Annotated in this window: 81 protein-coding genes and 1 tRNA gene (2 of these 82 running past the window's edge); 61 read left to right on the forward strand and 21 right to left on the reverse strand. The window is 39.9% G+C overall.

All coding sequences use genetic code 11. The features are described from left to right. Window positions 1-398, forward strand: partial view of a thioredoxin family protein gene (locus U859_RS0111720; RefSeq protein ID WP_025143560.1) — the 3' portion only. The gene continues 208 nt to the left of window position 1, outside the view; only the last 398 of its 606 coding nucleotides appear in the window; the start codon falls outside the window, past its left edge; its stop codon occupies window positions 396-398. On the opposite strand, the gene U859_RS0111725 is transcribed toward U859_RS0111720, so the two are convergent. Next, on the reverse strand, window positions 395-1,582 hold the full coding sequence (locus U859_RS0111725) for a DUF1624 domain-containing protein (RefSeq protein ID WP_025143561.1): 1,188 nt from the start codon (window positions 1,580-1,582) through the stop codon (window positions 395-397). The genes U859_RS0111720 and U859_RS0111725 overlap by 4 nt on opposite strands. Window positions 1,583-1,858: 276 nt before the next feature. Here U859_RS0111725 and U859_RS0111730 point away from each other — a divergent pair, with 276 nt between their 5' ends. The 3 genes from U859_RS0111730 to U859_RS0111740 all read left to right on the forward strand — a co-directional run bounded on the left by U859_RS0111730 (window position 1,859) and on the right by U859_RS0111740 (window position 4,898). Further along, window positions 1,859-3,283, forward strand: a complete 1,425-nt coding sequence (locus tag U859_RS0111730; protein WP_025143562.1) for a glycoside hydrolase family 125 protein — start codon at window positions 1,859-1,861, stop codon at window positions 3,281-3,283. Window positions 3,284-3,522: 239 nt separating this feature from the next. Beyond that, window positions 3,523-4,710 carry a GAF domain-containing sensor histidine kinase gene (locus U859_RS0111735; protein ID WP_025143563.1) on the forward strand — a complete coding sequence of 396 codons (1,188 nt, stop codon included), beginning with the start codon at window positions 3,523-3,525 and terminating at the stop codon, window positions 4,708-4,710. Continuing rightward, window positions 4,707-4,898, forward strand: coding sequence for a hypothetical protein (locus tag U859_RS0111740; protein WP_025143564.1), 192 nt, complete (start codon window positions 4,707-4,709; stop codon window positions 4,896-4,898). The genes U859_RS0111735 and U859_RS0111740 overlap by 4 nt, the downstream gene beginning before the upstream one ends. Before the next feature lie 141 nt (window positions 4,899-5,039). Here U859_RS0111740 and U859_RS0111745 read toward each other — a convergent pair whose 3' ends face one another. Together U859_RS0111745 and U859_RS0111750 are read right to left on the reverse strand one after the other, a co-directional pair. Then, window positions 5,040-5,393, reverse strand: coding sequence for a nuclear transport factor 2 family protein (locus tag U859_RS0111745; RefSeq protein ID WP_025143565.1), 354 nt, complete (start codon window positions 5,391-5,393; stop codon window positions 5,040-5,042). Between the two features lie 100 nt (window positions 5,394-5,493). Then, a complete protein-coding gene (locus tag U859_RS0111750) occupies window positions 5,494-7,758 on the reverse strand; it encodes a glycosyl hydrolase family 95 catalytic domain-containing protein (RefSeq protein ID WP_162799921.1) in 2,265 nt (754 codons plus the stop codon). Window positions 7,759-7,979: 221 nt separating this feature from the next. On the opposite strand from U859_RS0111750, the gene U859_RS0111760 reads away from it, so the two are divergent. The 7 genes from U859_RS0111760 (at window position 7,980) to U859_RS0111790 (ending at window position 20,544) form a co-directional block, all read left to right on the forward strand. Beyond that, the gene (locus tag U859_RS0111760; protein WP_025143567.1) at window positions 7,980-10,133 is read left to right on the forward strand and encodes a GH92 family glycosyl hydrolase; all 2,154 of its coding nucleotides are present in this window, start codon (window positions 7,980-7,982) and stop codon (window positions 10,131-10,133) included. 501 nt (window positions 10,134-10,634) lie between these two features. After that, entirely contained in the window at window positions 10,635-11,237 is a 603-nt protein-coding gene (locus tag U859_RS0111765) for an RNA polymerase sigma factor (protein ID WP_025143568.1), read from the forward strand. Window positions 11,238-11,312: 75 nt separating this feature from the next. Further along, on the forward strand, window positions 11,313-12,458 hold the full coding sequence (locus U859_RS31065) for a FecR family protein (protein ID WP_025143569.1): 1,146 nt from the start codon (window positions 11,313-11,315) through the stop codon (window positions 12,456-12,458). A gap of 43 nt (window positions 12,459-12,501) precedes the next feature. Then, window positions 12,502-16,119, forward strand: a complete 3,618-nt coding sequence (locus tag U859_RS0111775; RefSeq protein ID WP_029985683.1) for a SusC/RagA family TonB-linked outer membrane protein — start codon at window positions 12,502-12,504, stop codon at window positions 16,117-16,119. Between the two features lie 4 nt (window positions 16,120-16,123). Beyond that, entirely contained in the window at window positions 16,124-17,551 is a 1,428-nt protein-coding gene (locus U859_RS0111780; RefSeq protein WP_025143571.1) for a RagB/SusD family nutrient uptake outer membrane protein, read from the forward strand. Window position 17,552: 1 nt separating this feature from the next. Beyond that, complete coding sequence (locus U859_RS0111785) at window positions 17,553-20,003, forward strand: zinc-dependent metalloprotease (RefSeq protein WP_029985684.1); 2,451 nt, start codon at window positions 17,553-17,555, stop codon at window positions 20,001-20,003. Window positions 20,004-20,007: 4 nt separating this feature from the next. Next, window positions 20,008-20,544, forward strand: coding sequence for a DUF3347 domain-containing protein (locus tag U859_RS0111790; RefSeq protein WP_025143573.1), 537 nt, complete (start codon window positions 20,008-20,010; stop codon window positions 20,542-20,544). A 119-nt stretch (window positions 20,545-20,663) separates the two neighbouring features. On the opposite strand, the gene U859_RS0111795 is transcribed toward U859_RS0111790, so the two are convergent. Beyond that, window positions 20,664-21,071, reverse strand: coding sequence for an EthD family reductase (locus U859_RS0111795; RefSeq protein ID WP_025143574.1), 408 nt, complete (start codon window positions 21,069-21,071; stop codon window positions 20,664-20,666). A 207-nt stretch (window positions 21,072-21,278) separates the two neighbouring features. On the opposite strand from U859_RS0111795, the gene U859_RS0111800 reads away from it, so the two are divergent. Continuing rightward, entirely contained in the window at window positions 21,279-21,908 is a 630-nt protein-coding gene (locus U859_RS0111800) for a class I SAM-dependent methyltransferase (protein WP_025143575.1), read from the forward strand. 223 nt (window positions 21,909-22,131) lie between these two features. Here U859_RS0111800 and U859_RS0111805 read toward each other — a convergent pair whose 3' ends face one another. Beyond that, on the reverse strand, window positions 22,132-23,952 hold the full coding sequence (locus tag U859_RS0111805; RefSeq protein WP_025143576.1) for a M60 family metallopeptidase: 1,821 nt from the start codon (window positions 23,950-23,952) through the stop codon (window positions 22,132-22,134). 325 nt (window positions 23,953-24,277) lie between these two features. Beyond that, window positions 24,278-25,438: an FAD-dependent oxidoreductase gene (locus tag U859_RS0111810; protein WP_025143577.1), complete on the reverse strand. Its 1,161-nt coding sequence runs from the start codon at window positions 25,436-25,438 to the stop codon at window positions 24,278-24,280. Window positions 25,439-25,523: 85 nt separating this feature from the next. Here U859_RS0111810 and U859_RS0111815 point away from each other — a divergent pair, with 85 nt between their 5' ends. From U859_RS0111815 to map, 3 genes are all read left to right on the forward strand, one after another. Continuing rightward, a complete protein-coding gene (locus tag U859_RS0111815) occupies window positions 25,524-26,483 on the forward strand; it encodes a helix-turn-helix transcriptional regulator (RefSeq protein WP_025143578.1) in 960 nt (319 codons plus the stop codon). A 167-nt stretch (window positions 26,484-26,650) separates the two neighbouring features. Further along, window positions 26,651-27,280, forward strand: a complete 630-nt coding sequence (locus U859_RS0111820) for a TetR/AcrR family transcriptional regulator (RefSeq protein ID WP_025143579.1) — start codon at window positions 26,651-26,653, stop codon at window positions 27,278-27,280. 55 nt (window positions 27,281-27,335) lie between these two features. After that, on the forward strand, window positions 27,336-28,100 hold the full coding sequence (gene map / locus U859_RS0111825; protein WP_025143580.1) for a type I methionyl aminopeptidase: 765 nt from the start codon (window positions 27,336-27,338) through the stop codon (window positions 28,098-28,100). A gap of 164 nt (window positions 28,101-28,264) precedes the next feature. Here the strand turns inward: map and U859_RS0111830 are convergent, their stop codons facing one another. Further along, the gene (locus U859_RS0111830) at window positions 28,265-28,513 is read right to left on the reverse strand and encodes a helix-turn-helix transcriptional regulator (RefSeq protein WP_025143581.1); all 249 of its coding nucleotides are present in this window, start codon (window positions 28,511-28,513) and stop codon (window positions 28,265-28,267) included. 274 nt (window positions 28,514-28,787) lie between these two features. Here U859_RS0111830 and U859_RS0111835 point away from each other — a divergent pair, with 274 nt between their 5' ends. The 6 genes from U859_RS0111835 to U859_RS0111860 all read left to right on the forward strand — a co-directional run bounded on the left by U859_RS0111835 (window position 28,788) and on the right by U859_RS0111860 (window position 37,641). Further along, the gene (locus tag U859_RS0111835; protein ID WP_025143582.1) at window positions 28,788-29,018 is read left to right on the forward strand and encodes a hypothetical protein; all 231 of its coding nucleotides are present in this window, start codon (window positions 28,788-28,790) and stop codon (window positions 29,016-29,018) included. A 185-nt stretch (window positions 29,019-29,203) separates the two neighbouring features. Further along, a complete protein-coding gene (locus U859_RS0111840) occupies window positions 29,204-29,770 on the forward strand; it encodes an RNA polymerase sigma factor (RefSeq protein WP_029985685.1) in 567 nt (188 codons plus the stop codon). Window positions 29,771-29,833: 63 nt separating this feature from the next. After that, the gene (locus U859_RS0111845) at window positions 29,834-31,015 is read left to right on the forward strand and encodes a FecR family protein (RefSeq protein WP_240183038.1); all 1,182 of its coding nucleotides are present in this window, start codon (window positions 29,834-29,836) and stop codon (window positions 31,013-31,015) included. A gap of 206 nt (window positions 31,016-31,221) precedes the next feature. Beyond that, window positions 31,222-34,620 (forward strand): TonB-dependent receptor, encoded by a 3,399-nt coding sequence (locus U859_RS0111850; RefSeq protein WP_205314388.1) that lies wholly within the window; start codon window positions 31,222-31,224, stop codon window positions 34,618-34,620. 11 nt (window positions 34,621-34,631) lie between these two features. Then, on the forward strand, window positions 34,632-36,410 hold the full coding sequence (locus tag U859_RS0111855; protein ID WP_025143584.1) for a RagB/SusD family nutrient uptake outer membrane protein: 1,779 nt from the start codon (window positions 34,632-34,634) through the stop codon (window positions 36,408-36,410). Between the two features lie 304 nt (window positions 36,411-36,714). After that, window positions 36,715-37,641, forward strand: coding sequence for a metallophosphoesterase family protein (locus U859_RS0111860; protein ID WP_025143585.1), 927 nt, complete (start codon window positions 36,715-36,717; stop codon window positions 37,639-37,641). A gap of 121 nt (window positions 37,642-37,762) precedes the next feature. On the opposite strand, the gene U859_RS0111865 is transcribed toward U859_RS0111860, so the two are convergent. After that, a complete protein-coding gene (locus U859_RS0111865) occupies window positions 37,763-38,017 on the reverse strand; it encodes a hypothetical protein (protein WP_162799922.1) in 255 nt (84 codons plus the stop codon). 38 nt (window positions 38,018-38,055) lie between these two features. Beyond that, window positions 38,056-39,540 (reverse strand): alpha-amylase, encoded by a 1,485-nt coding sequence (locus U859_RS0111870; RefSeq protein WP_025143587.1) that lies wholly within the window; start codon window positions 39,538-39,540, stop codon window positions 38,056-38,058. A gap of 198 nt (window positions 39,541-39,738) precedes the next feature. On the opposite strand from U859_RS0111870, the gene U859_RS0111875 reads away from it, so the two are divergent. The 6 genes from U859_RS0111875 to U859_RS0111900 all read left to right on the forward strand — a co-directional run bounded on the left by U859_RS0111875 (window position 39,739) and on the right by U859_RS0111900 (window position 46,056). Continuing rightward, window positions 39,739-41,262, forward strand: coding sequence for a glycoside hydrolase (locus U859_RS0111875; RefSeq protein ID WP_025143588.1), 1,524 nt, complete (start codon window positions 39,739-39,741; stop codon window positions 41,260-41,262). Window positions 41,263-41,544: 282 nt separating this feature from the next. Then, window positions 41,545-41,778 (forward strand): hypothetical protein, encoded by a 234-nt coding sequence (locus U859_RS0111880; protein ID WP_025143589.1) that lies wholly within the window; start codon window positions 41,545-41,547, stop codon window positions 41,776-41,778. A 265-nt stretch (window positions 41,779-42,043) separates the two neighbouring features. After that, window positions 42,044-42,277 (forward strand): hypothetical protein, encoded by a 234-nt coding sequence (locus U859_RS0111885; RefSeq protein ID WP_025143590.1) that lies wholly within the window; start codon window positions 42,044-42,046, stop codon window positions 42,275-42,277. Between the two features lie 71 nt (window positions 42,278-42,348). Then, the gene (locus tag U859_RS0111890) at window positions 42,349-42,564 is read left to right on the forward strand and encodes a bacteriocin (protein WP_025143591.1); all 216 of its coding nucleotides are present in this window, start codon (window positions 42,349-42,351) and stop codon (window positions 42,562-42,564) included. Window positions 42,565-42,646: 82 nt separating this feature from the next. After that, on the forward strand, window positions 42,647-43,852 hold the full coding sequence (locus tag U859_RS0111895) for an HlyD family secretion protein (protein WP_025143592.1): 1,206 nt from the start codon (window positions 42,647-42,649) through the stop codon (window positions 43,850-43,852). After that, entirely contained in the window at window positions 43,849-46,056 is a 2,208-nt protein-coding gene (locus tag U859_RS0111900) for a peptidase domain-containing ABC transporter (RefSeq protein WP_025143593.1), read from the forward strand. Before U859_RS0111895 ends, U859_RS0111900 begins: the two co-directional genes overlap by 4 nt. 40 nt (window positions 46,057-46,096) lie before the next feature. Here the strand turns inward: U859_RS0111900 and U859_RS0111905 are convergent, their stop codons facing one another. Further along, complete coding sequence (locus U859_RS0111905; RefSeq protein WP_025143594.1) at window positions 46,097-46,951, reverse strand: hypothetical protein; 855 nt, start codon at window positions 46,949-46,951, stop codon at window positions 46,097-46,099. A 142-nt stretch (window positions 46,952-47,093) separates the two neighbouring features. On the opposite strand from U859_RS0111905, the gene U859_RS0111910 reads away from it, so the two are divergent. The 4 genes from U859_RS0111910 (at window position 47,094) to U859_RS0111925 (ending at window position 50,241) form a co-directional block, all read left to right on the forward strand. Further along, a complete protein-coding gene (locus tag U859_RS0111910; protein WP_025143595.1) occupies window positions 47,094-47,480 on the forward strand; it encodes a hypothetical protein in 387 nt (128 codons plus the stop codon). A 95-nt stretch (window positions 47,481-47,575) separates the two neighbouring features. Beyond that, window positions 47,576-48,274: a hypothetical protein gene (locus U859_RS0111915; protein WP_025143596.1), complete on the forward strand. Its 699-nt coding sequence runs from the start codon at window positions 47,576-47,578 to the stop codon at window positions 48,272-48,274. A 173-nt stretch (window positions 48,275-48,447) separates the two neighbouring features. Then, window positions 48,448-49,131, forward strand: coding sequence for a lipid-binding SYLF domain-containing protein (locus tag U859_RS0111920; protein WP_025143597.1), 684 nt, complete (start codon window positions 48,448-48,450; stop codon window positions 49,129-49,131). Between the two features lie 87 nt (window positions 49,132-49,218). After that, window positions 49,219-50,241 carry an LLM class flavin-dependent oxidoreductase gene (locus tag U859_RS0111925; protein ID WP_025143598.1) on the forward strand — a complete coding sequence of 341 codons (1,023 nt, stop codon included), beginning with the start codon at window positions 49,219-49,221 and terminating at the stop codon, window positions 50,239-50,241. A gap of 193 nt (window positions 50,242-50,434) precedes the next feature. Here the strand turns inward: U859_RS0111925 and U859_RS0111930 are convergent, their stop codons facing one another. Both U859_RS0111930 and U859_RS0111935 read right to left on the reverse strand, forming a co-directional pair. Further along, entirely contained in the window at window positions 50,435-51,796 is a 1,362-nt protein-coding gene (locus U859_RS0111930) for a hypothetical protein (protein WP_025143599.1), read from the reverse strand. A gap of 245 nt (window positions 51,797-52,041) precedes the next feature. Then, a complete protein-coding gene (locus U859_RS0111935) occupies window positions 52,042-54,549 on the reverse strand; it encodes an excinuclease ABC subunit UvrA (RefSeq protein ID WP_025143600.1) in 2,508 nt (835 codons plus the stop codon). A gap of 361 nt (window positions 54,550-54,910) precedes the next feature. On the opposite strand from U859_RS0111935, the gene U859_RS0111940 reads away from it, so the two are divergent. From U859_RS0111940 to U859_RS0111975, 7 genes are all read left to right on the forward strand, one after another. Further along, complete coding sequence (locus U859_RS0111940; protein ID WP_025143601.1) at window positions 54,911-55,780, forward strand: STAS domain-containing protein; 870 nt, start codon at window positions 54,911-54,913, stop codon at window positions 55,778-55,780. A gap of 2 nt (window positions 55,781-55,782) precedes the next feature. Further along, on the forward strand, window positions 55,783-56,190 hold the full coding sequence (locus tag U859_RS0111945) for an STAS domain-containing protein (RefSeq protein ID WP_025143602.1): 408 nt from the start codon (window positions 55,783-55,785) through the stop codon (window positions 56,188-56,190). After that, entirely contained in the window at window positions 56,165-56,584 is a 420-nt protein-coding gene (locus tag U859_RS0111950) for an anti-sigma regulatory factor (RefSeq protein WP_240183039.1), read from the forward strand. The genes U859_RS0111945 and U859_RS0111950 overlap by 26 nt, the downstream gene beginning before the upstream one ends. Then, the gene (locus U859_RS0111955; RefSeq protein WP_025143604.1) at window positions 56,577-57,581 is read left to right on the forward strand and encodes a serine/threonine protein kinase; all 1,005 of its coding nucleotides are present in this window, start codon (window positions 56,577-56,579) and stop codon (window positions 57,579-57,581) included. Before U859_RS0111950 ends, U859_RS0111955 begins: the two co-directional genes overlap by 8 nt. 1 nt (window position 57,582) lies before the next feature. After that, the gene (locus U859_RS0111960) at window positions 57,583-58,776 is read left to right on the forward strand and encodes a sensor histidine kinase (RefSeq protein ID WP_025143605.1); all 1,194 of its coding nucleotides are present in this window, start codon (window positions 57,583-57,585) and stop codon (window positions 58,774-58,776) included. Window positions 58,777-59,187: 411 nt separating this feature from the next. Further along, window positions 59,188-59,604: a hypothetical protein gene (locus U859_RS0111965; protein ID WP_025143606.1), complete on the forward strand. Its 417-nt coding sequence runs from the start codon at window positions 59,188-59,190 to the stop codon at window positions 59,602-59,604. Between the two features lie 240 nt (window positions 59,605-59,844). Then, complete coding sequence (locus U859_RS0111975) at window positions 59,845-60,339, forward strand: hypothetical protein (protein WP_162799923.1); 495 nt, start codon at window positions 59,845-59,847, stop codon at window positions 60,337-60,339. Between the two features lie 102 nt (window positions 60,340-60,441). On the opposite strand, the gene U859_RS0111980 is transcribed toward U859_RS0111975, so the two are convergent. The 3 genes from U859_RS0111980 to U859_RS0111990 form a co-directional block, all read right to left on the reverse strand. Continuing rightward, window positions 60,442-60,514: transfer RNA gene (locus U859_RS0111980), tRNA-Lys, on the reverse strand. 191 nt (window positions 60,515-60,705) lie between these two features. Beyond that, window positions 60,706-61,404, reverse strand: a complete 699-nt coding sequence (locus tag U859_RS0111985; RefSeq protein ID WP_025143608.1) for an NUDIX hydrolase — start codon at window positions 61,402-61,404, stop codon at window positions 60,706-60,708. Between the two features lies 1 nt (window position 61,405). Then, the gene (locus U859_RS0111990; protein ID WP_029985690.1) at window positions 61,406-62,077 is read right to left on the reverse strand and encodes an HAD family hydrolase; all 672 of its coding nucleotides are present in this window, start codon (window positions 62,075-62,077) and stop codon (window positions 61,406-61,408) included. 192 nt (window positions 62,078-62,269) lie between these two features. On the opposite strand from U859_RS0111990, the gene U859_RS0111995 reads away from it, so the two are divergent. Next, window positions 62,270-63,415 (forward strand): aldose epimerase family protein, encoded by a 1,146-nt coding sequence (locus U859_RS0111995; protein ID WP_025143610.1) that lies wholly within the window; start codon window positions 62,270-62,272, stop codon window positions 63,413-63,415. Window positions 63,416-63,618: 203 nt separating this feature from the next. Here U859_RS0111995 and U859_RS0112000 read toward each other — a convergent pair whose 3' ends face one another. The 5 genes from U859_RS0112000 to U859_RS0112020 all read right to left on the reverse strand — a co-directional run bounded on the left by U859_RS0112000 (window position 63,619) and on the right by U859_RS0112020 (window position 67,831). Next, window positions 63,619-64,788, reverse strand: coding sequence for an alpha-hydroxy acid oxidase (locus tag U859_RS0112000; RefSeq protein ID WP_025143611.1), 1,170 nt, complete (start codon window positions 64,786-64,788; stop codon window positions 63,619-63,621). A gap of 237 nt (window positions 64,789-65,025) precedes the next feature. Then, complete coding sequence (locus U859_RS0112005) at window positions 65,026-65,847, reverse strand: amidohydrolase family protein (protein ID WP_025143612.1); 822 nt, start codon at window positions 65,845-65,847, stop codon at window positions 65,026-65,028. Between the two features lie 9 nt (window positions 65,848-65,856). Continuing rightward, window positions 65,857-66,186 carry an L-rhamnose mutarotase gene (locus tag U859_RS0112010; RefSeq protein ID WP_025143613.1) on the reverse strand — a complete coding sequence of 110 codons (330 nt, stop codon included), beginning with the start codon at window positions 66,184-66,186 and terminating at the stop codon, window positions 65,857-65,859. 1 nt (window position 66,187) lies between these two features. Next, on the reverse strand, window positions 66,188-67,042 hold the full coding sequence (locus tag U859_RS0112015) for a fumarylacetoacetate hydrolase family protein (RefSeq protein ID WP_025143614.1): 855 nt from the start codon (window positions 67,040-67,042) through the stop codon (window positions 66,188-66,190). A gap of 24 nt (window positions 67,043-67,066) precedes the next feature. Beyond that, window positions 67,067-67,831 carry an SDR family NAD(P)-dependent oxidoreductase gene (locus tag U859_RS0112020; RefSeq protein ID WP_025143615.1) on the reverse strand — a complete coding sequence of 255 codons (765 nt, stop codon included), beginning with the start codon at window positions 67,829-67,831 and terminating at the stop codon, window positions 67,067-67,069. Window positions 67,832-68,098: 267 nt separating this feature from the next. Here U859_RS0112020 and U859_RS0112025 point away from each other — a divergent pair, with 267 nt between their 5' ends. From U859_RS0112025 to U859_RS0112055, 7 genes are all read left to right on the forward strand, one after another. Continuing rightward, window positions 68,099-70,834, forward strand: a complete 2,736-nt coding sequence (locus tag U859_RS0112025) for a hypothetical protein (RefSeq protein ID WP_025143616.1) — start codon at window positions 68,099-68,101, stop codon at window positions 70,832-70,834. Beyond that, window positions 70,834-72,387, forward strand: coding sequence for an MGH1-like glycoside hydrolase domain-containing protein (locus U859_RS0112030; RefSeq protein WP_025143617.1), 1,554 nt, complete (start codon window positions 70,834-70,836; stop codon window positions 72,385-72,387). Before U859_RS0112025 ends, U859_RS0112030 begins: the two co-directional genes overlap by 1 nt. A 391-nt stretch (window positions 72,388-72,778) precedes the next feature. Further along, window positions 72,779-74,356, forward strand: a complete 1,578-nt coding sequence (locus U859_RS0112035) for a glycoside hydrolase family 28 protein (RefSeq protein WP_025143618.1) — start codon at window positions 72,779-72,781, stop codon at window positions 74,354-74,356. A gap of 1 nt (window position 74,357) precedes the next feature. After that, a complete protein-coding gene (locus U859_RS0112040; RefSeq protein ID WP_025143619.1) occupies window positions 74,358-77,174 on the forward strand; it encodes a glycosyl hydrolase family 95 catalytic domain-containing protein in 2,817 nt (938 codons plus the stop codon). 219 nt (window positions 77,175-77,393) lie between these two features. Continuing rightward, complete coding sequence (locus U859_RS0112045; protein ID WP_240183040.1) at window positions 77,394-80,852, forward strand: malectin domain-containing carbohydrate-binding protein; 3,459 nt, start codon at window positions 77,394-77,396, stop codon at window positions 80,850-80,852. A gap of 98 nt (window positions 80,853-80,950) precedes the next feature. Next, window positions 80,951-82,519, forward strand: a complete 1,569-nt coding sequence (locus U859_RS0112050; protein WP_025143621.1) for a sodium:solute symporter — start codon at window positions 80,951-80,953, stop codon at window positions 82,517-82,519. A 58-nt stretch (window positions 82,520-82,577) separates the two neighbouring features. Further along, window positions 82,578-83,510: a dihydrodipicolinate synthase family protein gene (locus U859_RS0112055; protein WP_025143622.1), complete on the forward strand. Its 933-nt coding sequence runs from the start codon at window positions 82,578-82,580 to the stop codon at window positions 83,508-83,510. 53 nt (window positions 83,511-83,563) lie between these two features. Here the strand turns inward: U859_RS0112055 and U859_RS0112060 are convergent, their stop codons facing one another. Further along, the gene (locus U859_RS0112060) at window positions 83,564-84,433 is read right to left on the reverse strand and encodes an AraC family transcriptional regulator (RefSeq protein ID WP_025143623.1); all 870 of its coding nucleotides are present in this window, start codon (window positions 84,431-84,433) and stop codon (window positions 83,564-83,566) included. 387 nt (window positions 84,434-84,820) lie between these two features. Here U859_RS0112060 and U859_RS0112065 point away from each other — a divergent pair, with 387 nt between their 5' ends. From U859_RS0112065 to U859_RS0112135, 15 genes are all read left to right on the forward strand, one after another. Next, window positions 84,821-85,489 (forward strand): DUF3826 domain-containing protein, encoded by a 669-nt coding sequence (locus tag U859_RS0112065; RefSeq protein ID WP_025143624.1) that lies wholly within the window; start codon window positions 84,821-84,823, stop codon window positions 85,487-85,489. A 37-nt stretch (window positions 85,490-85,526) separates the two neighbouring features. Beyond that, window positions 85,527-88,658 (forward strand): SusC/RagA family TonB-linked outer membrane protein, encoded by a 3,132-nt coding sequence (locus U859_RS0112070; RefSeq protein WP_025143625.1) that lies wholly within the window; start codon window positions 85,527-85,529, stop codon window positions 88,656-88,658. 26 nt (window positions 88,659-88,684) lie between these two features. After that, a complete protein-coding gene (locus U859_RS0112075; protein WP_029985694.1) occupies window positions 88,685-90,520 on the forward strand; it encodes a RagB/SusD family nutrient uptake outer membrane protein in 1,836 nt (611 codons plus the stop codon). 30 nt (window positions 90,521-90,550) lie between these two features. Further along, window positions 90,551-91,486 (forward strand): hypothetical protein, encoded by a 936-nt coding sequence (locus U859_RS0112080; protein ID WP_025143627.1) that lies wholly within the window; start codon window positions 90,551-90,553, stop codon window positions 91,484-91,486. A gap of 495 nt (window positions 91,487-91,981) precedes the next feature. Further along, the gene (locus tag U859_RS0112085) at window positions 91,982-95,230 is read left to right on the forward strand and encodes a SusC/RagA family TonB-linked outer membrane protein (RefSeq protein ID WP_025143628.1); all 3,249 of its coding nucleotides are present in this window, start codon (window positions 91,982-91,984) and stop codon (window positions 95,228-95,230) included. Window positions 95,231-95,240: 10 nt separating this feature from the next. Then, window positions 95,241-97,067 (forward strand): RagB/SusD family nutrient uptake outer membrane protein, encoded by a 1,827-nt coding sequence (locus tag U859_RS0112090; RefSeq protein WP_025143629.1) that lies wholly within the window; start codon window positions 95,241-95,243, stop codon window positions 97,065-97,067. Between the two features lie 398 nt (window positions 97,068-97,465). Then, complete coding sequence (locus tag U859_RS0112095) at window positions 97,466-99,121, forward strand: polysaccharide lyase family 1 protein (protein ID WP_025143630.1); 1,656 nt, start codon at window positions 97,466-97,468, stop codon at window positions 99,119-99,121. A gap of 1 nt (window position 99,122) precedes the next feature. Further along, on the forward strand, window positions 99,123-100,754 hold the full coding sequence (locus U859_RS0112100; protein ID WP_025143631.1) for a polysaccharide lyase: 1,632 nt from the start codon (window positions 99,123-99,125) through the stop codon (window positions 100,752-100,754). A gap of 155 nt (window positions 100,755-100,909) precedes the next feature. After that, entirely contained in the window at window positions 100,910-104,071 is a 3,162-nt protein-coding gene (locus U859_RS0112105; RefSeq protein WP_025143632.1) for a DUF6298 domain-containing protein, read from the forward strand. A 203-nt stretch (window positions 104,072-104,274) separates the two neighbouring features. Continuing rightward, entirely contained in the window at window positions 104,275-105,675 is a 1,401-nt protein-coding gene (locus U859_RS0112110) for a glycoside hydrolase family 140 protein (RefSeq protein ID WP_025143633.1), read from the forward strand. Window positions 105,676-106,037: 362 nt separating this feature from the next. Further along, the gene (locus U859_RS0112115; protein ID WP_240183041.1) at window positions 106,038-106,964 is read left to right on the forward strand and encodes a glycoside hydrolase family 43 protein; all 927 of its coding nucleotides are present in this window, start codon (window positions 106,038-106,040) and stop codon (window positions 106,962-106,964) included. Between the two features lie 163 nt (window positions 106,965-107,127). Beyond that, window positions 107,128-108,960, forward strand: coding sequence for a hypothetical protein (locus U859_RS0112120; RefSeq protein ID WP_025143635.1), 1,833 nt, complete (start codon window positions 107,128-107,130; stop codon window positions 108,958-108,960). A gap of 173 nt (window positions 108,961-109,133) precedes the next feature. After that, window positions 109,134-110,552: a sialate O-acetylesterase gene (locus U859_RS0112125; protein WP_029985696.1), complete on the forward strand. Its 1,419-nt coding sequence runs from the start codon at window positions 109,134-109,136 to the stop codon at window positions 110,550-110,552. Next, entirely contained in the window at window positions 110,552-113,326 is a 2,775-nt protein-coding gene (locus U859_RS0112130; RefSeq protein ID WP_025143637.1) for a glycoside hydrolase family 2 protein, read from the forward strand. Before U859_RS0112125 ends, U859_RS0112130 begins: the two co-directional genes overlap by 1 nt. A gap of 256 nt (window positions 113,327-113,582) precedes the next feature. Next, window positions 113,583-115,343, forward strand: partial view of an alpha-L-rhamnosidase gene (locus tag U859_RS0112135; protein ID WP_025143638.1) — the 5' portion only. 978 nt of this gene lie beyond the right edge of the window; the window shows 1,761 of its 2,739 coding nt (coding positions 1-1,761); its start codon is at window positions 113,583-113,585; the stop codon falls past the right edge of the window.

Genomic DNA, 115,343 nt, shown 5'->3' on the forward strand with positions numbered 1-115,343 from the left:
ATCGTGTTGCTGCATTAAATGCAACTTATACAGTAAAAGGTTATCCGGTTATAGCCATTAATCCAAATGATGCAGAAGCTGTACCTGATGAAAGCTTCGAAAAAATGCAGGCTTTGGCTTCTGAAAAGAAATTCAACTTTCCATATCTCTTAGATCCTGATCATGTAGTAACTAAACAGTTCGGTGCAACCAGAACACCACATGTATTTATCTTAAACAAAACTGATAAAGGAAATGTGGTAGAATATATCGGCGCCATTGATAATGATCCCGAAGAGGCAAATAATACCAAAGTTGATTATGTGAAAAATGCAGTTAATGAATTATCTCTTGGCAAAAAGCCAGTAATCTCCTCAACCAAAGCCGTTGGCTGTAGCATTAAGTGGAAAAAGGGTTAAACGTAACTTAACCACCATTGCCGGTGTTTCTCCTTATATTTTTTAAACCACCGGCATGGTAAATACAATGATGCCACTACGCAAATCCATATTAAATATACGATAGGCAAACTAAAGCCAAACGCTGCAGGCCTAAATAAAAACGGCACCTGTACAATTTCCTTGGTGTTATGCCCTGTGGCGAAAAATACTATAACAAGAATGGTATGCAAAAGATAAAAGTGAATTACATAGTAAAAGAAAGGTACTGAGCCATACACTGAGGTTATTTTGGTAAACCAATTATTAATTCTTTCTGTAAAAGCTAAAATCAACATCGCCGTACCCAAAGTCATGGAGATATATTGTAGCGATGGCGGGTATTTGCTTACATTAAAAAAGGCTAAAAGATTCTTAAATAAGTCGTGATATTCTTTCCGCGGAACCGGATCTCCATATATATTGATTAACCTTAAAGCAATAAAAAGTAATAGCGTTAGTGAGCCTGTAATCAATAAATTGCGCTGTCTGCGTTCCGCTTCGTAACCTTTCTTAAACCAGGCACCAATTCCATAACCTACAAACATAACACCTGTCCATGGGAGGATGGCATAGAAGACACCAACTAAATGATTGGCTGATAAAGGGACAACCGTTCCGGATGCGGTAAAGAACACTTTTAAAATCAATCCACCAGTTGGATCTTCCGGTGCTGGAAATAAGTTGAAAACATTGTGGCCAAAAACCAGAATTAAGCCAATAATTAATACTGTTTTATATGAAATCCGGCTTGCCAAAGCTAAAAAAATCATGCTCCAGCCAATTACCCATATTACCTGAAGAATAATAAAATTATATGAAGGATTAAAGGTTAATCCAAGAGAAATGATTGCGATTTCTATAAAAATCAGCCATAACCCGCGTTTTAATAAAAAAGAACTGGCCTGTGCCGGTGTTTTATGCTGTGCGGATAAATAAGCAGACAGGCCTGAAAGAAAAACGAAAGTTGGTGCACAAAAATGTGTAATCCAACGGGTAAAAAACAGGATTCCGGTTGTGGTATCGGGGTTTAAAGGATCGCCTGTCATTGCTCCGATATGAAAAAAATCCCTCGTATGGTCCAAAGCCATAATGATCATCACAAGTCCGCGTAATATATCTATTGATAAAATGCGTTTTGATAGGGCAGTGCCATCAGTATTCATGGTAACAGGTTTAGTTTCTTAAATATACAAATTCAATTTATTTCATGAATGCTTAACGCTTCAGGGTTGTAATATTTGTGTATATCATTTAGTTAAGGTAAAGAAAATCGATTTAGGAGTATTTCAATTGCTGTTTATCATTTTGATGTTCCAAAAATTATAATAATATTTGTTAAGCGCTAACCGAATAAAATCTTCTTCTTAATATTGTATACTATCAATATCAGACAGATGCCGGTTAATAAAAACAGAACCAAATTATCATAACACATCATAATGAAAAGAAGAACATTTATACAAAACACAGGCTTGTTAGGAGCAGGGGTTGTCGCATCGAAATTTTCTTTTGCGGCTAATCTCGCCCCGGAATTTCCTGTGGTACGTGTAGCTGCTGCAAAACGACATTTTCAGAGCAAGGCCGTAGATGCTGCTATTAAAACTTTCCAGGCAAACGTTAAAAACCCCGAATTGGCCTGGTTGTTCGAAAACTGTTTCCCTAATACACTTGATACTACTGTTTACCATTCTGAAAAAAATGGCCGACCAGATACGTACGTGATTACCGGCGATATTGATGCCATGTGGCTGCGAGATAGTTCGGCACAGGTTTGGCCTTATCTACAGTTCGTAAATGAAGATGAACCACTTAAAAGACTAATTGCTGGTGTAATTATCCACCAAACACAGTGCGTTTTAAAAGATCCTTACGCCAATGCTTTTTATGGCGACGCCACTAAGGTAGGTGAGTGGAAAACCGATAAAACAGCTATGCAGCCAGGTGTACATGAGCGTAAATGGGAAATAGATTCGTTATGTTATCCAATCCGTTTAGCTTACCATTACTGGAAAAAAACAGGCGATAAAACGCCTTTCGATGCCGATTGGAAAAAAGGAATCGAAGCTACTTTAAAAACATTCAAAGAGCAGCAGCGTAAGGCCGATAAAGGTCCATATCATTTCCAGAGGGAAACTACCCAGCCTACAGATTCATTGCCAATGGCAGGTTATGGTTTCCCGGTAAATCCGGTTGGTTTGATCTGTTCGGCTTTCCGTCCGAGTGATGATGCAACCATCTTTCCTTTCCTTGTTCCATCTAACTTTTTCGCAGTTTCAAGCTTAAAGCAGGCGGCAGAAATGATTAAGGCTTTGCAGAGCGATAAAACGCTGGAAAGCAATTTATTAAATCTTGCTGATGAAGTAAATGCGGCATTACAGAAACATGCCATTGTGAACCACCCAAAATATGGTAAAATTTACGCTTTTGAGGTGGATGGTTTTGGAAGTTCTTACCTGATGGACGATTCTAATGTACCAAGTTTATTGGGATTACCTTATTTAGGCGCTATGAAAGTGGAAGATCCTATTTATCAGAATACCAGAAAATTTGCGCTTTCTAAAGACAACCCTTATTTCTTTAAAGGTACTGCTGCAGAAGGTATAGGCGGACCACATGCCGGGCAGGACATGATCTGGCCAATGAGCATCACAATGCGGGCTTTGACCTCTAAAGATGACGCCGAAATTAAATATTGTATCGATACTTTGCGTAAAACACATGCCGGCAAAGGTTTTATGCACGAATCTTTTAATAAAGACAATCCTGCAAACTTTACAAGGGCCTGGTTTGCGTGGTCTAATACTTTGTTTGGCGAATTGCTTTGGCGAACCTATCACGAAAAACCAGCTTTGTTAAAAGCGTAACATATACAGCCGTATTGATCAGTGATTTCATTTTGACTGATCAATATGGTCTTGCCATATTAAACTTATCTTGATAGCATTTAGCCGGTTTATTGCATTGCAGTCAACATTATTTACGTGGATTTTATACTCATAAGTGTTAAATCCACGTTTTTTGTAAAACATGCGTTAGAATATTTAATCGATAGCGCTTAAAAGAAGAAATATTTGTAAATTGCAGCAAGATTATTCATTCCGCTTTGCAAGATCCCAATAGAACCATCCTTTCTGATATAGAGAGTATTAACAAAATACCTGCTGTTGCACATATTTTAGAAATTGTGTGCCGGACAACAGGAATGGGCTTTTCTGCTGTGGCCAGGGTAACTTCAGATAAATGGACTGTATGTGCAGTTCTGGATGAAATTAATTTTGGTTTACCGGTAGGTGGAGAACTGAAGTTAGAAACAACCATCTGTAATGAAATCAGGCAACACCAGCAAGCCGTTGTGATTGATCATGTTGATGAGGATGAGAATTTTAAGGGTCATCATACACCAACGATGTATGGCTTTCAAAGTTATATTTCAGTTCCGATTATTTTAAAGAACGGCGACTTTTTTGGTACACTGTGCGCAATTGATCCTAAACCGGCCAAGCTTAAAAATCCTACCATAACAGGAATGTTTACCATGTTTGCCGATTTAATTGCATTTCATTTAGATGCACTTGAACAAATAGCCATTACCGAAAAAGAGCTCAAAAAAGAGCAGGAGATAGCCATTTTAAGAGAGCAGTTCATAGCTATATTAGGCCATGATCTCCGGAATCCTTTAAATGCAATATCGAGTAGCGCCCAATTATTATCGCGTTTGAATTTAGACGAACGTGGAATCCGCATTGCAAAAATTGTTAAAGATTCTTCATTCAGGATGAATGGTCTTATAGAAAATATGCTCGATTTTGCCAGTGGCCGTTTAGGCGAAGGGATTGCCATTAGCAGAACACCCGATGAGGATTTAGAAAAATTACTGATTCAGGTGGTGGATGAGTTGCAAACCATTTGGCCGAGCCGAAATATTGAATTAAATTTTGATTTTCGTCACCCGGTTAATGCCGACGGAAAGCGTTTGGCGCAACTTTTCTCTAACCTGCTGGGCAATGCCTTAAATTACTCACCAGCAGATTCTCCCGTAGTAATTACAGCTTTTAGCTCTAGTGAAGAATTTAACCTCTGTGTCGCTAATAAGGGCAAACAGATTCCTGCGGCTACCATGGAGCGCTTATTTCAGCCTTTTTCGAGGGGAGAGGTAGAGCCAAATCAAAAAGGACTTGGTTTGGGTTTATACATTGCGTCAGAAATAGCCAATGCACATGAGGGATCTTTGGATGTATCTTCTACACCAGAAAAAACCTGTTTTACCTTGCGCTTACCTTACAAAAAATGATAACCTTAAACGATCAGTTACCAACCTCTACGCTGCTGGAATTAAAAGTTGGAGATGATATTTCCAATGGAAACCAATCAGGCAAAATTAAAAATATCGAGATCAGCGAAACAGATGAATTTTTAATGTTTCTATTCCAATTAGAAAATAACCACATTATTATTAAAAAACTCAAACAGGTTTGCTAGTTATTTCCGTTCGTCATTTCGACCGAAATGCAATGGAGCGGAGAAATCTGCTGCTAAATCCCTGTTATAGATTTCTCCACTGCGGTCGAAATGACGTAGTTTTTCAGGATGACAATTGCATATAAAGCCATCTTATTAATCTTATAAAATTGGTCTCGGATCAAATATTACCTGAAACGATTGAATTTTTTCATCTACTAATTTGTACCAGCCACAGGAAAAGATTGTTTTTGCGCCCATATTAATATCATACCACAGGCAAACTTCTTCCTGATCTACAAATACTTTTTTAACATCGTATTTGAATTTTATCTTTTTCATGTCTTCTACATACACATCGGCACCATTTCTTTCGCCCATTACGCCTTTAAAAGTCATGTCGTCTTTCAATTGCTGTCTGGCCAGATCAAAGTCTTCCGCATTTAATGCATTGATAAAATCAAGCACAACTACTTTTGCATTGTGTTCTGTTGTTATTTTATTGGATGTACTCATAGTTTTCCTTTTAAATAAAAACGAATATCAGAATAGAAAATTTAAAATAAATAATTGAATGACAATATGTTGTATTAACTTTTTTATTTGTTCTCTCATTCTATCCTTCAAAACTATAAACTTTTCCTACCTGCGTTTTAAAGCTGTATTTAAAATCATTTCCTGATTTTTCTACAGTAATTCCTTTAATTTTTTTAAGCGCATTCGGACTTCTCACCATACAATCTTCTCCAGATAGCGATTTGATTGATAGTTTTACAATTTTACCATCTTTCCACTGCAAATTGGTAATTTCAAAGTTGCCTCTTGCTTTTAAGCCCTGGATACTTCCCGCCGACCATTGATCGGGCAGTGCAGGTAAAAACTGTAACTCGCCTGTTTGGCTCTGTAATAACATTTCTGAAATGCCTGCAGTATACCCGAAATTCCCGTCAATTTGAAAAGGTGGGTGTGCGCAGAAAAGGTTCGAATAAATTCCGCCGCCTTTATTATAGTCAGTGCCTGAACCGCCAACTGGCGTAATAAAATTCTGTAATATTTTATAGGCATGATTACCATCCTGTAACCTTGCCCAGAAATTCATTTTCCAGGCCATAGACCATCCTGTTGATTCATCACCACGTGCGGTTAGGGTTACTTTTGCAGCTTTAGCTAATTCTGGTGTTGTAATGGTGCTGATTTCCCTGCCTGGATGCAAACCAAAAAGGTGGGAAATGTGCCTGTGCTGGTCTTTCGGGTCATCACGATCGGTTTCCCATTCCTGCAATTGGCCCCATTTACCGATTTTTGGTTTCAGTAAATGTGCTTTAAGATCGGCTATATGGTTTTTATAATCCTGATCGATGCCTAAAATTTCAGCAGCTTCAATATAATTGGTAAACAAATCGAATACAATCTGTTGATCGTGGGTTACACCATCTTCAGTTGGCCCGTGCTCTGGCGACCAGCCCAAAGGTGATACCAAAGTGCCATCAGGTCTTCTTTTCAAATGGTCATCCCAAAATTCTGAAATTTCTTTAATAATAGGATAAGCGAAATTTTTCAAATAGGCCTTATCTTTTGTAAAGGCATAATGTTCCCAAAGGGCCTGAGCATACCACGCACTTCCTGGTGTGTTCCATAAAAAGCTCATTCCACCAAAAATATTATTTTCCGTTTTAACCGTCCAGCCACGGGTGTTTGGGTATTGTTTGCGTGTTGCAATGGCACTTACTTCTCGCATACTGTTAATATAATCCAGGTATGGAATATGGCATTCGGAAAGGTTCGTCGGTTCTGCCAGCCAGTAATTCATCTGGATATTGATGTTGGAGTGATAATCACTTCCCCATGGTGGTGTATTGCTTTCGTTCCAGAGTCCTTGTAAATTGGCAGGTAAACCACCTTGTCGTGAAGAGCTGATCATCAGATACCTCCCATATTGAAAAATTAGTGCTTCTAAAGCATGATCAGGTGTTTTTTTATAATTGATTAGTCTTTGGTAAGTGGGTAAACTATTATTCTTAACGTCATCATCACCTAAATTAAGGCTTAAACGACTAAATAACTGCTGATAATCCTGGATGTGATTTTTTAATAATGCAGCATATGTTTTTGGTAAAGCTTGTTTAAGAATGTGTTCTATTTTAAGAGCAGGTTCTTCTCCTTTCCAGTGCTGTTCGCGTTTATTGTTGTAATTGGTAGCCGCAGTAAAAATAATGGTAATGGCATCTGCCTGATCTATTTTTAATTTTTCACCATCTTCATCCTTTACCGGGTAACTTTTTCCGCTTTCAATTTTCATTACTGCAGTAGCCTGGTAAGGCATTCCATTTGATAATTTGCCACTAAATTCAACTTTATTTCCATTAACCATTATTTTTCCACCATGCGCATTTTTTAGCCTTATGGCAACGGAATATTTGCTTTTTTGATCAGCAGTAAGTCTCAAAACCATTACTTTATCCGGAAAGCTGCAAAAATATTCCCGCTTAAAATGGGTGCCATTTTGAGTATAACTGATGGAATGAACTGCATTAGCAAGGTTTAGCTCACGTTTATAACCGGTAAAATTTTGATCTTTCTGGTCGAAATCGATAAAGAGATCCCCAAAAGCCTGGTACATGCCTCTATCATTTTCATCACCTGTCCAAAGTGTATTATCATTAAACTGGATATGTTCGTTGTTTACGCCTCCAAAAATCATCCCCCCGATGCGGCCGTTGCCAATAGGGTAGGCTTCTGTCATCCAGTCTTTAGCCGGCTTATTGTCCCAAAGCAATAAACGGGTGGTTTGTTTACTTTGCGCGAATAGGGCATTCGAAAAACTAAGCGCTAAAAATGAAATTAGCAGAAAGCATATAACTTGCCTAAGTTTAAAAAGCATGGGATATTTGATTAGTATGTTTTCAAAGATATATATAATCAGATAATAGTTTTTATTGCGCAGTGATGAATGCATCTCGATTATTGGCATATTATTCAGTTATTTAAGCAATTGGTTTTTATTGATACACCAGATTTACCAGGTAACTATTCTGATATTTTGCAGCTGAATTTAATAGATTTTATATATTTGATAGTACACACTAAATCGTTTTATGTAAAATGAAATCGCTAACCAAATTTCTATTCTTTGTTTTATTTCTAAATGTATTGAGCGGTTACCGTGCTCAAAGCCAAAGCAAAACAACTTTCACTAAATATGTTAATACTTTTATCGGTACAGCACCATTAACCGATCCTAAAATATTAGGTTATGAGCTTCCCCAAGGCTGGCGCTCCTGGGCTGGTTTAACTTTTCCAGGCAGTTCATTACCCAATGCCATGGTACAGTTAAGTCCGATTACCGAATTTGGTTCTGGCGCAGGTTATGAATATGAAGACGATACCATTTACGGTTTTGCACACACCAATAAAGGCCACTGGAACCTTTGCAATATTCCCATTTTGCCACTTTCCAATCCTGGTGATAAGTTTGGATCAAAGTTTTCGCACAAAAATGAAAGTTCAGCTCCCGGCTATTACCAGGTTTACTTAGATGATTATAAAGTAAATGTAAAGCTCACTTCAACATTAAGGGCTGGATTTCATCAATACGAATATAAAAACAACCACGATAAACAGGTACTTTTTCTTCTGGGAAAGGCAAATAGCGGCGTTTCTACCTGGAATATAGAACAGGTTGGCACTTCCGCTATACAGGGTTTTCAGGGGGGAGAAAATATTTATTTTTATGCAACCGTAAATGGCAAAATAGATAAACTCGATCAAACAGATGTTGGCAAACGTTCTGGTTACGCCATTATGCATTTGGCTGATGGAAGTGCAGGGCCGGTAGAATTAAAAATCGGACTCTCTTTTGTAAGCACGGCCAATGCCAAAGAAAATTTAGAAAAAGAAATTGGCAATAAAACTTTTACGCAAATCCGTAATGAAGCGACTGCAAAATGGGAGGCACTTTTATCAAACATCCAGGTAAAAGGTGGTACCGAAAAACAAAAGCAGATGTTGTATTCGTGCCTGTACCGTTCGTTTTTATGGCCAGCCTTGCGCAGCGATGTAAATGGTGAGTTTAAGGATGCAAAACACAATACCACAAAAGGCAATTTTAATTATTATACCGAACCCTCGCTTTGGGATACTTACCGTAATAAAGACGTGCTTTTAGGCTTAATTACACCTAAAGTTACCTTAGACGTGATTAAATCAATGAAAGATGTGGGCGATAAAACAGGTTTCATTCCAACCTTTTTCCATGGCGATCATGGCGCATCATCTATTGCCGGGGCTTATTTGAGGGGAATTGATGACTTCGACATTAAAGGCACTTATCAGATTTTGTTACGCAATGCCAATATTGAAGGTGGTGCCCGGCCCTTTATAAAAGAATATATCGAGAAAGGCTATATCTCCGATCCTGACGTTAAAAATCCACACGTAGAAACGAAAGCAAAAGCTGGCGTTTCTAAAACGTTAGAATATTCTTATGATGATTACTCGCTGGCACAGATCGCGAAGAAACTGGGTGACAGCACCAATTACCGCATTTTAATGGCCAGATCAAAGAATTATAAAAACATGTTCGATCCCAGTACCCGTTTTATGAGGGGAAGATTGGATAATGGCGATTGGATCAAGCCTTTTAATCCGCAGTATCCTTATTACGAATACATGTACAGGGAAGCCAATGCCTGGCAGGTTTCGTTTTATGCACCGCATGATATGAAAGGCCTGATTGAGTTATACGGCGGTGCAGATGGTTTTGAATCGAAATTGGATTCGTTATTTACTTTGCCCTGGAACCCGAAATACATTGCACGTAATGTAGAAACCATGATCGGACAGTACTGTCAGGGCAATCAGCCTGATCACGAAGCGCCTTTTGCTTATACTTTTATTGGTAAACCCGAGAAATCGCAAAAAATTATTGATAAAATTTTGAATGAACTTTATGGAATAGGTAGCGATGGTTTGGCACTTTCGGGCATGGATGATGCGGGCGAAATGTCGGCCTGGTATGTGTTTGGTTCACTGGGATTGTATCCGTTTTCTGCAACCGATCCAAATTACATTGTTACCGCACCGCTTTTTGATGAAGTAAAATGGAAAACCAGCACGGGCAAATTATTAACCATCAGTAAACCCGGCAAGGGCAGGGAAATTACCGATATTAAAGTAGATGGAAAAGTCAACCAGGGGTATTTTATTTCTCATGATTTGTTTAGGAATGGTGGGAAAGTGGAGATTGTGACGAAGTGATACACTAGACCTCGCAGGTTTCAAAAACCTGCGAGGTCTTTTTAGAACAAAAGTTCCGAATTCATTTATCGAGTTCGGGACTTTTTGTTTTAGAAAATATTATTAACTGTTTCTGGAAATGTAGGGTTCCGCTTTTCATCGCATTTTAAGTCCCGCTTTTCGTTTTATTCCGATGAAGGATCGGAATGTTCACTCCAATCGGGTTTATTACCGAGGATCGTTGCACAATGGCTGCCATCTAAATCAAACGATAGCGAGATGTTGATTTTTCATCTGCAGAAGCGGAGGCGGGCCTGCATTGGCAAAAAGCTGCTCTAAATGTTTTTCCAAACTACTAGATAAAGTCTATTGTTCTTTTTTAAGCAATTATATAACGATCAATTATATCCTTTAGGCTTAATTTTATCATTTCTACCTAATTAATGAGACAATTTCTCTTTATAATGTTAAAAATGAGTAAGGATTGAATAATAATTCTGCTTAATTTGTAGATTTGACAAAATGTCCCCTGATAATCTGCACGATAAAGAAGAATTAAAGTATTTACAAGACCTGAAAGATGGTCGGCGTGATGCTTTTGACTTTATTTATGCCAGATACAGTAAAATGCTGCTTCCAAAAATGCAGCGCATGATTAAATTGAATGAGGTTGTTGATGAACTTTTACAGGATGTTTTTCTAAAAGTCTGGCTCAACAGGGCCGAAATCGATCTCGACAAATCATTTAAAGGCTGGATTTTTACCATTGCGCAGAATAGCGTTTATGGTTACTATCGCAGGTTGGCCCTGGATGTTAAAATGCAAAGGCATTTATTGGAAACTTTCGCGGAGTTTTACGATCAAACGGAAGATTATATTTTCAACAAGGAAAGGGTCGAATTGCTTAACCAAGCTATCGAAAAACTTCCCGCACAGCGCAAAGAAATTTTTAAACTTTGCCGTATCGAAGGCAAAACTTACCAGGAAGCTGCCGAAATTTTATCATTAAGCCCCTCTACCGTGAGTAATCAATTGGTTAGCGCTACCAAATACATCAAACGTTACGTCTTTTTTCATTCTCAGGAGTTTATTGTTTTCTGCATTGCAGCCTATTTGAAAAGCTAAATAAAAATATTTTAAAAAAAAATCAAAGTGCGATAGTGTGTTTGTCCATCTCGTGCATATTATATATTGACAACGATGGAGAAAAGACCTTTAAGCCCCGGATTATTCGAAAGATTTCTTGCCAATAAAAGCAATGCTGCAGAGCTTGAGCAGTTATTTGAACATTTTGGAGAAGTTGACCAACAGGAACTTGAAAAGCTGATTAAGCTGGATTTTGAACAGGATGCTATGCCTTTTGATGTTGCCGAAGAAGGAAGGTTAGCGCTAATCCATGCCGGATTATCGGAAAAACTTTTTGCAAAACCTGAAAGCCGTATTTTAAAAGTGCTAAAGTCAAACCGCTTCATCAGAGTGGCTGCCGCCATATTGGTGGTGATTTCCGTTTCCTTAATGATTGCCAGGTTCTTCAACAGTAACCATGGTATTGTTCCGGGTTCGGCCAAAGCCATGCTAAGTCTGGGTGGAAGGGAAACAGTTTTAGACGGGAAAAAGGACAGTGTGCTGTATCGTAGCAAAGGGGTAACAGTAAACACCAAAGCAGATGGTACAATGATTTTTATGGCTGTAAATGCCGATTCTGTCGAGGCCTCGAAACTGAACACCCTAAGCACTCCAAACGGTGGCGAATACCGTGTTACTTTGAGCGACGGCTCTGTGGTGATGCTCAACGCCGGCTCTAAGCTTAGCTTTCCAACTGATTTCCGCGGATCAGAAAGAAAAGTGTATGTAGAGGGGGAAGCTTTCTTTAAGGTGGCCAAAAATCCGTTGAAACCATTTATTGTTAATGTGGCCGGCAACGAAATCAAAGTTTTGGGTACACAGTTTAACGTAAGCAGTTATCCTGAAGATGAAGGCACAGAGGCAACCCTGTTAGAGGGCAGCATCCAGTTTACCAATGGAAATGGCGATCAGGTAGTGTTAAAGCCTGATCAGCAGGTGATTTCTCATCATGGAAAATTAGATCTGCAAAATGTTTCGGCTGAAGACTTTAATGCCTGGACAAAAGGAGAGTTTTTATTTAACGATGTGCCCTTATCAACTGTGATGCAGAAACTGGGCAGGTGGTATAATGTGGAAGTAGATGTGAAATCTATTCCGCAAAAAAACCTTTACCTTAAAATATCCCGAAAGGCGGATATTGATGAAGTGCTGGATGCTATTGCTACGGCCACTGATTACAGGCTAAAAATCAAAGAGAATAAGATCGTGTTTAAAGAATAAGGTTGCTCCGTCGTCGATCAATTAACCAACCAAACTAAATTTTATGACAAACCATTACTTTCGCCTCGTCCGATCTGGATGCAGGTATTTACTGAACTGGCCAAGCGTTTTTTGCTTTATCGTTTTGTTATCGATAACAGCAAAAGCACAAAATACCCGGTACACCTTTACACAAGCACCCTTAAATACCGTTATCTCACAGATTTCGGCGAAAACAAAATATGAATTTGTGTACGATGCGGCGCTGGTTAAAAAAGCCAAACCCATCAACTTTACCCTGAACACAGCAGATATTAAAACGATTATGGATGCAGTGGTTAAAGGACAGGATTTCAACTACGAAATCAGCAACAACCGCACCATCATCTTAAAAGTACCAAAGGAAGATATTGCAGATGATTATATACTGCATGGCATGGTTACCGATAGTTTGGGTTCGCCATTGCCAGGTGCTTCTGTAAAAATTAGAAACACCAATAAATATGTCCTTACGGATGGTAACGGGCACTTTAATCTTAACTTAAGCAATCAGTACAACACGCTTGAAATCAGTTATATTGGTTATCTATCTTCTACCCAACGTCTTGATCGTACTGCCGCTTTAAAGGTGGTTACCGTTAGGTTAAGTGCCAATGCATCTTTACTGGCAGAGGTTGTGGTAAATGGTTTTCAAACGCTTCCACTCGAAAGGAATGCGGGTGCCTTTTCCATTGTTGATCAAAAAAAATTGAATGAGCAAATTAACCCAAGTATTTTATCTGCTTTAGAGGGCCGTGTTGCAGGTTTAGCTTATGATAAGAATCCTTATGGGATAGGTGCCGATAAACAGGTAATACGCGGAAGAGGTACATTTTCAATCTCACAAACTGGTGTAAGAACTGATCCTTTAATTGTAATTGACGGATTACCTTCAGAAACTCCTTTAGAAGACGTAAACCCCTATGATATCGAGTCGGTAACGGTTTTAAAAGATGCTGCAGCTTCTTCTATTTATGGTTCCAGATCAGCCAATGGTGTAATCATTTTAACCACAAAAAAAGGGAATAGTCCGGCTAAAATCTCTTTAAACACCGATTTTTTTATTGACACTAAACCTGCTTTTAATTCTATGCATTATGCGTCTACCGCTGATATTTTAGACCTGGAAACAGATGTATATAATAAAGAGCGTGCACGTTATACCACAACCGAATCGATGTTTGCGGCTTATGGCACAGTTGCTAATGGATCAATCAAACATTATAGCCCGCTTTATCAATTGTACCGTGATCGTGATGCCGGAAAAGTAACAGCTGATCAGGTTAACCAGCAACTGGCTTCCTGGGGAAATGCCGACTATTATGAGCAGTATAGGGATAATGTTTGGCAAAATGCATTCCGCCAGCGTTACAACCTCTCTTTTAGTTCTTCAAGTGCAAAATCAAATACTTATACCTCTATAAACCTCGATAATTCAGCTCAAAAAGTAATCAAGAACAATGATCAAAAGCTGAACATTTATTTTAAAAACACTTACAACGTAAATAAATGGTTAACCACTACACTTGGTTTTAATGGCACTTATACAAAATCGGTTTCAACTGATGCATCTTATGATTCCTATAATGTTATTCAGCCTCGCTATGCTTCTATTGTTAATCCTGATGGCAGCTTAGTATATGCAGATTATGTGAATTTGCCAGATGGCATTGCCGGAGCAAATGTTAATGGCGCAATGGTTGCGGCTCTGAAAAACAATCCGCAGTTCCGCTCTTACCGTTTTAATATTTTAGAGTCGCTGGATGAAGGCCAGGTTAATTCAACCAATATTGCACTAAGGGGTTTTGCTAATATTCAGGCAAAACTAATGGAGGGGCTTAACTTGTCCAGTCAGCTTCAGGTCGAAAATACATCAGCTAAATCGAATCAGTATTATGATGTAAATTCATATAAAATGCGTGCAGCTTATAACGCGCTTATTGGCTATACACCTGCCACTAATGTATATACATACGGACTTCCAACTGGAGGTAGATATGGCCAAACGGAGAGTGGAAATAATAGTTATACATTCAGGAACCAGTTGAGTTTCGACCGTACTTTTGATAAGGGAAAACATGCCATATCTGCCATTGCCGGTTTTGAGATGCGTCAAACATTTTCGCCAAGGGGTATCGAAGACCTGAGATATGGTTATGATCCGGTTACACTTACCTCAACCTTGATCAATACCCAATCCATTAGTCAAACCGGTTTGCCAAGTTATATTTATGGCGGGAACAGAACATTATCTGTTTTAGGCAGAACGCAGACTGAAATTAAACACCGAAATCTTTCTACTTATGCCAATGCGGGTTATACTTATTTAAATAAATACAACATCACAGGTAGTGTAAGGGTAGACCAAGCCGATTTTTTTGGTGTAGATCCTGAATATAAAAACAGGCCACTCTGGTCGGTTGGTACCAGCTGGAATGCCAGTAACGAAGAATTTATCCAGGAACAAAAATGGATCAGTTTGTTGAAATTACGTGCAACTTATGGCGTTAACGGAAACCAGAATTCGGAAAGTTCTAAATACTTAACAGCCAGAAGAAGAAGCGATAACCTGTTTCCATCCTTACAATATATTGATGTTACCGCTTTACCCAATCCAAAATTACGCTGGGAAAAAACAGAAACCTATAATGGTGGTGTAGATTATGCCTTCTTATCGAACCGTTTAAGGGGAAGTATAGATGTATATTATAAAAAGAGTACCGATTTAATTGTAACGGCAGAATTAGATCCAACTGTTGGGGTGGCCTCGAGGATGATTAATAACGGTACATTAATTAACCGCGGTATCGAATTTACATTAGGTGGCGATTGGTTGAGATCGGGTGATTTAACCTTAAGCGCTACATTTATACTGGGCTTTAACAGAAGCCGGATCGGTAAGGTAAATAGTGCACTTTCTACGGCTGGAAATTATATTTCATCTCCTGCCTTCTATTATATAGAAGGTTCTGCCTACAACACGTTATATGCCTACCGTTATGGAGGCATGGTGAATGGTTATCCCTACTTTTTAGATGATAGTGGTAAAGCCAGTATTGATTTTGATGCCAGTGGAAATCCCATCGTTTCCAGTATTAAAAGTATTAACAATTTTGCCAGTTTGGTAAATATGGGCAGTTTAACCCCAACTTATACCGGTTCATTTTCACAACGGATTGCTTACAAAAATTTCGAGCTGGGTGCTTTACTGGTATTTTCAGGTGGTAACGTAATCAGAAGGGATGTAACCAATATCAGTGCTTATGATGTAACCGACGAGAACATTACCCAGCGTTTCAAAAATGGAAATGTACCTGATGTACCCCGCATATTGGTTGATTATCCGGAAGCTTTGATCAACAGTGCCAGCACCATTAATACCATGTGGCAAGCTGCAGATATTAACGTGGTTAAGGGAGATTACATCAAATTAAGAAACATTTCCTTATCCTATAACCTGCCTAAAGGTATGATTGGTAAATTCAAACTTCCATCTGCTAAGTTCACCGCTCAAGTCAGCAATTTGTGGTATGCAAGTGCAGCAGGGGATGATATCGATCCGGAATCCTATTCAGGTATTACAGGCACCAGAACCCTCGAAAATCCTAAATCATTTGTATTTGGCTTAAACCTAACCTTTTAACAAAATGAAAAAAAATATAATAATTATCGCATTCCTTGCCCTTATTTTAACGGGTGGATGTAAAAAATATACCGATCTCACTCCAACAGGATCCTTACTTGTAGAAACTGCACAAGATTATTACGAATTGGTTTCCTACCCAAACAGGGCTTACCTCATCAGCAATTTTCAGTACCTGGTTGATGATATGTGGATGAAAGAATCGAATTTTATAGGCATTACACCCAATATTAATACTGTCCATTTTAGTTTTAATGAAAGTGTAGACCGGGTTTCTTTAATTAGCAGCTCAAATTTTTACGAGCGCTCTTACGTTTACATTAACCGCTGGAATACCATTATCTCTTTGGTTGACGGCAGTAAAGGTGACGATAATGTAAAAGCATTGGCCAAGGCCGAAGCAAAGGTATTGAGGGCTTTCGATCATTTCCTTTTGGTAAATGTGTATGCCAAAGCTTATAACGCGGCTACTGCAGCTACTGATGGCGGAATCTGCATCATGGATAAATACGATTTAGAGGCACAACCTGTAAAATCGACTGTAGCTCAGGTTTATGATTTCATCCAGAAAGATTTAGATGACGCGCTTCCATACTTGCAGACACAACCATCAGATCCTTACCATCCATCACTGGCTTTTGCATGGGCATTAAAGGCCAAGGTGCATTTGTTTAAAAGGGAAATCGCGCAAGCCAAAGCGGCCTGTGAGAAATCACTTTCTTACAACAACCAGATTTTCGATCTGGTAAACTATACCACAAAACAGGGTGGACCATCGGTTACACCGATTATTGCACCCAACAACCCTGAAGTTTTGAGTTACATGTACATTCAGGGTTACAACGAAACTAATTTTGGTTATACCTGGCTAATCAGTCCGGAGTTGAGGGAATTGTTTGGTACTAATGATGCGCGTTTCAATATGTTCTTCAATACCACCAGTGCCAGTTTTTTAGATATCGGATCAAACGCTGCTTATTACAATGTTGCCTATACCAGGTTCTTTTATCCAACGGTGGGTTTAAAAACTACTGAAGTATATTTAATGCAGGCGGAGTGTTTGGCCAGGGAAGGCGATTTGGCAGGTGCCATGGCGGTGGTAAATAAACTTCGCGAAAAACGCATCCTTTCAGGCACCATCACGCTTCCGGTTCCGGCAACGAGAAAGGAAACCATGGACATTATCATTAATGAACGTCGGAAAGAACTGTTCCTTGGTTTTAACCGGTTTATGGACTTAAAACGCTTAAATACCGAGCCTGAATATGCAAAAACAGTGGTTCGTAAATATCCGATTGTGAACAAAACCGTTCCACAGCAAACCTATACATTGTTGCCCACCTCGAGATTGTATATCATTCCGTTTCCACTTAATGTACTCAAGAAAAATCCTAACCTCACTTTAAATACCGACGAAAAGCTACCGTTTTAACATGAATATTAAACACCTTATATTTCCAGTTGCGCTCTCGCTCTCTTTAACTGCTTTTGCACAGAAAACACCTGTTGTAAAGACTGATAGTACCACAAAGAAAGGTCCTGTTGACTATCAAAAGATCATTCCGGCAAATGCAATAGGCCAAAACGGACTCTTTAACATCAGGCAGGTAGACCAGAAATGGTTTTTCGAAGTACCCGATAGCTTATTGGGCCGTTACCTGCTGGCTGTTACGCGTTACGTTACTACGCCTCAGGGTTTCGGCAGTTTTGGCGGCGAGAAAGTGAATGAACAGACCATTTATTTCCAAAAGGGTAATAATAACAACCTCTTCTTAAAAGGTGTGGTATACCGTCAGGAAACTAAAAACACTTCTGAAGCCATTTATCAGGCCGTAATGCAATCACAGGAAAGTCCGATTGTTGCCAGTTTCGATATCAAGGCACGTAACCCAATCAATGGAAATTATGTAATCGAGGTAACCGATTTTTTTAAAAAGGATGTTCCGGTAGTTTCGATTGCAGCTGATGAAAAAACGGAGAAAAAACTCGGTAGTTTGGCTGACGACCGTTCTTTTATAGAGAAAATAAGCTGTTATCCGCTTAATGTTGAAGTGAAGAGCACTAAAACCTATTCTACTTCTGGTTTAGGCATTCCTGCCGGTGCCTTAACCGGGGCCATTACTTTGCGTTTAAATACGTCGCTGTTGTTATTGCCCAAAGTACCTATGAGAAAACGTCTTGCAGATGAAAGGGTTGGCTTTTTTAATAACAAGTACATCCTTTTTGATGAGAACCAGCAAGGCGCACAAACGAAGTATTTAGTGCAGCGTTACCGCCTTGAACCTAAGAAAGCGGATATGGCTAAATACAAAAAAGGCATACTGGTGGAGCCGCAAAAACAGATTGTATATTATATCGATCCGGCTACCCCAAAAAAGTGGCGTCCGTATTTGATTCAGGGAATAAACGACTGGCAAAAAGCTTTCGAACAGGCCGGTTTTAAAAATGCGATTATTGGCAAAGAATGGCCGGAAGCCGATACCACCATGAGCCTCGAAGATGCCAGGTTCTCCGTAATCAGGTATTATGCTTCTGAAACCCCTAATGCTTACGGACCGCGCATCAGCGATCCGCGCAGTGGCGAAATTATGGAAAGCCATGTGGGCTGGTATCATAACGTGATGAAACTGGTGCACGATTGGTACATGGTACAAGCTGGTCCCTTAGATCCAAGAGCGCGCAAAATGCAGTTCGATGATGAACTCATGGGACAGTTGATCCGTTTTGTTTCTTCGCACGAATTAGGCCATACATTGGGTTTAAAGCATAATATGGGTGCCAGCAGCCAAACACCGGTAGAGAAACTGAGGGATAAGGCCTGGGTAGAGAAAAACGGACATACCGTTTCGATTATGGATTATGCACGTTTCAATTACGTGGCACAGCCCGAAGATCACATCTCGCCAAAAGGCATTTATGCACGCATTGGGGCTTATGATGAATGGGCCATTAACTGGGGTTATCGTTATTTTGATGGTGCGAAAGATGAATATGCAGAAGAAAAAATCTTAAATAAGATGACTACGGATACTTTAACCAGAAACCCGCGCTTGTGGTTTGGAGGAGAAGGTAAGGATGAAGATCCACGCAGTCAGGCTGAAGATTTGGGCGATAACGCCATGTTAGCCAGCGACTATGGGATTAAGAACCTGAAAAGGGTAGTGGCCAACCTGATGCAATGGACAAATGACCCCGGAGATCAATACGATAACCTGGCCCAGTTGCATAAAGCAGTGGTAAGGCAATATGGCCGTTACCTGTATCATGTAATGAAAAACATCGGTAACCGCTACGTAACGAAAAGAAGTGTGGATGAAAAAGGGGTGGTTTATGCCGAAATTCCCAAAGCAAAGGTGAAGAGTGTGGTCGATTATGTTGGCCGCCAGCTATTTGAAGCACCGCTATGGATGTATCCCAAAGAAATTTCACAATACATTGATGTAAAACCAATGGACGAGATTTCTGATCAGCAGACGCAGATTTTAAACATGTTTTTAAGTCCTGGTTTATTGTTTAACCTGAGCCAGAAAGCTTTGAACTCTGCAGATGCGTACCCTGTTAGCGAATTTTTAAACGATGTGTTGCCTACAGTATGGAAAAAACCATCGCTCGATCCTTTAAAAGATTCCTATCTGCGAAGCTTGCAACGTTCTTACCTGGAAAAGGTGGGCATGTTAATCAACCCTAAAGATATAGCCGATGGAAAAGCGATGAACAGCGCCCAGCGCAGCGATGTAAGACTGGAAGCCATCACCCACGTTAAGGCCATCAGGAAAAAGGTGGAGGAACTCCTGCCGCAAACCACAGGCATTAACGCCACGCATTTAACAGATATGCGGAACGAAATTGATAAAATCCTAAAAAAAACAACTTTAAATCCTTAACCACATGAGAAAATATACATGGGCCATCATCATAACAATAGCCAGCTTAAGTTTTAGTGTAAGTGCACAGGTAAAAACCTCTGCACAGGAAGTAGCCACACCCGAACTGGCACAAAAAAGAGAAGCTTTAAAAGAAGCGATTGTAATGAATTACCTGGGCATTAAAAATAGTCTGGTAAAATCAGATTCGCTACAGGCGATTAAATTTGCTGCAGAATTTGCTTCACTGCTCAACCAGTTTAAATTTAAAAAACTATCGCTGGATGAGATGAATGCTGCCACAACTACACGCGAAGAAATTAAAACGCTTGCATTGGCCATTGCCGCCACAAAGTCCATTAATAAGCAGCGCAGTGAAATGGATAAATTATCGGTTAAAATGTGGTCGGTTATAGAAAGATTCAAGCCTGAAAAAACCACCCTTTACAAACAGGTTTGCCCAATGACGGGTACCACATGGATTAGTGATGATAAAGCGATCCAGAATCCGTATTATCCTAAAAACATGCTTACCTGTGGAGAAGTGAAGGCAAGTATTTAATACCACATAAAAATAATAGTTAATGATTAAAAGCGGTTTTCTGGATAGAAACCGCTTTTTGGTTTCATGCTTTTTGCTTAGGCACTTTAATAAGCGGCTTATATTAACGCTCTTAAGTGTTATTGAATAACTTCACTGATTTGTATAAGGGGCTGAATATTGGTGTATTTTGGAAAATCAGCTCTGATTTTTTCGGCTTTCACCTTAAGAACGTTCTCGTAATCTGAAATATTATCGAAATACAAATATCCAATGGCTAAAAACGGAACAGGCATATCTGGTTTGCCACTTGAAATTCCCTTGTCAATAGCGATATGTTTCAGGCCGGCACCAAAAAATTGCGCCATTAAAGGCATGTGTTTTTTGGTATAATAATCCATATCAAATGTTTTTCCCTCACCATTTGGATACAAAACCGTTACTTTGATCATTCCTTTCTTTACTTTGAAAGTATCGGTTGTTTGAGCTTTTAGAAAATTTGAATAAATTCCTAAAAATAGCAATAGTAGAATTGTTTTTATTTTCATTTTGCAGGTTATTAATTGTTTATATCATTATTTACATTTATTTCTTTAGTTTTTATATTATTCTAATATAATGTTATTTATCGTTAATAATTAATCTTGAGTTCTGTTAAAGCTTTGATTATGAATGCATTTAAATCAATTAAGTTGTTTCCTTTAAGTAGTTGAATCTTTCTTGGTAAATTATGCTGTCTGTAAGATAAAATAGATATGATAAATAAAAATGATAAACCTGAATTCTGGGAAGCAGCTTTTGGTGAGAAAAAAGAAATGTGGGGTTTTGAGCCGGCCAAGTCTGCACTGTTCACTAAAGATTTTTTCTTACGTGAAGCTGTGAAGAATATCCTGATACCCGGAATTGGCTACGGGCGTAATGCACAAATTTTTAAGGAAAACGGAATAGAAGTTACAGGCATCGAGATTTCTAAAACGGCCATCGAAATGGCAAAAAAACACTATGGAGATGCTATGGTGATCTACCATGGTTCGGTAACGGATATACCTTTTGATGATAGCCTGTATGACGGGATATTTTGTTATGCCTTAATTCACTTGTTAAATAGCGATGAAAGGAAAAAACTGATTAAAGATTGTTACAATCAATTATCAGATGAAGGGTATATGGTTTTTACTGTTATTTCAAAAACAGCCAATACTTATGGAAAGGGAAGATTGATCAGCAAAGACCGTTACGAAATATTTGAAGGGGCGCAGTTATATTTTTATGACCGGGAATCGATAAAAACCGAATTCGGCGAATATGGATTATTTGAACTTACTGAAATTGAAGAGAGTCAGCCGTTTTATTTGGTAATGTGTAGAAAGGGTAATGACCAATAACCAATTTTCAATGATCAAATAGCAACCGATTTAAGGTTAATGCTAAAAACTGAATGATGGAAAAATGGGTTCTGCGGTGATCAGTGTAATCTGCGGGAAACAATTACACACCTAACTCTTTGATCTCTGTGCCTTCTCTCCGTGCGCTCTGTGGTAAAAAACAGCGGGCTATATTGTAAAAAAAAAGAGGACCGCATTACTGATTCTCTTTCATTAAAAAATTTTAATTATATAAACCCAGTTCCGCTAACGATGCAAACTGTAAACCATCCTGTGCTGAATTAGCAATTACTTTAAGATACCTTAATGTTTTTGTGCTTCCAAAATCGAAATATTGCACTCCTGCAGCATTTTGAGCTACATAGTTATTTACGGCCGTAAAATTAATATTATCTGTACTGGTTAACACCTGGAAATTTTTAATCGCCCTGCTTAAGCTATTCCTTTGTACCAGGCTTAGTCCTTTTGCCGTTTTGTTTGAACCAAGGTCGATCACGACCTGATGTGGATAGCTAGCTGCAGTGCTGGTCCACCTCGAATGCCAGTAAGTACTTTGGCTTCCATCAATTAAAGTTGCTGCCCGGCCATTTACCGCACCTTCGCCACTGGTTTCCTCAGAGCTAAAAGAATTGATGCTCCAGCTGCTTTTACTCAATTCGTTTAAAGGTGCCACATTATCCTGTAAGGTAGAAGGATCAGTTGTTGGTGCAGATAAACCTAAGGCAGCCATATCGGCATAAATTTGGGTGGTAGCTGCAGCAGTAGAGAGGTTTAATCCCCATTTCTGAAAGAAATTACTTAGGTTTTTGCCAGATAAGTTACAGGCTTTCAGCATAAAATAGCGCATGCGGTCGTCGTCATTTGCCAATGTTGGATTTTCGATGCGCATATTTTTGGCCAGCGTTCTATAGAAATTATCGCCATATGCCAGGGTTAATTGCTGGAACATGCATAAGCGGATAAAAAGATCGGTGAGCGGGTTTGCATAACTTGTTGAACCATTATAATCTTTACTACCAGCCGGTTTGCCTAAATAAGTAAAGGCTTTAGGCCAAACACCATCATTTACCAACCTGTTGATGGATGGGGTGAGCGTACGCTGAACATATAAACTATAAAGATTTACGGTAACTTCGCCCAGGGATCCCCAGCGCCACATCATCTGGTGCTGATGGCCAAGTTCGTGCCATAATCCCCATCCATTGGTACCCACTGCATCTAAAGTTAAAATTGCATTTACATCAGAGGTGATGTAGGCCGTACGGTAATCATAAGCGAAGAAATAATAATTTGGATCTTCGTGTTGTGTGAGGAGGTAGGTATGTACATTTTTTGCATGGGCGGGTAACGAATTGTCTAAACCATTTAAATCATCTTCGAGTGCGATTATCTGGGTAATTTTATTGAGTATGGCAGCCTGATCTTCGTTCTGGTACTGGATGGCTTTAGTACGCGATACCACAATTACACAATTCGATCCCTCGAGTACCACATCAGGGGTAGTGTAGGTTTGTAATTGACTGATCCAATCCGAATTGGTAGTAACACCCAGTTTAAAATAAGGCGCATATTGATAACCAGTATTGAAAGTTACTTTTGCTGTAGATCCGGTAGTAGAATTGGTGTACCTCAACCACAATAAGCCACCGGCGGCATTGGTAATGGTATTGGTACCTGCAGTTAACTGCACTACTGTAGGCTGTGCATTCCATGTGCCATACCTCGAGTAAGTGCCGATAAGCAGTTTTGGCAAGCGTGTTCCTGCTGTTTGCTCTACAGTAATGTCTAAAGTTGCATTTGGCGCCATATAAAGGCCTGTAGCCGTAAAATCAGTTAGATTATAACCGTTTTTTAAGCGGTCTTTTTCAATTGAAGCATTAATTTTTTCGGTAACATTAAAAATATTCGTCTGACTGGCTGATAGGAGAACCGAACGGTTTGTGGCTTTGCTATTATCGACTTGTTCTGGCAGTACGTTTGCTTTTTTACATGCAAAAAGGCAAGCTATTGCCATCGCGGTGAAGAGTAGGGATTTTTTTTTCATTGTTTTTAGGTTAAGTAAATATTTGGTTGTTATAATGTTGAGTTATATTATTGATGCCATTCCAACTATTTTGCCCTCTCTTTCAAACCAATGCTATAATCATCATAGGTCTGCCTGCACTGTCAATCGAATGTATTTATAATTACATACAGTTAAAAGAAAAAAGACTGCGCAAACGTTTGCTTACCAGGCTAATACTTGTTTATTCCTGGTCAAATCCCATAAAAAAAGCCAGAATTTTTCTGGCTATGGGTTTTTAGAAACTTCGTTGTGCTCAAGTGGCTCAGGTGGTCAAATTAAAACCTTTTGTGGTTACCTCGCGCAATTATATGTTTTGACCTAATAGTTTCAACATTCTTTCCTGTGCATCATCTGCATGCATCCACTCTGCCATCTCAAGCGAATCCTGAGTGGCTTCGGCACCTCTTTCCAGCATCTTTTTTTCGTAGGCAGAAATGGCTGTCTCAAGTGTTGTATAATCACTGCTGGTAAGGCATTCGCTTAAATCAAGTGCATCCAGCATGGCCAGGTTTACTCCTTCACCTGAAGGGGGCATAATATGCGCTGCATCTCCCAATAACGTAACATTCGGTTTTGCATCCCAGGTTTGATCCAATGGTACTACATATTGCGGGCGTAACATTATCGGATAACTTGCATTTTCAAATAATTCAAACCAGATCTCGTTCCAGCCTGCAAACTCTTTTTTAAACCATTCAAGTATATTTTTATGGTCCGAAAAATCGACACCGTTGCTTTTTACCCATTGCTCATCTTTTTCACTACTGGTATAAAAATCGATACTTCCATCGCCTTTTGATGATACATGCAAGGCCTTGCCGTCACCATGAACATATATTTTTCCGCCTTTTAATAAATGATGCATATTGGGGATGACTGATTCAGCATGCTGTACATTTCCCTGTAAGATGGTGATGCCGGCATAGGAAGCTTTAGTGGGCGTTACAAACGGACGTATCTTAGAATTAGCACCATCAGCCCCGATTACCAGATCGGCGATGGCTGTTGTTCCGTTTTTAAAGGTGATTTTCCATTGCCCGTTAACCTGCTCCATGGATAAAAACTGACTGCTCCAAACCACTGTACCAGGCTGCAGCGAATTTAATAACAGGTTTCTTAATGGCCCCCTGTCAATTTCCGGCCTGAAGTATTCATTATTAAAATCATCATTCAATGTTTCCGTGTGTTCATCAAAAATGATATTGCCCTGAGGATCAATAATTCGCCCCTGATCGGCACCCGGCCGGTAAGTTTCTTTAAAAGCATCCATTAATCCGGCCTTTTCAATGGCCTTTAAACCCGATTCAAAGTGTAGGTCGAGTGTGGCTCCCTGTACGCGTATGGCAGGGTTTAAATCTCTTTCGTAAACCTTTACTTCAACACCTTTAAGCTGTAAAAGTCGGGCGAGGGTTAAGCCACCAGGACCGCCGCCAATAATGGCTGTTTTTTTATTTTCCAGTAACATATTTTTTCGATCTTATTTATTGCACACAAAAATGCATACACTTTTATAGATAAAATAGCTACTTTTAATATTAAAACAGTCGTAAATGAAAATATCGATTACCGATACCGGATCTGGAATTGCCAGCGAACTTGCTAAAGCCATAGGTGCACGGGTAGAGGGACGGTTTATCTATATTCCTAGAAATAAGGGCGGCGGTTACATTACCGGCTTTTCGTGGGGAAAAGATTTTCGGGTAATGATCAGGAACTATTATCTCCATGAGGAAATTTATATCGAACGCACCAACGAGCTGTTGGAGGGGCAGGAAGATGTGATTTTCCTGTTAAGTGGAATTTTTCCAACACCCGTAAAGTCTGAAAAACAGTTGTCAGCAGAACATTCAAGTGTATTGATCTGTATGCATGCTGTTTCATCGGTTATGGCCATGCCTTCTGATACGGGTTTTGGAAGCGTTACCATTGCCGTTTCGAGGCAGTACCTCCGTTTGCTTTTTAGCACGATAAACCATCCTATAGTAGAAAGCATATTGGGATCGAAAGATAATTTTGTATTTGAAACCAGCATTTCTCCCGAAATGATTAAAACTGCAGACGAAATGATCCATCAGCCTATGCCCGAAGGTCTCGAAAGCCGTTATTACAAACTAAAGTGCGAAGAATTGTTGTGTCATATTTTCGCGCTGTTATTGCAAAGGGAAGCCATACCTGCCAGTAGCATGCATATTGATGATATTAAAGCGATATATGCCATTAAATACCACTTGCAATCGCACCTTGCCGAAGCTCCGAATGTTGCTTCACTTGCCAGAGATGCGAATATGAGCGAACCAAAACTCAGGAAACTGTTTAAGCAAACTTTTGGAAAGGGAGTTTTTGAATATTACCAAAGCACACGCATGTTTGAAGCGGCGAAATTGTTAAAAGAAGAACGATTTTCTGTCTCAGAAGTGGGTTATCAATTGGGTTTTACAAACCTAAGTCATTTTACAAGGGTTTTTGAACAGCATATCGGCATTAAACCTAAAAAGTATTCGTTAAGTTAAGCTAAACGCAATTTCAGTTTCGAAAATTACAGTATTTACAGGTTTTGGTTTCATATTTTTTATAAAATAATGTTACGGCTTAATATTTATCATAAAAGTTTGGAATACCACCATAACAATTTGAAATATCACATGGAAAATTGCAAATTGCGTTTAAAAATCATTCAATGGGTAGAAAAGTAACTGACGGACCTCTTAGAAATAAGGAAAGAACAAAACAAAAACTGATAGATTCGCTTGGTGTTATCCTCATCGAAAATGGTTTTAAAGGTTTAAACGTGATGCAGGTGGCTGCAAAAGCCAATGTAGACCGTAAACTGGTTTACAAATATTTCGGCGGACTCGAAGGACTGGTAAGAGAGTATCTCTTTACCAAAGATTATTGGAGATTTAGTGATGAACAGACTGCTGAGGTAATCGCGCAAAGTAAGGCTGATTTTGGAAAGAGAATGGCTTATCAGCTACTCGAAGATCAGTTAAACGCTTTAATGGCAAATGAAGAGATGAGGAAAATTGTTACCTGGGGACTCTCTGAAGATTTTGAGCCTTTGAAAGAGCTCAACCTGGAGCGCGAGGAAGTAGGTGAAAAGCTTTTTGCAGCAGTGTATGATGATCATTTTAAAGATAAGGATAAAAATATCAGGGCCATTGAGGCCATCCTGATTAGCGGAATATATTACCTTTCACTATATGCTCAAACCAATGGAACTTTTTGCGGTATTGATGTTAAGGCAGAAAAAGGGCAGGATGAAATAAAAAAATCACTCAAACAGATTATTGATTGGGCTTATTCTTAAGTCTGTTTAAAATAAGATTAAGCCATTATCTATGATACTGGTAAAATGCTAAAATATGTCTATAACTACTGAAAGCGAAAGAACAGGAATGGAACAAGCAAGTGCTGCTGTAGCCATTACCCTTAAAAAGATGCGCGAATTTGCCAAACCGGGCATTTCAACCAAGGAACTGGATGAGTATGGTGGCAAATTGCTGGCAGAAATGGGCGCACGTTCTGCACCTTTTTTAACCTACGGTTTTCCAGGATATACCTGTATCAGTATTAATGAGGAAGCTGCGCACGGCCTGCCATCGGCAGATAAAATCCTAAAAAATGGCGATTTGATCAATATTGACGTTTCTGCCGAATTAAATGGCTTTTGGGCTGATAATGGAGGTTCGTTTGTACTTGGTGATGATATTTATGGTCATGGCAGGCTTGTAGAAACATCAAAAGAGATACTGAAAAAAGCCATCAGTAACATTAAAGGCGGTGTGCGGATATCTGAAATCGGGAAATTGATAGAAACTGAAGCGAAAAAGGCAGGTTATACGGTAATTAAAAACCTGACTGGCCATGGCATTGGTCGCAGCCTGCACGAAGCACCTCACGAAATTGCCAATTATTGCGACCGGTTTAATATTGCCCGTTTTAAAAAGAATCAGGTGGTGGCGATAGAAACTTTTATTTCAACACGATCAACCATTGCAGATACACAGGCTGATGGCTGGACATTATGTGGCAATAAAGGAGGTTTTGTTGCGCAACATGAACATACCATTATGGTAACCGGAGGCGAACCTGTAATATTTACCACAGAAAACGGTATTTGGGATTAAAGCCTGATTCCTATAATAAGGTCGTCATTCTCAACTTGATTGGGAATCTTAAGGCAAGCGATTTAAGATTCCCGCCTGCGCGGAAATGATGACAGTCCTAGTAGAATCTGCAAATGGCAGACCAGGTCAATCGGAAATTTATGTAGTATAATTTTATAAGGATATTAATCCCTAAGTTTTGCAGAAATTTCTTTCAAAACATTCATACTAAAAGTATGTCTGCCTGCAAGCCAGCGCTCAATTTCTACAGGATTAATATCTACCAATACAGAGAGATCATTTTTGGTAAGTCCTTTATCTGTTAATGCTTTTGCAGTTATGCCTGCAACTTCAAAATTCGCACGTGTAAGTTCCTCAATAGCTGGATTTCCATTTTCTTCCAGCCAGATGGATACAAAATCGTTTTCTTCCATTCGATGTTATTCCTTGATGTTTAAGCAAATTCAACGTGTTTAGTGCCGTTAAATTTATTTTTCGGCGAAATTAAGAATATTCAAGATGAATATCTAATTGAGATATAAACACTTCCTCATGATGTTGATAATCGCATCCAACCTTTGTTAGCCCTTTCTGTATTCAGAAACCAATCAGATAGTTTACAGATGATGTTTAATTGATAACATAAATTGCGCAATAAGTTTAAATGGATTGTCTTGCTTTGCGCTCATTAGCAAGATTAGATTCTAAATGGAAAAAGTACAGACAAAGATCAGCTTAGATCTTCAGAAATTCATCGACAAATTTGAACCCAACAAATTTAAACTGATGGCTAACGGAATTGAAGTGAGGGGAGTGAACGACATTCACCGTACCATTACCGGGGCAAAAGACCTTATTAAAAGACTGCAACTCAATCTCATCGTAGCCCATAATGCAGAAATGCTGAGTTACCGTGGATTTGAGGTAAATAATCTATAATAAGCGTAATGTTTGCAAATAAAATTATACTAAACAATTGTTTAGTATAATTTAACTTTTTAACTTTATTCTGATTATTTTAATACACGCATTGCAACAGGCGTTGCTTAACAAATTGATAATATAGGAAGAACTGTATTTTTAATATCTAAATGGTTTTTTTGCAATGAAAATAAGCTAGGGCAATGGGTGATTATAATCTGCAGACCGATAATGAACTTTTTCTTCTGCTCAAGAAAGGGAATCACCGTGCCTATGCCATACTTTATGAACGTTATTGGGCAATACTCTTTAGATATGCCCGTAAGATACTTCAAAATGATGAAGAAGCCAGGGATGTTGTGCAGGATGTTTTTGTGATGCTCTGGTCGAAAGCCGAAACCCTTGAAATACAAATTTCCCTTTCCGCATTTTTATATGCTTCCACCCGGAACAGTATCTTAAAAATTTTTCAGCGCGGGAAAGTTAAAGACAGTTACCTTAGTTCTTTAGAAAAATTCATTGATGAAGGTAACAATACTACCGACCATCTTTTGCGCAACCGGGAACTGGCTAAAAGAATCGAACTTGAAGTGGCAATGCTACCCGCAAAAATGAGAGAAGTATTCGAACTTAGCCGCAGGTCTTATCTATCGCACAGAGAAATCGCTATTCGAATGGAAATTTCAGATCAAACGGTAAAAAAACAGATGGCAAATGCCTTAAAAATTCTCCGTTTAAAGCTGGGCACATTCTTCTTTTTAATTTTTTAATTTTTTTTTCATTTTATCTACTCCCTAAGGGCAAGTAAACGTTCACACCCATACATTGACCAATTGAGGAAAAATAGTATGGAGCAAAAACGGGCAAAAGAACTGCTTGATAAATATCTGCAAGGGAGGTGCAGCCCTGCGGAGGCCGATCTGGTAGAATCCTGGTACCTGAGGGAAACAGATCATCCTGGAGAGATTCAACCCGAACCCGAATATAAGGAATTGGGTAAATCAATATGGAAGAATATAGCGCAAGAGAACAATAAAACCAGAAAAATTATACCTTATTATAAATGGACGGCAGCGGCAGCAATTGTAGTGATGCTCGGTGCTGTTTTATATTATTTTACCGATACATCAGTATTAGATCATCAATCAACAGCGTTAACTGCGCAACATGACATTAAACCTGGTGGAAACAAAGCTTTTTTAACACTTTCTGATGGGCAGCGCATTGCTTTGGATGATGCCAGTAACGGAAAAATAGCGGAACAAGCAGGGGTAACTATATCCAAAACTGCAAATGGGCAATTAATGTATCAGGTTTCTGATTCAGCTAAACCACCAACCCGGGCTGGTTTTAATACTATTGAAACACCTAAGGGGGGACAATACCAGGTTAATTTGCCCGATGGAACTAAGGTATGGCTTAATGCAGGTTCGTCTCTCCGTTATCCGGCTCAATTTGAACTTAACAAAAGAACGGTTGAGCTTAAAGGGGAGGCTTATTTTGAGGTGGCCAAAAGAATGGTGAAAGAAAAGCGACTACCATTTATCGTGAAAACCAATTCGCAGGAAGTAGAAGTGCTGGGCACCCATTTTAACATCAACAGTTATCCAGACGAAGATTATACCCGTACCACTTTGCTCGAAGGCTCAGTAGCGGTACATCCGCTTTCCGCTACTTCAAACAGAGTAGCAACTGCAAATCAAATACTTAAACCCGGAGAACAATCTACCCTTAAAGGCGAATCTATTAAGGTAGCTACGGTTGATACAGAACAGGTACTGGCCTGGAAAGAAGGATTTTTTATGTTCGATGATGAAAACCTGCAGAGCATTATGCACAAGGTTGCGAGGTGGTACGATGTGGAAGTGGATTTTAAGGACAATAACCTGAAAACAAAAAGCTTTAGCGGTACGGTTTCGAGGTTTTCAAATGTATCACAGCTACTTAAGAAGATAGAATTAACCGGTTCAGTACACTTTAAGATTGAAGAAAGGAGGATTGTAGTTATGAAATAAAAGTCAAAACTGCAGTCAAAAAAAAGTCAGCAATGCTACCAACATTACTGACCCTTAACCGGCATAACCGGAAAATATGCTTTGGCTGAGTTAAATACACTATTTGCGATAGAATAATTTAAACCAAAACAAACGAACAAATGTATACAAATTCTGCTAATATTTTTTGCAGGTACAGACCCTGCGCGACCAAATTTTTGCTAGTAATGAAACTCATAATAGTTTTGATGGTAACTTGCCTGCTGCAGGTAAACGCCTCAACAAGCAATGCCCAGAGTTTATCTTTGGTCCAAAAAAATATAACCATTAAACAGGTTTTCAAAGCCATCCGGAAACAGACCGGCTATAATGTGTTATGGGAGGCCGATAAACTCCAAACCAACAAAACAATTGATGCGAAATTTGAAAATGCTTCTTTAAATGAAGTATTGGGCAAATGCCTCGAAGGTAAAGCGCTTACTTATGCCATTGATGAGAAAACAATCATCATCAAAGCCAAACCTTTATCCCTGTTAGACCGGCTGATTAACATTTTACAGGCGATAGAAATTACCGGAAAAGTACTCGACGAAAAAGGAGGTACCTTACCCAATGCTTCCATTCTGATTAAAGGCACTAAAACCTATCACAAAACCGATGAAAACGGGAACTTTAAATTTAGTGTGCCCGATGAAGGCGCGATACTTGTTGTTTCTTATTTAGGTTATAAAACGCAGGAAGTAGCCGTTTCAAAAAGCGGAGCAGTTAACATTAACCTTCAGCCTGATCTTTCAGACCTTGAGGATGTGGTAGTGGTGGGCTATGGAACACAAAAAAGAGCAAATCTTACCGGAGCTGTAGATGCGATCACTGCAAAACAACTCGAAAACCGGCCAATAGCTAATTTAGGGCAGGGTTTGCAGGGATTAATTCCTAATCTAAATATTTCCATTGCTAATGGCAGACCCAACACCGCACCTGATTTTAACGTAAGGGGTTTTGCTTCCATCAATGGCAGCGGTGCACCACTTATTCTGGTTGATAATGTCCCTTTTAGTGCATCAGACCTGTTAACACTAAATCCTGCCGATATAGAAAGTGTATCCGTATTAAAAGATGCAGCCGCTTCCGCTATTTACGGCGCAAGGGCACCTTTTGGAGTGGTGTTGGTGATCACCAAATCAGCCAAAAGCAGTAAAATTAATGTAGGCGTAAACAGTTATGTGGCTTTCCGTACGGTAGGTAAATTACCTGAAGTGGTAACCGATCCTTACGAAGTACTAAAGGTTAAAAATGAAGCTGCCTTTCCCTTATACAATCCGGCTTACAGTGCAGCGCTTGTTGAAGCTGCCAGATTACGCTCACTCGATCCATCAAGGCCAGATGTAATCGCTGATCCTACAGATCCGAACAAATGGTTTTACATCGGATCTACCGATTGGTTAAAAGAAGCCTACGAGCAATCTGCACCAACCTATAATATAGGTGTAAACGTTTCTAAAAAGGCAGATCAATTGAGCTATTACCTTTCTGCAAACTATTATAAACAGAAAGGGATGATCCGGGGTGCTGATGAGAACAATAACATCTACAATTTAAGGGGAAAAGTAGATCTGATTATTACCAAATGGCTTACGCTTTCCAATAACACCATGATCACCTCAACAACTTATGAGGCCCCGACTTTTATTGATGGCAATTATTTCTGGAACATCAACCGTACCAATGTGACTGATATTCCCCGTAACCCCGATGGTTCATGGACATCCGCAGGGGCGGCATTGTTGGGCGCCGTTCAGGAAGGTGGAAGAAGAACCATGAGTGCAAATACCGTTCAAACCACTTTCTCTTTTGATGCCTCTCTGATCAAAAATATCTGGAGTTTAAAGGGAGATGCTACTTTTAGAAGGGTAGACAGTTTGGGTAAATCGTATGAGATTCCGGTTCCTTATAAAACAGGACCAAATTTAGCGCCTCCATTGCCTACCACAACCTCTGCAACAAACCAGAATGGAAATGTAAAATACAATGTCATCAACCTGTACACCCAGGCACAAAAACAGCTGGGAGATCACTTTATTTCAGGATTGGTGGGCTATAATCAGGAGGAGTTCAGAAATGCAAGGTTTTTAGCTTCCCGCAAACAGTTGATTTCCAATAATCTTCCTTCCATTAATTTAGCAACGGGCGATCAGACCGTTACCGAAAATATTGCAGAATGGGCTGTACAGGGTCTTTTTTACCGTTTAAACTATAACTTTAAGGAACGTTATCTTTTAGAACTCAATGGCCGGTATGATGGATCTTCGCGTTTTGCACCAGGCAAAAGATGGGTATTTGTGCCTTCTGCATCGGCAGGCTGGATGATCTCCCAAGAAAAGTTTTTTGCACCGGTAAAAGAAGCATTATCTATGGATATGTTTAAGATCAGAGGATCTTACGGGGTGCTGGGGAATCAGGCCGCTGCCAATGAATACGATTATCTGGCGAAAATGACCAGTGGAAAAACGAGCCAGATCCTGGGAGGTACTCAACCCATTTACGTTAATCCACCAGCAGCAATATCCAATAATTTCACCTGGGAAAAAGTATCAACCATTAATCTGGGTGCCGATTTAAGTTTTTTTAAAAACAGGTTAGAACTAAATTTCGATAGGTATACGCGTTTTACCAAGGATATGCTGGTGCCTGGAAAACCACTTCCCGGCGTTTTTGGCGTAAATTCGCCAACGGCAAATGCTGCCGACCTGAAAACGAAAGGCTGGGAACTGAAACTTGGATGGAGAGATCAGCTGATGTTGGGTGGTTCACCGCTGACTTATAATGTGGTGCTGGCTGTAAGCGATAGCAGATCGTACATCACACGTTTTGATAACCCAAATAAGCTCATAAGCAATTATTATGAAGGACAGGAAATTGGTGAAATCTGGGGTTTAGAATCAGAAGGTTTTTTCCAAAATGCCGACGAGTTGAAAAATCATTCCAATCAAACGGCAGTAGGAACAGATGATCAGCGTTACCAGTATTTTGTTGGCGATATGAAGTTTAAAGACCGCAATGGTGATGGTAAGGTAGATTTTGGAAATAAAACGGTCGATAATCCTGGCGATTATTATAAACTGGGCAATAGCCGGAGCCGTTTACCGTATAGCATCGATCTTTCGGGCGCATGGAAAGGCTTCGATTTAAGAGTATTTATACAAGGTGTAGGCAAAAGAGACTGGTATGCTGCAGGAAGTAACATTTATTTCTGGGGAATTTATGCGCAGCCATGGACTAATGTTACCGTTCAAAACCTCGATCACTGGAGTCCTGAAAATCCAAATGCCTATTTCCCGAGAATAAAAGCCTATGCTGCCGAAGATACAGGAGAAGAACTGGGCATACCCAATACCCGCTTTCTACAGGATGCCTCTTATTTAAGGGTAAAGAATATCACCCTGGGTTATACTTTACCTAAAGGTTTGCTGAAAAAATTAAAACTGGAGAACGTACATTTTTATGTGAGCGGCGAAAACCTGTTCGAGCATTCTAACCTTAAAGTAAAACTCGATCCCGAAGGACTTAATGGCAATATTTATCCTTTTCAACGTACCTATTCATTCGGTTTGAACTTTAATTTTTAACATTAAAACAGATGAAAACAAAATATTACATCCATATTCTATTTTTCTTAATCATTGGAGTATTGGCAGGCTGTAAGAAAGATTTTCTGGACAGGATTCCGGAAACCACCATTACACCAAATCAGTTTTTTAAAACAACAGCCGATCTGGAAACCTATACCAATGGATTCTACGGCATGTTTGGTCCAGGCACCAACGATCTTTTTTCTGATAATATCTCGGTAAACTTAGGCGGTAGCGAGCTGGACAACATGATCAGGGGAAAAATCAATCCGGCAAATGTTGGCGGATGGAAATGGGAGAACCTTCGCAGAATCAATTATCTGCTCAATAATCTTCAGCAGGTTCAGGGTGATCCGGCCACCATTAAACACTTTGTAGGCATAGCTCGTTTTTACAGGGGCATATTCTATTTCAACATGATTGCACGTTATGGTGATGTTCCTTATTATTCTACGGTGTTGAATCCTGATGATCAGGCCCAGTTATATAAAGCTAAAGATCCGCGCACTTTAGTTGCCGATTCGGTAAAAGCCGATCTGGAGTATGCTGCAGCCAATGTTATCGCAACAGGAACCAATACACGCATTACCAAATGGGCAGCCTTATCGGTGCTCAGCAGATTTTGTCTGTTCGAAGGTACATTCAGAAAATACCATGATGAACTTGGTTTGCAGTCAACCGCCAATACCTTTTTGCAAAGGGCCGAATCGGCCAGTAAAGAAGTGATGGCCGGAGGATTTAGCATTTACAATACCGGAAAGAAAGGAGAAGATTATCAAAAACTTTTTACCAGTCAGGATTTGAGCGGTAATAAAGAAATGATATTTTATGATGATTACGACAAGGCATTAAACCGCGCTAACAGTACCCATTATGTTTTCGATTGGCAATGGGCATTAAGCAAAAGTTTGATCGATACTTACCTGATGACAGATGGTACAGCTTTTACTTCAACTGCAAATTGGGACAAAAAAAACTACGCTGAAATTTTTAATAACCGCGATCCCCGGATGGCAGTAACCATTATGCCTCCGGGTTTTTCTACTACGCTCGGCGGAATACCAAATAAAACCAGACCAACTTTTGGGGGCTATCCGCAGATTAAATTTTATGCGATAGATCCAACTACTAAAGTTTACACTGAGTTTACTGATCTGCCGATCCTGCGTTATGCAGAGGTTCTATTAATCAATGCAGAGGCGAGGGCCGAATTGGGTTTACTTAATCAAACCGATATAGATAATACCATTAATGTTTTGCGTAACCGTGCAGGGGTAGCCCCGTTAAGTATGGCCGCTGCCAATGCTGCCCCTGATGCGGTTTTAGCGGCCATGTATCCACAGGTAAACGGAGCAAATAAAGGTGTGCTGTTGGAAATCCGCAGAGAGCGTAATGTGGAGCTGGCCTGCGAGGGTTTCAGGTTTACCGATTTATTACGCTGGAAAGCGGGTAAACTACTCGAAAAACCTACCCAGGGCATGTATTTAGCCAAACTTGGCGCTTATGATGTTACTGGCGATGGGGTAGAAGATATAGCTGTTTTACAAGCACCAGGTCAGGAAACACCTCTTGATGGACTACCTGCTGATGTTAAAGCAAAACTGGTAAAATATTACCTGAGCGATAATAGTTTTTATTTAAGCAACGGAACTTCTGGTTTTATCATGTTTCCTGAGAACCTGAGTTCGCCAAGATCGTTTATCGATCCGAAATATTATTATTTCCCGATACCCATGCAACAGATTTTACTAAATCCGCAGCTTAAACAACCAACGGGTTGGCAGTAAGACATCATAAATAGAGAAGCGTCATCCTAAGGGATAATTTATTACATAAAAATCAATATGAATGACAGATTTTGTGGCAATATGATAGACTGCGAGGGATCGTCATTCCCAATTTCGATTGGGAATCGTAATGCAAGCGCTTTAAGATTCCCGCCTGCGCGGGATCCGATAGCTATCGGATGACGACTGTTCTAATGGAATCTATCAAAGTTAGCTTGTCGAAGGACTTAACGGCATCCGCTGTAAAGTGTTTCGACAGGCTCAACATGACAAAATATCTTTAACTGAAATATTCAAAACACACATGAAAAGAAGAAATTTATTAAAATCGATCCCTTTAGCCACAGCAGCGCTTGTACTTGGTGATCTTAAAAATATAGCCTCAGCTGCTCCAGTTGAGAAAAATCTCAATAAGAAACCTGTATTAACCATTGCACACATCACCGATGTACACATCCGGAATGGTGATGATGCTCCTGCGAGATTTGAAAAATGCCTGAAAGAAATTAAAAAACTCAAAGTGGATTTTTTTCTGAATGGAGGCGATAGCATTCATGCAGCCGACTATAAAGACATTAAACGTGATAGTGTAATAGAACAATGGGGAATCTGGGATAACTGCATCAAACAGATCGCAGAATATGAAGTACACAGCTGTATTGGTAATCACGACATCTGGTGGGCTGCACCATCTACCGATGATGAAATGTATGGTAAGGACTATGTGGTGAAAAGATTAAAAATTCCTAACCGCTATTACAGTTTCTCTAAAAAAGGCTGGCATTTTATCATTTTAGATGGCAATAATAAAAATACCGCTCTGGATAACGAACAGTACAAATGGCTTGAGAACGAACTCGAACGTTTACCAGCAAATACGCCGGTGCTGCTCATGTCGCATTACCCTATACTAACGGTTACCGGTACCTGGGAAGGTGGCCAGCATGGCGACCATAAAGAGTTGAAGGAGTTGTTTTACAAACATAAAGATAAAGTGAAAGTTTGCCTCAGTGGTCACCAGCATTTACTGGACAGGGCCTGGTACAATGGCGTTGAATATTATTGTAATGGTGCCATGAGTGGCTTTTGGTGGGGAAAAGGGGATAAAAGGTCTGCAAAGCCTTATTATTATCAGCAAACGGCTCCTGGCTACGCTATTTTAAAACTCTATAGTGATGGTACTTTGGAAAACAAGTATATTGAAACTGAACAACCAGAAGCAAATGGGTAAGGTTAATTAATCGTCATTGCGAGGAGGAACGACGAAGCAATCTTTCATGCTTAAAAGCCTTGTAATAAAGATTGCTTCGTCGGCTGAGAAAGCCTTCTCGCAATGACGATACCTTTTATAACTAACTATGTCCAGCTTCAGCAATATATTCAGGATCAACCGGTGAAGAATAATCACCAGGTGTATTTTCCAGATAAGACTGTTCCATATCATTAAGATAATCTTTCAGCTGTGCTATCCTGGCAATCATATCGGTCTTTTCCTGCTCACTATGTTCTGGAGCGCCGTCCATGGCTTTAATTGTATCTATGGCATAATCCATAAATATTTTAACGTTTTCTGATAAAAGTTCTTTTTTCATGTTAGTTCTATTCATTGTTTGTTAAACTAATGTTATTAAGATTCCCAATTAGGTTAATCTGCTGTCCAGGCCGAAACCGATCCGGCAGCGACAAAAAATTCTCCCCAGCCATTTTCATCAATAACCACTTCATTATCAATATTTTTTAACCTGTCACGGAAAACCCTTCCCGCAAATTGCTGACCTATTTCCATGGCTTTATACCCTTCATCTCCATTTGAAATTAATACCGCTAAGCCAGAATTTTCATGCTCTTCATCGCCTGATAAGGTCCAGCCAATGCAATTTGGATGATCAAAATAGTCGCGCTGGGTACCATACACTTTGTTTTTTCTTAGCCCAAGCATGGTTTGTATTTCTTTTACTGGTTCAAGCACAATTTCATGCTCATTGCCATCATTTCCTTTGTCGCAGTATTTAGCACCATAAAGATCAGGATAGAAAATGCAGGGATAGCCCGTATTGCGCAACAGGATCAATGCATAAGCCAGCGGACGGAACCAATGGTCTACTGTTTGTTCCAACGACTGTAACGGTTGCGTATCATGATTTTCAACCAGGGTAACCGCAAGGTCTGGCCTGACTTCTACCAGCGTATTTTGAAAAATTTCGCTCATGTTAAAGTCGTTTCCTTCTTTCGATGCACGTGAAAAATTTCCTTGTAAAGGCGCATCAAAAAGCGACATGCGGCCTTCGGTAATATCAATATATTCAAGCAATGAGCCTAAATCCCATGGCGACCAGTATTCGCCTACGGTAAATAGCTCTTTTCCTGTTTTCTGCCGAATGTGATCCAGCCATTCATTGTAGAACAAAGGATCCATGTGTTTGATTGCGTCTAAGCGGAAGCCATCAAATTTAATGGTTTCGTGAAGCCATTCTCCCCAGTTTTTAACTTCCTCGCGTACATGTGGGTTCCGGTAATCAATATCGGTAAGCATCAGGTAATCATAATTACCGTTTTCTTTATCCAAAACATCCTGCCAGCCATCACCATATTGATTCTGAATACTGAAAATAGCCGTTTCTCCTGTTTTATTGTCAAAATCGACACCTGCAAAACATTGAAAATCCCATTCGAAAGCTGAATATTTTTTTGCCCTTCCCGGATAGGTAAACTTCGTATAGGCCTCAATTTCATAAGGTTCAGAAATAAAGCTGTTCCTGTTTTCAGGATCAACCTTTCTGACGGTTATTGTTTCGGTTTCATCTGCACCTCCAAGGTGGTTAAGTACAATATCCATATATACTTGTAATCCCGCTTCCTGGGCCACACGTACACCTTCTAAGAGTTCGGCTTTGGTACCATATTTTGTTCTGACACTTCCTTTCTGATCAAATTCGCCCAGATCATAAAGATCGTAAGAATCATAACCCGTTGATTTTTCACCATCCATGCCTTTATGTGCAGGAGGAAGCCATAACGTATCGATTCCAAAAGATTTAAGTTCTGTTGCTTCGTCCTTTAATTTTTTCCAGAGTGAACCATCAGAAGGATAGTACCACTGAAAATATTGTAGCATGGTATAGTTTTCCATATATTATAATAAGTTTATGGGGATACAACATTATCTACGGCTTAAGGTTTGAGGAGAGTTTAATCTGTTTACAAAAAAACAGTAAATAGCTAATGGATAAATTCAAATAACGTTATAATGACGTTTAAAATTTACTAAATTTAAATCTTCAAACAAATAAGAGAAATCGGTATAGAAAAACTGATTGTAACCTAACCAATGATAAAATCACATCAACAAACCTGCGGCATATTATTTTGGCTAGCTGTATTTTTATCATGCAGTACTGCCCGGGCCCAACAAAATATAATAAAAGTAGAAATTGATCCTGCTATTCAGTTTCAAACCATGGAAGGTTTTGGGGCATCTGATGCGTGGTCCTGTCAGTTTGCAGGTTTATGGCCTGATGAAAAACGGAACAAAATGGCCGATCTTCTTTTCAGTACCCAATTTACAAAAACTGGCCAACCGATCGGTATCGGACTAAACATGTGGCGTTTCAACATCGGTGCGGGCAGTACAGAACAAGGGGAAGCCAGTAATATTAAAGATGAATGGCGCCGTCAGCCGGCTTTTCTTCAAATTGACGGGAATTATGACTGGAATGCATTACCTGGACAAACCTGGTTTTTAAAAGCAGCAAAAGCTCGTGGCGTAAAACAATTTATCGGCTTTGTAAATAGTCCAAATGTTCGCTTTACCAAAAACGGCAAATCTTATTCTACTGATGGCCTTTGCAATCTCGATTTTGGAAAACTAGAAGATTTTTCAGCAGATATGGTAAACACTATAAATGGAATAAAGAAAACCACAGGCATTACGTTAAACTACCTCAGCCCTGCAAATGAGCCCCAATGGAAATGGAACGAACACAACCAGGAGGGCTGCCCTTACAACAATGCCGAGTTGGCCTCAATTTACAAGGGCATTAATACCGCATTCTCTAAAAATGGAATTAAAACTAAAATTCAGATAGGAGAGGCTGGCCAGCTGGATTACCTGTATGATAACGGAAACACGGTTAAAGGAAATCAGGTTGCTCAGTTTTTCGATATTGCTTCGCCCAATTATGTAGGCAATCTTTCTCATATCGATCAATCCATTTCAGGTCACAGTTATTTTACCACAAGCCCCAAAGAAAAGTTAATAGAAGTACGTGAGAAAACGGCTATGGCGGTATCGAAAATAAAGGGATTAAGGTATTGGATGTCGGAATATTGCGTGCTTGGAGATGACTCGCTAAAAGGAGATAAGCGTGATTTGGGCATGAAAACGGCTTTGTTTATTGCAAAACTCATCCACCACGATCTTGTTTTTTCGAATGCTTCCTCCTGGCAATGGTGGCTGGCCATTTCGAGCGGCGATTATAAGGATGGTTTGGTGTATATCGATAAAAATAAAACTGATGGGCAGGTGTACGAGAGCAAACTGTTATGGGCATTTGGTAATTATAGCCGTTTTATACCAGTGGGCAGTAAACGTATTCAGGTTGAAATGCCTGAAGAAAAAACTTCACAGCTTTATATATCATCATATGTGAACAACAAAAAACTGGTAACGGTTGCAGTAAATACTTCCCAGAACGACATCGATCTTGATATAGCGGTTAAAAACGATACACAACATTCGGTAAAAACTTATGTTACTTCTGATGAATATAACCTTAAACCGTATAAAGAATATAAAAATACCAGCAAAATCCATATACCGGCAAAATCAGTGACGACCATATTAAGCGATTAATCCAGAAAATTTAATCTTTAGATGTAAAATTTGGGATGGTTAAGATTTCTATTTGCAACGATATATATACGCGCGAAACGGTACAGTGTTAAAAATCTTATATCAAAAATAACAACTCAACGGTTTAATGTATTCTAATTGCGAGTTGCTAATCAGGGCTTTACAAAAACTTTAAAGGCTTTAGCTTCGTTTCTTAAATAACCCCGGCAATTAAACGCCGGTTTATAAAGGAGTAGCCGAAAACCTCAAATAGAGTAGGCATTATTAAAATTAGAAAACGTTATGAAACTTCAAGAGTTAAATTTAAACGAAATGAAAGAAATCAACGGTGGTGGTTTATTTGGTGGTAATGATTCGTCAAATTCAGGCGGTCTGTTAGGATCAATCGGAATTGGTAACCTGTTATCATTCTCAAACGAAACCCAAGACGGAGATGAATCGAGTAAAACCTCGTTCTCTTTAGGGAATAACATTGGTGGAAGCCTAGAAGGTTTATTTAAAAGCTTAACCAGCTAATTTGACTTAACTAATCTTTTATAAAAAAAGGACTTCTTCGGAGGTCCTTTTTTTTATGCCATTAATTGCGTAACGTTTTATTGAGGTAATTGTTTTAATTAATTGACAACCAAATAGTTTATTGTATTCTGTGCTGTTGTTCGAAACACTGGTTTCAGGAAATCTGACCTCTAAACTAATGCGTTTATTAATTAAATGGCTATTAAAGCCAAGTTAGGGGATGCTGAAAACCTATAACAGAGTAGGCTTATTAAATCTATTTATTATGAAAATGCAGGAATTGAATTTAACAGAAATGAAAGAGATTAATGGTGGTGGTTTATTTGGTGGTAATGATTCGTCAAATGCTGGCGGCTTATTGGGATCAATCGGAATTGGTAACTTATTATCATTCCAAACTGCCAGTGAAGATGGTGATGAAGCCAGTGCAAGTTCGTTGTCATTCGGCAACAACATCGGTGGTAGCCTGAGTGGCTTATTCGATAGTTTAAGCAAATAATAAATAATTAGTGTTGAAAAAGGAGGATAATCGTTTTATCCTCCTTTTTCTGTTGAATTTAAATCAGGATCATGGAAAATTTATCAGAAAAAGAACTTAAAACCATCAATGGTGGTGGGATATTTAATGGAAATACAGGCGCATCGTCTATATCCCTTACAGCCACAACCGATAGCTTATTGAGTATTTCCTTTACCAGGAGTGATGGTGATTATAAAAATACAACAACCCTTTCAATAGGAAACAATATTGGTTTAAACCTGGGTTTATTAGGCCAAAAGCTATAATTACCAGGCATAAGCAGTTTGTTTATGCCTTTTTCTTGTATTAAAAAACTAAACAGGCTTAAATGCGTATATAATTTCAGATATGGATAGCGATAAATATATATTTCCGAAAGAAGTGATTGAAAATACGGCCGAATACCATTTTCATACCCATAATTCGTATACAAAGATTATATATCAGGTAATACTTGCTGTATTAATTTTTGCTTTTTTAGCCATGTTCCTTATTAAGGTTGATGTTAATGTGAAAAGTACAGGACTTTTCAGGCCAACTGCCGAAAGGAATGAAATAAAACCCTTAATTGCTGGCCGTATTGATTCGCTGTTTATTAAAGAAAACATGCATGTTAAAGCCGGTCAGGTTTTACTCACGATCAAAAAAGAAAATATAGAAAGTCAGGATGCGCTAAACCAGTTTCGACAAACTGATGTTGAAGATCAATTATATGATCTCGGGTTGTTGATCAACGCCTATAAAAGAAACGACTGGTCGAAAAAGCTTCCTTTAAAATCAGGTGTTTATGGTCAGCAATACAGCTTGTTTATGCAGCGGGTTACCGAGGCTAAGGCACGTTATCAGCTTGCCTATAAAAATTACGACCGTTATGCCTATCTGTATAAAAGAAAAGCAGTTTCTGCATTGGAGTATGATGAGGTTAAACTTAAAAAAGATAATGTATTTAACGAGCTTTCTTTAATTGGGGAGGAGCAGGGTAGTAAATGGCAAACCGAACTTAACCAGTTGAATATCCAGCGCCAGCAGTTAGGTTCCAGAGACCGTCAGTATGAAGAAGAAAAAGAGTTTTACACCATCAAAGCACCCCTAACCGGAACAGTACAGCAGTTAAAAGGGATCCAGCCGGGAAGTTCTATCGCAGCAAACGAAATTTTGGGTGAGATATCACCCGATTCAGGCCTGATTGCTGAAACCTATGTACAGCCTAAAGATATTGGCTTGTTACACGTGGGCACAAAAGCCAGGTTTCAGATTGACGCCTACAATTATAACGAATGGGGATTGGCCACTGGAAAAGTGGTGTCTATTTCGAGCGATGTTTTTATGCAGAACGGAGCACAGCCTTTTTTTAAAGTTAGATGTTTACTGGATAAAAATAGTTTAAAACTCCGCAATGGTTATATCGGTAAAATTAAAAAGGGAATGACCTTACAGGCCCGTTTTTTTGTTACGCGGAGAACACTTTTTCAATTGCTTTACGATAAAGCAGACGATTGGTTAAATCCAAATGTAATTCCTCAAAGTAAAGAAACCCAGGTAACGAGCCTATGAAAACCATTAAACAATTTTTTCAGGCATTAAGATCAGATAAAAAAGCCAAAAAAACCATTATTAAGCAGCATGACGTTACCGACTGCGGTGCGGCCTGCCTGGCTTCAATTGCCATTCATTATGGCCTGGATATGCCAATTGCACGTATCCGTCAGTACGCCTCTACCGATAAAAAAGGCACCAATGTATTGGGCCTGATCGAAGCTTCTGCCAGGCTTGGTTTTTCGGCTAAAGGTGTAAAAGCCAGTTACGATAATCTTTTTACCATTCCACTGCCGGTTATTGCGCATGTTAACCACAATAATATTGCACATTATATTGTACTTTATAAAATTACTGAAGAATATGTAGAAGTAATGGATCCCGCCTATGGCGAAATGCAAAGATTAACGCCTGACGAATTCAGACAAAAATGGACCGGTGTTTTGATTATGCTTTTGCCGGGAGATGATTTTACAGCAGGAACAGAACGGATTTCGCTTGAAAAACGGTTCATTTATTTGTTGATGCCACATAAATCCGTTTTGATCCAGGTATTAATCGGTGCTATTTTTTATACCATATTGGGTTTATCTACCTCGATATTTCTCCAGAAGATTGTAGATAACGTGTTGCCCGAGGGAAATACGAACCTTCTTAACTTAATGGGCACGGTGATGATCATCATCATTTTGGTGCAGATTTTTATCAATTATGCTAAAACACTATTGACCATCAAAACCGGACAACAGATTGATGCCAGGTTAATATTAGGCTATTATAAACATCTTTTAAAACTTCCGCAGGCTTTTTTTGATACCATGCGTGTGGGTGAAATTATTTCACGGATGAATGATGCCGTTAAAATCAGGGCTTTTATAAACGATGTGCTCGTGGGTTTTGCCGTTAATGTTTTTATCCTGATCTTCTCCTTCGCTTTAATGTTTACCTACTATTGGAAACTGGCCCTGATTATGCTTACCGTGGTGCCTTTATATGCGCTTGTTTATTATGTATCTAACCGGCTGAATAAAACCACGCAGCGCCAGTTGATGGAGAAAAGTGCTGAATTGGAAAATCAATTGGTAGAATCGGTAAACTCAGTAAGTACGATCAAACGTTTCGGACTTGAAAATTTTTCGAACCTTAAAACCGAAATCAGGTTTATCAACCTGCTAAAAACAGTTTATACTTCGGGTACAAATTCACTCTTGGTGGGTAATGCAAGCGGTTTTATTTCCAGCATCTTTGCCGTGATCCTGTTATGGGCAGGTGCAAGTTTTGTACTCCAGAATATGATTACACCGGGAGAGCTTTTATCATTTTATGCTATTATCGGTTATTTTACAGGTCCGGTAATTAGTTTGATCGGGATGAACAAAGTTTTTCAGGATGCGCGCATCGCCGCCGACAGGTTATTTGAAATTATGGATCTTGAACGCGAAAAAACGGAGAATAAGACGGATTTAACACCCGATATGATCGGAGATATTGAATTTAGGAATGTAAATTTCAGGTATGGTACACGTGTAACCGTGTTTGATGGTTTTAACCTGCATGTACCAAAAGGAAAAATTACCGCTGTGGTTGGAGAAAGCGGATCAGGGAAAACCACTTTACTTTCGCTGCTTCAGAATATTTATCCGCTTCAATCAGGCAATATTATGGTTGGTGAGTTTGATATCAATTACCTCAGCAATGAAAGCTTGAGGAAACTGGTTGCTGTTGTTCCGCAGGATGTACATCTCTTCGCTGGCAACGTTATCGATAATATTGCTGTAGGGGAAATGGAGCCTGATATGAAAAAGATTATCCGAATCTGTGCACAACTCCATATTATGGATTTTATTGAACGGCTTCCAAATGGATTTGATACTTATCTGGGTGAAAATGCGACCAATTTATCAGGTGGGCAGCGGCAACGTTTAGCCATTGCCAGGGCCTTGTACCGTGATCCGGAAATCCTGATCCTCGACGAGGCCACTTCTTCGCTCGATTCTTCTTCAGAAGAACATATCCATCATGCCATTTCTTTGCTCAGGGAAAATGGAAAAACCATTATTTTAATTGCACACCGCTTAAGTACAGTGGTAAATGCAGATAAGATTGTGGTGTTAAAAGAAGGAAAATTAATAGAAGAAGGAACGCATAGTCAACTTGTAAAATTAAAAGGGATGTATACAGGTATGTGGCAAAAACAGTTTCCTGCACCCGAAAGTGTTTAATAAGTTCCATAAAATCACCGGAAAAACCGGTTAAAGATCATTAGATCGCCACATTGTTTGGAAGCGGATAATGGGTAACCACGACTTTTTTTCTCGCTTGCTTATTTTTGCCTGTAGGAGCGGTAACATTCAGCACAGTGATAAATTTTGTAGGGTCGCCGGTTGATTCGTAGACCACTACTTCAGCATAATCGGGCTGCGTAATTACATCAGAATTGTTTTTTAATACATCAAAATTTTTATTTCTCAGCTGGTTCAGCAGGTGGGCTTTATCGTGAACAAAGGGGATAAGCAGGTTGGGGGTACGGCGCTTCATCCAATGATCGTTCAGCTCTGAATATGGAGTTTTAACCTGGCCGTTCCAGGCAACCACAATGGTGCCTCCCGTAATCACAAGAAATTCACCTGTCCATATTACCCAAAGCAGAAGCCCTGAAATATTATCGCTGCCCTGAATGCGGAAAGTGCCAATTTCGTTCAGGGCCACGATTTCCTTAAATAATACCCCAGGGTGAACAAACAGAAAAGCCATATCTTGCAAAAGCTGTTTGAGGTCTGCCGTACTCTGGTTAAAGGTAAATCCCCGGCGGCTATACATTACGGCATCAAAGAAAACCCACTGAACGTAGAATGCGAGCAGGCTGCATACTAATGCAATAGACAAAGCAACCTGAAGGTTTCTGATCTTACCGATCCTAATCCCCTGATCTATTGCCAGTCCCAGGAGCATACCGAGTAAAAATGCACAAATGGCAATAAACCATATGTTAGGTATTAACTGGGCAAGGATAATATAAAAAAGCGGTAGCAAAATAGAGGCAATAATGCCAATAGCCAGGGTGGTCAGGATGCCAGAGGTGGAGGCATGGCCTGCAGGAATGTATTTTTCTTCCATGTGAGTGTGTAATCAGATTTTAATCTCAAACAGCTGGTCATATGAATTTGTTTTTTAGAAAATCTGTTGTTGTGATGTTTTTATGCTAAAAAAAAATATTGTAATATTTTTCTTTTGAACTATTTTTATAAAAAAAACACACATGAAAAAAATAATACTGGCTTCATTTTTACTAATCAGCGGACTTGCGGCACACGCACAAACTTATCAAGCCGTCACCAGTAAAAACAAAACCTACCTGGCAACGGTTAAGGGGCTTTCGTATACCTATAAAAATGGAATGGTTACTTTAAAAAATAACGGAAAATATAACCTTGGCACAGTTAGCATCATTGCTTCCTCTAAAACAGACGCCAGTTTGTTTAGGATCGCACTATTTGAAGACGGGCTTAATAAGGGACAGACACAGCAGGCAAGCGTTTATTTTACCACAGGTGAGGGGAAGGATAATCATGAAGTTGCTTTGACTGCGATCGATCAGAAAAATCTGGTATTCTCCTTTGATAAAGCGGTCAGGGCTGGCCGTTAATTGCTGTTTTTGAAAACAGTATTAATCTTCATCTATCCTCCAACCTATTTCTTATTTTTGCAGGAATTAAATGGCTAATTTGTTTATGCTAAGATATGGATAATGGATTTTCTGATTGCAATCAGATTGCGGTGGTTTCTGCTTTTTCTAAGCTTGTAGATACTAATTTTCAGGGCGATATAAACGCAATTTGCTGGTATAGGAACCTGGTTGGAGACTTTAGTGAAATTGTGTCTAAACTTCAGTTGAAAGATAACCTAACCGAAGTTTCCATGGAAGACCTTTATGCATTGCAACTATCGGAAGAAGGTAATATGGCCAGGGAAATTATCTTAAGTGATTTTCAGCTGTTAACAGATTTCGGGGCATCTCCTTCTCTTAATTTAATCAAAAGTTACCAGCGGGATGATGAATTGGATTTTATTTCAACAGATGTATATTCTTATCATGTAGACCGTTCACCGATTGGTTCTGATACTTTTTTATGTACCTATTATGGTGCTGCCAGTGAAATCTTAGCTAATAACCAGGTTGAACAAAAAATACTGGTTCCGGAAATCCGGCAAAAGCTTAAAGAATTGCATAACGGCCCGGAAGCGGAATTTGAAACCTTTTTAACCGAACATTATTTTGATCTGCATTATCAACCTAAACCTTATGCCAGACCTGTAAATCTGGGTTTGGGCCATTTGTGGAGATTAGCGGTAGATCATCCTGAAAAACAGACTTTACCTTGTATTCACCGGGCACCCACCGAAAAAAATGGTGAATATAGACTGCTCCTGATCTGTTAAATATTTTTTTGAAAATCCCTTTCTTGCAATGTGAGAATTTTCACTGGAAAGTAATTTGTAAGAGATTTTTCTACAAAGCTTGCTACCGTTATATAAATTTGGCTGCCCATCCGTTATAGGATCGTCCTGTCCGTGGAAATTACCGGCAGCCATTTAATTTTAAACCTCAAAATATGAATTTCAACAAATCGGTCAGAATAAGCCTGGCCACGCTCTGCATTACAGTTCTTTTAGCCCCATCTCTGGCCAATGCACAGGACAAAGAGAAAAAAAGATTACAGGCAGCGGGTACGGTGCTGGATGATTTTGGTAAAATGAAAGAGTCTATCCCTTCTTCGCTACTTAAGGTTACCGAAGGGATCATTATCGTGCCAAAGCTGATCAATGCCGGCTTTGTAGTTGGTGGTAAACGCGGCAGGGGAATAGCGATGGTGAAAAGGGAAGACGGCAGCTGGAGCAATCCTGTATTTGTGACTATTACCGGAGGAAGCGTCGGCTTACAGGTCGGAATACAATCTGTTGAGCTGGTGTTGGTTTTCAAGCATAGCAGCAGTCTGACCGGGATAAAGAAAAGCAGTTTTACGCTTGGTGGCGACCTTTCGATCGCAGCTGGTCCGGTTGGACGTAATTCTACCGCCAATACCGATTATAAACTTGATGCCGAGGTATATTCCTATTCGCGCAGTAAGGGGCTTTTTGCGGGGATATCACTGAATGGAGCTTCGCTTGAGTTCGACACGGCTGCAGACACAAATTTTTATGGAAAGGGGATGGGGCCAGCTGAGATATTTGCTTCGCAGGGAGATCCGGATGATGCTGTTACTAAAATAAAAACATCCCTTTCATCTTTGAAATAGCTTATCAGGAAAACTCCTGCATGCCCGGTACCGGTCTTTTAGAGCCTGCCGGGATACTACTAAATTTAATATTAAATAAGTAAATCAATGAAGAAAATAGGATTTTTATCATTCGGGCATTGGTCTGACCATCCCTCATATCAAACGCGTACCGGAGGAGATACCTTACTCCAATCCATTGATCTAGCTGTTGCAGCGGAAGAAATAGGTATGGATGGCGCATATTTCCGGGTTCATCATTTTGCGCGCCAATTGGCATCTCCATTTCCGTTGCTTGCTGCAATAGGGGCAAAAACAGCTAAAATAGAGATCGGTACCGGCGTTATCGATATGCGCTATGAAAATCCGCTCTATATGGCTGAAGATGCCGGTGCTGCCGACCTGATTTCCGAAGGCCGCTTGCAACTGGGGATAAGCCGTGGCTCGCCCGAGCAGGTAATCGAAGGCTGGCGGTATTTCGGTTATGCACCTGAAGAAGGTGAAACCGATGCAGATATGGGCCGTAAGAAAGCTTTGGCGTTTTTAGATAAGTTAAAAGGCAATGGATTTGCCGAGCCTAATCCTTATCCAATGTTCCCGAACCCGCCCGGCTTGTTACGCCTGGAGCCCTATTCGGATGGACTGCGCGAACGGATTTGGTGGGGTGCTGCCTCAAATGCGACTGCAATATGGGCGGCAGAAAACGCCATGAACCTTCAAAGTTCTACCTTAAAGTTTGATGAAAGTGGCAAACCTTTTCATATCCAGCAGGCTGAACAAATTCGATTATACAAGGAAGCTTGGAAAAAAGCCGGTCATCAGCGCGAACCAAGGGTTTCCGTAAGCCGTTCGATTTTTGCACTGGTTAACGACCAGGACAGGTATTATTTTGGCCAGCAGGGAAAAGGAGCCGATAGCTTTGGTTATATCGAAGCCGATAAACGGGCTGTTTTTGGCAAGAGTTATGCAGCTGAACCTGATCAGCTTATCAAAGAACTGAAAGCGGATGAGGCCATACAGGAAGCAGATACGCTATTGCTCACTATACCGAACACTTTGGGAGTAGATTACAATATCCATGTGCTGTCTTCTATTTTAGAAAATGTTGCCCCGGCATTGGGCTGGAGATAAAGGTTTATCGCCATTGATTTAAAAACAGCATCAGTAACTGGGATTTTGGGGAGGACTGTTTTGTATGAAACCGGTCCAATTGTAAGTCTCTTAAACAATATTTTAAATGGATGATCCGAAGTGAAATCAGGATCATCCATTTTAGTTCTTCGCTTAAGCTACCTCAACATGCAACTTATTCAGCTTAAGGATATTATGGGTAATACGGCTTGAATGTCAATTCCAGCCAGAACCAGTAGGAGAACCGTTCGGTAGTATCCCGGGCAGATCGTAAATTAGTGATCTCATAATTTGCCGGTATCTTAATTTCCTGGTATTTTAATACCTGTTTTTCTTTTAACATTGCAGTTTCACTTTCCGTGCCGTCGCTATAAACAAAGTTGATGGACTTTAAAGGGGCAAGGCCGATATAAGGCTGCGAATAATAAAACCGTAACGCAACAAGTTCTTTATCAGGATCAACCTTGATGGTTTTTGTTTTATCGCCACCAATTTTGGTTGCCCGCTGCCCGTCATGACGTTCAAAGTTCACCTGGAAACTGTCCATGCTATCACCGAAATTGTAGATAATTTCCTTAATTTTTCCAGATTTCTGGCTCTCATTTGCCGGGCGCAATGGGCGCAATTCGTTTTCGTTGCCTGGTGAAAAGGGGCCTATGGTAATTTTATTAAAAGCCGGATCAATGGCCGGAGGTACTGATTCTGAACCGGGCATCAGGCGGTTGGTATAAAAAAAAGAGGCGTATGACTGCGCAAAATCGGCCATCCAGAAAGACATCCAGCCTTCCTTAATTTTTAGCAGTTCTTCCTTCCTGTAATCTTTGCCATCAACAAATCTGTAGCTCTTCTTAAATGACCTTTTCCCGAAGGTGTCGTTTATTTCGATATCGGTGTCTTTAATCAGTTTGCCTGTGGTAATACTTTCGTAAACAATCTGAGAAGCACGCCATTCTATCAGCGCAGGAATCTGTTCGTTAAAAAACGACTGGTAGTTTTCTATCTGCCGCTGCAGATCAATTACCCAGGCATCGTCAAACTCTCCATAAAGTGCTTCTCCTGAATCAACCCTTTCTTTAAGTATGGCCAGGTGCACCAGCGAAAATGCAACGGTAAAGGGGATAAGTTTATGTTTATTTTTGGATTTAATCAGCTTGAAATACATTTCGGTGCACTTGCTGATGAGTGTATTGAGCTGCATGGCCTGCTCTGATTTGTTTTTGGCCACCACGTAGGAAACCATGTCGCTTTTAATCGCCATGAGTTCGCTTCCATCGCGGGTGATTTCAAATTCCAGGATAGCAAGTTCAACCATTCTTGAAACATTTTCACTAACCTGCGCCCAGATATCAGCTTTCGCTTCCTGCCAGAAACTTTTGATTACGTAACTGATGGCACCTCCGATATAGGGTGCTTTGGTTGCCAGGGAAATGACGACTGTTCTTGCTTTGGATTCCCAGCTTGATTTGGGCGAAGGCGGGGGAAAGGGAAAAAAATCTTTGCCGGATAAAATCAGGCGTTCATAATCGGTAGGGACGGGTTTGAGCGTTGTGGACATAGCTATAAATAATTAAGTTATATATCAATTCAGGTCAGGAGTGATCCTGGATATCGTTAATACCGGAAGGGATTGAGCGTTACCAAAGGGCTCTTGCCTATTGGGAGCCTAAAATATGAAAAATATCATATTGACGGAACGGGCTACGGTTAAAAAAATAACGGAAAAAATCAGAACATGAACCTAAATGGGAAAAAGTGCCGGATTGGTTAGAGCAGAATTTCATTCTGGCTATGGCAATGTCTCTATTTATTATCTCTTCGGAGGTATGCCGAAAGAAAAGATGCTGTCTTGCTCTCTTTGCATTTGATCAGTCCTTCAACCGGACCGCTATATAAAATTTTCCCGCCATTTTCACCTGCTCCCTGACCAATATCAATAACCCAGTCGCTTTGTGCAATAACCTGCATATCATGTTCAACCACCACAACTGTATTTCCTGCATCAGCCAGTTTATTGAACTGCACTAACAACCGTTCAACGTCCGAGGGGTGAAGCCCGGTGGTGGGCTCATCAAGAACATACAGCGATGATCCTTTCTGGCTTTTTTGCAGTTCGGTGGCCAGTTTAATGCGCTGTGCCTCGCCACCTGAGAGTTCTGTTGCTGCCTGTCCAAGCCTGAGGTAACCAAGTCCTACCTCCCGCACAATATCAAGCGCCCGGTAAACCGCAGGATCCTCATCAAAAAAATCGCAGGCCTGATCTACGGTCATTTCCAGTATCTGGGCAATGTTTTTATCCTTATAGGTAACTTCAAGGGTTGCGGGATTATATCGTGATCCATTGCAGGTAGGGCAAGGAGTATATACACTCGGCAAAAACAGGAGTTCTACCATTACAAAACCTTCGCCAAGGCAGTGCGGGCACCTTCCTTTAGCTACGTTGAAAGAAAAACGTCCGGCATCATACCTGCGTTTTCTGGCGAGCGCGGTGTCGGCAAATCGTTTTCGTACCTGATCGAACAAACCTGTATAGGTTGCGAGGTTTGATCTTGGCGTACGCCCTATGGGTCGTTGGTCAACCACAACCAACCGGGTGATTTCTGCCAGGCCGCCTGATATCTTTCCCTTAACCGGTGCAATGGCTGTTGATTCCGGTCCTTCCACGCGTTCTTCTCCGCTATCTGTTTTCTGTCCCAGGCCATCTGCAACCAATTCAACAAGAACCTGGCTAACCAGGCTGCTTTTCCCGGATCCGGATATTCCGGTAACGCAGGTGAGTACGCCCAGGGGGAAATCAATATTCACATTTTTCAGGTTATGACGGCATGCCCCGGAAATGCTCAATTGGCCTGTGGCTTTTCTTGGGGTACGGATACCGGGAGTTTGATCATCAAATAAAAATGAAGCTGTAGTTGAATTAGTTATGCTTTTTAAACCTTCCGGCGGACCGCTGTAGAGAATCTGCCCTCCGTTTCCGCCGGCACCCGGTCCAACATCAACAATCCAGTCGGCATGTTTAATCACCTCGATCTCATGCTCTACCACAAAAATACTGTTTCCTGCATTTTTCAGTTTGTCCAGAATGCCCAAAAGTGCCATTGTATCTGAAGGATGGAGGCCGGCCGAGGGTTCATCCAGAACATAGATGACACCAAAAAGATTTGAATGGACCTGGGTGGCGAGTCTTAAGCGCTGAAGTTCTCCCGGAGATAAAGTTGGTGTAGTACGTTTCAGGCTCAGGTAGCCAAGCCCGAGCTCCAGCATCACTTCGATCCGGGAAAGTATGTCTGCGCAGATCCGTTGCGTTACAATCTGTTTCTCTGATTGCGGGCCTTTTTGAGGAACCGCGTATTTTTTGAAAATGACCGAAAGTTCAGAGAGGGATAATCCTGAAAGTAGTGCAATATCTTTTCCATCAAAACCAACCGAAAGTGATTCTTTTCTTAGTTTCTTGCCAAGGCATAAAGGGCAGGAGGCGCTGATCATGTACTGGTTTACCCTTTTCTTCATCAGTTCAGACTGGCTCGAAGAAAATGTTTTGAGCACATAGGGCTTAGCACCGATGAAAGTACCCATGTAGTCCGGAGTCCTTTTGTTTTTTATGGCATTTGCCGTCTCCTGTGGAGTTAAACCGGGATAAACAGGCACTGTTGGGGTTTCCTCCGTAAAAAGTATCCATTCACGGTCTTTTGCCGGAAGATCTCTCCATGGAATATCTACATTATATCCCATCGATACCAGAATATCCCGCTGGTTTTGGCCCTGCCAGGCAACCGGCCATGAGGCAACCGCCCTTTCACGAATAGTGAGGCCGGGATCGGGAACCATGGTTTTTTCGGTTACTTCAAAAACACTGCCCAGTCCGTGACATTCAGGACATGCGCCTTCTGGCTTATTCGCAGAGAATCCTTCTGCATAAATGATGGACTGGCCTTTTGGATAATCGCCGGCCCTTGAATATAACATGCGCAATAGGTTGGATAAGGTTGTTACGCTTCCCACAGTGGAGCGGGTACTTGCGCCACCGCGTTGCTGCTGGAGTGCTACAGCGGGCGGAAGCCCATCAATTGAGTCGACCTCTGGTACGCTCATCTGATTGAACAGCCTGCGGGCATATGGTGAGACCGATTCGAGATACCGGCGCTGTGCCTCAGCATACAGCGTTCCAAACGCAAGTGAAGATTTGCCCGATCCTGATACTCCGGTAAAAACTATGAGCTGATCTCTTGGAATATCGAGACTGATATCTTTAAGGTTATGTTCCCTTGCACCGCGGACCCTGATCACATTCCCATTTTCTTTCCCTGCCATATTTCAATCATTTTATTTTATGCAACAACCAAACGGCTGACTAGGTTTTATTAAAATGGATTTTACAGGTGAGTACCTTCTTCGAATTTACCTTCGATGGTATTGTTAAAATTTTGTGGTAAGCAGGAAAAATCACTAAATTATTATATGTAGTGTAATATTTACATTAACGTATTTTGTGAAAGGCTGGTTGAGAAAGAAACAGTTTAGATGTTATTGAATCAAAAAATGATATTTTCTCTACCGGAGTGGCCAATAAAGGCTAATTATTAATTTTATATTACAAAAGACATTGCTTACCTTTCGCAACTAAAAATCCCGTATGGAAAGTCAAGTCTAAAACCTTAACCGTTCATCTAATATGTCATTTAATACGCTGAAATTGCTACAAAAACAAAAAAAGAACATCCTTGAAACCTGGATGAAAAACCAACTCTCAGATGAGGGGCTTAGAGAAGACCTGATCAGCAATGAAGATCTTAGAACTCAGTCAGAAGAACTGATTTCTGCTTTGGTTGCTAATCTTTCAGGAGAGGACCTGGCTGACCTTGAAGGGGACAGCTGGAACCCGGTTATAGAAATATTAGGTGGTATAGCCATTACACGTGCCCGCCAAGGATTTTCCCCACGCGAAACAGGCAGGTTTGTACACACCCTAAAAGAAGCTCTGCTTGAGGTATTGCAGCACGAAGTTGAGGATCCAAAGCAATTATTTGAGGAAAGCCTTAAAATAAACAGGGTTATGGATAACCTCAGTATTGTTACCTTCGAAACATTTATCAAAGGCAGAGAAGAAGTAATCCTCCGTCAAACCGATGAGATTGCAGAAATTTCAACTCCTGTGATCCGCGTATGGGATGGCATTTTAGCCCTTCCGATAATCGGCACTCTTGACAGTTCACGTACCCAGGTAGTTATGGAAAACCTGCTTCAGGAAATTGTGGAGACAGGCTCGAGCATTGCCATCCTTGATATTTCGGGTGTACCTGCTGTAGATTCGCTTGTGGCCCAGCACCTGATTAAAACAGTTAGCGCAACCCGTTTAATGGGTGCAGAATGTATAATTAGTGGTATCAGACCGGAAATAGCACAAACCGTTGTTCACCTTGGTATAGATCTATCCAATATTATAACCAAAGCAACATTGGCAAGTGCATTATCTTATGCATTTAAAGTGTTAAGGCTAGAGGTTCGTAAAAGCAGTTCTGTTCAAAAATCTAATAGTTTATAAAAATGGATAAAATTCCTATTCTTAGGATGGGAAACTTTCTGCTGGTAACCATTCAGGTTGACCTTTATGACAGGCTTGCGCTTGATCTTGAGGCTGACCTGGTTCAAATGGTGAATAAAACCAGTTCGAAAGGTGTACTGATTGATATTTCGGCAGTGTCCATAGTCGATTCCTTTATGGGGCGTATTATCGGCAACATTGCAAGCATGTCCAAAATCCTGGATGCTGAAACTGTGGTGGTGGGAATGCAGCCTGCTGTAGCCATAACGCTAATTGAGTTAGGACTGCCGCTAAAAGGTGTGCATACCGCGCTTGATGTTGAAAGAGGGATGAACCTGCTAAAGTCTATGATAGGGGATGATCACGGGGACGAAGACGAAACCGATGATGATGATACTTTCACTGAGTAAAGATACCGTTCAGGTGCAAAGGGAACAGGATGTAGTTCTTTTGCGCAACAGGATCCGCGAGGCTGCCGTAAAGATTAAGATGGGCTTGGTTAACCAGACCAAGCTTATTACCGCTGCAAGTGAGCTGCTCCGGAATATGCTGCGTTACGGCGGTGGTGGCAACTGCCTAATTGAAGTGGTAACACGCGGTCGCGACAATGGCGTAAGACTTACCTTTTCAGACAAGGGGCCTGGTATTGAAGATATTGCTGCAGCCATGCGCGATGGTTTTTCTACAGGAAAGAGTCTCGGGCTCGGACTGCCCGGCGCAAAGAGATTATGTAACGAATTTGATTTAAAGAGCAAGCCCGGTGAGGGGACAGTTGTGATGATATTAAAATGGGCAAATGGTTGATGCTACACATGTAAGCCTTCAGGCTAACGACAGAAGTTATTTTTCACTGCTAAAAAAGGAAATCCATCAGCGTTTGATGGATGCCGGAATGGAAGCGGGCAGGATTGCAGAGGTAGATATTATCGTTGCAGAAATGACAAGCAACCTGTTTAAATATGCAGATGAGGGAGAAATCCTCTTTGGTAATTTTACTGAAAACGGAGTGCAATATGTCGAACTTATCAGTATAGACAGCGGGCCGGGGATGCAAAATCCGGCCAGGATGATGATGGACGGTATTTCGACCAGCAATACCCTTGGTGCAGGTTTGGGAAGCATTAAAAGGCTTTCGGATACCTTCGATATTTATTCGCTTGCCGGCTGGGGCACAATTTTGCTGAGCCGGATTTATATAGGTGAACCTCCCGCCAGAACTGGCTTAACCGTTAGACCGATAGTGGTTAGTAAACCCGGCGAGAAAGTTAGCGGCGATGGATTTCTGTTGAAAACCAATGGTCTCGACCTTAAGCTTATGCTTGGAGATGGTTTAGGCCACGGCCCTGAGGCCAATAAGGCGGTAAATGAAGCGGCTGCGGCGTTCAGGGTATTTCCCGACAGCAGTCCGGTTGAAAACCTTCGCTTTATCCATTCCTCCATCCGCAAAACCCGGGGTATGGTTGCCAATATCACTCATTACAACAGCGAAAAACGGGAATGGTCATCTTCAGGAATCGGAAATATTGCAGCAAAGTGGATCGGGCCATCGGCATCCAAAAACCACATGTCATATAACGGGATTGTCGGGCACAATATTCCAACAACGATGAATGATCAAATTTACAGCACGGCCGAGTATAACCAGCTGGTTTTATGTTCAGATGGGATAAAAACAAGGTGGGAAATCACCAAATATCCCGGAATTTTAAAACATGATCCATCCATTTTAGCAGCGTGTATTTATAAAGACCATGCACGCAGGACCGATGATATGTCAGTTATAATCATTAAAGTTCGTTAATATGAAAGAAATCCTTGATATTTCTCTTGAAAATGAAATGGACCTGGTATTGGCACACCGCCGTTCTATGCAGGTAGGTGAACAGTTGGGATTAACCGTTGCTACGCGAACAACATTTGCTACTGCGGTATCGGAGGTGGCCAGAACAGCTATCGAATACACTGATAACGGAAGGGTAAACATCATTATTTCCGGAAAATTTCCGCGTTATTCATTATATGCGCATATTGTTTTCGATTCCGACCAGGTTTTCAGGGCCAGCGACGAAGGCTTTTTTTATGCCAAAAAACTGCTTCCTGATTTCACCTTTAATTCATCGGGAAATGCCTATGTGATCAAAATGAGCCTCGGGCTTCCCCGTTCACTTAAACTAGATGAACCAAAACTGGTTCTTTTGAAGGCCTATTTCGAAAATGTAGAGCCTTTAAATGCATACGAGGAGATTAAAAACAAAAATAGCCACCTTAATAGGCTTACCGGTGAGCAGGAAGAAGAAATCCGCATGCGCCGGGAACTTGATGAAAAGAAGAAAGAATTTATTTCCATTGCCAGTCATGAACTAAAAACTCCAATAACCGTAGTAAAGGCATATACCCAGATGCTAAAAAACCTGAAGGGCGAATATTCCGAAAGAGTATCAGGGGTACTGGATAAGCTTGACCTGCAGACAAGTAAGCTGTCGCTTCTTGCCCAGCAGTTAATGGATGTGTCAAAAATCGAGAATGGCAGCCTGCAGTATGACCTGGTAGAAGTCGATCTGAATTCTTTTATAAAAGAGGCACTCGAAATCCTGTCGAGTGTTCATATTGGAAACGAGATTAAGTTAACACTTGGCGAAAACTGCCGGATAAAGGCAGATCCGTTACGCTTAGAGCAGGTGCTCACCAATCTGCTGGGAAACGCAGTAAAGTATTCGCCAAAAAATTCCGCCATTGAGGTGTTAACCAAACTTTCTCCTGACGGGAAAAACATAACAGTTACAGTTACAGACTGTGGGCTTGGCATGTCAAAGGAGGGTATCGAACGTATATTTGATAAATTTTACCGTCTGGAAGAGGTAAGCAATTCTCATCCGGGCCTGGGTATGGGCCTTTATATTACTTCAAAGATTATATCCGATCATGGCGGACGAATCTGGGTTGAGAGTGTGCCGAATGAAGGATCATCTTTTTCGTTCGCCTTTCCTGTGTGTTAATAAATTATAGACTATATTATCTTGCCGCATCGTAAACAACTACTGCTCAATTATTATAGGCTGGTAATTGCGGACAGCTTATTTTAGCCGGTTTTCTATCTCCCGATAATTTCATTGATCAGTGCAGCATGAAGTTCAGGGCCGCCCTGTTGTGGCTTAAGGTCAATTTTAAAAAGGGCTATTTCTTCAGAGAGCTGCTCATAGCTGGCAAAAGATGCTAAAATTGATGGTGACCTAAATTATGGATTACAAGGAAGAAGCAAAGAAAATTTAACGGAGAATGGCATACCTGCATTTTCCATCATGAGAAGTTTAATTTTTACTTAAATGAAATTATAGGTAATATTCAAAACCTTCTTAAAAGGATATTGTTTATCCTAAATAAAAATTGCTGTCTATACCCGCTCAATTATGAAATTTTTAATCCCAAATGCCTTGGCCAGGGTTTTCCTATGTGCTGCCATACCGCTTTTATCTTTCAGTGCATCTGCAGCAGACAATTTTCCTTATGGATGTATTATTTTTTATGATGGTGCGGAACGCGTTTTTACTGATTTTCAGGGTATTGATCCGGTAGGAGGTGCAAGGACTTATTCATTGGCAACAAGTTATAAACAGGGAACCGGCAACTGTGAGGTGAGGGTCGATTTTTCTACCCCATATTCGGGCGGCTGCAGTGTTACCGGAGTAACAAATGGATCGAATGTTACCATTGCAGAAGTGTACAATTGTTCGATTGACCACGGGACGGCATTTTTTATGGTTTTATTAGGATTGACCGGGGTTGTTGCCATACGCAAAACAGATAAAAATGATTTTGAGGATTAAATGGTACTAATTGTTATTCCTGCCATTTATAGATTGATTTTGAAGGAATATATGTAAAAATAATCTCTGAGGAGATGCCGCCTTTTGCTTATTCTGCCAAAGCATTATGGATGCGAGAGAAGCAGTTGAAAGTGAAATCAACATTTTTGTGATACTATTCAAAGATTTAAAGAAATTAAGGCGTCAATGGAGATTTTGAAATTACTAAGTAAAAGGTTAAGGTCAATTATATCAGGCCATATGGGACAATATTCGAACGTATTTAAGGAAAACCTGATGGCTGGCTCAAAAACGGTAGTTCTTGATTACCTTTTTGGTGAAGGAGACGACATAAACGCCTATCAACTGGTACGGTTTGCAGAAAGTGAGCCCTGGAATGTATTATGCAATGGCTATCTTCTGGGCCGCTTAAATAAAGCGAACGGAGCCTGGGTAGAGGTAAATAACGGAAGTTTAGGAGAAGAAAGGATACTTTCAATCGGTAAGTTTATAGATAGTCAACATTTCAACCTGCTGCCCGATAAGATTAAAGTCCACTGGGAAGAATCTGTTCAGGAGGTGATCATGAATAATGATAGCAGTTACATGGTAGTTTGCAAGGCAGGAATAGAATTTAACCGCTTTAGGCTGATGTTTTGCTCATTTATCCACGAACTTGTTAAAGAAGAATGGGCTGTCACTTTCAAAGTTTATAACGCTACATTCAGCGATGATTTCGAAATAGAAGTACTGTGAGGCAGATTGAAATAAATTGCATTTGATTGAGTCATATTAGAAAAGCTATCTCGGCTTAAATACCATTAAACCAAAAAAGACGCAATTTCTTGCGTCTTTCTGTGATCCCGCTGGGATTCGAACCCAGGACCACTACATTAAAAGTGTAATGCTCTACCAGCTGAGCTACGGAATCATTTCCTTTTGTTTAAGGAGGTGCAAATATAGATATTTATCCTTTTCCTGCAAACATTTTTAGAAAATGTTTTTGATGTTTTTTGCGTCAATTAAAATTAGTATTTATAACTGACTGATTCTAAATTTTGTAAGGCTGAAAATAATTTTAAAATTTATTTTAAATCTCGCAGTTATTTCAAAAATCGGCTTCTATTTACTTGTTTTCGGAATAAAGTTTAAGAAAGATTGAAACTGTGCTTTATGTTTGTTCCTGTCGAGTTTAAAATAAAAAGCACCTCTTCTCGAACTCGATTTATCCTTATCCGTTTGTTTAATCAATAATCCACTAGCGGTAATCTTGCGGATGAAGTTCCGGTTATCAATCGGCGAATCGTAAACCTGTTCGTATAAAGCCTGCAATTGTGGTATGGTAAACCTTTTAGGCAAAAGCTCGAATAAAACAGGGTGGAGGGCTGCCTGATAACGGATTTTATCCATGGCTGCCTTTACCATTACATTGTGGTCGAAAATCAGTTCAGGAACCTCTTTTAGCTTAAACCATTCTGCATGGTATTGATCATTGATCTGTTTACTGTACTTATTGATGTCGATTAATGCGAAATAAACAACTGAAACGGTACGCTCAATCGGATCACGTTCTGGACGGCCATAAGCATGTAGCTGCTCCAGGTAAACATCATGTAATCCGGTCAGTTCTAACAAGATCCGTTTAGCAGCCTCATCAAGATCTTCTTCTTCGCCAATAAAGCCACCCATTAAACTCCACTTATCTTTGACTGGTTCTATCGCTCTTTTAATGACCAAAAGTTTCAGCTGATCGCCGTCATACCCAAAAATAATGCAGTCTACTGCAACGAGGACAGGTTTTTGATTTAAATATTTTCCCATTTTAAAATAGCGTATTTAGTTTGGTATCGTTATAATCTTTAATATAGCCTAAGATATTCGGATAACCTTCAAATTCTTCAATTGGATGTGTTGTAGTAAGTACAATACAGGACATTTCTGCATTCAGTGCCGATTCTACACCTTTTGGTGCATCTTCAAATACAAGGCAATCTGCAGGTGCAACACCTAAAGCCGATGCTGCCTTTAAAAAAGTTTCGGGATCAGGTTTGCTTACCGATACATCATCGGCACTTACAATCGCATCCATGTAATGACGGATGTTAAGCCCATCAACCACAAAATCGATGTTAAAAGGTATGGCTGCAGAGCCGATGGCCATTCGGATATTGGCTTCTTTCGCACGTGCTAAAAAATCACTTAAGCCATCAATTAAAGCCAAATGTGGCATATAACCTTGCTGATAGCGTTTCTCCTTGTCGATCGAAAGCCGTTCAACTTCTTCCTGGCTAAACCTGTCGTTGCCAAAAACGCGGGCCAAAACCTCATGGTTTTTACCGTACATTTCCTTTTTTACACTTTCGTAATCAAGTTTAGCACCTAGATCCTCCGTCATAATAGCATACCAGGCCAAAGTATGGTATTCCATATCATTGATCATGGTGCCATTTAAATCAAAAAGAAAAGCTTTAGGCCTGAAATTCAAATCGTACATACAGCTGCTAAATTATGTGATTTTTTTTACTGTTGATAATCATCATTAATATTAGCTTAACAATAATTATAATCGTTACAATAACGTTAATTATTTTTACTACTTTAGCCTTAACCAAAAATAAATTTAAACAGAGCCAATACCGCTTTTGCAGACATTGCAGAGTCTCGTTTAAGCTCAAATTTTAACCAGATGAAAAAAATATTCCTTAAGGCTTTGCCCTTCGCTACATTGTGTTTAACCATTGCTTTCACCTCCTGTAATCCCAAATCAGATAAAGGAAGCCAGGCAACCGAACAAAGCGATTCTTTAAAATATTCCGCAACCATCGATGGCAAAAGCGTTAAACTTTATACCTTAAAAAACAAAGAGGGTGCTTCAGTTTCCATTACCAATTATGGAGGAAGGATTGTTTCGCTCCTGGTACCAGATAAAAACAAAAAATTAACCGATGTGGTACTGGGTTATGATAGCCTTGGTGCTTACCGTAAAAAAGGCGAGCCGTTTTTTGGTGCACTGATTGGCAGGTATGGTAACCGCATTGGCAAAGGTAAATTTACCCTTGAAGGAAAAGAATATGCTTTACAGCTTAACGATGGTGTTAATACCTTACATGGTGGTACAGACGGATTTTTCTCGAAGGTTTGGGAGGCCAAACAAGATGGACAAAAACTGGAGTTGAGTTATGTTTCTAATGATGGAGAAGCAGGTTATCCGGGCAAACTGAACGTTAAAGTAACTTATACGCTAACGGATGACAATGCTTTACAGATTGATTATCTGGCCACTACGGATAAAGCAACCGTGGTAAATTTAACCAACCACGCTTATTTTAACCTGAACGGTGAAGGAAACAACACCATTCTTGATCACGAACTAAGTATCGATGCAAATGCTTATACCCCTGTAGATTCGACCTTGATTCCAACTGGTAAATTGCAGCCTGTAGCTGGCACGGCCTTCGATTTTAATAAAGCGAAAACCATTGGCAAATCGATAGGTGAAAACGACCAGCAATTAAAATTCGGGAAAGGTTACGACCATAACTTTGTTTTAACCCATCACGATGGCAAAACGCCTGTAGCGATTGTTAAAAGTCCGGTTACAGGAATTACTTTAGAAGTTTACACCACAGAGCCTGGAATACAATTTTATAGCGGTAACTTTTTAACAGGTGTAGATAAAGATGGTAAAGGCGGGAAATCTTATCCTCACCGTTCTGCTTTTTGTTTGGAAACACAGCATTTTCCTGATGCACCGAACCATGCAAACTTTGCGTCAACGGTACTTAAACCAGGCGAAACGTATAAAACGAGTACCACTTACAAGTTTTTGTAAACACCAATACTTAAGAAATAGACAAAGATCATTGATAAAATTTGAAGAGGAAGTATCATAAATATAGAATTGTCATCCTGAGCTTGCCGAAGGACCTACCTTAACACTGTTTAAGGCGTTTCGACAGGCTCAACGTGACAAATTTCTAGAAACTATGTTTATGATACAGCCTCTTTTTGTTTATTTTATGTGCAAATTCGGCTTTAAGGGGTTAATAACCGATCAGGAAATTGTGTAATATGCTCAATGGTTAATTGTTGCATGATCTGGTATAAATGAGTTTTGAACATGTTGATGGTATGATCGCCTCCTTCATTCCCTAAAGCACCAACTCCATACATAAAAGGCCGGCCCATAAAGTTAAATTCAGATCCAACGGCATGTGCTCTTGCTAAATCAACGCCAGAACGAATACCACCATCTAACATAATCTTGAGTTTTGATTTGTAAGCATCATTTCCCGCGAGTTTAATTAAAGAATTGATTGAGGATTCACCCGCATCAATTTGTCTGCCACCATGATTGGAAACAATCACACCATCAGCACCGATTTGGATAGCAGCCTGCATATCTTCATCAGTCGCGATTCCCTTCAGTACCAAAGGTCCTTTCCAAAGATCACGAATGGCAGATACCTTTTCAATATCAACCTTGCCCGTAAATGTTTTGTTCATGAACTGTCCCAGTTGCGACATATCCATTCCTTTTTCCATATAAGGTTTTAAGGTAGCAAATGATGGAATTCCATGTTGCAGGGTTTTAATGCCCCATAGCGGACGGGCAAAAGCCTGCAAGATATTATTGACTGACATTTTTGGTGGAATAGATAAGCCACTCTTAATTTCTTTATATCGTAAACCAAATGCAGGCACATCAACCAAAACCACTAATACCGGACATTCAACAGCTTTTAAGCGACTTAAAATATCATCTCTCAGGCTATTTTCCGTAGGATGGTATAATTGAAACCATGCTTTTCCTTCAGATACTTCGGCAATTCGTTCGATACTACTGGTGGATACAGTGCTTAATGTATAAGGAATATCGGCTTTAGCGGCAGCCTTAGCTAAAATTTCGGGTGCATTAGGCCACATCAAACCTTGCAAACCAATCGGAGATATCCCAAATGGAGCACTGTAACGACGGCCAAATAATTCAACCGACATGTCGATATCTCCACCAACACGTAAGTAATTCGGTTTGAGGTAAATATTGTCGAAGTCGCTCTCGTTTCGCGATAAATTAAGTCCCTCGTTACATCCTCCCTCCAGGTAGTCAAAAGCAAATTTAGGAATCCTTGATTTTGCCTTTTTTCTTAAGTCCGCTACAGAAGGGAATTGGGGATTGTAAGGGAATGTAATCTTTTTACTCATATTTAAATATTGTATTGGTCAGATTCTATTTTTAAAAAGCGAAAACTAATATTTTATATTATATTTTCCATCCTGCTCTATCTGCTGTTTTGTATTTTAGTTATGGAGAATATAGATTTTTTTGCGTAGGGTTCTGATCTGTCATTCTGAACGCAGTGAAGAATCCTTTGCAAATAAAACATCATCAAAAAGATCCTTCATTGCATTCAGGATGACAAATTGGTCAAAAATAGGTCGTTAAACACCATAAAACGCTTTCGCATTATCGCTAAAAATCAGTTTACGTTCTTCTGCAGAAAATCGTTCGGCATATTTATGCACTAAATTAAACCAATCCTGGTACGGCCTGCTGATTAACATCACCGGCCAATCGCTGCCATACATCACCCTTTCAGTGCCGAAATGTTCGAAAACCGTATCAAAACAATTGAAAAGTTCTTTTTCTTTCCAGTTTTTCCAATCAGCCTCTGCTAGTAAACCAGAAACTTTACAGTGCACATTAGGGTTGGCTGCTAAGGTTTTAATATTTTCCGACCATGATTTTAAATCCTGGCTTTTCACATCTGGTTTACCACAATGATCCAATACAAATGGCTGATGTGGAACCTGATCAACCATTTTGATAATATCAGGCAATTGATTGTGGTAGCACAATAAATCGTAGGTGTAATTGTATTTTTTTAACAGGTTAACGCCGGCAATGAATTTTTTATTCAAAATAAATTCCGAATTTTCTGCCTGTAAAATGTGTCGCCAGCCTTTAATGGCCTTGAAATTGCTCCAATAGGCTAAACGTTCATCCAAATTGGGATTAAGCAGATCCACCCAGCCCACAATACCTTTAATGATTTCTTTTTCTTCAGCTAAATTTAATAGAAAACGGTTTTCTTCTTCCGATTGATTGGCCTGTACGGCAATGCATCCGGTAATCTGAAGATCGTGATATGCCCCTGACAGATTTTTCGGATGAAAATCCTGCTGGATAACCTTCATCTCTTCATTGATCCAGCTATCCCTAACCGGATCGAAATTCCAAAAATGCACATGTGTATCAATCATAAAAAGCGATTAAAGTTTAAAAATCTGGTCCATTAAAATCCATTTTTCACCTGGTTTTGCACCTGGCATGGCCTGCTGGAACTTCCACATTAAAGTTTCCCATTCCTGCACTTTCGGATTGGCTAAATCAGCTTTTGCCTTTTTATCAAAAGAGAAGCTTTCGTTCACCTCCATAATCATAAATAACCGGTTACCAAGGAGATATATTTCCAGGTTTTCGATGCCTGAAGAACTTATACTTTCTTTAATCTCCGGCCAAACCGATTGATGATACTGCTTATATTCTTCTATCAGCTTTTCATCATTTATAAGGTCAAGTGTTAAGCAGTATCTTTTCATGTTAATTTCCGTTGTAAGCTTTAACCGTTTGTTTGCTGGTGCCCAGGCCATCTATCCCTAATTCTACCACATCACCCGCTTTTAAATACCAGGGCTCCGGTTTCTGGCCCAAACCTACACCTGCAGGCGTTCCAGTGGTAATTACATCTCCAGGTAAAAGTGTCATAAACTGGCTGATGTATGAAATCATAAAAGGAACATTAAAAATCAGGTTTGAAGTATTGCCATCCTGTAATGTTTTGCCGTTTACAGTTAACCAAAGGCGAAGATTGTGTACATCGGCAATTTCATCCTGAGTAGCGATAAACGGGCCGATCGGCGCAAAAGTATCACAGCTTTTTCCTTTTACCCATTGTCCGTTTCTTTCGATCTGAAACTCACGCTCGCTGTAATCATTGTGCAACACATAACCCGCGATGTGATCCAAAGCATTTTCTTCGGAAACATAACTTGCTTTTTTACCCACAACAATGGCCAATTCTACTTCCCAATCGGTTTTTTTGCTATTTTTTGGGATAATTAAGTCATCATTTGGACCAACTATTGCCGAAGTAGCCTTGAAGAATAAAATCGGCTCTGAGGGGATAGGTGCATTGGTTTCTGCAGCATGGTCTTTATAGTTTAAACCTACACAGATAATTTTAGAAGGACGAGCCAATGCAGGGCCAAGGCGTACGCCTTTATCAACCTGTGTTAAATCAGCAGATTCGATGTCTTTTTTAAGTTTTTCTAAGCCATCACCGCCAAAAAAATCTTCATTATAATCTTTCACCAATGCAGAAACATCGAAATAATTATCGTTTATAATCACTCCTGGTTTTTCAGCTCCCGCTTCGCCAAATCGTATTAATTTCATTATATTATATTTAAAATTGTGTTATTAATTGTTTAAGGTCGTAAATCCACCATCAATAGGGTAATCGCAGCCCGTAATAAAAGAAGCTTCGTCACTGCAGAGGTATAAAGCCAGCGCGCCTACTTCTTCCGGTTTCGCCATTCTACCGATAGGTTGTGTTTTAGAAAGCTTTTCGAACATTTCAGGGATGTTATCCGGATAGTTTTTCTGTAAAAAGCCATCCACAAAAGGCGTGTGTACCCTTGCCGGAGATATGGAATTACACCTGATGTTTTCGCCAATATAATCCTTGGCCACGCTCATGGTAATGGCTTTAACTGCACCTTTTGCCGCACTGTACACGAAACGGTCGGGTAGGCCAATCAAAGCCGCAATTGATGCCATATTGATAATCACACCTCCACCGGCTAAACGGATCTGTGGAATGGCTGCATGCAAACAGTTGTAAACACCTTTAACATTTACGCGCATTACCCGGTCAAAGTCCGCTTCTTCAGTAGTATCGGCCTTTCCAATATGCGCAATACCTGCATTATTGATCAGGATGTTGATCTGCCCAATCTCGTTAAAAACATCGTGAACCGCTTTATGATCAGAAACATCGCAGCCATAACTAAATGCTGTACCGCCGTTTTCTTTAATTTCATTGATCGTATCCTGTGCTTGCTCAGTTCCCAGTTCGATGATGTGAACTTCGGCACCCTGTTTAGCTAAAATGGTTGCAATGGCCTTTCCAATGCCGCTTCCCCCGCCTGTAACCACGGCTCTTTTGTTTTTTAGTGAAAACATGTATGGTTATAAATTATAATTGATTAGAATATAGAATACAAATAAAATAAATATTGTTGGTTAAAAATTTTATCTTCTTGTCTAAATATTAACAGATATTGTCATACACTGCCATGAAGATACCAGGCGTCTTACCTTGCATAAATTTTACAAAGACGAATGGCTAATTTACTTATATTTGAATATTATTTTTATATTTAAATAATATTTTAACCAAATATCACATATCATCTTTCCGTAAAAGGGGAGTTGTTAGCGCCAAACTGAATGAGAAATTTTCTGATTTTTATTTCCTGTTATTTTTTATCGATACCTTTATCTCAGGCAACTAATCGTGCACAAAAAACCATTATAATTTCTACGGAGAACCATGTTCGGGTACGTTTCGGTGCAGAAAGAATTTCAAAAGCTTTATCTCAATTAAACTATTCGACCAAAATTGAAATAAAGGATAAATTCAGTGGTATGGGCAATGTGATTGTGATTGGCGTATTTTCTGATAAACTTTTTACCAACCATCTTCCTACGGAAATTAAAAATAAGATCTCCGTTACAAAAAAGGAAGGTTTCCATATCTATACGTCAAAAAACGGTACAATCTATATAATCGGTAACGATGCATCGGGTGCCTTGTATGGCTGTATAGAATTGGCCGATCAAATTAATAGCACGGGTAAATTACCTAAACAACTGTCTGTTTCCGATCAGCCAGAAATGGTATTACGTGGCACTTGTATCGGCCTGCAGAAACCCGATTACCTGCCCGGACATGATGTTTACGAATATCCTTACACGCCTGAAACCTTTCCATGGCTTTATGATAAGGCTTTGTGGATCAAATACCTTGATATGATGGTGGAGAACCGTTATAATTCGCTTTATTTATGGAACGGGCATCCTTTTTCTTCCTTATTAAGGTTAAAAGATTATCCTTATGCAGTGGAGGTAGACGATGCTACGTTAAAAAAGAATGAAGAAATTTTTAGGTTTTTGACTACTGAAGCAGATAAACGTGGCATTTGGGTCATCCAGATGTTTTATAATATCATTATTCCAAAACCTTTCGCCGATAAACATGGCTTAAAAACACAGGATAGAAACCGTCCGATTATCCCTTTAATAGCTGATTACACCCGAAAATCAATTGCATCATTTGTGGAGAAATATCCGAACGTAGGTTTAATGGTGGCTCTGGGCGAAGCGATGGAAGGCGTTGGCCAGGATGATATTGATTGGTTTACCAAAACCATTATCCCTGGGGTAAAAGATGGATTAAAAGCTGCCGGAATTAAGGAAGAACCTCCAATTGTACTGCGTGCACACGATACTGATGCGCCGAGCGTAATGAAAGCCGCATTGCCGCTTTATCATAATCTATATACCGAAAACAAATTTAATGGCGAAGCTTTAACTACTTATACGCCGCGTGGTGCCTGGGCCGATTTAAACAGAAAGTTGGCGGCTATAGGAACCGTTAACATTTCTAACGTGCACATTTTAGCTAATTTAGAGCCATTTAGGTATGGTTCGGCTGATTTTATTCAAAAATCGGTTCAGGCGATGAATAAAATTTATGGCGCAAAAGGATTACACTTATATCCACAGGCAAGTTATTGGGACTGGCCATATTCGGCTGATGAAGTAAAAGGCAGGTTATTAGAGGTAGACCGCGATTGGATCTGGTATAAAGAATGGGCAAGATATTCGTGGAATTCGCAGCGCGACCGCAAACAGGAAATCGACTATTGGGGTAAAGAACTCGGCGATAAATACGGTACCGATTTAATGGGTGGCAAAGCCATTTTGAATGCTTATGAAGAATCGGGAGAGATATCTCCAAAACTTTTGCGTAGATACGGCATTACAGATGGTAACCGGCAAACGCTGACTTTAGGTATGCTGATGACACAATTGATTAACCCGTACCGTTACGGACTTTTTACTTTACTATACGAATCGGAAGCGCCTGAAGGTGAAATGATTATCGATTATGCAGAAAAGGAATGGAAGAAGCAGGGGCATATTGGTGAAACTCCTGTTCAGGTGGCAAAAGAAGTGGTTGAACACGGCAAAAAAGCCATCCAATCGATAAATGAAGCTGCGCCAAACGTAAAAAAGAATACGGCAGAATTTAAAAGGCTTAAAAATGATATTTATTGCTACGATGCCATGGCTAATTTTTATGCGGAGAAAGTAAAAGCAGCCCTTTGGATATTGAGGTATAAATATTCTAACCAGGTAAGCGATTTAGAACAGGCCTTGCCTTTTTTACAAAAAAGCGTGAATCACTACGCAGAGCTGGTTAAATTAACCGATCATAATTACCTGTATGCCAACAGTATGCAAACCAAACAACGTAAAATACCGATGCGTGGTGTAGACAAAACTTTTATCCATTGGAGAGAAATGTTGCCCGTATTTATCAAAGAATTGAATCATTTTAAAAGGAGCATCGATTCTTTAAAATCAATAAAAGCTGGAACGCTTGCTGCAATTACACCTTATAAAACGGCCAATGTTAAGCTATTGAACGAAACTGAAAGTTATATCATAGCCAAAGATGCCTCACTTTTTACGGACACAACAGTTAAAATAAAAGAAGTGGCTGAACAATTACTTGGTTTAAAAGGCATTAAATTGAGCAAAGCACGACAAATTAAAAATGGTACAGAAATTAAGTTTAGCACCAATTCTCCTGTAAAATTACTGGTTGGCTTTTTTAACCAGAAAGATTCTCAATACCTGGCTCCGCCACAATTGGAAACCGATGCAAGTGCCAATAATTACGGTCAATCCGAAATTAAAATATCAAATGCGTTGGTGTCTTATGGCTTTCCTCCGGTAAATGTACACGCGTATACTTTTCCGGCAGGAACACATACTTTAAATTTAGGAAAAGGAGCCTGTTTGCTTTTAGGTTTTATTGATGATAAACAGGAACTACGCATTTTTAACGCAGGTTTAGATGGCAGGGGAAAAGACATAGATTGGTTATTTGAATAATGGGAAATACAAGAAAATTTATAGCAACGGCAGTACTGTCGATATTGACAATTTCCGGCTTTGCGCAACAGAGATCAATTCTGGGGACAGAAAAGCTGAAGAAATACGTCGAATATTTTAATTCAATAGATACTGAAGCCGTAAAAAATTATATTCCAAATAACGAGGCTTTTAAATGGCTAGCTGATCAGGCTCCTTTATTCGAATGTCCGGATTCGGTATTGGAACAAAATTATTATTACCGCTGGTGGACTTACCGTAAACACCTGGTTAAAACGCCTGAAGGTTTCATATTTACCGAGTTTATTGAGCCGGTTAAACATGCAGGAAAATATAACTCAATCAGCTGCGCATTGGGTCACCACATTTACGAAGGCAGGTGGCTGAAAGACAACAGTTACCTGAAAGATTATATCAAATTCTGGCTTTACCATGCCGATGTGGGCCAAACGAAACAACGTTTTCATCAATTTAGCAGCTGGGTGGATGATGCCATTTATCAAAACTATCTGGTAAAACCGGATCACGGATTTCTGAAAGAAATTTTGCCCGCATTAGATAAAGATTATGGTAAATGGGAATCTGAACGGCAGCTTAAAAACGGATTGTTTTGGCAAAATGAAGTGAAAGATGGCATGGAAGAATCCATCAGTGGTTCACGTAAAGACCAGAATCAACGTCCAACCATAAGCAGCTATATGTATGGAAATGCAGTGGCCTTAGATAAGATATCGGTACTTTTAGGTGAAACAGCAATGGCAGATAAATATAAAAACAAAGCAATTACCCTTAAAAAGCTGGTTCAGGATAGTTTATGGAATACTTCTGCTTCATTTTTTGAAACGAGAAAAGCCAAAGGTGGCTCGGCCGAGGTAAGGGAAGCCATTGGTTTTACACCCTGGGATTTCAATTTACCCGACGATCAGGCAAATTATGCAAAAGCGTGGGACCAGTTATTGGATACAGCCGGATTTAAAGCACCCTGGGGTTTAACCACAGCCGAAAGAAGAAATCCAACATTCAGAACCAGAGGAACCGGGCATAGCTGCGAATGGGATGGGGCACTTTGGCCTTTTGCCAGCTCACAAACGTTAAAAGGATTGGCAAATCTGTTAACGAATTATAAAAAACATGGTAAAATGAATGCAAATATCTTTTATCAGGAATTGCATCAATATGCTGCATCCCATGTCAAAAATGGAAAACCTTACTTAGGGGAGTATCAGGATGAAAAAACCGGAGAATGGCTAAAAGGTGACAATCCTCGAAGCAGTTTTTACAATCATTCTACCTTTAATGATTTAATTATCAATGATTTAGTTGGTGTAAAACCTCATCAGGATAATGTTTTGGAGATTTCTCCATTAATCCCGAAAAATCAATGGGAATGGTTTATACTGGATAATGTTTCCTATCATGGTAAAATAGTGACAATTTTATGGGACAAAACCGGTAAAAAATATAACAGGGGTAAGGGGTTATTGGTGTTTGTTGATGGCAAAGAAATTTATAAAGGCAAAGATTTGAAGCCTTTAAAGGTTAAGATGGATTAAATCAATTATCCTCTGTCTGTGTCCTCAAAGACCGAAATTGTTTTTGGTTCGTGGAGACACGAACCAAGGCAGTAAAAGTTAAAATGGATTAAGTTAGTCACCTCGGTCTGTGTCCCCACAGACCGAAATTAACTCCGATTGGTTCGTGGAGATACAAACCAAGGCAGTAGCCAGTGAAAGTTAAGATGTATTAAGTTAGGCGCCTATCCTCTGTCTGTGTCCACACAGACCGAAATGGTTTATAGGTTCGTGGAGACACGAACCAAGGCGTATAGAAAAGCGATAAAATCGCTGACCTCATTCAACCTCGTTACAAACGAGGACGAGGACTTTACGAATAAATTAAATGCCTCGGTTCGTGTCTCCACGAACCGAACTATAATAAAAAACAATGAAATATATTTTCAAAACCTTATTTTTTGTACTTGCTTTAACTACTTGCTTAACCGCCAACGCCCAATCTTACTATAACGTAATCAAATATGGCGCAAAAAACGACAGCAGTAAACTGGCCACAACTGCCATCAAAAATGCAATAGAAGCAGCATCAAAAGCGGGTGGCGGTACCGTTTATTTTCCAGCCGGAAAATATTTGACCGGGGCAATTCATTTAAAAAGCAACATTACCATCTTAATTGATGCTGGTGCCGAATTGCACTTCAGCGATAATTTTGACGATTACATGCCCATGGTTAAAAGCCGCTATGAGGGCGTAGACGTAACCAGTTTTTCACCGTTATTTTATGCCTATAAGGTAGAAAATATTTCGATTATTGGCCGGGGAATTATCGATGGCCATGGTAAAAAGTGGTGGGATTTTGTAGAAGGTTATAAAGATGGTCAACCACGATCAAAATGGCAAACCACTTTTGATGGCTTAAATAAAGATATTATTCTTCCTGACGACCCCAGGCAGATGAAAAGAGGTTTTCTCCGTCCGCCGTTTATACAGCCTATGTTTTGCAAAAATGTATTGATTGATGGAATTACCATCCGCAATTCACCCTTCTGGACGATCAATCCTGAGTTTTGTGAAAATGTTAAGGTTCATGCGGTTACCATCAACAATCCCCATTCACCAAATACCGATGGTATCAATCCTGAATCTTGTAAAAATGTGCACATTTCAGATTGCCACATCAGCGTGGGTGACGATTGCATTACCATTAAATCAGGTAAAGATGCACCCGGACGAAAAATGGCCATTCCGGCAGAAAACTACGTAATTACAAATTGTACGATGTTATCAGGTCACGGTGGCGTGGTTATTGGTAGCGAAATGTCGGGCGATGTGCGAAAAATAGCCATTTCGAATTGCGTTTTCGACGGAACAGATAGGGGGATCCGCATTAAAACTGCACGAGGCAGAGGCGGAGTGGTTGAAGAGATCAGGGTAAGCAATATTATCATGAAAAACACTAAAGATCAGGCCATTGTATTGGATATGCAGTATGCAAAAACAAATGTAGAACCTGTTTCAGCGCGGACGCCTATTTTTAGAAATATACATTTCAGCAATATTACCGGTCAGGTTAACCAGGCAGGCTATTTAAATGGTTTGGAAGAAATGCCTATCGATAATATTACGTTCAATGATATTAACATGGAAGCCAAAACTGGTTTTTATATTCAAAATTCTAGTAATATTGAGTTTCATAATGTAACCGTAAATACAGAATTGGGTCCATCTTTAAAAGCTTCTAAAGTGAATAATTTGATTGTTGATGGATTGAAAAGCAATGAGCCACTAGCAAATTCAGCAGTAATTGATCTTACAAACGTATCCGATCTGTTTTTGTACAATGCTTTTCCTGTAAAAGAAACGGTTACTTATTTGAAATTAAGCGGCGCGGAAACCAAAAACATATACCTTGGGAATAATAATTTCAGAAGGGTTAAAGAAGCCGTTAAAAAGGAAAAAGAAGTAAAAGCAACCGTCCAAATTATTTCGGGCGATAAAGGACAATAACATGAAGTGTAAACTTTTATTAGGCATTTTATTTTTGATATTGGTTGTGCATGCAGGCAGTTTTGCACAACAAAACAACCATACTTTATGGTACACTAAAGCCGCAGAAAAATGGACAGATGCTTTACCCATCGGAAACGGCAGATTAGGCGCGATGATTTTCGCCGGAACGGCTGTAGATCATATCCAGTTTAATGAAGAAACCGTTTGGACGGGTCAACCTAGGGATTATAACCGAAAAGGTGCATATCAATATCTTCCCGAAATTAGAAAATTGCTTTTCGAGGGGAAGCAAAAAGAAACTGAAGCGTTGGCACAGGAGCAGTTTATGGGGTTGCAAAGCAGTCAGGGCGACCGAAAAGTTTGGGTAGCTGAAATGAAAGCTGGAAAAGGCATACAGGGAAACCCAGCCCTTGTTAATTTTGATGATAAACCCTGGAAAACGATAAAAGTACCTTCTTACGAGGGTTGGGAAGCGGTTGGATTAGCCAATTTAGACGGTGCAGTTTGGTTTAGAACAACTTTTGATGTTCCCGAAAATTGGCTGGGAAAAGATCTGATATTAGATCTTAACCGCATCCGCGACCAGGATTTTACTTATATCAATGGACAGCTAGTTGGCAATACCGATAACACGGAACCTAGAAAATACACGATACCCGCAAAATTGATCAAAAAGGGCAGAAATGTGATCGCCATACAGGTGCTCAATTATTTTGATAAAGGCGGGTTGGCAGGTTATAAGGATACTTCAAAAAAAATCGGCATTTATCCTGTTGGAAGCAGTGTAGAGCAAGGCATTTCCCTGGTTAAAGAATGGAAGTATAAAATTCAGGATGAAGATCCACCTGCCGTTCCTCAATATCAGGGCAGTTATCAGCCTTTTGGAGATCTGAACCTGTATTTCAAACAGACCAAATCTATTGTTACCAATTACAAAAGATCCTTAGATATCAGTACCGCAATTGCAAAAACAACCTATACTTTAAATGGCGTAAATTATCAGCGTGAGTATTTTGCGAGTCAGCCAAACCAGGCCATTATAATCCATTTAATGGCCGATAAAAAGGCATCCATCAGTTTTGATGCAGAACTTTCCAGCGCTCACCGAAAATCATCTGTAAAAGCTTTAGGAAATGATGTAATTGCTTTAGCTATTCAGGTAAAAGATGGTGTGATTAAGGGAGAAAGCCGGTTAACAGCTTTAATTAAAAATGGTTCGGTAAAAGTGATTAATGGCAAAATTAGCATCAATCAGGCCGATGAAGTAACAATTTATTTAACTGGCGGAACCAATTTTATCAATGCACAGGATGTTTCAGGGAACCCTGCAACGGCCAATGTTAAAGCACTCCATAGTTTAAAAGGTAAAGCGTACACCGAAATTAAACAGAACCACATTAAAGAATATCAAACTTATTATAACAACTTTAGCGTTGATTTTGGCACTTCGGAGAATGAAAATCTACCGACAGATGAAAGACTGGACAAATTCGCAAGTGCTAATGATCCTGCATTTGCAGCATTATACATGCAATATGGACGGTATTTATTGATTTCGAGTTCAAGGCCGGGAACGCAACCTGCTAATCTTCAGGGTATTTGGAACGACCTGCTCACACCACCCTGGGGCAGCAAGTACACCACCAATATTAACCTCGAAATGAACTACTGGCCGACTGAAATCCTTAATTTATCAGCCTTAAATGAGCCACTTTTTAGTAAAATAAAAGGATTATCAAAAACTGGTTCGGTAACAGCAAAAGAATATTACAATGCGCGTGGCTGGGTTTTACACCATAATACCGATTTGTGGAATGGTACAGCCCCGATTAATGCCTCTAATCATGGTATCTGGGTTAGTGGAGGTGGTTGGCTAAGTCAGCATTTATGGGAACATTACCAATTTAGTAAAGACCGTAAATTCCTCGAAACCGAGGCTTATCCTTTGATGAAACAGGCTGCTTTGTTCTATGAAGATTTTTTAGTGAAAGACCCAAAAACAGGCTGGTTGATCAGTACACCGTCCAATTCTCCGGAAAATGGTGGTTTAGTAGCCGGTCCGACGATGGATCACCAGATTATCAGATCGTTATTCAGAAATTGTATAACTGCTGCTGAGGTATTAAATGTGGATGAAGATTTTAGGAAATCCCTTAAGGAGAAGGTAAAACAAATCGCGCCAAATCAGATCGGCAAATATGGACAGCTACAAGAGTGGCTGGAAGATAAGGATGATACGACCAATAAACACCGTCATGTTTCTCATTTATGGGGTGTTTATCCTGGAAATGACATTACCTGGGATAACAACGAAAAAATGATGCAGGCCGCTAAACAGTCCTTATTGTACCGCGGTGATGATGCTACTGGCTGGAGTTTAGCCTGGAAGATTAATTTCTGGGCCAGATTTAAAGATGGTGATCATGCCATGAAACTGGTTAAAATGTTAATGAAACCGGCTAATAATGGAGCTGGGTCTTATGTCAATCTCTTTGATGCACATCCGCCTTTCCAGATTGATGGAAACTTTGGCGGTGCAGCCGGAATTGCTGAAATGATTGTGCAGAGCCATCAAGGTTATCTGGATATTTTACCGGCTTTGCCTACAGCTATTCCAAATGGTGAGATTAAAGGTTTACAGGCACGTGGTGGATTTGAACTGGATTTGACCTGGAAAAATGGCTTATTGACCTCAATTACCATCAAATCTAAAACAGGGGGGAACTGTAAAATCCATTATAAAAACAACAATATAAGTCTTGAAACCAAAATTGGTGAAACTTATAAATTGAATGGAGATCTGAAATTGCTATAAAATATGAAGAATAAAATCGTCATTGCGAGGAGGAACGACGAAGCAATCTCCTTTGCAAGAGACTTAGTTAAAGTTAATTCTTTAAAGTTTTTTTGCCCCACGCACCATGGTTCGTGTCTCCTAGAAGAAAAAAAAACGATGAATATACCGCGCCTTGGTCTGTGTCTCCACAGACCAACATTGAGATCAATCTTCTTCATAATATTGTTATTCACTTCTTTGCTTGAGATCAATTTTGTTCATGCACAAAGCTCAACCAGAAAAGATATCTCTCTAAACTCCAATTGGCTTACCATCGCTGATGAGAAAAACAAAAATGCTTTTGATGGTTTTCAGTCGGCTGGCTACAACACCTTAAACTGGAAAAATGTTAATGTTCCACATAACTGCGACCAATACGAAGGTTACCAACGCAAACTTCATGGCAATAAACATGGTTATGCCTGGTATCGAAAAACATTCAAAACCAATGAAATTAAACCCGGCAAAAGGTTCTTTTTATACTTTGAGGGCGTTGGTTCTTATGCCACGATCTGGTTAAACGGCAAAAAGGTGGGCTACCATGCAGGCGGGCGAACAACTTTTACTTTGGATGTTACTGCTGCCATTAAATTAAATAATCAGGAGAATATTTTAGCTGTCCGGGCCGATCACCCCGCGAATATCCAGGATTTACCCTGGGTTGATGGTGGTTGCTCTACCGAACGCGGTTTTTCAGAAGGTTCGCAGCCCATGGGGATTTTCCGTCCGGTGCATTTAATTGTAACCAATGATATCCGTGTTGAACCATTTGGCATTCACATCTGGAACGACAATAAAATTTCAGAAAAAGCCGCAGTATTAAACCTGAGTACCAGCATTAAAAATTATACTTTAAAGTCAAAAAATATATCGATAATTAACCAATTGCTTGATGCAAGCGGAAAGCAGGTTAAAGAAATCAAAAAAACATTGATTGTTCCGCCAGGTAAAGAAATCCAGATCGATCAGCAAACCGACAAAATTGTCAATCCAAAACTTTGGTCTTTGGAAAATCCATATCTCTATACTTTACAAACTATCATCATCGAGAATGGAAAAATTGTAGATGAACTGAAAACGCCTTATGGCATCCGCTGGATCAGCTGGCCATCCGATGGCTTTCGGATTGGCGATCAAGTCAATCAAAAACAGTTTCTATTAAACGGAAAACCTGTTTTTATTAACGGAATAGCAGAATATGAGCATTTAATCGGGCAGAGTCATGCTTTCAGTAACGAGCAGATCAGGTCGAGGGTGATGCAGGTTAAAGCAGCAGGTTTTAATGCCTTCCGCGATGCACATCAGCCACATCATTTATTGTATTCTGATTATTGGGACAAGGAAGGGATTTTATGCTGGACACAAATGGCAGCACACATTTGGTACGATACGCCCGAATTCAGGAAGAATTTTAAAACGCTTTTAACGGACTGGGTAAAGGAAAGAAGGAACAGCCCTGCGGTAGTGTTATGGGGATTGGAAAACGAAAGTACCCTGCCCGAAGACTTCGCAAAAGAATGTACCGAGCTGATCAGAAAACTGGATCCAACAGCTTCTTCACAAAGAAAAGTAACCACCTGTAATGGCGGTAAAGGAACCGATTGGGACGTGCCGCAAAACTGGACAGGCACTTACGGCGGCAATCCTTTAACTTATGGCGAAGATTTGAAAAGACAGGTTTTAGTAGGCGAATATGGCGCCTGGAGAACAATAGATCTTCATAAACCTGACGCCAATGGAAAAGGATACACGGAGAACAAAATGACCGACCTGATGGAAACGAAAGTGCGACTGGCAGAATCGGTAAAAGATAAAACCGCTGGTCATTTTTTCTGGCTTTATAGCTCGCACGATAATCCGGGAAGGGTACAGGGAGGCGAGGGTTTAAGAGATCTGGATCGGATTGGTCCTGTAAATTACAAAGGCATGTTTACCCCTTGGGAAGAACCAACAGATGTTTTTTACATGTTCAGGGCCAATTATGCACCAAAACAAACGGATCCTATGGTATACATCGTTTCGCATACCTGGCCAAACCGCTGGACAAAACCCGGCATTAAAGATAGTGTTGTGGTGTATTCTAACTGTGATGAAGTAGAACTTTTTAATGATGTAAACGGACAATCTTTAGGCAAGAAAAAACGTGGGGCAATTGGTACACATTTTCAATGGAACAAGCCGGAAATTAATTACGATGTACTTTATGCGGTAGGTTATGTAAATGGAAAAGTCGTTGCAAAAGATCAAGTGGTTCTACAGAATTTACCTCAAAGTCCAAATTTTAACAGTTTAATTTCGGATAAGCAATTAACTGTGCCGGCGCAGGGTTATCACTATGTGTACCGCGTCAACTGTGGAGGAGGAGATTATAGGGATGCGGATGGCAACCAATGGTCCTCCGACCGGAATTTAACTTCGGCTGATCATTTTGGATCTACCTCATGGACGGCTAATTTTCCGGGTGTGCCCGATTTTTTCGCCAGTCAACGCCGTACTTTTCAACCTATTAATGGCACCAAAGACTGGAAGCTTTTTCAAACCTTCAGATATGGTAGAGATCAGCTAAAATATCACTTCCCATTGCCTGATGGAGAATATTTAGTAGAACTTTATTTTATTGAGCCCTGGCTGGGAATAGGTGGTGGTTTTGATGCCAAAGCCATGCGTTTATTTGATGTGGCGTTTAATGGAAAAACGGTTATTAAAGATTTGGATATCTGGAAAGAAACCGGCAGCAATACATTATTAAAAAAAACAATCAAAACTTCAATCAAAGGTGGCTTTTTGGATATTAATTTCCCTGAGGTGAAAGTTGGTCAGGCGGTGATTTCAGGTATTGCCATAGCCAGTTTAAACCAAAATATTAAACCTGCACCAGCAAGCAATTCGCTTTTAACCAAGATCAAAAATGCCGAATTAAACAGCTGGCTGGATATTGGAGACGAGCAATTTAAAGGAGAAAAATCAGCATTTATCGATTTACCTTCAAATTTATATGGTTCAGAATGGTTAAAAGCTTCACGCGGACAAGAAAGTATCGAATTTACCGCGACTGATAGTGTTGATGTCTTTGTTGCACTCAATAAAACCAGCAGTGTTCCGCAGGGATTTGAAAATACCAAAAGCACTTTGAGCAACAGCCGGGATGAAACGTTTGATGTTTATCGCAAAAGACTTATTCCCAACGAAAGAATCATTTTTGATAGTAGGGTGGCCAGTGTTTTTGTATTGCCCGTTACCCATTTACAACCCGCTTACGATTTAAAAACAACCACAAGCTATAAAGCGACTGATGGCATTTTAGCTGGGAAAGATATTACCAAAGCAGCATTGATGGACAAACAGCGCGTAATTTTTAATGCTGCCAACCAGGGGAGCCTCACCTGGAATATTTCAGTTGGCGTTGCTGATACCTATTCCTTAACCATTAAATACCATAACCCGTCCAATCAGCTATTGAAAGCCAAACTGGAATTTTTATCAGCAGATGGAACCTTAATGAAAACAGAAATAGCAGAATTTGTCCCTACGAAAGAAGGGAAATGGAATTACCTGAACACGAATACGGGGAGCATGATTAATGCCGGAAGTTACAGCGTGCGCTTAACTGCCACAGAAACCAAAGGCCTGGCAATTGATGCTTTAGATGTTCAATAAGATAAGATGGTATAATATGTGGCCAAAATCTTATATTAATGATGATATTTAGCGATGCATATTTGTTTTAACCAAATTAATAAACGAGCCAACAAGTAATGAAAGGTCTTCCTGTATTCGATCTTGCGATCATCTTCATTTATCTTGTTGGGATGATATTAGTTGGGGTTTATTTTTCGCGAAAAAATAAAAACTCCGAGCAATTTACAAAAGCTTCGGGCCTGATTCCCGGATGGGCGATAGGTTTATCTATTTATGCAACATTTTTAAGCAGTAACACTTTTTTGGGCGTGCCTGGTAAATCATTCGGCGGCAACTGGAATGCATTTGTATTCAGTATTTCGATGCCATTAGCAGCATGGGCGGCTTCTAAATATTTTGTTCCATTTTACCGAAATACCGGAGAAATATCTGCCTATACGCATTTGGAAAAACGTTTTGGAGCATGGGCAAGGGTATATGCAGTAGTTTGTTTTCTATTGACGCAGCTGGCCAGAATGGGGTCGATATTTTTTGGGATTGCCTTAAGCCTGCAGGCGCTCACTGGCTATTCCATGCAGATGATTATGATCGTAATGGGTATCTGTATCATTGTTTATACCGTTTTAGGAGGAATTGAAGCAGTAATATGGACAGAAGTCGTACAGGCCATCGTGAAAACCCTGGGCGCGCTGCTCATTTTGTACCTGATCATCACGAACATGCCGGGAGGTATATCAAAGATTGTAGAAATTGGAAAATCTGCCGATAAATTTAGCCTGGGCAGTTTTAAATTCGATTTTGTCGGATCGTCGTTCTGGGTGGTTTTACTTTATGGTTTTTTCATCAACCTGAATAATTTTGGGATGGATCAGAATTACATTCAGCGCTACCATACGGCATCATCAAGTAAAGCCGCTTCGAAATCAATATGGCTATGTGTTTGGTTATACATCCCAGCCTCATTGCTATTTTTCATTATAGGATCTTGCTTGTTTGCTTACTATGAGGTTAATCCGGAATTGGTGCAGTCGATCAAACACCAGGTAGCTATTGAGCGCTTGCCTTTACATGCTTCGGCGGCAGAGGTCTTAAAGGTGCAGAATGCTTTGGTTCCATCAGATTATGGCGATAAAATAATGCCTCATTTTATGGTCACCAAGATCCCGGTAGGTTTGGTTGGACTGATTGTTTCGGCCATTTTATCTGCGGCCATGAGTACCATCAGTTCTGGAATGAATGCTTCGGCAACCGTGTTTTCGGTTGATATTTACAAAAGATATTTCAAACCCGGCATTACCGAAAAACAGAATTTATCACTGTTACATTTGGCTACGGTAGGATTTGGCTTGCTAGGCATGATTGCCGGAATTGCCATGATCGGTGTAAAAAGCATTTTAGATGTTTGGTGGGAGTTATCAGGTATTTTTGCGGCCGGAATGCTGGGTTTATTCTTGCTCGGTATCATCAGCAGGCAAACCAAAAACCACGAAGCCATTACTGCAACCATTATCGGTATTGCTGTAATTATATGGATGACATTTTCTTCACTTCTTCCTCCAGAATATGAAGTTTTTAGAAATCCTTTACATAAAAACATGATTATCGTAATCGGTACTTTAACCATTTTTTTAACAGGACTTTTCCTGACAAAAATTAAAAATAAAAAGACAAAAACAGTCCACTAAGCTCATTCTGGCCTTATCCGGGACAAATAATATAAAACATTTACCATATCAAACTATAATGGAAAACTCACAAAAAGGGTTCATCCCGGTTATGCTCACGCCATTTTTGAGCAACGGGAATATTGACTATCCTGCATTAACACAACTTACAGAGATTTATTTACAGGCCGGGGCCTCAGGTTTGTTTGCCAATTGCCTGTCGAGTGAAATGTTTGAATTAAGTGATAAAGAAAGAATTCAGGCGATAAAACATGTCATAAAAGTGGCAAACGGCGCTGTACCTGTTGTAGCCACCGGAACCTTTGGTGGTGAAATTACGAAACAGGCCGATTTTGTAAAAGAAGTAAGCGATGCAGGCGTAGAAGCCGTGATTGCCATTACCAGTTTATTGGCCAATGAAAATGAAACTGATGAAATATTTAACGACCGTGTATTCGATCTGCTGCATCAAACAGATAAAATTCCAATGGGTTTTTACGAATGCCCCGTGCCTTATAAAAGAGTGTTAAAACCACAACAATTGGCCGATTTTGTATCAACTGGAAGGGTAATTTACCATAAAGATACCAGCCTGGATCTCGCCCAGATTAAAGAAAAACTTAAACTCACGGTGGATTATGCTTTTGGTTTGTACGATGCCTACATGGTTCACGCAGTTGATTCGCTAAAAGCAGGTACTTCAGGATTATCCTGTATTCAAGGGAATTACTTTCCGGAGTTAATTGTTTGGTTATGTGATCATTATAACGAAAAATCTCTTAATAATGAGGTACAGGCTGTGCAACAGTTTTTAATCGATAATATGGAGGTGATGCACCATGTTTATCCGGTTGTATCCAAATATTTTCTGCAAAAACGGGGTTTAAACATTTCTACTTTTACACGCAGAAATGTGGGCGCATTTACAACAAGCGAGGTAAAAGGAATGGAAACTTTATTTGATGATTACACCTCGTTACGCAACAACCTGAATATTAAGGTTTTTATATGATTTTTTTTTAAACCTCGCAGGTTTTAAAAACCTGCGAGGTTTGTAATCCTAGCTTAATTCAAATACTTCCTTTTATAATCCAATGGCGTCATCCCCGTTACCTTTTTAAAGTGCCGGTAAAAATTAGATACATTGTTGAAACCGCAATCAAAGCAGATCATTTCGGTTGGTAGTTTATTCTCAATCAAAAAACGGCAGGCGTGACTTACCCTGATCTCGATCAGAAAATCATAGAACGTCTTTTTAGTCATCAGTTTAAAATAACGACAGAAAGAAGTCACGCTTAAATTACTTAACGATGCCACTTCCTCTAAAGTAATGTCCTTTTTATAGTTGCTGAGGGTATAATTGCAAATTTTATTGATGCGTAAAGTTTCCGATTCGTTCGATTGATAAAAAGTATTTTTGCTGGTTACAATGGTCGAATATTCATCCGTTTCTGCAAGCGTTTTCAATATCGAAAGTAAAATAATTATCCGGTCTAAATTCGTTGCATCAACAGCCGCCCGCATTAAATCAACCAGTTTATCTTTAGCTTTTCCTTTAATCACCATCCCGCTTTTTGCCTTTTCGAACAATTTAGGGATCAGGTAAGCCTCGGGCAAAGTGAGCATATATTTACCCAAACAATCAGGCAAGAAATGGATCACCATGGCTTCAGTTGTCAGGTCGGGGTTGTTCTGAAAATACTCATCTTTACAACGCCAGGTATGCGGGAGGTTTTCTCCCAAAAGTACCATCTCATCAGGCACAAAATTACTGATGTTATCGCCGATAAAACGGACACCTTCGCCTTTGATTACATAATGAAGTTCCAGTTCGGGATGGTAATGCCAGATGTTTCCAAAATCGGGTTTAATGTCGTGACGGATACTAAAAGAACTTTGTAAAGTAATGGGAACTTTATGAAAATGGGGTTTCATCTTAGGGTTAAAATATTTGGTTAGCACCGCAACAATCAACTCAACTAAATTTGTGCAGCAGGCCTAAAGTTAACCAGTTAAATGATAATATCCTATATTAATTTGCTAAAAACCATTAGAAAATAGTGATTTTCTATGTTGAGTTTTGTATAAAGCCCAATAGGCGTAACCAAATTACAAACTGACAAATTATTTTCCTATAAATTTTTTGTTTATTAATAAATTATGAGACAAGGGAAAATCACCAAAAATTCCACTAATTTAGGCTGGGTATTTAAACATCCTCATCATCGAAACTGGTGGTGGTGGACGGATCCCGTTTAAATTTTAATGCTTCAAAAAAGCTCAAATTCCATTAAAAAATATTCAATTTAAAATATCAAATACATGAAATTATCCCTTTTGGCCTTTATGTTAACGTTCTCCAGCATGACAGCCATTTTTGCACAAACTAATGCCGCTGCTGATAAAGAAACCTATACCAAAATGATTACCGATCGTGCGGCTAAAATTGTGACCAATTTAGGCCTTACCGATGCCAGGAAAACAGAAAAAGTAACGGTAATTGTGCGCGATCAGTACAGCAATCTGAATGATATTTATGCGGCGCGTGATGCCAGTGTTAAAGAAATAAAAGAGAAAAACAAAGACAATAAAATAGAACGTGATTCAGCTCTGGCAAAAAATAGCCGTACAATTGATGCCTCATTAGCTAAACTTCACAAAAAATACATCAGCAAACTTTCTGCGCAACTAACTAATGAGCAGGTAGAGCTGGTTAAAAATGGCATGACTTATAATGTGTTGCCCATCACTTATAAAGCTTATCAGGAAGAAATTTTAACGCTGACCGAAGATCAGAAAAAACAGATTATGATCTGGTTAACCGAAGCTAGGGAGCATGCCATGGATGCAGAATCATCTGATAAAAAACATGCCTGGTTCGGTAAATACAAAGGCCGCATCAACAATTACCTTTCGGCAGCAGGCTACGACCTTAAAAAAGAAGGCATAGAGTGGGAGAAAAGGCGAAAGGCTAGGGCTGAAGCCAATTAAAATCAGACAAAAACCAAAACTAACCAAATAAACTATTATGATCTTTAAAATTTTACGAAAAACCCCATGGGTTTTAATGCTGCTGCTTTGTGCTTTTTCCAGCGTTTTTGCCCAACAAAAACAGATAAAAGGTAAGGTAGTAGACAAAAAAGACGGGCAGCCCATACCCGGAGTGAGTGTTGGTATCCGCGGAAAAACCAACAATGTAAGCACCAATGATAAAGGTGAATTTGCCCTGGTTGCCGATCCGGCCACCGATGTACTTGTATTTTCTTATGTAGGTTATGTTAGGCAGGTTGTTACGTTGAGTGGCAAATCAACCTTAGAAATAAGCCTGGCTGAAGACACTAATGGCCTTGATGATGTAATTGTGGTAGGTTACGGTACTAAAAAGAAATCAGAAATTTTAGGTTCTGTAGCCAATATCAAAGCCGAAGAAATCCAGGATTTACCAGTACCCAATATCGCAGCTGCATTGCGTAACAAAATACAGGGCGTTGGTGTTAACACAGTTTCAGGTAAACCAGGTTCTTCCATCACTTTAAACATCCGTAATTCAACTGCTTCCGATCAATCGAAACTCTACGGCGTTACTTCCGAACCGCTTTATGTTATCGATGGAATTACCGTAACCCGCGATGAGTTTGATAATATCGATATCTCTATGGTAGAGGATATTTCATTTTTGAAAGATGCTTCAGCAGCCATTTATGGGGCTTCTGGCGCAAAAGGTGTTGTTTTAGTTACCACTAAAAGGGGAAAAGCAGGTAAACCTAAAATTAGCTATACCGGTTATGTGGGTTATCAGGATAATACCAGTGATGTGAAAATGCTCAGCGCTTATGATCATGCTATTTTATTAAACGATGCCAACAAAATCAAAAATGCCCCAACTTCATCCTTATTTTCAGACGCTGATCTGGAAGTTTTAAAAAATAACCCAAACAGAAGCTGGTTCGATGAACTTTGGAAAGTGGCTTCAACCAACAGGCACAACATTAATATTTCTGGTGGTTCGGATGCCATTACCTTTTTTGCAGGAGGTAATTACTACAATGAAACCGGTAACTACGGAGGTATTACTTATAATAAATACGCTTTCCGTTCGGGCATGAATGCTAAGATTTTTCCAGGTTTAACCGCCGATGTAACCTTAAATACAGATTTTAATAAAAAAAACAGCGACACCTATAAAAACGGAGGAGAGAATGATCAGGCCTTTTTCCAGCAACTGATTACCACCCCAATGTGGGTACCTATACAGATTGATGGCAAACCCGTAAATTACAACGGAAATACCAATCCCTTGGCGGTTATCAATTCTGGCAATAACATTTACAGTAAATCGCAGGGTTTAAATATCAATGCATCATTAAACTATAGTCCTTCTTTTATTAAAGGTTTAACGGCAAGTGTACGTTTTGGTAAAAACAACAGGAGTGGTAGCGGTGGCCAGTATATTCCGCCTTACACCGTGTACAATTTCAAAATGACCGGTCAAAACAGTTTGTTGTACACCAACGAATCTACTTCGGCCATTACGGCTGTTGGTTTGGCTAATACCTTATTATTAAAAAGTAACGATATGGCCTCGAGCTACCAGGCCATTGGATCATTAAGTTATAACCGCCAGATCGATAAACACTCCATCACCGCTTTAGCTGCTTTCGATCAGTCGGAGAACAATAGCGAATCGCTTTCGGTGTACTGGAGAAACCAGGTATTGCCCAATGTGAACCAATATTGGGGTTTTGACCAATCTACCTTTACCATGCAGGAAAATACCTTTGGAGAAGCCGTACAACGTTCATTCATCAGCCGTTTTAGTTACGATTTCGACAAGAAATACCTTTTAGAGGCCATTGGAAGATGGGATGCTTCATCAAATTTTGCTCCTGGAAACCGATGGGGTTTATTTCCAAGTTTAGGCCTGGGTTGGGTAATTAGTCAGGAGAATTTCTTTAAAGAAAACGTAAAGTTTGTAAACAATTTAAAAGTCCGTGCAAATTATGGTCTGGTAGGCGAAAGCCGTGTTGATGCCCGTTTATGGCAATCGCGATACAAGGTAGATCCGAATGGCTATTCTTATAACGAATCGATGTATGGCGGTTTAAATCCATCAATTTTGCCGAACCCGGATATTACCTGGGAAAAAGCGAGAACCATGAACTTAGGCTTAGATGCTACTTTATTTAACAATAAACTGAACATTACTTACGAGTATTACCACCGTTATTCTTACGATATGTTTGACAAAGGCAATAACGAAAATTTCCCGATGTATGCCGGTTTCGAAGCGCCAATTGTTAATTATCAGCAAAGAACAGCATGGGGACACGAAATTTCGATAGGCTATCGTTCTAAACTGGGCAAAGACCTGGGCATATCAACCGATGTGATGTTCGGTTTTGGCAATAGCCGCATCGACAGGATGTTTTATAACCAGTTCCAGTTGTGGGATACTACCTATCCGGATCTTAAATACCAGTTTGGCACTAACCCGAACGTGTACAACGCTTCAAACTATGGATTGATTTCGAAAGGAATGCTGAGGACACAGGCAGATGTAGATGCTTTATTAAACAAATACCCTACTTATACCATTAATGGATCGGTACCACAAGTGGGCTGGTTATATTATGAAGATGTTAATGGCGATGGAAAAATTACCGAAAAAGATCAGACCCTGATGTTTAAAAGCCTTAATTCTTTTGGCATTGGTTTTAACGTTGGTCTTACCTATAAAGCATTTAGCTTAAATACCAATTTTGTAACCCGTTTTGGTGGAAAAGCATTCTTTGATACCAAATCTAAAGCAGCGGCAAGTACAACGGTAAATGTTCCGGCATACTGGAAAGACCACTGGACACCTGAAAATACCAATGCGGAGTTTCCACGTTTTGATGATCCTTCTATTGCTGCTGGTTGGAATTCGACCTTCTGGGCAAGAAGCGGCACCATGATCAGGATCAACAACATGACGCTGACCTATAAAATGCCGAGGAATTTCATGAATAAATTAGGCATTGCCGATTCCCGCTTTGTATTAACGGGTAATAACCTGTGGACAATCATTAATCCACTGGATTACAAAGATCCTTATTCATCAACCATTTATGATTACCCTACGCTCAGAACCATCTCAGTAGGATTAAATGTAAGCCTGTAATGTTGTATCACTCTAACCAAGCTAAAATGATTTTAAAAAATAAAACCACATTGCTGATCGGAATGATGGCAATGCTGATGATACTTTCTTCATCCTGCAAAAAGGACTTTTTCGAACTTGAAGATAGAAATGGAATGGATTCCCGCATTTGGGATAACGAGGGATCTATCCAATTCCTTTTAAACGATACCTACGATGTAACCATGCCTGATTTTCCTTATGAAATAACGGCCGATAATGTGATTTATGCCAGTGATGAAGATAAATTTTCTTCTTCAGAATCGATTATGCGTAAAGCTATTGGGGTAAACGGGGTTTTAACCTCTAATGATGTAAAATTTATTGCCACCAAATACCAGGGCAATAAAGGCGATAACCGTTACTTCGATATTGCCCGCTGCAATGTTGCCTTAAAAGAAATCCCGAAGGGAACCTTATCTCAAAGTTCGAAAAACAAGTTGCGCGGACAGTTTTTCGCCTTAAGGGCCATTACTTATTTTCAGTTGGTAAGGCTTTATGGTGGAGTGCCTTTGGTGCTTGAACCACAGGATCCGGATAATTTAACGCTCACCGGACGGGCAAAAGCCTCGGCATGTTTTCAGGTCATCGTAAACGATCTCGATTCGGCCATGAACCTTTTAAATGGTGTAACCTGGGTAGATGCTACCGAAAGGGGCAAATTTACCCGTCAGGCAGCAGCAGCATTAAAAGCAAGGGTTTTATTGTACTGGGCTAGTCCGCAATTTAACCCCACCAATAATCCTGCACATCCATTCGATCAAAGCAGGTGGCAAAAAGCTTATGAAGCCAATAAAGAGGCTTACGATATCTGTAAAGCTGCAGGAGCCTCGCTGATGCCAAATTATGCAGATGTTTTTCTTAAAGAAGGAACGGCCAATCCCGAGGCCATTATTGTTCGCTCGTATTCAGCTAAACTTTCTAAAAGAGGGCAGAATGTAGAACAAAAAAGCAGGCCAACAGAAGAAGGTGGTAATGCATCGGCTTTTACACCTACCTTAAATTTAGTAAATGCCTATACCATGAAAGATGGTGTTCCGGTAGGGCAGGCCAGTTCTTTTACTTATGATCCGGTGGTATTTTGGGTAAACCGTGATCCACGTTTAGATGCCTCCATTGCTTATAACGGAAGTTCGTGGAAATTAAGTGGTTTAGCTACCCGTAAACAATGGTGTTATAATGGTGGCATTACAGAAGCATCACCACAGGGTTTTTATTTAAAGAAATTCTGCGATCCTGATCTGGCCAAAGGATCAGTTATTTATGCCAACGATTTTGGTGGAAATGGGTTAGATTGGGTAGAGCTCCGTTTTGCCGAAGTCATTATAAATTATGCTGAATGTGCCAACGAGATCGGCAATTTACAAGAAGCGAAAGACCTCATCAAACTGATCAGGATCAGGGCAGGAATACAGCCAGGAACTAAAAATTATGGCTTAGACCTGGCTACTTCAAAAGAACTGATGCGCGACCTGATTATGAACGAACGGATGGTGGAATTTTCTTTCGAGGGCAAACGCTCATTCGATTTAAGACGCACCCGCCGTTACCATTTATTGAGCGGCCAGATGCAAACCATCCAATGGACAGTGAAAACAACTGCATTAAAAACCGAATTAGAAGCTGTAGGCACTAACGGTATCCGTTTTAGGGAAAGCATCAACGTAAATGACCGGACTACTTTTGATAAATATTTTACGGCTACAAATGTAAATCAAGGTGCCACGGGTTTTGGGATATTAGATACCTATTATTTCTTTGCTCTGCCTTCAACATTTATGAATTCGAGTCCATTGTTAGATCAAACGATAGGGTGGGACGGTGGAACATTCGATCCGTTGTAAACCAATATTCATCAGTAAATAAAATTTAAAATGAAAAGAAATTTAAATGTTGTTGGCCTGATCTTAATGGCAACAATCTTTTTTACAGCCTGTAAAAAAGAAACCACTAATATATTTAACATGTTCGAAGATGTTACGGTAACCTATTCGGCCAAAAGCCCTTATGCCGTAACCAGTTATAAAGATGTAAACGTAGGCGATAGTGTTTATTTAGAATACACCATCGAATCGCCAAAAACAGATATGTACGTAGCCTGTATTTTCGAAACTTCATCTGCCATCCCTACAAAAATTGCACTGGATGATACACAGCGCAAAAAAGCTACAGGTATCGTTAAGCTAAAAATGGATACAAGGGTTGGTTTAATCTCTTACCGCATATGGGCACTGGATAAAGGTGGCATTTACCTGGGTGATGGCTATAAAACCATTACCTTAAATGTACTGCCTGATTATAAATACTGGTCATCGAGGGAAATCTTTATTCCGGATACCGTTACCAAAGTAGCCAATTCTTTTATTTCTTTAACCAACGGACAACTTTACAGCTACTCCAACGGTAAAGAGAACACCGATAAAATCGATCTTGGTATTTATCGTACGCCGGTAACAGCTAATGGTGTAAACGGTTATTTGTACAATACTTATGTTTTAGATGCAAATCCGATGCCATTTACCGCTTATGATATGAGCACATGGACAAATAAACGTGCAACTTTACTTGCTGCCCCAAAAACGGGACAAGCTTCGGCTTTCTTAAATTTAAGAACGGGTGCGCAGATTCTTACGGCAGGCAAAAGCGCCAAACCCACATTCAAATCGATTACCACCGGTTTAATACCCGGTAGCTTATTTTATTTCTTAACGCCCGAAGGTAAGTACGGCGCTTTCTATGTCAATTCCATCTCCAGCAACAATTCATCTCGGGGAGTTTTCTTAAATGTTGATGTGAAAATCCAGAATTAAAATATGAGGTTTTAGGTAGACAATAATTTCACTTTTTGTTAGAAATCGAGGCAATTTAATTGTCTCGATTTTTTTATTTAAGAATATTTCATTTATATATGAATTAGTTATATCTTGTATCGCCAAATTAAAACACTGGATGTTACTTATAGATTTTATTTCTGTATTTGATAAGATCGTATAATAAATAGCGAACATACTCGCTAAAACAAGCCATTTTTGATTGCAACTTTGAATTACAATACTTTCTAACCAAAATATTTATCTAGATCCAAATAAAAAAAATGAGCCAAATCACATCATACTTTTTTCACTTTGATTTGTATAAGCGTTAATTGAACGTTTTATTTTATCGTTCCTAACCAAAAATTATTTAAGAACTTATTGATCAGGATATTTAAACAATCAGTTACAACATAAAATAGTAAAACATAAGCATTAAGACGCAGGCCTTTAACCAGCCAACATTATAATATTAACTAACCAAATAATAAAATGAACTTAAAATTTTTACGCAAAATTTCTTTGTCATTGCTTTTTATGCTACTGGCAAGTACCATCCTCTTTGCCCAGGACCGGAAGGTAACGGGAAAGGTTGTCGATCAGGCAGATGGACAGGGGATTCCTGGTGTGAACGTAAGCTTAAAAGGGATTCCGAGTAATGTAAGTACAAATTCGGATGGTGTGTACACTATACAAGTGAAATCGAATAGCGATGTACTTGTTTTCTCTTACATTGGCTATACCAGGCAGACTGTACCAGTGGGCACACAAACTACAATCAATGTAAAATTGGTTTCCGATAACCAAAATTTAGATGATGTAGTAGTAGTAGGTTATGGTACTCAGAAAAAAATCACATTAACCGGGGCTGTTTCTACCGTTAATATGAAAAGTATAGAAGACGTACCTGCATTATCTTTAAGTGCTTCATTACGCGGTGCTGCACCTGGTTTCTCTGTATCTGGTGGTGCACAAAGACCAGGACAGGGTACTACTATAACTGTACGTAACCCTGTTGTATACTCTAAAGATAGCCAGCAGGGTACCAATCCGATATTCGTAATTGATGATGTGATCAGAACGCAGGCCGACTTTGATTTATTGGATCAAAATGTGGTAGAGAGTGTTTCGATTTTGAAAGATGCTGAAGCAGCAATTTATGGTGTTTCTGGAGCCAATGGTGTCGTAATTGTACGTACCAAAAGAGGTAGATCAGGCGCTCCACGTATCAATTTTAGCAGTTCAGTAGGTTTTAACGATGCAACAAAATTACCGAACATGATGTCGGGTATACAATTGGGTAATTTTGTTAACGATTATTTGAACGCTCAGGTTTACCAGCAAACATCTGCCGGAACTGTAGTGAATAGTTTCATCAACGCTGATGGTTTTAAAGTAGTTAATAATGTAGCAGAAAGTACCCGTCAGCCACTTTACTACACTCCTGATGAATTAGATTATTTCTCCGCAAACAATCATAACTGGTTAGCAGATGCTTTTCAAACTTCTAATATTTACCGCCAGGCATTAAATATTAGTGGCGGTAGCGATAAGGTTACTTATTTTTTAGGCGGCGATTACATCACTCAAAATTCAAACTTTAAAGGCGTTAATTCCAGTAAATATGGCTTAAGGGCAAGTATTGATGCCAAACTTTCGAAAAGATTAAACGTATCCGCTTCAATCAGTACAGATGTTTCATCATCACGCAGCTATTATTATAAGCTTAACAGCACTTCCGAAAGTTTAGATAATGATGTGGCAACTTTACAAAACGTTAATCCCTGGTCTGAATATTTTATTAACGGAAATCCGGTGATTTTAGGCGCAAGTAATACCGGTGGTTTAGAAAACATCAACTTTTTCTTAGTACAAAACTCAGATAATTTTACCAGCTCAAAATCTTATGTGATGAATATGCTTGGTAAGGTTACTTACGAAATTCCTGGTGTTAAAGGTTTAACCGCCACCGCTACAATAAATAAGAACATCAACAGTTCTAACGGTAAACAGTACGGAACTACATTTAACTATTATAAATATTTAGGTACAGGTGCCAACAACCATATTCCAGGTGGAGTGCTGCAAGGTGTTTTTCCAATAAAAAATGGGGATAGGATTAGGCTAAATCCAGTATTTGCCGATAGCTATCAATTTAATGCCGGTTTCAATTACAACAGGTCTTTTGGCAAGCACAATATATCAGCCATAGCGCTTGTAGAGCAAAGGGAGCTTTCATCAGAAGGTGTTGCAGCACAATCTGAAGGGATTGTGGCAGGTGGACTACCTTATCAAACCTTTACTGTTGGAACACAAACTTCCAATCAATCCGGGCAGGTGAGTGAAACAGGATTTCAGTCTTTAATTACACGTATCAACTACGATTACGATACCAAATACTTATTACAATTAGTATATCGTAGAGATGGCAGTTCGAGGTTTGCTCCTGGTAAAAACTGGGGCGGTTTCCCGGCAGCATCCGTTGGATGGGTAGTTTCTCAGGAAAAATTCTTTAAAGATAAATTTCCGGCCATAAACTTATTCAAATTGCGTGCTTCAGTTGGCTTAACAGGAACAGATGCAACCAAAGCCTATCAATACCTGGCATCATACAATTTAGGTACTGGAAGTAGTGGTGGTGCCGTGTTTAATGAAATTGACCGAAGTATTGCGATCAGGACCAATATTGCGATCCCAAATGGTGATGTAGTGTGGGACAGTTATTTAAAAACGAATTATGGTTTTGATATGGGGCTGCTTAAAAACAAATTATCCATCTCCGGAGAATATTTCTGGACCCGCGGATACAATCTTTTATCTACTTTAACATCTTCTGTTCCTGCTACCATTGGCGCAGCAGTACCTACCGAAAATTTTGCTGAAGCCAATATGTTTGGTTACGAGATTAGTGTAGGTTACAAAGATCAGATAGGAAAATTCAATTATAGCTTTACACCATTTTATACCTGGAGCGATAACAAAAATGTTAAATATGATGTTTCTACCGCACAATTAGGTACTATCGACGATAATACCGGCTATTCCAGCGATAGAGGCTACATCGGTTATAAATCACTAGGTATTATCAGAACACAGGCAGAAGCTGATGCAATTATTGCACAAAGAATTAATGGCTCGGCAGTGCAAAACGATCCAAAAAAGGTTAAAATCTTAAACGATATTCTGCAACCGGGTATGATCAATTATGAGGATGTAAACGGTGATGGTGTTATTGATACCAAAGACAGGCAATTTGTTACCAAAAGGCAGAATAACCACAATAACTTAGGATTAAACTTTAGTGCTGGTTATAGTGGCTTAAGTTTAAATGTTGTAATGGGGATTTCATGGGGAGGTTATACCAGTATTGGTGGATTAAAACCTAGCGGAACAAGTCCATCTACGTATGCCAACAGGGCATCATATTGGGCAGATCACTGGACACCTACAAATACGAATGCAGCTTATCCTAACCCATACTTTTCAAGCATTTATGAAAATACTGATTTTTGGTTGGTACCCGCAACTCAATTTGCCATTACAAATGCAAATTTAAGTTATAATATCCCAACAAAATGGATAGAAAAAGTAGGGATATCTAGTTTAAGGGTATTTGCGCAGGCTACAAACCCTGTTCAGTTTATAAACCCATTCCCAGGGAATTACAGAGATTTCGCCAGTCCGGTAGGTACATACCCATCGCTTAAAACTTATTCATTCGGTTTAAACGTAGGCCTTTAATTTAATTATCATGAAAAAGATTTATATCATAATTTTAGCAGCCTGTACTACATCATTGATGTTTAGCAGTTGTAAAAAAGTGCTCGAAAAACAAGATTTAGGTAGTTTTACTGCCGATCAGGTTTACAACGATTCTACCACAACAAAATTAAGCATCGATTACATCTACAGCCAAAATCAACCGGCCTGGTTTGGTAACGTTGGTGGTTTAAGTGCTTCAGTTAGTTCGCTTTCAGAAGAGCAGTACGGGGATAACGTTTTTGTTAAAGGTACCGCTACTATCGAATCGGTTACCGATTTAGGCAATACGAATACCGCCGGAAATTACGTCAAGATCAGAACAATTAATATGTTTATCAGGGATGTTAATGCAGGCACTCTAGATCCGGCTGTGAAAAAAAGATTTATTGCCCAGGCTTATTTCTGGAGGGCATTTAGGTATTTTGAATTGGTGAAATTATACGGAGGTGTACCCGTGGTACTAATTCCACTAGATGCAGTAGGTGAAGAAGCTAAAAAAGCGGCTCTTTTACCAAGGAACACAACCACCGAAACCTTTGCTCAGATTGCAAGGGATTTGGATTCGTGCATTAAATATATTCCGGCAAGATGGCCAAAAAATGATGATTACGGTCGCATTACAAAAGGTGCTGCTCAGGCTTTTAAAGGCCGTGTGTTATTGACATTTGCTTCGCCTGAATTTAATTCTGGTAATTTATTGTCACGCTGGCAAGATGCTTATAACGCCAATACACAGGCTATAGCAACATTATCGGCCAATGGTTTTGGTTTATATCCAAAATTTGATGTAACCATGTGGACTACAGAAGGAAGTAGCGGAGGAAGTACCCCTCGAAATCCCGAAGCCGTTTTAGCAACGCTTTATAATACCGGAACCACAGACATCGGACAGAATAATAATACCTATCCAAATGCAACTGTTCCAAAATATATAGGAAGTACAGGTGGATCAAATCAGCCAACCTGGGATATGGCTTTGGCCTTTCCAATGAAAGATGGAAAGGATATAGGCGCATCAAAATATGCTTATAATCTGGCTACATTTTATAAAGACCGCGATCCCAGATTTGAACAGACGATTGCTTACAACGGATGTAACTGGCCCTTATCAGCCAATCCGAACTACCGCCTTTGGACCTACTACTATAGTAAGAACAATGTGTTGACATCAACTGAAAGTTCGGCAAGTTCCAGCGGTTTATATTTAAGAAAAGCAATAGATCCTGCGCTTACTTTAGCTACATTTTTAAATGCAGGAACAGATTGGTTAGAAATCCGTTATGCTGAAGTATTACTTAACCAGGCAGAATGTGCTGCTGAAATTGGCAATGTTGGCCAGAGTCAGGAAGCTTACGCCAATATTATTGCATTAAGAAAAAGAGCCGGAATTGAAGCAGGTGCAGACGGACTTTACGGATTAACTGCAGGACTTAGTGCTACGCAATTGGTTAGTGCAGTAATGAAAGAGAGGCAAATCGAGCTTGCATTTGAAGGTAAACGCTTTTGGGATTTAAGACGCCGTAAATTATTGGAAACAGTGTTAAATGGTAAAAGAAGATTGGGTGTAACCATTGCGCTGAAAAGTGCAGGTACCAATACCGATTATATATTGGGCTCACGTGATGCATCTGCAAGTACCAATTTAGATGCCCTTTACACTTCGAGCTTCACGGTTACTACTAAACAGTTAGATACCTATAATATTGCTTATCAGGCCGGAGTTTACTTTTTCGGTATTCCAACGGTATCACTAAATAACAATATCAATTTAAAACAGAACAATACCTGGGGTGGTCCGTTTGATCCGCTTCAATAGGTATTTCAAGATCTTAGGGCGGTTTGCTCGCCGCCCTGGTTTTTTATATTTGGTTTTTAGAAAAAGGGAACATTAATTTGTTTCCTTTTTTTTCATTTAAGAATGTTACATTTATATATGAATATTATTTCTATCTTGTAACACGGTTGTGAAAATGAATTTGATTTGTTACAGCCATTTTAACCAAATGAAAAGATGATACAATACCTGGCCAAAATTATACAGTAAACAGCCAATTTTTGCATGCAATTTTGAGATATAATATACTTTCTAACCAAAACTTATAACCAAAGACACAAATAGAAATGAGCCGATTTTTATAAAAATCCTGATTGATAATTCCAACAATCAAAAATATCAGCTAAATTTCTTTTGCTTCTTTAACGGGCAAAACACAAATGAAAAAGAACTTTTTAAATCTGTTGTTCACAACAGCATTAATGCTCTCCGCTAATTATTCTTTCGCACAATATCCCAATATCCCTGCCGATGTGAAAAAGTCTTCCGATTCAATGATGAAAGAAGCTTACCACCAATCGGACATTGCCTGGGAAAAAGCCAAGCCCATCATTGCTAAAGAAGCAGGCGAGGGCAAACCATATATTCCATGGGCAGGTAGACCGAACGATTTACCTCAATCTAAATTATTGGCCTTTCCTGGTGCTGAGGGCGGAGGCGCTTATAGCTTTGGCGGTCATGGCGGTAGGGTAATCGTGGTAAAAAATTTAAATGATAGCGGTCCGGGGTCATTGCGTGATGCCTGTGAACAAGGCGGCGCTAGGATTGTAGTCTTCAATGTGGCAGGGATCATCAGGTTAAAAACCCCGTTAATTATCCGTGCACCTTATATTACCATTGCCGGACAAACGGCTCCCGGTGATGGTGTGTGCGTAGCCGGCGAATCGGTTTGGTTAAACACACACGATGTAATTGTGCGTTTTATGCGTTTTAGAAGGGGCGAAACCTTTGTAGGCCGCAGAGATGATGCCATTGGCGGAAATCCGGTGGGCAACATCATGATCGATCACGTTTCTGCAAGCTGGGGACTGGACGAAAACATGTCGATGTACCGCCACATGTACAACGATAGCACAGGCAAAACAGAAGAAAAACTGGGTACGGTGAACATCACCATCCAAAATTCGATTTTTTCTGAAGCACTAGATTACTGGAACCATGCATTTGGTTCAACGTTAGGGGGCGAAAACTGTGCTTTTGTACGTAACCTTTGGGCTGATAATGGCGCCCGTAACCCATCAATCGGTTGGAACGGAATTTTCAATTTCGCCAATAATGTGGTTTTCAACTGGAATAACCGCTCTACAGACGGTGGCGATTATACTGCTCAATACAACATCATCAATAACTTTTACAAACCTGGTCCCGTTACCGAATTAAAAGACCCGATCAGTTACCGCATTTTAAAACCAGAATCAGGCCGTAGTAAATTACCATATGTGGTTTTCGGACGTGCTTATGTCGCGGGGAATATTATCGATGGCAATGAAAAAGTAACCAAAAACAACTGGGATGGTGGTGTTCAACTGGAAGATAAAAAAGGAAATTTAATGTCTTACGAGCAGGCGAGTAAATATTTCGCAGCGATGAAGGCAAAAGATCCATTCCCGATGCCAAAAATCAGTATTATACCTACCTTACAGGCAAAAGATTACGTATTGGCAAATGCAGGAGCTACTTTACCAAAAAGAGATCCGGTTGATACCCGCGTAGTTAAACAGGTAAGTACAGGTAAAATCGAGGTACATCCTGATGCAAAACCATCTGCATTCCAGTTCGAACACCGCCGACTACCTGGCGATTCTTACAAACAAGGTATCATTACCGAAGTTTCACAGGTAGGTGGTTATCCGGAATATAAAGGAACACCTTACAAAGATTCTGACGACGATGGTATGCCTGACGCTTACGAACTGAAAAATGGCTTAAACCCGAAAGATGCTTCTGATGCGTCAAAAATCACTAAAAGTGGTTATTCTAACATCGAAGTTTATTTAAATAGTGTTGTTCCTGTTTCCACTGTAAAACCAAACTAAAATGCGCACCTGGAATTCAATTTTTAGCATCATCGCACTTTGTGGAATTGGAAATATGGCTTTTGCCCAATATCCGGTTATTCCGGAAGCGATGGAAAAGAAAGCTGATTCACTTTTGAAAAGCATCGAAGATAAATCGGAACAGCAATTTTTAAAGGTAAAACCCATTGTGGATGAAGAAGCCAAACATGGCAAACCCTATATTCCATGGGCAGCCAAACCAGGCGATTTGCCACAATCAAAAATGGTGGCCTTTCCGGGAGCCGAAGGTGGGGGTGCTTATTCTTTTGGTGGTCGTGGAGGAAAAGTGTATGTGGTAAGCAGTTTAGAAGATGAAGGTAAAGGCACTTTACGCGAGGCCTGCGAACAGGGTGGAGCAAGAATTATCGTATTCAATGTTTCAGGGATCATCAGGTTAAAAACTCCATTGATCATTCGCGCACCTTATATAACCATTGCTGGTCAGAGTGCGCCTGGTGATGGCGTATGTATCGCTGGCGAATCGGTATGGATCAATACTCACGATGTAGTGATCCGTTATATGCGTTTCCGTCGTGGGGCAACCGATGTTACCCGAAGAGATGATGCTATTGGTGGTAATCCTGTTGGAAATATCATCATCGATCACGTTTCGGCAAGCTGGGGACTGGATGAAAACATGTCGATTTACCGCCATGTATATGATCCACAAGACGGTTCTAAACCTGTAAAATTGCCTACAGTAAATGTTACCATCCAAAATTCGATCTTTTCTGAAGCATTGGATACCTATAACCATGCCTTTGGAAGTACAATTGGTGGCTTAAATTCTACTTTTATGCGTAACCTTTGGGCATCAAACATCAGCAGAAATCCATCGGTGGGCATGTATGGGGATTTTGGTTTTGCCAATAATGTGATCTTCAACTGGTGGAACAGAAGTGCCGACGGTGGCGATAATGCTTCATTTTATAGCTTCATCAACAATTATTACAAACCAGGCCCTATTACACCTGCCGGAGAACCGATTTCTTATCGTATCTTAAAACCTGAATCGGGTAGAGATAAAAAGTTTGCCAACGAATTTGGTAAAGCTTATGTAACCGGAAATATCATTGAAGGAAACGAAAAAGTAACCAAAAACAACTGGGATGGTGGTGTACAGCCTGAAAGCAAAAGGGATAAACAGAAATTATTGGATTCCATCCGTACGGATAAACCTTTACCTATGGCCAAGATTTCCATCATAGATACAAAAAAAGCTTACGTTTATGTTTTGGCCAATGCCGGAGCTTCATTACCGGTTCGCGATGCAGTCGATCAACGGATTATTAAACAAGTAACAACCGGTAAAATTGAACATGTAGAAGATGGTAAATTGCCAGCCAAACAAAGTTATGTAAAACGCCGTTTGCCAGCCGATTCATACAAACAAGGCATTATTTCGGATATTGCCCAGGTTGGCGGTTACCCTGAATATAAAGGTAGACCTTATGTGGATACTGATAATGATGGTATTCCCGATGCCTGGGAAACTAAAAATGGTTTAAACCCAAAAGACGCAAAAGACGCTGCCAAAATTTCGAAATCAGGTTATTCGAATATTGAAGTATATTTAAATAGCCTGGTGGATGTTAATAAGGTGAGGCCATAGCACTTTACTGTCATTCTGAACGCAGTGAAGAATCTGTAAGCGATGAAAATATAAACTTTAATAACCCACACCCAAAACGTAAGTGGGTTAGACAAAAACAGAAATATTAGGTTGCAGATGCTTCGTGCCTCAGCATGACAAATACAAAATAATCAATGCCAAAAACTAACCATATATCAAAAGCAACACAACTAAAAACCTTCGCCATGATGGTCACCGTGTTTTTAGTTGCAAACTTGTCTTTTGCGCAAAAAACAAAGCCTGTTGAGCCACCAAAACCTATCTTTAAAGGCAAAGATGGCAAAATGGCTTACACGCCTGATGAACAGGGAAACCGCATTCCAGATTTTTCTTATGCAGGTTATATGGCGGGCGAAAAAGCCATTCCCAACGCTACAATAAAAGTAGTTGTTCCTGTTAGCAAAGGTGATGCTACCTTAAAAATTCAATCGGCTATTAATTATGTATCGAAATTACCTGTCGGGAAAGATGGTCTGCGTGGTGCGGTTTTATTGGAAAAAGGAACTTACGAAGTTGCCGGAACATTAAAATTATCAGTTTCTGGTGTAGTGCTCCGCGGAAGTGGAATCGGCGAAAACGGCACCAGGATTTTTGCCACGGGTTTAGATCGCATTGGTGTTATCAGGATTTTGGGCAAAAAGAACCGAATTGAAGAAAAATCCATTGCCATTACAGATGCTTATGTGCCTGTAAACTCTAATAAAATTACCTTAGCCAATACCAACGGGCTTAAAGTTGGCGATAAAATCATTATCAACCGTCCTTCAACTAAAGAATGGATTGAAACCCTAAAAACAGTCGAATTTGGTGGTGGTGAAAGTGCTTTAGGCTGGAAACCAGGAACCAGGGATATCCATTGGGACCGTAAAATTACGGCAATAAACGGATCAAGCATTACTTTTGATGCCCCGGTTACTACTGCACTGGATGTTAAATACGGTGGAGGCACTGTTTCAAAATACCAATGGGAGGGCAGAATTGCCCAATCGGCTGTAGAAAACCTAAAAATCGAATCAGATTACCACAAAGAAAATATTAAAGACGAATATCACCGCTGGACAGCCATCTGTTTAGAAAACGTAGAAGATGCCTGGGTGCGTCAGGTGGTTTTTGAGCATTTTGCAGGTTCTGCCGTGAATGTACTCGAAACCGCTAAAAGAATTACCGTTGAAGATTGTAAATCACTTGCACCGGTTTCTGAGATTGGTGGCGAACGCCGTTTTACCTTTTTAACCACAGGTCAGCAAACGCTTTTCCAAAGGTTATATTCTGAATATGGCTACCACGACTTTGCAGTGGGTTTCTGTGCTCCGGGACCAAATGTTTTCGTTCAATGCCAGTCTTATCTACCTTTCAGTTTCAGTGGTGCGATTGATAGTTGGGCATCAGGCGTGTTGTTTGATATCGTCAACATCGATGGACAAGCCTTGAGTTACTTAAACCGCGGACAAGATGGACAAGGAGCAGGCTGGAGCGCTGCAAATAGTGTTTTTTGGCAATGTAGCGCTGCAAGGGTTGATAATTTTCAACCACCAACCGCACAAAACTGGGCTTTCGGAACCTGGTCGCAATTTGCCGGAAACGGTTATTGGGACATGTCGAACGAGCAGATCCAGCCCCGCAGTTTATATTATGCTCAATTAAAAGACCGGATCGGTAACGATGCAGAAACCAGAAATTTTGTTCTTCCGGTAGAAACGGAAGCATCAAGCAGTCCGCCTGTTGATGTAGCCCAAAAACTCACAAAACTGGCTTATAAACCTGCTTTAACGGTTTCAGAATATATTGACGCCGCTTCTGATCGTAATAAAATCCCGACAGATGCTGGTCAGGCAAAAAATATTGATAAAATTGGCTTAGATAAGGTTCTTCAGCCAACGTTGGCAAGCGCAATGAGCATTAAAAATGGCTGGCTGGTACGTGGCAATGAAATTATGGTGGGCGATCGCCAGGATGTGCCCTGGTGGAACGGAAGTGCGCGTCCGTATGGATTAAAAAACACTAAATTTCATGTCACCCGTTTTGTTCCCGGCCGTTCCGGAAATGGCTTAACCGATGATCTTGATGAAATTACCGATTCGATGAAAAATGGTTCGGTTAAGGTGCTAGATCATAATTATGGACTTTGGTACGACAGGAGAAGAGACGATCACGAACGGATTCGACGCATGGATGGTGAAGTTTGGGCACCTTTTTACGAATTGCCTTTCGCCCGTAGCGGACAGGATAAAGCCTGGGATGGTTTGAGTAAATACGACATCACCAAATACAACCTTTGGTATTGGGACAGATTAAAACAATTTGCCAATCTTGCCGATCAGAAAGGCTTGGTATTGATCCACGAAAATTATTTTCAGCACAATATTATTGAAGCTGGCGCACATTATGCCGATTTTCCCTGGCGCACCGCAAACAATATCAATAATACTGGTTTTCCAGAACCTGTGCCTTATGCCGGCGACAAGCGCATTTTTATGGCCGAACAGTTTTACGACATCACCAACGAACACCGCAGGGCAATCCATAAAGCTTATATCAGAAAATGTTTAGAGAATTTTAACGGAAATTCCGGTGTCATTCAATTAATCGGTGCCGAATTTACGGGTCCATTACATTTTGTTCAATTCTGGATCGATACCATCAACGAATGGGAGAAGGAAACAGGCAAACACCCGATTATCGGTTTAAGTGTGACCAAAGATGTTCAGGATGCAATTTTGGCCGATCCAAAGCGCGCCGGAGTGGTTGACCTGATCGACATACGTTATTGGCATTATCAGGCCGATGGAAGCGCTTATGCACCACAGGGTGGCTTGAGTTTAGCTCCACGACAACATGCGCGTTTGCTGAAACCTAAAAAAACATCTTTCGAAGAAGTTTACCATGCGGTATCCGAATACAAAAACAAGTTTCCTGAAAAAGCAGTGATTTATTCAGGAGATAGCTTTGACAGCTTCGGATGGGCTATTTTAATGGCCGGAGGTTCACTTTCCAATGTAAAAGATGTAGATGCTTCGGTTTTAAACCTTGCTTCCGCTATGAAGCCATTTCTTCCCGCAGGCAAATCAGCAAAACAGTACGGATTGGAAAATGCAGGCAAAGCTTATATTTTATATAATGCTTCTACTGAAGCTATCAACTTCGATTTAAGTAAGTCACCTGGAAAGTTCAATGTAAGAGTGTTGAATACCAAAACGGGGAAAATCCTTAAAGAAGAGAAAATAAACGGTGGATCCGTAGTGAAATTAAATAAAGTAGCATCAGGCGACGAGGTTATCGTTGTAAATAAAATATAAAAGTGGGTTTTGTCATTCTGAGCGCAGCGAAGAATCTCGAAGTGATGAAAACAAAACGTTAATTAACCACGATTAAAAATGGAAGTGAGTAAGCATGAGCAGTACATAATAGCTAAGAGGTGCTTCGTACCTCAGCATGACAGCACTTTTTTTATTGGCGGGTGTCTACACCCACCAACATTTATAAATATATTAAACTAAATATGAACATTAAATCTAAAATATTTTTACTTGCTGTTGTTTCCTGCATCGCTTTTGGCTGCAAGAAAAAGCCTCATTTTGGAGATAAGAGCCTCCTGGTTTCTGAAAATGGCAGATACCTGACTACTGGCGACGGTAAACCATTCTTTTGGCTGGGCGATACAGCCTGGTTATTATTTAGCAGGTTAACCCGCGAAGAATCGAATACTTACCTAGAAGATCGTAAACAGAAAGGTTTTAATGTAATTCAGGTGATGTTGCTGCACGATGTTCCATCACGAAATGTATATTTAGATTCATCAGTTGTTCATGCTGATGTTTCCAAACCCATGCTTACAATGGGCAATGACCCAAAAGATTCAGTGGCTTACGATTATTGGGACCATGTGGATTATATCGTAGATCAGGCAGCGCAAAAAGGCCTTTATATGGCTTTGGTTCCGGTTTGGGGCACCAATGTAAAAAATAAAAAAGTAAATAAAACGCAGGCAAAGGCTTATTCTGAGTTTTTAGCTAAACGTTATAAAGACAAATGGAACATTATCTGGTTAAATGGTGGCGATATTAAAGGAAGTGACGGTGCAGATGTTTGGAATACCATCGGCGAAACTTTAAGGGCCAATGACCCCAATCACCTCATCACTTTCCACCCAAGGGGAAGAACAGCTTCATCGCAATGGTTTCAAAAGGCTAAATGGTGTGATTTTGATATGGTACAGTCAGGTCACCGCCGGTATGATCAGGATACTTCTAAAAACGAAAAACTGCATTATGGCGAAGATAACTGGAAATATATCGAAGCTGATTATAAATTAAAACCTACCAAACCAACCATTGATGGAGAACCATCTTATGAAGACATTCCTCAAGGATTACACGATACTACCCAACCCCGCTGGACAGATGCTGATGTAAGAAGGTATGGTTATTGGTCTGTTTTTGCAGGTGCTTTTGGCTATACTTACGGCCATAATTCGGTGATGCAGATGTATAAAAAAACCGATTTAAAACCTGCTTATGGTCCGAAAGACCAGTGGATCACTGCCATTAACGCTCCGGGTGCAAAACAGATGCAATATCTAAAAGATTTAATGCTGGCGCAACCTTATTTCGATCGCATACCCGATCAAACATTAGTTGCAGGTAAAAACGGCGAAAAGTATGATCGGATTATTGCCACAAGAGGTGAAGAATTCGCATTGCTTTACACCTACACGGGGCGCAATTTCAGTGTACAAATGGGTAAAATTGATGGTGATGAAGTAAAAGCATCCTGGTTCGACCCAAAAACAGGCAAAATCACAAAAATCGGAGAATTTGAAAATAAAGGCATTAAAGAATTTAACCCGCCCGGCGAACCTGCAAATGGTAATGATTGGGTGTTGGTGTTGGAAGAGATATAACTAGTTAAATCGTCATTCCCAACCCGATAGCTATCGGGTTGATTGGGAATCTTAATGCTTTGGCTTTTGTTTATGTATTAAGATTCCCGCCTGCGCGGGAATGACGACCACGAGAAACTTCATTTCGACTGGAGTGTAACGGAATGGAGAAATCTTTTGTGATAATCTAATAGGGATGTCACCCTGAGCGTAGTCGAAGGGTAATCACGCCTGAATCTTCGACTTTACGCGAGATGAGGATAGGTTAGAGCGGTCGTCATTCCCAACGTGATTGGGAATCGTAATACAATAGGCTTTAAGATTCCCGCCTGCGCGGGAATGACGATAATTAAAGAATAAAAATAACGAAATAATAAAAAACAGTGTTTAAACCCAATTCCATAGCATCATTTCGTTTCGTCATAATTGGCCTGCTTTTATGCGGATTAAGCTCCTGCACCAAACAAGCCTATTTATTCACTTCATTCCACGAACCCGCGAATGAAGGTTTAAGGCTTTTATACAGCTACGACGCTTACCATTGGACAGATTTAAACAAAACCTTTTTAAAACCCGAAGTGGGCACACAGAAAGTTTTACGCGATCCATCCATCGTGCAAGGGCCTGATGGAACATTTCACCTGGTGTGGACCTGTAGCTGGAAAGGCGATAAAGGTTTTGGTTATGCCAGTTCAAAAGATTTGATCCACTGGACGGAGCAGAAATTTATTCCGGTAATGGAGAAAGAACCTAAAACCGTTAATGTTTGGGCGCCTGAAATCTTTTACGATGATGAGAAAAAGGAATATGTGATCATTTGGGCCTCAACCATCCCATTTCGTTTTGCAAAGGGAATGGAAGAGGAAGAAAACAACCACCGCATGTACAGCATCACCACAAAGGATTTTGTGACATTTTCGGAGCCTAAACTCTTCTTAGATCCTGGTTTCAGTGTAATTGATGCAGTAATTGTGAAGCGGGCGGTTAAAGATTATGTACTGGTGCTGAAGGATAATACCCGTCCGAATAGAAATTTAAAAGTGGCTTTTGCCAAAGAGGTTTTAGGTCCGTATGAAAATGTTTCGGACACTTTTAGCCCTAAATTAACAGAAGGACCAACGGTAGTAAAAGTTAAAAACGATTGGCTGATCTACTTCGATGCTTACGGACAAAAGATTTATTCTGCTTATAAAACCGCTGATTTTAAAACTTTTAAAGATGTAACAGCAGAAGTTTCAGTACCGGAAGGACATAAACACGGAACGATTATAAAAGTGAAAAAGAAATTGATTGAGAATTTATTGAAATAGAAGATAATTAAAATACTGCTGTCATCCTGAGGTACGAAGGATCTGTATACGATGAAAAACTGGCTCTGAAAACCTCCCTATAAGCATTTGAGGTTAATTTCAGGAAGTGCTAATCGGCTGGAGATTCTTCCTTCGTCAGAATGACAGAGACCAAAATATAAAAATGAAAATATTTAAAATACTTTGTTTAACCCTGCCATTTGCACTTGCGCTATCATCCTCGCAGGCGCAGGATACCGTGCGTTATACAGGGAAAACTCTGGTTAATGCCGATTATCACCACGGGCAGCTTTCACCGGTGATTGGTGTACACAACATTCAGACATTCAGGGCAAACCGCGAACATCCTGAACTGGCCGAAAACTTCGGCTGGACTTACAACCATGCGCCAATGTTAGCCTATTGGAACAATAAATTTTACATCGAATATTTAAGCGATAAAGTAGGCGAGAGTATCCCGCCAGGACAAACTTTAGTGCAATCTTCAACAGATGGTTACACCTGGACCAAACCTGAAGTGGTTTTCCCTATTTACCGCATTCCTGATGGAACGACAAAAGAGGGTAGAACCGATATAGCAAAAGATTTAGATGCCGTGATGCACCAACGCATGGGTTTTTATGTTTCCACCAAAAATGTATTCCTCGTTTTGGGTTTTTATGCCATTAGTTTCGATGCAAAAGACGATCCTAATGACGGGCATGGAATCGGCAGGGCGGTAAGGGAGATTCAGGCCGATGGAAAATATGGCCCAGTTTATTTTATTCATTACAATCCCGGTTATTCTGAGAAAAACACAAAATATCCACTGTATACTAAAAGCAAAAGTAAATCTTTCATTGAAGCCTGTAATGAATTGTTATCAAATAAGTTAATGACGCAACAATGGAATGAAGAAGCGGATAGAAAAGATCCTTTAATTACTTTACAGAAACAATATAAAGCTTTCAGCTATTACCATTTACCTGATGGCAGAGTGGTGGGTTTATGGAAAAATGCCCTAACCGCAATCAGCACCGATAATGGCAAAAGCTGGCCTGAAAACGCTTCGCGTGCACCCGGTTTTGTAAACAGCAATGCTAAAATCTGGGGGCAAAAAACTTCGGATGGAAATTATGCCACCGTGTATAATCCTTCAGAATATAGGTGGCCATTAGCCATTTCCACCAGTAAAAATGGCTTAGATTATACCAATTTGTTATTGGTAAATGGCGAAATCACGCTGATGCGTTATGGTGGCAATTACAAGTCTTATGGTCCGCAATATGTTCGTGGCATTGAGGAGGGTAATGGAAAACCAAAAGATGGCAAATTGTGGGTAACCTATAGTATGAACAAAGAGGATATCTGGGTTTCTTCGGTTCCTATACCGGTTAGCGATAAAGCTACGCAGCATGTTAACGATGATTTCGGCAAATTACCTGCTGATAAAGTACTCGAAATGTGGAATATATACAGTCCACTTTGGGCACCTGTTAAAGTTGAGAATGGCGCTTTGGTATTGAGAGATAAAGATCCATTCGATAATGCTAAGGCAGAAAGATTGTTTCCTGCCTCCCGCAAAATCATGACTTCCTTCTCGGTTACACCAAAACAGAACGACTTTGGATTATTGGAAATTGAATTACAGGATGCAAAAGGAACCGCCACCATTCGTTTAACTTTTGATAGCGCCGGAACGCTAAGTGCAAAAGCCGGAGCACGTTATAAAAACTTCATGAAGTATGAAGCCGGCAAAAGCTATGATATCAAACTGAAGTTAGATGCTTTTACGCGGTTCTACACCATAATCATCAACGGAAAAGATGTATTGACCAGCTTGGCTTTCCAGCCTGTGGCTGATGTTTCTCGGATTGTTTTCCGCACGGGTGATGTTCGTCGTTTCCCTGATGTTGATACTCCAGCCGATCAGACCTATGATTTAAAAAATGCTGGCGAATCAGAGAAAAAAGAAGCAGTTTATTCGATTAAATATTTAAAAACGGAGGGATTTTGAGACAGTTTTCAGTTTTCAGTTTGCAATTTGCAGTTTTTAAGATATCCGTCATTGCGAGTTTTCGATCCTTCATCGAAACGAAGCAATCTTTCCAGCACGTCATTCCGACCGCAGTAGAGGAATCTTTGAACCAAGTTAAACAGATTTCTCGACTGCGCTGCACTTCGCTCGAAATGACGGCACTAATTATCCTTCTTTCTTTCTTTTCCCTCTCCGCCAACGCTAAAATCCTGTTGCCACAAATTTTATCGAGCAATATGGTTTTGCAACGTGATAAACCCATTAATATCTGGGGTTACGCTGTTCCAAATGAGAAAGTACAGGTCACTTTTGCAGGTCAGAAAAAAGAAGCAGTTACCGATAAAAACGGAAACTGGTCAGTTATTTTAGCACCTTTAAAAACATCAGCTAACCCACAATCGATGATGATTTCAGGTACAAATAAAATTGAATTAACCAATATTTTGGTTGGCGAAGTTTGGGTATGCTCCGGGCAATCGAATATGGAATATCAAATGCGAAAGCTGGCGAAAATTCCTAAGCCTAAGAATGAAAAACTGGGTTTCCCTTATGACGAGGTAGAAAAAGCTAAAAATTCACAAATCAGGATTTTTCTTGTAAATCGCAAGCAATTGAACAAACCTGATTCCACTCATAAAAGCTGGGCATTGGCAGAAGATTCAGCATTGCGTGCTTTCTCGGCTGTAGGCTATTTCTTCGCTAAAGAAATTCAGGAGAAATTAGGTGTACCTGTTGGTGTGATTTCTTCTGCCGTTTCTGGTAGCGCCATCGAACCCTGGGTTGCACCAGAAGCTTTTGCACAGGAAGCCTATTTTACAAACCAAAAAGTTAGCAACGACCCCGGAAAGTTTTATACACCAATGATTGAGCCGCTTGCGAAATTTAAAATCCGTGGTTTTTTATGGTACCAGGGCGAAACAAACTGTTTTTTGAATGAAAACATCAGTTATTCCTACAAATTAAAAACATTGGTAAACCTCTGGCGCAAAGCCTGGGGCGAGCAGCTGCCTTTTTATTATGTGCAAATTGCACCATACGATTACAGTAAGCAAAAAAGCGACAAAGTGATCTTAACAGTTGATACTGAACCCAACTTTTGGGAGGCTCAACAGCAGATTTTGCGCTTGCCAAATACCGGCATGATTTCTACTTCGGATTTGAATGATAACGGTGGAGATTTGCATCCAACCTATAAATGGGAAGTAGGCAGAAGATTAGCATTATTGGCTTTAGGTAAAACCTACAACCAAACAATAGATTTTTCTGGCCCCGTTTACAAAAGTGTTTCTTTTGTTGGGGGCAAGGCAACCCTGGATTTTGATTATTTGAAAACTGATCATTTATCTTCCATCACTGGATTTACAATTGCCGGAAAAGAGGGTAAATTCGTTAATGCTGAGGCTATTGTTAAATACGGAAAAGTTGTTGTTTCGGCAAAAGAGATTGAAAACCCTGTGGCTGTGCGCTACAATTGGAGCGAAAATCCAACCGGAAATTTTTACAGTAATGGTTTACCCGCGTTGCCATTCAGAACCGATAATCCATTAACCAAACAATTTAAAACCAATTAATGAGATTCAGATTTATACTTTTCTGGTGTTTAACAACGATGTTCTGTAGCGCAAAGGCACAGCAAACGGAAAAACTATACCTATCCGGAACAGGGAACGACAATACCGTTAACTGGGATTTTTTCTGTACCGCTGGTGCAAATTCGGGCAAGTGGACAAGCATTCCAGTACCTTCAAACTGGGAATTACAGGGCTTTGGCAAATACAATTATGGTTTCAACAAAGAAGAAAATAAGGGTAAGGAGCAAGGGCTTTATAAATATAGTTTTAAAGTGCCTGCTGCCTGGAAAAATAAGGAGATCAATATTGTTTTTGAAGGCTCAATGACCGATACTGAGGTAAAGATTAATGGAAAATTGGCTGGAGAAATCCACCAGGGATCTTTTTATGTTTTCAGGTATGATATTACGAAATTGATAAAACTTGGAGGCGATAATTTATTGGAGGTTACCGTTTCAAAACATTCTGCCAACCCATCGGTTAATGAGGCCGAACGTAAAGCTGATTTCTGGATTTTTGGCGGTATTTTCAGACCTGTTTATCTTGAAACTTTGCCTTTAACGCATATCGATAGAATTCAGATCGATGCCAAAGCCAATGGAAATTTCGATGCGAAACTAGCTTACACAGGCGATGCGGATAAAGTTGAAGTAGAAATTTTTAAGAAAGATGGAAAACGTTTTGGTGATCGCTTTAGCACTGCAATTAATAAAGGAACGCAAAATATAACGTTTAGCCATCAGTTCACCAATCCGGCTTTATGGTCTACAGAGTTTCCAAATCTTTATACCGCTACATTTACTTTAATTAAAAACGGGAAGGAAATTCATCAACTTTCTAAAAATATAGGTTTCAGAACCGTTGAAGTAAAAGAACGCGATGGTGTTTATATCAACGGCGTGAAAATGAAATTTAAAGGCGTAAACCGTCACTCTTTTTACCCATCATCAGGTCGTACTACGAGCAAAAAAATCAGCATTGCCGATGTGTTATTGATGAAAGAAATGAACATGAATGCCGTTCGGATGTCGCATTATCCTCCTGATGGTCATTTTTTGGATGTTTGTGATTCGCTGGGATTGTTTGTAATGGACGAGCTGGCTGGCTGGCATGGCACCTACGATACACCAACGGGTACCAAATTGATGAAAGAAATGATGTTGAATGACGAAAACCATCCTTCGATCATCTTTTGGGCAAATGGAAATGAAGGAGGACACAACCGCGAACTGGATCATCTTTTCGCTGAAGAAGATATTCAAAAACGACCGTTAATTCATCCCTGGGAGGTTTTTGGCGGTTTCGAAACCACACATTACCGCGAATTTAACTACGGAATTGGTAATTACGATCATGGACATAATATTTTAATGCCTACAGAATTTCTGCATGGCATGTGGGATGGAGGTCATGGTGCAGGCATTGAAGATTACTGGAATGCCATGTGGAAAAATCCGCTTTCTGCAGGTGGCTTTCTTTGGGATTTCGCCGATCAGGGGGTGGTGCGTACTGATAAAAATGGCGAACTGGATACTGATGGTAACCATGGCCCTGACGGGATTGTTGGTCCATACCACGAAAAAGAAGGCAGTTTTTACACTATTAAAGAAGTTTGGAGTCCTGTTTTTGTAGAGAAAAGAGAAATGACAGCTGGTTTTGATGGTTCTTTCCTGCTCGAAAACCGTTATGCTTTTACCAACCTTAATCAATGTACTTTCAGCTGGAAATTAAAAAAACTAAAAGCAGGTGAGGATGCTGAATTTAAAACAGGAAAAGCGGATGCACCAGATATCAAACCTTTTGAAAAAGGAAAATTAAAAATCAATCTTCCTGCTGATTGGAGAAATTTTGATGCACTTTACCTTACCGCAAACGGACCAGATGGCAAAGAATTATTTACCTGGAGTTTCCCAATTGCTTTGCCAAAGGATGATGCAGAGAAATTGGTAGTAAAAACCGGAACTTCAAAAGTAATTTTAAAAGAGGAAGCCAAAACCTATCAGGTCTCAGCAAACGGAGTCGATTTAACCTTTGATAAAACCACTGGTTTGCTTCAACAGGCCAAAAACGCAAAAGGTATCATTCCGTTTTCAAACGGTCCGGTTTTACAGGAAGGAGAAAATAATTTTAAAAATTTCACTACAAAAATGGAAGATGGAAATCTGGTAATTTCATCTAAATTCGATAAAAAAGAAAGCTGGAATACTTTACAATGGACCATTTACCCATCAGGTTGGTTAAAAATGGAAGTAAAATATTTTCCTTCTGCTTATTTTACCACTTTCGTTGGCCTCAATTTTTCTTATCCGGAGACTGAAATCAAAGCCGTAGAATATAAAGGAAACGGTCCGTACCGTGTTTGGAAAAACAGGATGAAAGGTACCCAATTCGGGATCTGGAAAAAGGATTACAACAACTCGGCCACTGGCGAAGCGCCGTGGCAATATCCCGAGTTTAAGGGTTATTACTCGGATATGTATTGGTGCGAATTTATCGGCAAACAGCAATCATTTAAAGTAGTAACCGATCGCGAGGATGTTTTTTTGAGGTTATTTACACCAAAAAAATCAAAAGATACTGAATATGATAACCTAAGTCCGACATTCCCGAATGGAGATATTTCCTTTATGAATGGCATTTCGGCCATCGGCACCAAAACACAAAAACCAGAAACCACCGGACCAATGGGCATGAAACATGTATTCTATGATTTTGATAAAGACCCAACGAGGGCATTGAATATGACGCTGTATTTTGATTTTTCAGGGAAATAGGTTGCAAGGTTGGAAAGTTTAAATGTTGAAACGTTTTGGTTGCATAGTAAACCTAGAACATTAAAACCTTTCAACATTAAAACACTAAAATAAATAAAGAAGTATCAGTGTAATCCAAAAATCTGTGTAATCAACCGCGAAGCGAAAAAAGTGAGAAATCAAAAGTTTAGAAAGTTTAAATATTAAAACATTTACGGCGCCTGGCAAACCCTGAACATTACAACCTTTCAACCTTAAAACATTACAATTAAAACGAATGAACATTAAACTCTACATATCGATCATCTGCATTTGTTTACTGCCATTTTCAAAAGCGGTAGCACAAACCTCCTTGCAGCATACCACCTGCGAGATGCTCGAAAATCCTTTGGGAATTGATGTTCAAAAACCGAGGTTTGCCTGGCATATCATTTCCAACGAACGTAATGTAATACAAACCGCTTATCAGATCCTGGTTGCTTCATCTGCGGAAAAGTTAAAGGAAAATGAAGGCGATATATGGGATTCTGGCAAAGTAAATTCATCAGAATCGATTCATATTAATTATAATGGAAAACCACTCAATAGCAGGCAAAAAGCGCATTGGAAAGTAAAAATCTGGACTAATGCTGGGCAAAGCGAATGGTCTGCAAATAATTATTTTTCGATGGGTTTGCTTTATTATAAAGATTGGCCAAAAGGATGGATCGGTTTCGACAGAGCCTTCTCATGGGATAATATTAAAACAGATTCGCGTTTATCAGCAAGGTATTTCAGAAAGGAATTTCAGAGTACCAAACAGATCAAATCTGCCACGGCTTCGATTATAGGTTTAGGTTTATATGAACTTTTCATCAATGGTAAAAAAGTAGGGGAAGATGTTTTATCTCCATCGCCAACCGATTATACCAAAAATGTAAAATATAATACCTACGATGTAACCAGTTATATTCAGAACGGTAAAAATGCTGTTGGGGCTATTTTGGGCAATGGTCGGTTTTTCGCGATGCGCCAAAATGAAAAACCATATAAAATCAAAACATTTGGCTTCCCGAAAATGCTGCTTAACATCAATATCATATATACAGATGGAACTACAGCCAACGTTAATACGGATGATAGCTGGAAAGGCACAGCTGATGGACCAATCAGGGCCAACAACGAATACGACGGGGAAGAATATGACGCTACAAAAGAAGCTCAAGGTTGGAATAAAGTCGGTTTTGATGACAGTAAATGGACAAAAGCCGAATTTGTGCAAGAACCAACAGGAACCATTGAAGCACAGATGAATGAAAATATGCGGGTAATGAATACACTAAAACCGGTTTCAATTTCAAAATTAGCTGGTGGAAGGTATCTCCTCGATATGGGACAGAATATGGTGGGCTGGCTACAAATTAAAGTAAAAGGTTTGAAAGGAAAACAGATTAAATTGCGTTTTGCAGAATCCCTGCAGGAGAATGGTGAGCTCTTTACCGCAAATCTCCGCAATGCCAAATGCACCGATTTATATACCTTAAAAGGCGGAGAAACGGAAACCTGGGAACCTACTTTTGCTTATCGCGGGTTCAGGTATGTGGAGCTTTCTGGATATACATATCAACCCTCTATAAATGATTTCGCAGGAAAAATGATTTACGATAACATCAAAACGGTGGGAACCTTCGAAACTTCAGATGCATTAACGAACCAGATTTTTAAAAATGCCTGGTGGGGAATTGCAGGCAGTTACAAAGGTATTCCGGTTGATTGTCCGCAACGTAATGAACGCATGCCCTGGCTTGGCGATAGGGGTGCGGTAGCTTACGGAGAAAATTTCGTTTTTGATAATGGCAGGTTTTATGCAAAATGGCTGCAGGATATCCGGAATTCGCAAAAGGAAGATGGTGCCATTCCTAATGTTGCACCTGCGTTCTGGAGATATTACAGTGATAACATGACCTGGCCCGGGGCCATGCTTTTGGTTACAGAAATGCTGTACAAACAAACGGGCGATGTTGCTGCTGTCCGCGATAATTATCCGGCAATGAAAAAG

It is taken from the genome of Pedobacter jeongneungensis, from assembly GCF_000633455.1.
Lineage (GTDB): Bacteria > Bacteroidota > Bacteroidia > Sphingobacteriales > Sphingobacteriaceae > Pedobacter > Pedobacter jeongneungensis_A.

Excerpts from the sequence above, each read along its gene's own strand:
- U859_RS0111995 (WP_025143610.1), top strand. The coding sequence starts at position 62,270 with ATGAAAAAAATATTCCTTAAGGCTTTGCCCTTCGCTACATTGTGTTTA.
- U859_RS0111960 (WP_025143605.1), top strand. The coding sequence starts at position 57,583 with ATGAAAGAAATCCTTGATATTTCTCTTGAAAATGAAATGGACCTGGTA.
- U859_RS0111900 (WP_025143593.1), top strand. The coding sequence starts at position 43,849 with ATGAAAACCATTAAACAATTTTTTCAGGCATTAAGATCAGATAAAAAA.
- U859_RS0112065 (WP_025143624.1), top strand. The coding sequence starts at position 84,821 with ATGAAATTATCCCTTTTGGCCTTTATGTTAACGTTCTCCAGCATGACA.
- U859_RS0112035 (WP_025143618.1), top strand. The coding sequence starts at position 72,779 with ATGAAATATATTTTCAAAACCTTATTTTTTGTACTTGCTTTAACTACT.
- U859_RS0112120 (WP_025143635.1), top strand. The coding sequence starts at position 107,128 with ATGAAAATATTTAAAATACTTTGTTTAACCCTGCCATTTGCACTTGCG.
- U859_RS0111780 (WP_025143571.1), top strand. The coding sequence starts at position 16,124 with ATGAAAAAAAATATAATAATTATCGCATTCCTTGCCCTTATTTTAACG.
- U859_RS0112070 (WP_025143625.1), top strand. The coding sequence starts at position 85,527 with ATGATCTTTAAAATTTTACGAAAAACCCCATGGGTTTTAATGCTGCTG.
- U859_RS0111820 (WP_025143579.1), top strand. The coding sequence starts at position 26,651 with ATGGGTAGAAAAGTAACTGACGGACCTCTTAGAAATAAGGAAAGAACA.
- U859_RS0111795 (WP_025143574.1), bottom strand. The coding sequence starts at position 21,071 with ATGAAAATAAAAACAATTCTACTATTGCTATTTTTAGGAATTTATTCA.
- U859_RS0111985 (WP_025143608.1), bottom strand. The coding sequence starts at position 61,404 with ATGGGAAAATATTTAAATCAAAAACCTGTCCTCGTTGCAGTAGACTGC.
- map (WP_025143580.1), top strand. The coding sequence starts at position 27,336 with ATGTCTATAACTACTGAAAGCGAAAGAACAGGAATGGAACAAGCAAGT.
- U859_RS0111965 (WP_025143606.1), top strand. The coding sequence starts at position 59,188 with ATGAAATTTTTAATCCCAAATGCCTTGGCCAGGGTTTTCCTATGTGCT.
- U859_RS0111775 (WP_029985683.1), top strand. The coding sequence starts at position 12,502 with ATGACAAACCATTACTTTCGCCTCGTCCGATCTGGATGCAGGTATTTA.
- U859_RS0111990 (WP_029985690.1), bottom strand. The coding sequence starts at position 62,077 with ATGTACGATTTGAATTTCAGGCCTAAAGCTTTTCTTTTTGATTTAAAT.
- U859_RS0112020 (WP_025143615.1), bottom strand. The coding sequence starts at position 67,831 with ATGTTTTCACTAAAAAACAAAAGAGCCGTGGTTACAGGCGGGGGAAGC.
- U859_RS0112040 (WP_025143619.1), top strand. The coding sequence starts at position 74,358 with ATGAAGTGTAAACTTTTATTAGGCATTTTATTTTTGATATTGGTTGTG.
- U859_RS0111885 (WP_025143590.1), top strand. The coding sequence starts at position 42,044 with ATGAAAATGCAGGAATTGAATTTAACAGAAATGAAAGAGATTAATGGT.
- U859_RS0111855 (WP_025143584.1), top strand. The coding sequence starts at position 34,632 with ATGAAAACAAAATATTACATCCATATTCTATTTTTCTTAATCATTGGA.
- U859_RS0111865 (WP_162799922.1), bottom strand. The coding sequence starts at position 38,017 with ATGAATAGAACTAACATGAAAAAAGAACTTTTATCAGAAAACGTTAAA.
- U859_RS0112010 (WP_025143613.1), bottom strand. The coding sequence starts at position 66,186 with ATGAAAAGATACTGCTTAACACTTGACCTTATAAATGATGAAAAGCTG.
- U859_RS0112105 (WP_025143632.1), top strand. The coding sequence starts at position 100,910 with ATGCCAAAAACTAACCATATATCAAAAGCAACACAACTAAAAACCTTC.
- U859_RS0111905 (WP_025143594.1), bottom strand. The coding sequence starts at position 46,951 with ATGGAAGAAAAATACATTCCTGCAGGCCATGCCTCCACCTCTGGCATC.
- U859_RS0111875 (WP_025143588.1), top strand. The coding sequence starts at position 39,739 with ATGATAAAATCACATCAACAAACCTGCGGCATATTATTTTGGCTAGCT.
- U859_RS0112055 (WP_025143622.1), top strand. The coding sequence starts at position 82,578 with ATGGAAAACTCACAAAAAGGGTTCATCCCGGTTATGCTCACGCCATTT.
- U859_RS0111895 (WP_025143592.1), top strand. The coding sequence starts at position 42,647 with ATGGATAGCGATAAATATATATTTCCGAAAGAAGTGATTGAAAATACG.
- U859_RS0111930 (WP_025143599.1), bottom strand. The coding sequence starts at position 51,796 with ATGTCCACAACGCTCAAACCCGTCCCTACCGATTATGAACGCCTGATT.
- U859_RS0112100 (WP_025143631.1), top strand. The coding sequence starts at position 99,123 with ATGCGCACCTGGAATTCAATTTTTAGCATCATCGCACTTTGTGGAATT.
- U859_RS0111935 (WP_025143600.1), bottom strand. The coding sequence starts at position 54,549 with ATGGCAGGGAAAGAAAATGGGAATGTGATCAGGGTCCGCGGTGCAAGG.
- U859_RS0112060 (WP_025143623.1), bottom strand. The coding sequence starts at position 84,433 with ATGAAACCCCATTTTCATAAAGTTCCCATTACTTTACAAAGTTCTTTT.
- U859_RS0111790 (WP_025143573.1), top strand. The coding sequence starts at position 20,008 with ATGAGAAAATATACATGGGCCATCATCATAACAATAGCCAGCTTAAGT.
- U859_RS0112075 (WP_029985694.1), top strand. The coding sequence starts at position 88,685 with ATGATTTTAAAAAATAAAACCACATTGCTGATCGGAATGATGGCAATG.
- U859_RS0112125 (WP_029985696.1), top strand. The coding sequence starts at position 109,134 with ATGACGGCACTAATTATCCTTCTTTCTTTCTTTTCCCTCTCCGCCAAC.
- U859_RS0111890 (WP_025143591.1), top strand. The coding sequence starts at position 42,349 with ATGGAAAATTTATCAGAAAAAGAACTTAAAACCATCAATGGTGGTGGG.
- U859_RS0111785 (WP_029985684.1), top strand. The coding sequence starts at position 17,553 with ATGAATATTAAACACCTTATATTTCCAGTTGCGCTCTCGCTCTCTTTA.
- U859_RS0111850 (WP_205314388.1), top strand. The coding sequence starts at position 31,222 with ATGAAACTCATAATAGTTTTGATGGTAACTTGCCTGCTGCAGGTAAAC.
- U859_RS0111870 (WP_025143587.1), bottom strand. The coding sequence starts at position 39,540 with ATGGAAAACTATACCATGCTACAATATTTTCAGTGGTACTATCCTTCT.
- U859_RS0112015 (WP_025143614.1), bottom strand. The coding sequence starts at position 67,042 with ATGAAATTAATACGATTTGGCGAAGCGGGAGCTGAAAAACCAGGAGTG.
- U859_RS0112090 (WP_025143629.1), top strand. The coding sequence starts at position 95,241 with ATGAAAAAGATTTATATCATAATTTTAGCAGCCTGTACTACATCATTG.
- U859_RS0111810 (WP_025143577.1), bottom strand. The coding sequence starts at position 25,438 with ATGTTACTGGAAAATAAAAAAACAGCCATTATTGGCGGCGGTCCTGGT.
- U859_RS0111805 (WP_025143576.1), bottom strand. The coding sequence starts at position 23,952 with ATGAAAAAAAAATCCCTACTCTTCACCGCGATGGCAATAGCTTGCCTT.
- U859_RS0111800 (WP_025143575.1), top strand. The coding sequence starts at position 21,279 with ATGATAAATAAAAATGATAAACCTGAATTCTGGGAAGCAGCTTTTGGT.
- U859_RS0112085 (WP_025143628.1), top strand. The coding sequence starts at position 91,982 with ATGAACTTAAAATTTTTACGCAAAATTTCTTTGTCATTGCTTTTTATG.
- U859_RS0111765 (WP_025143568.1), top strand. The coding sequence starts at position 10,635 with ATGTCCCCTGATAATCTGCACGATAAAGAAGAATTAAAGTATTTACAA.
- U859_RS0111745 (WP_025143565.1), bottom strand. The coding sequence starts at position 5,393 with ATGAGTACATCCAATAAAATAACAACAGAACACAATGCAAAAGTAGTT.
- U859_RS0112050 (WP_025143621.1), top strand. The coding sequence starts at position 80,951 with ATGAAAGGTCTTCCTGTATTCGATCTTGCGATCATCTTCATTTATCTT.
- U859_RS0111915 (WP_025143596.1), top strand. The coding sequence starts at position 47,576 with ATGGATAATGGATTTTCTGATTGCAATCAGATTGCGGTGGTTTCTGCT.
- U859_RS0111940 (WP_025143601.1), top strand. The coding sequence starts at position 54,911 with ATGTCATTTAATACGCTGAAATTGCTACAAAAACAAAAAAAGAACATC.
- U859_RS0112025 (WP_025143616.1), top strand. The coding sequence starts at position 68,099 with ATGAGAAATTTTCTGATTTTTATTTCCTGTTATTTTTTATCGATACCT.
- U859_RS0111925 (WP_025143598.1), top strand. The coding sequence starts at position 49,219 with ATGAAGAAAATAGGATTTTTATCATTCGGGCATTGGTCTGACCATCCC.
- U859_RS0111955 (WP_025143604.1), top strand. The coding sequence starts at position 56,577 with ATGGTTGATGCTACACATGTAAGCCTTCAGGCTAACGACAGAAGTTAT.
- U859_RS0112080 (WP_025143627.1), top strand. The coding sequence starts at position 90,551 with ATGAAAAGAAATTTAAATGTTGTTGGCCTGATCTTAATGGCAACAATC.
- U859_RS0112095 (WP_025143630.1), top strand. The coding sequence starts at position 97,466 with ATGAAAAAGAACTTTTTAAATCTGTTGTTCACAACAGCATTAATGCTC.
- U859_RS0112030 (WP_025143617.1), top strand. The coding sequence starts at position 70,834 with ATGGGAAATACAAGAAAATTTATAGCAACGGCAGTACTGTCGATATTG.
- U859_RS0111740 (WP_025143564.1), top strand. The coding sequence starts at position 4,707 with ATGATAACCTTAAACGATCAGTTACCAACCTCTACGCTGCTGGAATTA.
- U859_RS0112005 (WP_025143612.1), bottom strand. The coding sequence starts at position 65,847 with ATGATTGATACACATGTGCATTTTTGGAATTTCGATCCGGTTAGGGAT.
- U859_RS0111750 (WP_162799921.1), bottom strand. The coding sequence starts at position 7,758 with ATGCTTTTTAAACTTAGGCAAGTTATATGCTTTCTGCTAATTTCATTT.
- U859_RS0112130 (WP_025143637.1), top strand. The coding sequence starts at position 110,552 with ATGAGATTCAGATTTATACTTTTCTGGTGTTTAACAACGATGTTCTGT.
- U859_RS0111880 (WP_025143589.1), top strand. The coding sequence starts at position 41,545 with ATGAAACTTCAAGAGTTAAATTTAAACGAAATGAAAGAAATCAACGGT.
- U859_RS0112000 (WP_025143611.1), bottom strand. The coding sequence starts at position 64,788 with ATGAGTAAAAAGATTACATTCCCTTACAATCCCCAATTCCCTTCTGTA.
- U859_RS0112110 (WP_025143633.1), top strand. The coding sequence starts at position 104,275 with ATGAACATTAAATCTAAAATATTTTTACTTGCTGTTGTTTCCTGCATC.
- U859_RS0111830 (WP_025143581.1), bottom strand. The coding sequence starts at position 28,513 with ATGGAAGAAAACGATTTTGTATCCATCTGGCTGGAAGAAAATGGAAAT.
- U859_RS0111815 (WP_025143578.1), top strand. The coding sequence starts at position 25,524 with ATGAAAATATCGATTACCGATACCGGATCTGGAATTGCCAGCGAACTT.
- U859_RS0111760 (WP_025143567.1), top strand. The coding sequence starts at position 7,980 with ATGAAATCGCTAACCAAATTTCTATTCTTTGTTTTATTTCTAAATGTA.
- U859_RS0111730 (WP_025143562.1), top strand. The coding sequence starts at position 1,859 with ATGAAAAGAAGAACATTTATACAAAACACAGGCTTGTTAGGAGCAGGG.
- U859_RS0111840 (WP_029985685.1), top strand. The coding sequence starts at position 29,204 with ATGGGTGATTATAATCTGCAGACCGATAATGAACTTTTTCTTCTGCTC.
- U859_RS0111835 (WP_025143582.1), top strand. The coding sequence starts at position 28,788 with ATGGAAAAAGTACAGACAAAGATCAGCTTAGATCTTCAGAAATTCATC.
- U859_RS0111945 (WP_025143602.1), top strand. The coding sequence starts at position 55,783 with ATGGATAAAATTCCTATTCTTAGGATGGGAAACTTTCTGCTGGTAACC.
- U859_RS0111920 (WP_025143597.1), top strand. The coding sequence starts at position 48,448 with ATGAATTTCAACAAATCGGTCAGAATAAGCCTGGCCACGCTCTGCATT.
- U859_RS0111975 (WP_162799923.1), top strand. The coding sequence starts at position 59,845 with ATGGGACAATATTCGAACGTATTTAAGGAAAACCTGATGGCTGGCTCA.
- U859_RS0111860 (WP_025143585.1), top strand. The coding sequence starts at position 36,715 with ATGAAAAGAAGAAATTTATTAAAATCGATCCCTTTAGCCACAGCAGCG.
- U859_RS31065 (WP_025143569.1), top strand. The coding sequence starts at position 11,313 with ATGGAGAAAAGACCTTTAAGCCCCGGATTATTCGAAAGATTTCTTGCC.
- U859_RS0111950 (WP_240183039.1), top strand. The coding sequence starts at position 56,165 with ATGATGATGATACTTTCACTGAGTAAAGATACCGTTCAGGTGCAAAGG.
- U859_RS0111910 (WP_025143595.1), top strand. The coding sequence starts at position 47,094 with ATGAAAAAAATAATACTGGCTTCATTTTTACTAATCAGCGGACTTGCG.
- U859_RS0111725 (WP_025143561.1), bottom strand. The coding sequence starts at position 1,582 with ATGAATACTGATGGCACTGCCCTATCAAAACGCATTTTATCAATAGAT.